Below are 109,629 nucleotides of genomic sequence, written 5' to 3'. Positions count from 1 at the left end.
GGAGACTGTGTGGGAGAGTAGGACGCCGCCGGACAACCATTGTCGAAGGCCCACCCCTCAAGGGGTGGGCCTTCGTCATGTCGTAAACTTGAAGACCACGGGGCGCTGCAGCCACAGGATGCCTGCTGAGCGCCGGTGAGAACGTTGATTGAGCCGCGGCCTCGTCGGAGGCCGCGAGGCGGCACGAGGCCGCGGGGCCAGGTGGTCGACAGAGCACCTCAGGAGCGCGCGGCCTGCACCGCAGGTTGCCAGAGTGCCCGCGGTTTACTTGAAGAGGGAGAGCACGTGAGCGACGACCAGGAACGCCCGGGAAGCAACGACCGGCGGGACGAGAGCAGGGGTGCGGGACGCCCTGAGCGTGGCTCCCGTGACGACGGAAGCCGTGCCCCGCGACGGGATGGCAGCAGCTCACGTCCTGAGCGTGGCTCGCGGCCGTACGGTGACCGCGCGGCTCAGGGCGATGACCGTGGTCCGCGTCGTGACGACCGTGATCGTGCGCCTCAGCGTGACTCGCGGCCGTACGGTGAGCGTGCGCCTCAGCGCGACTCGCGTCCCTACGGCGACCGTGCTCCGCAGCGTGATGACCGTGGCCCGCGTCGTGACGACCGCGACCGTGCGCCCCAGCGTGACTCGCGTCCCTACGGCGACCGTGCCCCGCAGCGTGACTCGCGTCCCTACGGTGACCGTGCCCCGCAGCGTGACTCGCGTCCCTACGGTGAGCGTGCTCCGCAGCGTGATGACCGTGGTCCCCGTCGTGACGACCGTGACCGTGCTCCGCAGCGTGATGACCGTGGTCCCCGTCGTGACGACCGCGATCGTGCGCCGCAGCGTGACTCGCGTCCCTACGGTGACCGTGCGCCGCAGCGTGACTCGCGTCCCTACGGTGAGCGTGCTCCGCAGCGTGATGACCGTGGTCCGCGTCGTGACGACCGTGACCGTGCTCCGCAGCGTGATGACCGTGGTCCCCGTCGGGACGACCGCGATCGTGCGCCCCAGCGTGACTCGCGTCCCTACGGCGACCGTGCCCCGCAGCGCGATGACCGTGGTCCCCGTCGTGACGACCGCGACCGTGCGCCCCAGCGTGACTCGCGTCCCTACGGTGACCGTGCGCCGCAGCGTGACTCGCGTCCCTACGGCGACCGTGCTCCCCAGCGTGACTCGGCCGCCGGTCGGGAGCGTGCGGAGATGCGGGACGGTCACAGCTCACGTCCGCAGCGGGCACCGCGAACCTTCGGCGAACGCCCCCGGACAGACTCGCGCTCGTCCCACCACGACGAAGCGCCGCGCGCCACGCGACCTCCCGAGCGTGATGCCGCGGGAGTTCGCCCCCCCAGGCACTCCGCTCCTGCCGAGGGCCGCGGTCGTGATGAGCGCGCACCCCGCCGCGAAGAGCACGCCGGTACGGAACGTCGAAGCTCCGGACCGGCGGCACCGGTGGCGCCCTCGATCCCCGAGGGTGTGCAGTTCTCGGACCTCGACCGCGACGCCCGCGGGCGGCTGCGGACCCTGACGAAGGACAACGCGGAAGGCGTCGCCCTGCATCTCGTGATGGCTGGCCGGCTCATCGACACGGACCCCGAGCTGGCGTACGAGCACGCCCAGGCGGCGGTCCGCCGTGCCGGGCGTGTCGACATCGTGCGGGAAGCCGCGGGCCTGACCGCATACAGCACCGGCCGCTTCGCGGAGGCTCTGCGCGAGCTGCGTACCGCTCGCCGTCTCAACGGCTCGTCCGAGCACCTCGCGGTGATGGCCGACTGCGAGCGTGGCCTCGGTCGGCCCGAGGCGGCGCTCGCTCTTGCGGCGTCGCCCGAGGCCGAGACTCTCGACGAGCTGCAGAAGATCGAGCTGGGCATCGTCGTCAGTGGAGCCCGGAGCGACCTGGGTGAGATGGAGTCGGCGGAAGCGACACTTGCCGCGCTCGATGTGCCCGCTGGACACAGAGACATCGAGCTCCGGGTGATCGAGGCTCGCCTCGCGCTGCTGCAGGAGGCAGGCCGTGACGAGGACGCGGCGCGGTTGCTCACCGGGCTGTCGGCCCGGGAGCGCGTGCTCGTGGGTGCAGACGAGCACAGCGACGAGGATGATGTCGTCGTCTTCGACCTCGAGGGGGACGAGAACGCGGATGATCGGTCGCAGGACGAGGCTGCTCAGCCGACCGCCGCACCCAGCGATTCTGTCGCGCCGACCCGTGCCGCCCCGCTGGACGAGGCATGAGGGCGGTGCTCAGAGCGAGCGAGAAGCCGCTCGCAGAGGCGTACGACCTCGCTCTGGTCGACCTCGACGGGGTCGCGTACGCGGGCCACGAGCCGATCCCGTACGCGGCGGAGGGCCTTGCTGGGGCACGGGCAGCGGGCATGCGGCTCGTGTTCGTCACGAACAACGCGTCCCGTGAACCCGTATCGGTCTCCGACCAGCTCTCCTCCCTCGACATCCCTGCGGTGCCGGACGATGTGATGACCGCCGCGCAGGCATGCGCACGGATGCTCGGCGAGCACGTCGAGCCAGGTTCGCGCGTGCTCGTCGTCGGAGGTGCCGGACTCGTCACGGCCGTGACCGAGCAGGGATACGTCGTCGTGACGTCCGCTGACGACGAGCCTGCGGCAGTCGCTCAGGGATTCGCTCCGACGCTCGGCTGGTCAGACCTCGCGGAGGCGGCCTATGCGATCTCGCGGGGGGCCGTGCACGTCGCCAGCAACCTCGACCTCTCGCTGCCCACAGCGCGCGGCTTCGCCCCGGGTAACGGATCCCTCGTCGGCGCCGTCGTCGCGGCGACCGGTGTCACGCCGTTCAGCGCGGGCAAGCCGTCCCCGGCGATGTACGCGATGGCGGTCGAGCGCGCGGGAGCAGCGAAGCCGCTCGTCATCGGGGACCGGCTCGACACGGATCTTGCGGGAGCGCGCGCTGGTGGGTATCCCGGGCTGCACGTGCTCACGGGTGTCAACAGTGCCCGGGACGACATCCTCGCCGTCCCGGGCGAGCGGCCCGACTTCATCGGGGCAGACCTGCGCAGCGTCCTGCAGGCGCACCCGGCACCGGTGCAGAAGGATGGCTGGTGGGCCTGCAACGATGCCGCAGCGCGGGTGACCGACGGCCGGCTCGAGCTCTCGGAGATGCACGACTCGTCGCTCGACCTCGTCCGTGCGGCGTGCGGCGCGGCCTGGTCGTTCGTGGACGACGGCGGCGTGCTCGATGCGTCGACGGTTCCAGATCTTCCTGTGGGCAGTGCCTGAGTGCACCCGACCGCTGGGTAGTGTGACTGGTCGCGCTCGGCACGAGCGCTCTCCGTGACAACGCACGGTACCGACGACCGACGGGAGAACCACCCCGTGACAGACCCCACCGTGGTACCAGGAGTACCCACCGCGACCGTCGCAGACAGCTCCGGCCGGGTGACGGAGGCGCTCGCCGCGCTCGACGTCCTCCAGGGGCTCGACGAGCGACCCGTCGCCGAGCACCCCGCGGTGCTCGAGACCGTGCACGAGGCTCTCCGGGCAATTCTCGAGAGCGGCCGGTGAGCTCGATCCACCCGTCCGAGCGTCGCGGTGCGGCGCGGCTCGACAGTGAGCTCGTCCGCCGTGGGCTTGCCCGGTCCCGCGGCACAGCAGGCCAGCTCATCGCGGAGGGCAGGGTCGAGGTCGCCGGACAGATCGCCCGAAAGCCAGCGACGCAGGTCGTTCCCGACGCCGTCGTCGTGGTCCGCCGCGACCCGTCAGTCCCTGACTTCGTCTCACGTGGGGCGTTCAAGCTCGACGGAGCGCTGGCCGCGCTGGGCGTCGACGGCCCCGCGGTGCGAGGCGCCGACTGCCTCGATGTCGGTGCCTCGACAGGTGGATTCACCGAGGTCCTCCTGCGGCGTGGTGCACGACGAGTGATTGCTCTCGACGTCGGGCACGGCCAGCTCGTGCCCGGATTGCGCGACGACGAGCGCGTCCACGTCATCGAGGGATACAACGCCCGGGAGCTGGCCGCCCAGGACCTTCCGTGGCAACCCGGGCTCGTCGTCGCCGATGTCTCCTTCATCTCCCTGACGATGATCCTGCCTGCGCTCGCACGCGCCGTCGGGCCGCGCGCGGACCTGCTGCTCATGGTCAAGCCGCAGTTCGAGGTCGGCAAGGAGCGTCTGGGACAGGGAGGCGTCGTGCGTGATCCTTCGTTGCATGCCGAGGCGGTGCGCGCCGTCACCGCGTGCGGCGCTGCGCTCGGTCTGGGCACCCGGGCGATCGTGCCCAGTCCCTTGCCCGGCCCGCACGGCAACCGGGAGTTCTTCGTCTGGTTCGCGCGTGCAGCTGCCCATCACGCGCCGGGAGATGACACCATCGACCGTGCGGTCAGCGCGGTGCCCGAGGGGTCCGTGCCGAGCGTCACCTGGGTCGACCGACCCGATCCGTCGACTGTTGGAGGACGAGCGTGAGCCGCAAGATCCTGGTCGTGACCCACGGGGGCCGGCAGCAGGCCGTCGCGAGCCTGCGCGGTGCGGTCCCGGAGCTGCGCTCAGCGGGGTTCGACGTCGTCCTGCACGACCACGATCTCGCTGCGGAGCTCGGCACGCACAAGTTTGCGCTCGACGACCCCATGGCCTCGCTGGACGACACCGAGCTCGTCATGGTGCTCGGGGGCGACGGGACGATCCTGCGCGCCGCCGAGATCACCCACGGGAGCGAGGTGCCGATCCTGGGCGTGAACCTCGGGCACGTCGGGTTCCTCGCCGAGAGCGAGCGGGAGGACCTGCGCGATGCGGTCCGCCGGTTGGCGGACCACGACTACGCGGTGGAGGAACGCGGGGTCCTCGACGTGGTCGTCCACCGACCGGGGGCCGAGGTCTTCCGTGACTGGGCGCTCAACGAGGCGACGATCGAGAAGAACGAGCGCGCCCGCATGATCGAGGTCGCCATCGAGGTCGATGGTCGGCCGTTGTCCTCCTTCGGCTGCGACGGGGTCGTCATGGCCACGGCGACCGGCTCGACCGCGCACGCGTTCTCCGCCGGCGGGCCCGTGATGTGGCCCGACGTCGACGCCAAGCTGCTCGTCCCGTTGTCCGCGCACGCGCTCTTCGCACGGCCCCTCGTGGTCGGCCCGCAGTCCCGCTTCGCCGTGGAGGTCACGACGGTCTCGGGAGCCGAAGGAGTGCTCATCACCGACGGGCGGCGGCGTACCGAGCTCCCCGTCGGCTCCCGGGTCGAGGTATCCACGGGGGCCACACCCGTCCGGTTCGCACGGCTCAGCCAGGCCCCCTTCACCGATCGGCTCGTGAGCAAGTTCTCGCTGCCCGTCGTCGGGTGGCGGGGGACGTCCGACGACCAACCGCACGGGAAGGTGTGAGCGTGCTGCAGGAGATGAGCATCGAGAACCTCGGCGTGATCAGCGCCGCCCGGGTCGAGCTGGGCCCGGGTCTCACCGCCATCACCGGCGAGACCGGGGCGGGGAAGACGATGGTGCTCACCGGGCTGGGGTTGCTCATGGGAGGGCGCAGCGACCCGCAGTCGGTTCGGGCCGGGGCGGCGAACGCGGCAGTCGAGGGACGTGTCACCGTCGACGACCCTGCGCTCGCCGAGCGGGTGGCGGACGCCGGTGGGGTGCTCGACGAGGACGGGACCCTCGTCATCGCCCGGACGGTCGCCGTCCAGGGTCGGTCCCGGACCCATCTGGGAGGGCGGAGCGTGCCGCAGGCGGTGCTCGCCGAGCTGGCGGCCGACCTCGTGACGATCCATGGGCAGTCGGACCAGATGCGTCTGCGCTCCCCGCAGCGGCAACGTGAGGCGCTCGACGAGTTCGCGGGCGACGCCCTCCTGGCGACCCTGGAGGAGTACCGCAGGTGCTGGAACCGGCGGGCGAGGATGCGGGCGGAGCTGACCGAGATCACCGAGCGCGCGGCGGAGCGCGCCCGCGAGGCGGAGATGCTGCGGTTCGGTCTCGCGGAGGTCGAGCGCGTCGAGCCGACGGCGGGCGAGGACGTCGAGCTCGGGCAGGAGGCCGAGCGCCTGAGCAACTCCGAGGAGCTGCGCGCAGCTGCCCGCGACGCGCTCGTCGCCGTCGCGGGAGACGACCCCGAGTCGGTCTCCCTGACCCCGGAGGCGAGCGCAGTCGCTCTCGTCGACCGCGCCCGGCGACAAGCGGAGCACGGCGGGGCCCACGACCCCGCGCTCGCTGCCGTCGCGGCGCGTCTCGCTGACGTCGCGTACGCGCTCGCCGACATCGGTGGTGACCTCGCGAGCTACCTGTCCGGGCTGGACGCCGACCCTGCCCGCCTCGAGGCCGTGGAGGCGCGCCGCGCCGAGCTCGGGCACCTGACCCGGACCTACGGCCGAGACGTCACCGAGGTGCTCGAGTGGGCGTCTGCGGCGAGCGCACGGCTCATCGAGCTCGAGGACGACGACGAGCGGATCGGTGTCCTCGGAGCCGAGCTCGCCGAGCTGGACACGGAGCTGGCGACGCTCTCCGGCCAGCTCAGTGCCGCGCGGACCCGGGCCGCCGTGGAGCTCGGGGACGCCGTCACGCGTGAGCTGCGCGGTCTGGCGATGGGTGGGGCGACCCTCGAGGTCGAGGTGAGCCCTCTCGACGAGCCCGGGCCGTGGGGGAGCGACGCCGTCCAGATGCTGCTCAGTGCACACCGGGGCGGTCCACCGCGGCCCCTCGGCAAGGGCGCCTCCGGTGGTGAGCTCTCCCGGGTGATGCTGGCCATCGAGGTCGCGCTCGCGACCTCGAGCGCCTCCGGGGCCCGTCGGACACCGACGATGATCTTCGACGAGGTGGATGCGGGCGTCGGCGGCAAGGCGGCTGTCGAGATCGGACGACGGCTCGCGCACCTGGCGCGCTCGACGCAGGTCGTCGTCGTCACGCACCTGGCACAGGTGGCTGCGTTCGCCGACACGCACCTCGTCGTGACGAAGGCGGCACCCGGGACCTCGTCCCAGGACGAGATCACCCAGTCGGGGATCCGGGTCGTCGGGGACGCCGACCGCGTCCAGGAGCTCGCACGGATGCTCTCCGGGCAGGACGGGTCGGAGGTCGCGCAGCGCCACGCGGAAGAGCTCCTGGCGATGTCCGCTGTGCGATCATGAGACTGATGAGAATCTTCACGAAGTCGGCTCCGGTCGCCACGGGACCCGGCCTGCGTGGTGTGGCCAAGGTCGACCGCCGGACCAAGGACCTCACCAAGCGCATCGACGTCGGCGACATCGCCGTGATCGACCACCAGGACATCGACCGGATCGCCGCGGAGGCGCTCGTCGGTGCCCGTCCTGCCGCGATCCTCAACGCGTCGCGCTCGATCTCTGGCCGGTACCCCAATCTCGGACCGAGCATCATCGTCGAGGCGGGCATCCCGCTCATCGACGATCTCGGCCCCGACGTCATGTCGATCCGGGAGGGGCGCACCATCCGCGTCGAGGACGGCTCGGTGTACCTCGGCGACCATCTCGTGGCCGAAGGCATCGAACAGAGCCCGGAGTCGGTCGCCTCAGCGCTCGAGGAAGCCCGCGAAGGTCTGTCCGCCCAGCTGGAGTCCTTCGCTGCGAACACGATGGACTACCTCCGCCGAGAGCGGGACCTGCTGCTCGACGGCGTGGGAGTCCCCGAGATCTCGACGAAGATCGCCGGGCGGCAGGTCCTCATCGTCGTCCGCGGCTACCACTACAAAGAGGACCTCCTCACGCTGCGGCCGTACATCAAGGAGTACCGACCGATCCTCATCGGCGTCGACGGCGGCGCGGACGCGATCATCGATGCGGGGTGGTCCCCGGACCTCATCGTCGGAGACATGGACTCGGTCTCCGACAAGGCGCTGCGCTCCGGGGCCGAGATCGTCGTCCACGCGTACCGGGACGGACGAGCCCCCGGGATGGAGCGCGTGGACGCGCTGGGTGTCCCACACGTCGTCTTCCCGGCCGCAGGCACGAGCGAGGACATCGCGATGCTCCTGGCTGACGACATGGGTGCAGAGGTGATCGTCGCGGTCGGCACGCACGCCACCCTCGTGGAGTTTCTCGACAAGGGCCGTGCCGGGATGGCCAGCACGTTCCTCACCCGGCTGCGCGTGGGGGGCAAGCTCGTCGACGCGAAGGGCGTCTCTCGCCTCTACCGGCACCGGATCTCCAACGCCCAGCTCGTGCTGCTCGCGGTGGCCGGGCTCGTCGCCGTCGCAGCAGCGATCACGTCGACCTCCGTCGGTCAGACCTTCCTCGGTCTCACGGCCGCGCGCCTCGACGACCTCTGGTCGTGGGTGACCCACCTCTTCACGTGACGTCCGGCCCGTGGTCGCCCGCCCACGATCTCTTCCCACTTCTCAGAAGGTTCCACTCCCGTGATCGACTTCCGGTACCACATCGTCTCGCTCATCTCCGTGTTCCTTGCACTGGCCGTCGGGATCATCCTCGGCGCAGGGCCGCTCAAGGAGTCCATCGGTGACCAGCTCACGGGACAGGTGGACGTCCTGCGTACGGAGAAGGACGAGCTGCGTGAGCAGGTCGACTCGACCCAGGCGACACTCACGAGCACCGATGCGTTCGTCGCGGCGTCTGCGCCCGATCTTCTCGAGGGAGTGCTTGCGGGCCGCCGCGTCGGGATCGTCCAGCTCGGCGCGATCGACGACGCCGTCATCGTGGGCGTCGAGGCCCAGATCGCCGCAGCCAGCGGGACGATCAGCATGCGCACGCAGCTCACGCCGGCGTGGACGGACCCTGAGACGGCGGACTCCCGCCAGTCCTACGCGACAAGCCTCACGGACTACCTCGCGGACACCGCCACCACGGACGGGTACGACGTCACGCTCGCTCGTGCGCTCGTCGAGGCGATGACCGCCGCCGACCCCGCCGCACCGGACGCGTTCTCGGCCGACGCGATCCTTGTCCAGGAGATCCTCGTCAGCGCGGAGCTCGTCGAGGTGCTCGGGACGCCCACAGGACCGGCTGACGTCATCGTCGTGCTGTCCGGAGGGGCGCCGACCGTGGGAGACAAGGAGTCTCCGAGCGACGACGAGCTGCGTGCGGCCGCGGCCCTGCAGCGCAACGTCGCCGTCGCCGCCCAGGCAGGCTCGGAGGGCGCCGTGCTCGCGACCGGGACGTCCGCGGAGAACGGTGTCGTGACGATCGTCCGGGAGGACGAGTCGTTGTCCGGGTCGATCACGACCGTCAGCGACATGAACAGGATCACGGGGCAGGTGACGATCCCGCTCGCTCTCGCTGCACGCGTGGCGGGGGTGGTGGGGCAGTACGGGCCCGAGGAGGACGCCACGGCGATCATGCCCGCTCGGGTGGCCCTGGAACCCGTGGACCGGACCCCGGTCGTGGGCGACGGCGCGGAGGCGACGGAGCCCGACCCGGCGATCGAAGGCGCAGGGTGAGCGCCCGCTGGCTCGGCGCCGCACTTGTCGGTGCCGTGACGACGAGCGCCGCCCGCCGCGCCCTCGGGGCGCGGCCACCGGGCGGCAGCGCGCAGTGGACCAGGGAGAACCACCGGTCCGAGCAGGTGAGCCTGCTCGAAGGGCCCGCGGTCGTGCTCGGTCTCATCGGCGGGGCGCTCGCCGCCGACGGTGGACCACGTCGGTGCGCGGCGGCGGTGCTGGCCACGGCTGCCGCAGGTGCCTTCGGCGTCCTGGACGACCTCACGGAGGACGTGAGCACACGCACGAAGGGACTGCGCGGTCACCTCACGGCTGCCGCGAACGGGCAGGTGACGACGGGCGCCCTGAAGGTCGTCGGGATCGGGGCCGCGGGACTGGTCGCCGCGGCGCTCGGCGGTGACGCCACACCGTCGTCGCGCACCCGCCGGGTCGTCGACATCGCCGTCGATGGTGCCCTCATCGCTGCCTCCGCGAACTTCATCAACCTCCTCGATCTCAGGCCAGGACGCGCGCTCAAGGCCGGCATGGGGGCTGCCGCCAGCCTCGTGGTCCTCGCGCCCGGCGGCGCAGCCGCAAGCGCGGTGCTCGGAGCTGCCGGCGCCGCGATGCACCGGGACCTCGCGGAGCAGGACATGCTCGGCGACGGTGGAGCGAACGCCCTGGGCGCGCTCCTCGGCACCCAGGTCGCGTTCTGGGCCCCACGTCCGGTGCGGGTCACCGCGCTCATGGTCCTCGTCGGGCTCACTGCGGCGAGCGAACGGATCAGCTTCTCCCGGGTGATCGCCGACGTCCCGTGGTTGCACCGCGTCGACATGTGGGGTCGACGCCCCCCGTCTTCCCCGTCCATGCCCACCACGCAGAGCGCCGCGGAATGAGAGCACGGTTCGCCCCTGCGGCGCAGAGCCTCGCCGGGGCGGCCGTGCTCATCACCGTCGTCACGATCGCCAGCCGGGTCCTCGGCTTCGGCCGCTGGGCGGTGCAGGCGGACCAGCTCGGTGTCGGCGGCGTCAATGCGGCGTACGCCGCAGCGAACCTCCTGCCGAACGTGCTGTTCGAGGTCGCTGCGGGCGGTGCGCTCGCGGGCACGGTCATCCCCCTGCTCGCGGGACCGCTCCTGCGCCAGGAGAAGGAGACCGTCTCCGCCATCGCGTCGGCCCTGCTCACGTGGGCGCTCGCGGTGCTGCTGCCTCTCGGAGTCCTCGTCGCGGTCTTCGCCGACGAGATCGTCGGGCTCATCGCGGACACGGGCGAGGGGGTCGACGCCGAGGTCACCGCGTTCTTCCTCGCGGTGTTCGCGGTCCAGATCCCGCTCTACGGTGTCGGGGTCGTGCTCGGTGGCGTCCTGCAGGCCCATCGGCGCTTCTTCTGGCCCGCGTTCGCACCGATCCTCTCGAGCGCTGTCGTCATCGTCGCGTACGTCGTGTTCGGTGCGCTGGCGGACGGCCAGCAGGGAACGCCAGCGGAGCTGTCGGACTCCTCCCTCAACTGGCTCGCCTGGGGCACCACCGCCGGTGTCGCGGCGATGAGCCTGCCGCTGCTCGTCCCCGTCGCCCGGACCGGCACGCGGCTGCGCCCGACGTTCCGGCTTCCGCCCGGCGTCTCGCGTCGGGCACGGCACCTCGCGACGGCGGGCATCGGCGCGCTGCTCGCGCAGCAGCTGTCCGTGCTCGCCGTGTTCTACGCCGCGACCCGGTACGGGGGCAGCACGGCGTACAACGTGTACACCTTCGCCCAGGCGGTCTACGTGCTGCCCTACGCGATCCTGGCGGTGCCGCTCGCCACGAGTGCGTTCCCGCGCCTGGCCTCCCGGGCGTCCGCAGGTGACCGCGAGGGTTTCGCCCGCCTGAGCGGTGCGACGACGAGGGCTGTCCTCGTCGTGTCCGCGGTCGGTGTGGCAGCGCTCGTCGCGGGGAGCGGACCGGTCGAGGCAGTCTTCGACTCGTTCACGCCAGGAGGCGTGCGGAGCATGGCCGTTGCGATCGCCTGGGCCGCCCCCGGTCTCGTCGGCCTCGGCCTGATCTTCCATCTCTCACGGATCCTCTACTCGATCGACCAGGGCCGGGCCGCGGTGGTCGGGACCGCGACGGGGTGGGTCACCGTCGTCATCGTCTCCCTCGTCCTGCCCGCTCTGCTCGTCGGCAGGAGCATCGACGTCACACGGACGCTCGCGGCGATCGGAGTCGCCCACACGGTCGGCATGAGCGTCGCTGCCGGCATGCTTCTCGCGTCGCTGCGCCGGCACGTGGGCCACGGGGTGCTCCGGGGATTGCCCCGGACCGCCCTCGTCCTGCTCATCGCGACCGTGGTCGGCGCTGGGGCCGGGCACCTGCTCACGTCCCAGCTCCTGCCCACGGACCCGTCGATCGTGGTCAGCGTGCTCGTGGGGATCCTCGGAGCCGCCGTCGGCGGAGGGATCGTCGTCGGAGCGGTCCTCGTCGCCGACAGGTCAGCACTGAGTGGTCTGCGTGGGACGACAGGCACGAGCGGGGCCGACGCGGCCGTCGCACCGAGCGTCACGGGGGCGAGCGATGAGCAGCACTGAACGGCCGATCGTGCTCCAGGTCCTCGGGTCCAGTGCCGGAGGTGTGGCACGACACGTCGCCCAGATCTCTGCCGCGCTGGCGGCGGGCGGGTCCCCGGACCAGTCCGCGTACACGGTGAGGATCGCTGGACCCGATTCGGTGCGACCGATCGTCCTCCCGGTCGATGGGGCGGTCGGTGAGGCGGTCGGTGACGATCCGCACGGATCGGACGCACACGTCGAGCACGGGCAGCCAGTCGTGGCGACTCCGGAGTTCCACCCGGTGGAGATCGCCGACCGACCTGGCGCAGCGGACACACGGTCCGTCCGGCGCCTGCGCGAGCTCGCCCGGGACGTCGACGTCGTGCACGCGCACGGACTGCGAGCAGGTGCGCTCGCGGTGCTCGCGGTGCGGACGTTGCCCGTCTCCGTGCGTCCCCGCCTCGTGGTGACCCTGCACAACCTCCCGGTCGGCTCGCGAGCGGTCCGCCTGGTGTCGCAGGCGCTCGAGCGGATCGTCGCGCGCGGCGCCGACGTCGTGCTGGGGGTCAGCATGGACCTCGTGCGGCTCGCCCAGACGCGCGGCGCCCGGGCGACCGCCCGGGCGCTCGTCCCCGCACCAGCAGCGAGCACTGTCGTGGCCGAGGCGGACGAGGTCCGACGCGAGCTCGGTGTGCAGGACGGCCAGCGGCTGCTCGTCACGGTCGGACGGCTCGCTCCCCAGAAGGGCCTCGAGACGCTCTGCGACGCTGCGGAGCTCCTGCGTCCCGCTGCGGTGACCGGCGACGACGTCGTGGCGCAGCAGGACGTCCTGTGGGTGCTGGCAGGTGGGGGTCCGCTCGAGGCGACACTGCGGCAGCAGGTGACGGACAGGAGCCTGCCGGTGCACCTGCTGGGGTTCCGCGACGATGCGCCCGCCCTGCTCGGGGCGGCGGACGTCGTCGTGAGCACCGCGGTGTGGGAGGGGCAGCCGTTGTGGCTCCAAGAGGCGCTCGCGGCCGGAGCCGCGGTCGTCGCGACGGACGCCGGCGGGACCCGGGAGGTCACCGGCAGTGCCGCACGCCTCGTGCCTGTGGGGGACGCCGTCGCGCTGGCGAACGCCGTCCGTGCTCTCCTCGACGACGACGAAGCGCTTGCGGCGCTCCGCGCACAGGCACGGGACCGGGCGTCAGAGCTGCCGACGATCACCGACGTCGTGGCGAGCCTCGTCCCGCTCTACCGAGGGGTCTGACGCTGGCGGGGCACCTGGCTCGCCCGTGGTCGTGCAGGCCGGCCGGTCCGGGGGAGCGGGCTCGGTGATAGAGTCGAACCCCGTGGCAGATCATGGGAACAGGTTTCAGTCCAGCAGCCGAGTCCGGTCGGGATCGACGACGCGGCACATCTTCGTGACCGGGGGTGTGGCCTCCTCCCTCGGTAAGGGATTGACGGCCTCCAGCCTCGGCAGACTCCTCCGTTCGCGCGGTCTGCGCGTGACGATGCAGAAGCTCGACCCCTACCTCAACGTGGACCCGGGGACGATGAACCCGTTCCAGCACGGTGAGGTCTTCGTCACCGAGGACGGCGCCGAGACAGACCTCGACATCGGTCACTACGAGCGGTTCCTCGACGTCGACCTAGCCGCAGCGGCGAACGTCACGACGGGGCAGGTCTACTCGCAGGTCATCGCCAAGGAGCGCCGCGGGGAGTACCTGGGCGACACCGTCCAGGTCATCCCGCACATCACCGACGAGATCAAGACGCGGATGCGCGCCCAGGCCGGCGACGACGTCGACGTCATCATCACCGAGATCGGTGGCACGGTCGGCGACATCGAGTCCCAGCCGTTCCTCGAGGCCGCCCGCCAGGTGCGTCACGACGTGGGACGCGACGACGTGTTCTTCCTCCATGTCTCCCTCGTGCCGTACATCGGGCCGAGCGGGGAGCTGAAGACCAAGCCGACGCAGCACTCGGTCGCCGCCCTGCGGAGCATCGGCATCCAGCCCGACGCCATCGTGCTGCGCGCCGATCGCGACGTGCCGGAGGGCACCAAGCGCAAGATCGCCAACATGTGCGACGTCGACAACGAGGCCGTCATCACCTGCAAGGACGCGCCGAGCATCTACGACATCCCGAGGGTCATCCACTCGGAGGGCCTCGACGCGTACGTCGTGCGCCGGCTGGGCCTGCCCTTCCACGACGTCGACTGGCACGGTTGGTCGCAGCTGCTCGAGCGCGTCCACGAGCCCGCCCACACCGTCGAGGTCGCTCTCGTCGGCAAGTACGTCGACCTCCCGGACGCCTACCTCTCCGTCACCGAGGCCCTGCGCGCCGGCGGGTTCGCCAACGACGCGAAGGTCTCGATCCGCTGGGTCCCGTCCGACGAGTGCCAGACGCCCGAGGGTGCGCAGAGGGCGCTCGGTGGCGTCGACGCGGTCCTCGTCCCCGGTGGCTTCGGCATCCGCGGTATCGAGGGCAAGCTCGGCGCGCTGCGCTGGGCGCGCGAGGGCAAGGTGCCCACGCTCGGCATCTGTCTCGGCCTGCAGTCGATGGTCATGGAGTACGCGCGCAACGTCGTGGGCCTCGAAGGCGCGTCGTCGTCCGAGTTCGACCCGGAGACCCGGCACCCGGTCGTCGCGACGATGGCGGAGCAGAAGGCGATCGTCGGCGGAGACGGCGACCTCGGCGGGACGATGCGCCTCGGGTCGTACGAGGCCGTGCTGGCGCCCGGCTCGGTCGCAGCGGGCGTGTACGGCTCCGAGCGTGTGTCCGAGCGCCACCGCCACCGCTACGAGGTGAACAACGCCTACCGTGCCCAGCTCGAGGAGGCGGGGCTCGTCATCAGCGGCACGTCGCCGGACTCGCTGCTCGTCGAGTTCGTCGAGCTGCCCGCGTCGGTGCACCCGTACTACATCTCGACCCAGGCGCACCCGGAGTTCAAGTCGCGTCCGACGCGTGCCCACCCGCTGTTCTCCGGGCTCGTGACGGCGGCCCTGGCCGCCCGGGACACGGCACAGGCATGACCGGCGGTGCAGGGGACCGGCTGGTCGACGTCCGGGCCCCTCGCCCCGTGACCGCTCACGAGGTGCTGCACGAGGGACGGATCTTCGACCTCGTGCGCGACGACGTGGATCTGGGCGGCTCGACGGTCCGTCGCGAGTACGTCGATCACCCCGGAGCGGTCGCGGTCGTCGTCCTCGACGAGGACGAGCGGATGCTGCTGCTCAAGCAGTACCGGCACCCGGTCGCCCGGGAGCTGTGGGAGCCGCCGGCTGGCCTGCTCGACGTCAGCGGTGAGCCGGCGCAGACCGCTGCCGCCCGTGAGCTCGCCGAGGAGGCGGACCTCGTTGCCGCCCGCTGGGACGTGCTTGTGGACTACTTCACGACCCCTGGCGGCAACAACGAGGCGCTGCGGGTCTTCCTCGCACGTGACCTGTCGCCGGTTCCTCAGGCAGACCGGCACGTCCGCGAGGACGAGGAGCGGGACATGGAGGTGCGCTGGGTACCGCTCGACGAGGCCCGCGCCGCGGTGCTGAGGGGGGACCTGCACAACCCGTCGGCGGTGGTCGGGGTCCTTGCCGCGACGGCGGCACGTGACTCGGGGTGGACCACGCTGCGTCCGGCGGACGCCCCGTGGCCTGAGCGGAAGGGCTGAGGCCGAGCGGAGGGAGCGCCTCGGACGTGCGGAGCGATGTCCGCGCTGCCCCTTTTCGGTAGCACTGTCCAGAGTGTGCGGGGACCGCTACGCTGTGCGGCACAGGACTCGACCAACGGCGGTCGGGTTGACCGCCCACGGGTGGTCGTCGAGCTCGGGGGAGTCGTCCTATGTCCGCACGCCCGTCAGGCACGCTGTCCCGTCTCGCTGCGTTCACCGCAGCAGCGCCCCTCGTGCTCGTGCCGATCCTCCTCGCTCCGGGAGCGCCAGCGGCTGAGCCCGCCGCCCTGTCGGTCCTGGCCGACTTCGAGGGAGGTGCTCCCGCCGGCTTCTTCTCCTACGGCTCCGCCGGCTTCGGCATCGTCGAGGTCGCCGAGGGGGCGCCGGAGGCGCGCCCCGGGCAGGTAGGTCCGGCGGAGGTGCTGTCGTACGGCTTCGACGTCACCATGGAGGGTGCGTTCGGCGGGGTCGGCAACAACCTCTCGACCGCCTCGGACTGGTCCGCGTTCGACGGGGTCCAGCTGTGGTTCCGGGGGACCGGCAGCGGCGCGGAGTTCCAGGTCGAGATCTTCGACGGCGGGTCGGATGCCGACACGTCGGAGCGGTTCGACCACACGGTCGTCGACGACGCCGTGGGGTGGGAGCTCGTGCAGATCCCGTGGGCGGACTTCGCCCGGGCGACGGACTTCCAGCCGGCAGGCGCGCCGGACGACGGGCTGGGCCTGACGACGATGTGGGGGTTCGCGCTGCCCGCCGCTTCCGGGGTCGCGACGGTGCTCGTCGACGACATCGCCGTCTACTCCGAGACCGCGGTCACCCCGACCGTCTCCTTCTCCGCCGCGGCGCTCCAGGCGGTCGAGGGATCCACGGCGCAGGTCACGGTGGGTCTGGACGTCGCCTCGAGCGATCCGGTGACCGTGACCTACGCGACGGCCGACGGCACGGCGACGGCCGGGAGCGACTACACGTCGACGAGTGGCACCCTGACGTTCGCGCCCGGGGTGACGTCCCAGTCCTTCTCCATCACCACGACGGCCGACGACGCGCCCGAGGCCGACGAGACCGTCGGCCTCTCCCTCGCCGAGGCTGCAGGGGCGACCCTGGGCTCCTCGGTCGCGACACTGACCATCCTCGACGACGACACGGCACCGACCGGCCCGTCGCACGAGCGATCGATGCTCGTCGATGACTTCGAGCAGCCGTTGCCGTCCGGTGCAGACGGGGCCGTCCCGGTGGGCTGGTTCACCGCGCAGGATCCCCAGGGGACGGTGACGTTCGGCCCCACGACCACACCGCCGGCACCGGTCCCGGGCTCGCCCGCGGGCAACACCGCCCTCGGTGCGACCTACGACGTCCAGTCCTACGGCGTCGTCGTGCACAACTTCACCGACGAGACCGCGTCGGTGTGGCAGCCGCAGGACTGGAGCTCCTACGAGGGGATCGGGTTCTGGATGTACGGGTCCGGGACCGGGAACGGCCTCTTCCTCGACGTCGTGGAGAACCGGAACGGGGGATCGACGACCGACGATGCGGAGCGGTTCGTCGTGAACTTCACGGACAGCTGGACCGGGTGGCGGTACCTGGAGTTCGACTTCGACGACTTCTCCCGCAAGGAGATCGGCAACGGCGCACCCAACGACGGGTTCGAGAGGACCGACGTCCACGGCTACGCCATCGGTGCGCTCCGGACCGACGTCCCGCGCACGTTCTTCGTCGATGACGTCGTCGTCTACGGGCAGGCCGAGCAGGCGCCGCTCTCCGTGGGCTTCGACCGCGCTGGCTACACCGCGGTCGAGGGCTCACCCGCCACGGCCGTCGTCCGGCTCAACCGGGCGTCGGACGCCGACGTCTCGGTGGCGTACGCGAGCGCCGACGCCACGAGCAGGACCGCGACCGAAGATCTGTCGGCGACGCTCGACCGGGACTACTCGGCAGTGAGCGGGACGGTGACCATCCCCGCCGGGGAGCGGGAGGCGACCATCACCGTGCCGACGCTGCAGAACGCCAAGCACGAGGTCGACGAGACGTTCCTCCTGGGCCTGTCCGACCCGGTCGGTGCCGAGCTCGGGTTCGTGCGCACGGCGACGGTGAGCATCGAGGACGACGACGAGATCGACCCTCGGCTCATCGACGACTTCGAGTCCTTCCCATGGTTGTTCGGGACGCAGGGCGAACCAGGGCTGGCTGTCCGGGAGATCGCGAGCGGCACCTCGGCCGCCTACCCGGGACAGGACTCGTACGAGCACGTCCTCGACATCACGACGGACGGCCAGGCGTCGATCTTCCGCGACTTCCCGGTGGGACAGGACTGGTCGCAGTCGCAAGGACTGAGCTTCTGGTTCGAGGGGCAGGGCGACGGCGGGACCGTGACGGTCGACCTGGCCGACAACGGTGTGCCCGATCCCGGTGTGACCGGGTGGACCCAGGTGTGGAGCGACGAGTTCGACGCACCAGCAGGCACACCAGCCGACCCGACGCGGTGGTCGTACGAGACCGGCGGGTGGGGATGGGGCAACGACGAGCTCCAGTACTACACCGACAGCACGGACAACGCGGCCCACGACGGCGCCGGCAACATGGTGATCACCGCCCGGGAGATCGACCCTGCCACCACGGACCTGCAGTGCTGGTACGGGCCGTGCACGCACACCTCCGCGCGGCTGGTCACGGAGCAGAAGGCCGAGTTCGCGTACGGGCGCATCGAGTCCCGGGTGCTCGTGCCGCGCGGAGCGGGGATCTGGCCCGCCGTCTGGGCGCTGGGGACGGACTTCCGCGAGGTGGGCTGGCCGCAGACCGGCGAGATCGACATCATGGAGTTCGTCGGCAAGCTGCCCAACGAGGTCTTCGGCACGGTCCACGGCCCCGGCTACAGCGGCGGGGCGTCCTTCGGGAACACCTATGAGCTCGACGAGCCCGTCTACGAGGACTGGCACACGTTCAGTGTCGAGTGGACGCCCGGCGCTATCAGCTGGTTCGTCGACGGGATCCAGTACCACGAGGCGACGCCCGCGGACGTGGCTGACAACCCGTGGGTGTTCGACCACCCGTTCTCGCTCCTGACGAACGTCGCGGTCGGCGGGAACTTCGGCGGGCCCCTCGGGGACGACCTGGACTTCCCCCAGTCGCTCACGCTCGACTACGTACGGGTGTTCCAGGCGGCGGACACGGCTGAGCGGTTCGAGGCTCAGGTCGTCGACGACCAGGCGGGCTGGCGCGAGGTGGTGGTCCCCTTCGACAGCCTTGTCCGCAGCGCCGAGCAGCCAGCGGGAGCTCCTGACGACGGACTCACCCTCACGGACGTCCAGGGGTACGGCTTCACCCTCGCGCCAGACGGCCCCCCGAGCGATCGCGCCGCCGCGGCGGCAGTGTCACGGGTGAGCATCGACCGCGTGATGCTCCTCGACGAGCTCCCCGCCGGGCTCCCACCCGTCGTCGCCCCACCCGTCGTCGAGCCGGTCGTGGAACCTGTCGTCGAACCCGCGCCCGGGGTGGTCCCACCGCGGACGAGCAGTGCGCCGGTGCTCCGAGGGCCGGCCGGCGGACGGTACGGGTCGCTCCCGGCGACCGGTTCGGACGGGGTCGGCACGCTCCTGGCCGTCGTGATGCTCACGCTCACGCTCGGTGGTGGTCTCTACGGCGCGGCGCGCGTCCGTCGACGCGGAGGCGAGGTCACCTGACAGCCGCGGCCGCGGGGTTCCGCCGGGGCTGCCCGACGTGGCGAGACCGGTGCTGGCACCGGACCCGTGGTCAGGACCGGGTGCGGAGTGCGAGGGGAACGCGGACGCAGCCGACGGTGAGGAGCGCAGCGCCGAGCATGTGCACGCCCACGAGGATCTCGGGCAGGCCAGTGAAGTACTGGACGTAGCCGATGGCCCCCTGGGCGAGAGTCACAGCAACGAGGACCCACACGACGCGGCGCGCTCGCGTGCCCTGTAGCGCGCTCCGGTGCACGAGGACGACGAGGACCGCGAGGACGGCGAGGAAGACCCAGACCGACGCCGCGTGGAACCGGGTGATGTGCGCGGGATCCAGCGCGAAGCGGTACCCGACCTCGCTGTCGCCCGAGTGCGGTCCCGCACCGGTGACGATGACCCCCAGCACGAGGACCGGGACAAGGAGCACCTGCAGCAGGTAGCCCGTCGCGCGTGCCGCTCGAGAGGCGACGGGAACCGGAGGGCCGTCACCCTCGGCGCTGCGGTCGAGGAGCACGGCGGACACCGCGACGAGCGCCATCGAGATGAGGAAGTGGGAGCCGACGATCGCGGGGTGGAGGTCCATGTGGACGGTGATCCCACCGATGACCGCCTGGATGGCCACTCCGGCGAGCGGGAGCGTGCCGAGCACCCGGTACGCGGTGCTGCGTCGCCGGTCCGTCCACACGAGCAGCAGGACGGCCAGGGCGGCGATGCCCACGACGCCGGTGAGCGTCCTGTTCCCGAACTCGATGAACGGGTGGTAGCTCGTGGCCTCGTGCAGCACCGGGGTGAACTGACCGGGCTCGCAGAGCGGCCACGTGGAGCACCCCAGACCGGAGCCGGTGAGGCGCACCGCGCCACCCGTGACGACGATCCCGATCTGCGCGACGAGATTGGCAAGGAGAGCCGTGCGTGTCCAGGGCCGCGCCCGCGCGAGCCAGCCCGCCTCGGGCGCGGGTGCGCCAGCAGTGCCGGGAGCTTCGGGTGCGGAGGTCGGAATGCTCACGATCCCACGGTAACCGCCGTGCGGTCGCCGATCGTCACCCCGCCGGTGTGACATTGGCCGGGTGCGGGTGCGGGTGCGGGTGCGGGTGCGGTGGCGTCAGTGCCAGCGGAAGAACCGAGCCGCAGCCGACCCGAGCAGAACCGTCCACACGACGAGGACCGCCACGGCACCGAGCGGGATGGTCCCGTCGAGGAGGGCGCTGCGCATGGCCTCGCCGAGAGCACCCGACGGCAGGAGGCTCACGACGCTCCCGAGAGCGCCCGGCAGCCGGTCTGCTGGCAGGAGCACACCGCCACCCACCGTGAGGAGCACGAGCAGGACGTTGCCGAGCGCGAGGACGCCCTCTGCGCGCACGGTCCCGGCGAGGAGCATCGCGAGAGCCGTGAATGCCGCGGTGCCGAGCAGCACGGCCAGGAGCGCGAGAGGGACGCCGGTGCCGACCGGTCTCCACCCGAGCGCGAGGGCTGTGCCAGCGAGGACGACGATCTGCACGGCCTCGACGACGAGCACCCCGGCGACCTTCGCCGCCAGCAGTCCACCGCGGCCCAGGGGAGTCGTGGACATGAGCCGCAGGACGCCGTTGCGCCGGTCGAACGCGGTCGCGATGGCCTGCGACGTGAACGCGCAGCTCATCACGGCGAGGGCGAGGATCCCCGGCGTGACGAAGTCGATCCGGGAGGCGCCTCCGGTGTCGAGATCGATGATCGTCGTCCGGGTGAGCCCGAGGAGCAGGAGGACGGGCAGCAGGATCGTCACCATGAGCTGCTCGCCGTTGCGCAGGATCAGCGTCGTCTCGAAGACCGACTGGGCGAGGATCCGGTGGCGTGCGCTCGCGGCGCGCGGGGCGTCGCCCGGCTGCGGCGCTGCGCGCGACGGCCCGGGGTCATGGGTGGCGGTCATCGCAGCTGCCGTCCTGTGAGGTCGAGGAACACGTCCTCGAGCGTGCGGCGCCCTGACGCCAGGCCGGTGAGCAGGATGTCCTGGGAGGCGCACCACCGCGTGAGCTCGAGCAGCAGCGCGGGGGTCGCGGGTGCGGTGACGACGTAGCTCCCGGGACCCGAGGCGACGACGGCGTGCCCCAGGGCGGCGCCGAGCGACTCCAGGTCGAGGTCGGCCACGGTCTCGAAGGAGACGGACGCGGCGCCACCCGTGACGAGCTCGGCCGGAGACCCCTCGGCGATGACCGCTCCGTGGTCGAGGACGACGACATGGTCGGCGAGCGCCTCGGCCTCGTCCATGAGGTGGGTCGTCAGCACGATCCCGACGCCGTGGTCGCGCAGCTCGTGGACGAGCTCCCACACGGCGTGCCGGCTCTGCGGGTCGAGGCCCGCGCCCGGCTCGTCGAGGAAGACCACGTCCGGGCGTCCGACGATCGCCGCGGCGAGCGCCAACCGCTGACGCTGTCCGCCCGACAGCCGGCGCACCGTGGTGCGGGCGAAGCTCTCGAGGCCGAGCCGCTCGACGAGCTCGCCGACATCGAGGGGATCGGCGTACATCGCTGCGACGTGACGCAGCACCTGGAGCGCTCGGGCTGACGTGGGCAGCCCGCCGTCCTGGAGCATGACGCCCACCCGGGCGCGCAGCTCGGGTCCCTCCCGCGCCGGGTCCATGCCCAGCACCCGGACGGTCCCTGCGTCGGGGACGCGCAGACCCTCGCAGCACTCGATGGTCGTCGTCTTTCCCGCACCGTTGGGTCCGAGCACCGCGGTGACCTCACCCATCCGGGCGACGAGGTCGAGTCCGCGGACGATCTCGCGGCCGTCGTAGCGCTTGACGAGGCCGGTGATCTCGACCGCTGCGGGGGAGGGGGGCACGCTGCCCGAGTCTACGGGGCGGGGTGGGGACCTTGGCGGTCCCGCGCGGGTGTGATCCCGAGCACCGGCGGGGCGTGGCGGTGCGGCAGGTGAGGGTTTCCTTCCTTGCGGGAATCGATTTAGCCCACAAGGATGTTGCCTAATAGACGTGCCACCTGGGTGCGTCGACAGGCCGGTCATGGCTGCACGCAGTGGACGGAGGTGGCGGGATGAGTCTGGCAGCAGGAGCTCGCGTACCCAGCACCGACTCCGCGGCGGGCGACGAGTCGACGACCCGCGACCGCGTCCTGCGCCTCATCGTCGCTGAGGGACCGATCACCGCGGCGTCCCTCGCTGCGACGCTCCATCTCAGTGCTGCAGGCATCCGGCGTCACATCGGGTGCCTCGAGGAGACCGGGATGGTCGCCGTGCACGACGGCGGCCGCCGGTCCGGCACCCGGGGGCGACCAGCACGTGCCTACGTCGGCACCGAACGGGCTCACACGACGATGGCGGGGCAGTACCCGGACATCGCCGCACAGGCGCTGCACTTCCTCTCTGACGTCGCTGGCCCGGACGCCGTCGAGGAGTTCGCGGCCCGTCGCCTCGAAGGTTTCGAGGCGCGCTACGCCGAGAAGGTCACCGCGACCGACGTCCCCGGCCGGGTCGAGCAGCTGGCCGAGGCGCTGTCCGCCGACGGCTTCGCGGCGAGCGTCCGGCCCGTCAACGGCGCGATGACGCTCCAGCTGTGCCAGGGGCACTGCCCCGTGCAGCACGTCGCCGCAGAGTTCCCCCAGCTGTGCGACGCGGAGTCCAAGGTCTTCTCCCGTCTGCTCGGTTCTCACACCCAACGCCTCGTGACCCTCGCCTCCGGCGGGCACGTGTGCACCACCAACGTCCCCGTCACACCCGTGGAAGGAACACGATGAGCGCACCTACGCAGGACTCCAACGCTCCCGCAGTCGAGACCGACGAGGAGATCATCGCCTCGATCGGCTCCTACGAGTACGGCTGGCACGACAGCGACGCCGCCGGCTCGCTCGCGCGGCGCGGACTCGACGAGGACGTGGTGCGGAACATCTCGAGCCTCAAGAACGAGCCGGAGTGGATGCTCAAGCTCCGCCTCAAGTCCTTGAAGCTCTTCGAGAAGAAGCCCATGCCGAACTGGGGCAGCGACCTCTCGGGCATCGACTTCGACAACATCAAGTACTTCGTGCGGTCGACGGAGAAGCAGGCGACCACCTGGGAAGAGCTGCCCGAGGACATCAAGGCGACGTACGACCGCCTGGGCATCCCGGAGGCGGAGAAGCAGCGCCTCGTCTCGGGCGTCGCAGCCCAGTACGAGTCGGAGGTCGTCTACCACCAGATCCGTGAGGACCTCGAGGAGCAGGGCGTCATCTTCGTCGACACCGACACCGGTCTGCGCGAGTACCCCGAGATCTTCGAGCAGTACTTCGGCTCGGTCATCCCCGCGGGCGACAACAAGTTCGCGGCGCTCAACACCGCGGTGTGGTCCGGTGGCTCCTTCGTCTACGTCCCTCCGGGCGTGCACGTCGAGATCCCGCTCCAGGCGTACTTCCGGATCAACACCGAGAACATGGGCCAGTTCGAGCGGACGCTGATCATCGCTGACGAGGGCTCCTACGTGCACTACGTCGAAGGCTGCACGGCGCCGATCTACCAGAGCGACTCGCTGCACTCCGCGGTCGTGGAGATCATCGTCAAGAAGAACGCTCGCGTGCGCTACACGACCATCCAGAACTGGTCGAACAACGTCTACAACCTCGTCACCAAGCGCGCCACGGCCGCCGAGGGCGCGACGATGGAGTGGGTCGACGGCAACATCGGCTCCAAGGTGACGATGAAGTACCCGGCGATCTACCTCATGGGCGAGCACGCCCGTGGTGAGACGCTCTCCATCGCCTTCGCGGGCGAGGGCCAGCACCAGGACGCTGGCGCCAAGATGGTGCACGCCGCCCCCCACACGTCCTCGTCGATCGTCTCGAAGTCGGTCGCTCGCGGCGGTGGACGCACGTCCTACCGAGGCCTTGTCCAGGTCCTCGAGGGCGCCAAGCACTCCGCGTCCAACGTGCTCTGCGACGCGCTCCTCGTCGACCAGATCTCCCGCTCCGACACGTACCCGTACGTCGACGTCCGCGAGGACGACGTGTCGATGGGTCACGAGGCGACCGTCTCGCGCGTCAGCGAGGACCAGCTGTTCTACCTCATGTCCCGAGGCATGGCGGAGACCGAGGCCATGGCCATGATCGTGCGTGGGTTCGTCGAGCCCATCGCTCGTGAGCTGCCCATGGAGTACGCCCTCGAGCTCAACCGCCTCATCGAGCTCCAGATGGAAGGGTCCGTCGGCTGATGACCAGCTCTGCCCCCAGCACCACCACACCAGCCCCGGAGGGCGGTCTGACGACCGACCACTCACGCGCGGTCGCCGACGGCGCACACTCGCACGGCACCGGCGGGACGCCCCAGGGATCCCGCGCCGAGCGCGTGACGTCGTTCGACCTCGCGACGATCGGCGTGCCCACCGGGCGCGAGGAGGAGTGGCGCTTCTCACCCGTGGGCCGGCTCGCGCCGCTCTTCGACGCCAACCTCGCGTCGCTCGGTGTCCGGACGACCGTCGTCGAGGCGCACGAGGTCTCCGTGCAGATCGTCGGGCGTGACGACGCACGGCTCGGCCTGGCCGGGCGCCCCGGCGACCGCACCGCGGTCACGGCGTGGAACGCCGTCAAGGAGGCGACGATCGTCACGATCCCCGCCGAGGCCGTCGCCTCGGACGTGACGTCGATCCGCGTCGAGGGCATCGACACCACCCCGACGGCCTCCCACCTGCTCATCCACGCCCAGGCGATGAGCGAGTCCGTCGTCCTCCTCGACCACGTGGGGACCGCGACGCTGTCCGAAACCGTGGAGATCGTCGCCGAGGACGGCGCCCACCTCACCCTCGTGAGCGTCCAGGACTGGTCCGCCGGTGCCGTGCACGCGAGCTCGCACCGCATCCGCATCGGACGCGACGCGAAGGTCAAGCACGTCGTCGTGACGCTCGGCGGCGACGTCGTGCGCGTGACCCCGGACGCGGAGTTCGTCGGCGAGGGCGGTGAGGTCGAGATGGTGGGCCTGTACTTCGCCGACGCCGGTCAGCACCAGGAGCACCGCTTGTTCGTCGACCACGCCGTCCCGCGCTGCAAGTCCCGTGTGACGTACAAGGGTGCGCTGCAGGGCCAGGAGGCGCACACGGTCTGGGTGGGCGACGTGCTCATCCGCGCCGCCGCCGAGGGGACCGACACCTACGAGCTCAACCGCAACCTCGTCCTGTCGGACGGTGCGCGCGCGGACTCGGTGCCGAACCTCGAGATCGAGACGGGTGTCATCGAGGGGGCCGGCCACGCGAGCGCGACCGGACGCTTCGACGACGAGCAGCTGTTCTACCTGCAGGCCCGCGGCATCCCCGAGGCCGACGCGCGTCGGCTCGTCGTGCGCGGGTTCTTCGCCGAGCTCATCCAGGAGATCGGGGTGGCCTCCGTCGAGGAGCGCCTGCTCGCCTCCATCGACGCCGAGCTGGCGAAGTCGATGAGCGTCATCGAGGGCGGCCTGCCCGCCGCGGCTGGCGCATGAGCGCCCAGCTTGCCTGCCTGACGACCGACGTGGCGCCGGAGACTGCGCTGCGCGTGGAGCTCGAGGGCGAGCGGGGAACCGTCGAGGTCGCGATCGTGCGTGACTCCGACGGCGACCTGCACGCCGTCTCGGACCTGTGCACCCACGGTGCTGTGTCGTTGTCCGAGGGCGAGGTCGAGGGTTGCTTCATCGAGTGCTGGTTGCACGGGTCGCAGTTCGACCTGCGCACCGGCCAGCCCACCGCACTGCCCGCCACGCGTCCCGTGGCCGTCTACCCCGTGAGCGTCGACGGCGAGCGAGTGCTCGTCGACGTCGACGCCCCCCTGTCGTCTTCCTAGGAGATCAGAATGTCCACGCTTGAAATCCGCGACCTGCACGTGAGCGTCGAGACCAAGGAGGGCCCCAAGCCGATCCTCCGCGGCGTCGACCTGACCATCAACAGCGGCCACACGCACGCCATCATGGGCCCCAACGGCTCGGGCAAGTCCACCCTCGCGTACTCCCTCGCCGGGCACCCGAAGTACGAGGTCACCGGTGGGACGGTCACGCTCGACGGCGCCGACGTCCTCGCCATGAGCGTCGACGAGCGCGCCCGCGCGGGCATGTTCCTCGCGATGCAGTACCCCGTCGAGGTGCCGGGTGTCTCGGTCTCGAACTTCCTCCGCACGGCCAAGACGGCGATCGACGGCCAGGCGCCGCCCCTGCGGAGCTGGGTCAAGGACATGAAGGGCGCCATGGAGGCGCTACGCATGGACCCGTCCTTCGCGGAGCGCTCCGTCAACGAAGGCTTCTCCGGTGGTGAGAAGAAGCGCCACGAGATCCTCCAGATGGAGCTGCTCAAGCCGAAGATGGCCATCCTCGACGAGACCGACTCCGGCCTCGACGTCGACGCGTTGCGCGTCGTGTCCGAGGGCGTCAACCGGGTCAAGGCGAGCGGCGACGTCGGCGTGCTGCTCATCACGCACTACACGCGCATCCTGCGGTACATCACCCCGGACTTCGTGCACGTCTTCGTCGACGGGCGCATCGCCGAGGAGGGCGGCCCCGAGCTCGCCCAGCGCCTCGAGAACGAGGGCTACGACCGGTTCCTCACCACCGCGACCGCCTGAGCGTCACGCGTCAGCACGACTGCAGCACACGAGATGGTGGTGACCCGTCCGCGGGTCACCACCAGAAGCGAGGGACGATGACCGCCACCGACCTGGGACGGCCCGCAGCGCTGAGCGCCGCGGAGCTCGCCGCCGTGCGCGCCGACTTCCCGCTGCTCGCGCGGACGGTGCGCGGTGACCGTCCCCTCGTGTACCTCGACTCGGGTGCCACCTCCCAGAAGCCCGACCCCGTGCTCGATGCGGAGCAGGACTTCTACCTCGAGCGCAACGCCGCGGTGCACCGGGGTGCGCACCAGCTCGCCGAAGAGGCGACCGAGGCGTTCGAGGCCGCGCGTCGGGCCGTCGCCACCTTCGTGGGGGCGGACGAGGGCGAGATCGTCTGGACGACGAACGCCACGGCCGGGATCAATCTCGTCGCGTACGCGTTCTCCAACGCCACCGCAGGACGCGGGGGAGAGGCCGCGCGCCGGTTCGCCCTCGCCCCGGGCGACGAGATCGTCGTCACCGAGGCGGAGCACCACGCCAACCTCGTCCCGTGGCAGGAGCTCGCTGCGCGGACAGGTGCCGTGGTCCGCTGGATCGAGGTCGACGACGACGGTCGGCTGCGGACGGAGCAGCTGGCCTCGGTGGTCACGGAGCGCACGCGGATCCTCGCGTTCACCCACGCGTCGAACGTCACCGGAGCGGTGACCGACGTCGCGCCGTTCGTCGAGCGTGCCCGCGCGGTCGGCGCGGTCACCGTGCTCGACGCCTGCCAGAGCGTCCCGCACATGCCGGTGGACCTGCACGCCCTCGGCGTGGACTTCGCGGCGTTCTCCGGCCACAAGATGCTCGGACCCACAGGTGTCGGCGCGCTCTACGGGCGCCGGGAGCTGCTCGAGGCGATGCCGCCGGTGACCACCGGCGGCTCGATGGTCGAGGTCGTCACGATGACCTCGACGACGTACGCGCCCCCACCGCAGCGGTTCGAGGCCGGTACCCAGATGGTCGCCCAGGCCGTCGGGATGGGCGCCGCCGCGACGTACCTCGCGGACCTCGGCATGGAGGCGGTCGCAGCGCACGAGCGCGAGCTCGCTGCCGAGCTGTTGCAGATCGCCCACATCCCGGGTGTCCGGGTCATCGGTCCGCTCGACACGACGAACAGGCTCGCTGCCGTCTCGTTCGTCGTCGACGGTGTGCATGCCCACGACGTCGGGCAGATGCTCGACGACGCCGGCATCGCGGTCCGGGTGGGGCACCACTGCGCGCAGCCGCTGCACCGCCGGTTCGGCATCGCCGCGACGGCCCGCGCCTCCGCGTCCGTCTACACGACCGTCGACGAGATCCGGGTGTTCCGGGAATCGTTGGCGGGTGTCCGGGCGTTCTTCGGACTGACTGACAAGGACGGTGATGCATGACCAGCTCGATGCAGCAGCTCTACCAGCAGGTGATCCTCGACCACTCGCGCACCCCCCACGGGCGCGGCCTCGTCGAGTCCGATCCGGCGGCGCTGGCCGCGGAGTCGCACCAGGTGAACCCGACCTGCGGCGACGAGGTGACGATGCGCGTGCAGTTCACGCAGGACGAGTCTGGCGTCACGCGCGTCGAGCGCGTGAGCTGGGAGGGCCAGGGATGCAGCATCTCGCAGGCCTCGTTGTCCGTCCTCACGGAGCTCGTCACCGGCAAGGACGTCGCCGAGAGCGAGCACGTCGCGTCCGTCTTCCGTGACCTCATGTCCTCCCGCGGGAAGGGCCTCGACGGGGACCTCGAGGAGCAGCTCGGTGACGGAGCCGCATTCACCGGCGTCTCCCAGTTCCCGGCGCGCATCAAGTGCGCGCTCCTCGGGTGGGCCGCCCTGCGGGACACCTTCGCGCGTACCGGGGTCCTGTCGGACTCCCCGGCCCGCTCCACCTCGTCCAGCCACAGCTGACCTCCCAAGGAGACCCCATGACCAGTGACACGACGAACGGCGCCGCGACCGCCGACGCACCCACGAACGTCGCCGACGTCGAGGAGGCCCTCCGGGACGTCATCGACCCCGAGCTCGGGATCAACGTCGTCGACCTCGGGCTCATCTACGGGCTGGTCCTCGACCAGAACAACCACGTGGTCATCGACATGACGCTCACGTCTGCGGCGTGCCCGCTGACCGACGTCATCGAGGACCAGGCCGGCCAGGCGCTCGAGGGCGTCGTCGACGGGTTCCGCATCAACTGGGTGTGGATGCCGCCGTGGGGCCCGGAGAAGATCACCCAGGACGGCAAGGACCAGCTGCGGGCCCTGGGCTTCAACGTCTGACGCCGCCTGCCACCAGGACCACGAACGCGCTGCTCGTCGACGACGGGCGGCGCGTTCGGCGTTGCGCACGGCCTCCGGCAGCAGCACGCTCCTTCGGTGGTGCCGCTCGGACTGCTCAGCGCCGGGGAATGCCGCCCCTCAGAGCGTCGTGGCCTCGAGGGCGTTGCACTGATCGAACGTGCCGCCCTCGTAGCCAGTCGTGAACCACTGCTGGCGCTGCTCCGCGGACCCGTGGGTCCAGGACTCGGGGTTCACCCCACCGCCGGACGCTTCCTGGATACGGTCGTCGCCGACCGCCTCCGCCGCCGAGAGCGCGTCCGCCAGCTGCTCGGGCGTGATCGGCTCGAGGAACGGTGCGCCCGTCTCCGGGTCGATCGTCCGCGACGCGTTGCCCACCCACATCCCCGCCAGGCAGTCGGCCATGAGCTCGATCCGCACGGAGTCGGACTCCGGCCCGCTGCCGGAGCGGTCCGCCCCTGCCATGACCCCGGTGATCTGCTCGATGTGATGGCCCACCTCGTGCGCGACGACGTACTGCTCGGCCAGCGGTCCACCGGACGCACCGAACTGGTCACGGAGCACCGCGAAGAAGCTCGTGTCGACGTAGACCGTCTCGTCGGCGGGGCAGTAGAACGGACCGGTGGCACTCGTCGCCGAGCCGCACCCCGTCCCCACCGACGACGACGTGACGGACACGGCGTCGGGGACCGTGTACGCGACGCCCGTCTGCTCGGGGAGCGTGGTCGCCCAGTAGGCGTCGAGCGCCTCGAGGGTCCAGCCGTAACGGCACTCGGAGTCCGTGTTCGCGCGGTCCGCGGTCTCGCAGCCGGTGAGGTCGGTCCCCTGCTGTGCCTGCCCGCCGTCGTCCTGGGAGACGAGCCCCGTGAGGTCCACCCCGAGCAGCTGGGCGATGACGAACAGGGCGATGGCGCCGAGCCCGCCACCCACGGCGATGCCACCGGTGCGGGCGCCTCCTGAACGACGTTGGACACGGTTGCTGTCGAAGGATCCACCTTCTCGGAACGTCATGGACCGGAGGTTACCTGTCGTCGCGGTTGCTGGCGCGACGGACCGGTCGCACAGGAACGTCCCCCGCACCGGTACCCGGACCGTCCTCTGGCCCGGTAGGCGCGGGGGGCTCGTCGGACCCGTCGAGGATGCCGCGCGCCGCGAGGGCGTCGCCCGTCATGTGGGCGCGCGCGACGGTCCGGAGCACGAACGGCACGAGCAACGCGCGGGGACTGCGTTCGAGACCGCGGGCCTTCGCGGCGGACCGTACGTCCTGCGTCACGGTGATGAGCGCAGGGATGGTGCGCAGCATGAGCGCGATGGCGAGCGCGAGGGCCTGCGGGTCCAGGCCCACGCGACGCAGCGGCGCTGCTGCCCGGACGAGCGTGTCGATCATCCGGTCGGTGCGCGTCGTGGCGGTCACGACGGTGGCGAGGACGACGAGTGTGACGAGCGTCCCGGCGGTCACGGCGCCGTGGTGCCAGCCTCGTGCCCACCACTGGTAGACCCCGAGGAGGGCGCTCAGGACGAGGATCGGCGCGAGGGAGCGGATGGTCCGGCGCAGCGGCAGGCGCGCGACGACGACGAGGGCGATCGCGGCGAGGAGCGCCCCGGCCACCACGGCAGGCTCGTCGGCGAGGGTCAGTGCCACCGAGACGACGAGCAGGGCGACGAACTTGGCGCCTGCCGGGGCGGAGTGCAGCCACGAGGTTCCGGGGGTGTAGATGCCCAGGGGGCCGGACCACGGCGGCCGAGCGGCCCGACGACGGCGCGTCATACGTCGTCGGCCGTGGTCCAGCGCTGCGTCATGAGCTCCCGGTAGTAGGAGACAGCGGGCCCGGGCGCGCCGTCGAACACCACTGCCGCGCGGTCGACGACGAGCACCCGGTCGGCGCGCAGCGCGGCGTCGAGGTCGTGCGTGACCTGCAGCACCTGCTGGTCGACGCTCGCGAGGAGCTCGTCGACGTACGTCCGCCAACGCAGGTCGAGCAGGGTCGTCGGCTCGTCGCACACGAGGATCCGGGGTTGCGTCGCGAGCACGCCCGCCAGGGCGAGGAGCTGCTTCTGCCCCCCGGACAACGCGTGGACGCTCACGTCCGCGAGGTGGCCGAGCGAGAAGCGCTCGAGGATCTCCCGGGCGCGCACCTCGCGCTCACGTCCGGGGATCCCCAGCCGACGCAGAGACAGGCCCACGTCTTCGACCGGCGTGGGCATGACAAGCTGGGCGTCGGCGTCGCTGAACACGAATCCGACCATCCGCCGCACACGGGCGCCGTCGTCGTGGGAGTCGAGCCCGTGCACCCGGACGTACCCGGTGGTCGGCACCGCGAGCCCGTTGACGAGTCGCGCGAGGGTCGACTTCCCCGAGCCGTTCGCGCCGATCACGGCGATCCGGCGCTCGTCGAGCGTGAGCGTCGTGGGGGCAAGGATCGTGATCTCGTCGGGTGCGGCGCCGCGTGCGGAGCGACCTCCTGTCCCACGGACGACGACGCTCACGTCGTCGAACTCGATCACGAGGTCACGGCCGTCACGGGCGACGGGTGCGACGCGGCCGGAGGTCGGGGAACGCCCGCAGGACAGCGGTCGCCACGATGGCCGCCACGGCGCTCTTGATGAGGTCACCGGGGATGAAGACCGCATCGGAGACGACGGCCTCGGTGAAGGACTGGTTCGCGTGCCACATCCACCCGAGGATGCCGAGCGGGTGGATGGTGAGCATGCTCGCGACGACGCAGGACGCGAACGTCAGGCCGGTCTGCGCGGCGCGGCTCGCGCTCGCCGGGATCCGGGCCACGAGGGCGCCCACGATCATCGCAGCGAGGGGGAACGCAGCGATATACCCGGCGGACGGGGTGAGGAACACGCCAGGCCCGGAGCGTCCCTGGGAGAAGATCGGGACGCCAGCCACCGCGACGGCGATGTAGAGCAGCACCGCGAGGGCAGCGCGCCGCCAGCCGAGGACCGCGCCGGTGAGCATGATGGCGAACGTCTGGAGCGTGATCGGCACCATCGACCCGCCGACGTTGATCGCGGGAAGGATCGCGCACACGGCGATGAGCGCCGCGAAGGTCGCGATGAGGGCGATGTTCGTCGCGGGGGAGGAACGGACGATCTCCCGGCGCACCGGCCCCTGCGCGTCGTGCTGAGCCGCGGGGTGTGGATCGTCTGGCGTCGGGCTGCTCGGCGCCGGGCTGTGGGGGGTCGTCGATTGTGCGCGTGCCGTGTCCTTCATCGCGTCTCCCATGGGACTCGGGGCCCTCCGCTCGTGCGGGACGTGCGCGGATCACACGTGTGATCGGTGCAGCTGGTGCCTGGTGAAGGCTATCGACCGATAGAATCGGTGGCGTTTGTGCCCGCCCCCAACACTTGTGGGCATCCTACGGAGGAAACCTCAGTGATCACTGCTCACGCCGTCGAACTACGCTTCGGCGCCCGGGTGCTCCTGGAAGAGGCTTCTTTTCGCATCGCGCCGGGCGACCGGATCGGTCTCGTCGGGCGCAACGGCGCCGGCAAGACGACCCTGACGAAGACCCTCGCGGGAGAGACGCTCCCCACCAAGGGCCAGATCACCCGCACGGGTGACATCGGCTACCTTCCCCAGGACCCGCGGACCGGCGACATGGAGATGATCGCCATGGACCGGGTCCTCTCGGCCCGCAACCTCGACAAGCTCGTGCGGCAGATGCGTGAGACCGAGGGCGCGATGGCGAGCGCCGACGAGGAGACCCAGCTCGCGGCGATGGAGCGGTACCCGGCGCTCGAGGAGCGCTTCACCGCTGCTGGCGGGTACGCCGCGGAGAGCGAGGCCGAGCGCATCGCCTCCAACCTCGGCCTCGACGAGCGTGTGCTCTCCCAGCAGATCGGGACACTCTCCGGCGGTCAGCGACGCCGGGTCGAGCTCGCCCGCATCCTCTTCTCGGGCGTCGGCACGCTGCTGCTCGACGAGCCCACGAACCACCTCGACGCCGACTCCATCGTCTGGTTGCGCGAGTACCTCAAGAGCTACGCCGGCGGCTTCGTCGTCATCAGCCACGACAACGAGCTCATGCGAGCCACCGTCAACAAGGTGTTCCACCTGGACGCCAACCGCGGAGAGCTCGACCAGTACAACCTCGGCTGGGACGCCTACCTCCTGCAGCGGGAGACGGACGAGCGCCGCCGCCGCCGCGAGCGGACCAACGCCGAGAAGAAGGCGTCGGTGCTGCTCGTGCAGGCCGAGAAGATGCGCGCGAAGGCCACCAAGGCCGTCGCAGCCCAGAACATGATCCGCCGCGCGGAGCGCATGCTCAGCTCTCTCGAGGGCGAGCGCGCGAGCGACAAGGTGGCCAAGCTGCGGTTCCCGACTCCCGCCCCCTGCGGGCGCACGCCCCTGACAGCCTCGGGTCTGAGCAAGGTCTACGGCTCCCAGGAGGTGTTCACCGGGGTCGACCTGGCGATCGACCGCGGCAGCCGCGTCGTGATCCTCGGCCTCAACGGTGCGGGGAAGACGACGCTGCTGCGCATCCTGGCGGGCGTCGAGGAGCCGAACTCCGGCGAGGTGCACCCGGGGCACGGGCTCAAGCTCGGGTACTACGCCCAGGAGCACGAGACCCTCGACATGAACCTCACAGTCGTGGAGAACCTGCGTCACAGCGCCCCGGACCTCACCGACGGCGAGGTGCGCTCGACCCTGGGGTCCTTCCTGTTCTCCGGTGACGACGCGAACAAGCCCACGAAGGTGCTCTCCGGCGGTGAGAAGACGCGTCTCGCGCTCGCTGCCCTCGTCGTGTCCTCGGCGAACGTGCTGCTCCTGGACGAGCCGACGAACAACCTCGACCCGGCATCCCGCGCCGAGATCCTCGGGGCGCTGAAGAGCTACGAAGGCGCCGTCGTCATGGTCACCCACGACCACGGCGCGGTGGAGGCGCTCGCCCCCGAGCGGGTGCTGCTCCTGCCCGACGGCGACGAGGACCTGTGGAACGACGGCTACGCGGAGCTCATCGAGCTCGCCTGACCCCGGCTGCCGCACAGCTGGCGCGAGCCGCGTCAGCTGTGCGCACGAGCACGGTCAGCGGGCGCGGTGCGAGGCGATGAGGTCGTCCTCGTCGTCCTCCGCCGACCGTCCGCGCCCACGTCCGGGGCCGCTGCCGCGCCCGGCGTGCGAGGGGTCGGCGAACGGGTGCGGGGCCCCGTCCAGGTCGGCGAGGACCTGCTCGTGCTTCTCCCGGCGCACGAGCACGACCGCCCCGATGCCGGCACCTGCCGCGAAGACCCACCACTGGAAGGCGTAGGACAGGTGGGAGCGCGGGTCGGTGTCGGGCTCGGGCAGCGGGCGCGGGGCGTCAGACGGAGCGGGCTCCTCCGTGGCGAGCGCACCGTAGGCACCGTACGTCGCACCTTCCGCCCAGCCCGCCCCGTCCGGACCCGCCTCGAGCACCTGCGCGGTGTTGATCGCCTGGACCTGGCCGAGCGGTGCGCCCCGCGACGAGGGGGCTTCGTCCGCGCGGAGCCGCACGACGATCTCGACCTCTCCGGAGGGCGGCAGCGGCATGTCCGCGCCCGTCGTGTCGCTCCGGTACTGCGACCATCCCCGGTTGACGACGAGCACGGTTCCCGAGTCCGTGACGAACGGGACGAGGACGTGCACGGCCGGCTGGCTGTCGACCGGACGGTTGCGCAGCAGCACGGTCGCCTCGGGGACATAGGTACCGCGCACCCGCACCGGCCGCCACACGTCGTCGTCGTCGACGGGTGAACCCACGTCGGGCAACAGCTCGGCGAGGTCCACGGGCTCCGCCGCGTAGTTGGAGGTGATGAGGTCGATCGCGGCGTCGCGCGCGACGTGCCGGTTCCACTGCCACCAGCCAGCGAGCACGCACACCGTCATGACGAGCGCGACGACGGACCAGAGGGTCACCCATTGCAACGGTGTGCGGGCGGGAGCGGGGGCGGGCGAGGTCAAGGCGTCGGGAACCGCTCGAGGTCGGTGACGGGCACGGTGCTGCGCAGGAACCCACGAGCTCCGAGGAAGGTCTCGAGGTGCTCGCGGTGGTCGCCGCACGCCAGCCACACCTTGCGGCGCTCGGGGGTGTGCAGCTTCGGGTTGTTCCACAGCAGACCCCACGAGGCGTCGGAGCGGCATCCCTTCGAGCTGCACACGAGGTCGTCGTCGGAGACAGGGTCTGCCAGACCCAGGAGGTCAACCACTGCGGTCCGTCCTGTCGTCGTGCGGGCTGGTGTCGTGCGTCGTCGTGCCGGGCGTCGCGCCGTCGGGCGGAGCCGTGGCATGGGACGGCAGCTGACGGTACTCCATGGGTGCGGGTGCGACGGAGCGCCGCGGACGGCCCGAGTTGGCGTCGATGACCGCGAAGTACGGCAGGAGGACCGCTCCCGCGAGCAGGACCCACATGAGCGGTCCGTCGACGAAGACGGCTCCCGCGAAGCACGCCATGCGGATGGCCATCTGGATGAGGTAGCGCTTCGCCCGACGGGACTGGTCGTCGGCGAGCGACTCCGTGGCGGACGTGATGCTGTGCACCTCGACCGTCGCGCCCCCGCCAGTGCGGGGCCCGGAATGCCCGGCGCCACGAATCTTCACGCTGCCGAGTTTACGCCGGGTGTCTGGGCAGGCTCTGGGAGCAGGGGGACCGATGCTGTGACTCCCAGCACGTCCACGGGACCACCAGCCCTCCCCGGGGTGCGTCGCTTTGGAGGTTTCCCACGACCTGGGTCCGCGCAGTCGTGGGTCGACCCCTGAGCGTTCGGCACCGCCGTCGGCTACCGTTTTTATGCGGCGACGGAGGAGCTCCCCGCGCGCACCCCACTTGCTGCCTGTGTATGGAGGAAACCTGTGACTGCCGCTGAGGACACCACCAGGACGGCCCGTGTCGTCCTCGTGACCGGCGCGAACCGAGGCATCGGCCGCGCCATCGCCGAGCGTTTTGTCGCTGCGGGGGACCGCGTCGCCACCATCTACCGCAGCGGCGAGCTGCCCGAGGGTGTCTTCGGCGCGGTCGCCGACATCACCGACACTGCGGCCGTCGACGCTGCCTTCACGGCCATCGAGGCCGAGCTCGGACCCGTCGAGGTGCTCGTCGCCAACGCGGGGATCACCAAGGACCAGCTCCTCATGCGGATGACCGACGAGGAGTTCGAGAGCGTCGTCGACGTCAACCTCACGGGCACGTTCCGTTGCGTGCGCCGGGCGTCGAAGGGCATGATCCGGCTGCGCCGCGGCCGCATCATCCTCGTGTCGTCCGTGGTCGGACTGTACGGCGGCGCGGGTCAGGTCAACTACGCCGCCTCCAAGGCCGCCCTCATCGGGATGGCACGCTCCGTCGCCCGGGAGCTCGGCGCCCGCAACATCACGGCGAACGTCGTCGCACCCGGGTTCATCGACACGGACATGACGGCCCAGCTCCCGCAGGAGCGGCAGGACGCGTACAAGGCGATGATCCCGGCTGGTCGCTTCGCGCTGCCCGCCGAGGTGGCGGGCGCTGTGGAGTTCCTCGCGTCCCCCGACGCCGGGTACATCAACGGCGCGGTCATCCCGGTCGACGGCGGCCTCGGCATGGGTCACTGACCGCACCACCTTCGCACGGGCGTGGCCCGCGTCCCGGGAGGGGCGTCAGCGCTGCACGCCCGCCCACGTATATTCGGACGATGCGCACGGCTTGTTCCTCGCGCAGCGAGCTGACACGTGCACCACGTCTTTACCCTTACCGGAAGGAATCTGATGGGCCTGCTTGAAGGCAAGAAGTTGCTCGTGACGGGGGTCCTCACCGACCACTCGATCGCATTCCACGTCGCCCGCCTCGCACAGCAGGAGGGGGCCGAGGTCGTGCTCACGTCGTTCGGGCGTCAGTTCCGCCTCACGCAGGCCATCGCGAAGCGGCTGCCGAAGGCCGCGCCGGTCGTCGAGCTCGACGTGACCTCCGCCGAGCACCTCGCAGCGCTCGAGGGCGTCGTCCGCGAGCACGTGGACCACCTCGACGGTGTCGTGCACTCCATCGGGTTCGCCCCGCAGTCCGTCATGGGCGGCAACTTCCTCTCGGGCGAGTGGCCTGACGTCGCGACGGCGCTCGAGGTGTCGGCCTACTCGCTCAAGTCGCTCGCCGTGGCCACGAGGCCGCTGCTGAGCTCCGGCGGCTCCATCGTCGGCCTCACCTTCGACGCGCGGTACGCCTGGCCCGTCTACGACTGGATGGGCGTCGCCAAGGCGGCGTTCGAGTCCACGTCGCGGTACCTCGCCCGCGACCTGGGCCCCGAGGGCATCCGCGTGAACCTCGTCTCCGCCGGTCCGTTGCGCACGACCGCCGCGAAGTCGATCCCGGGCTTCGAGAAGATGGAGGGCGGCTGGCCCGAGCGCGCCCCGCTCGGCTGGGACCAGACGAACCCCGAACCCACGGCACGCGCCGTGGCCGCTCTGCTCTCCGACTGGTTCCCTGCGACCACGGGGGAGATCGTCCACGTGGACGGCGGAGTCCACGCGATGGGCCTGTGAGCTCGCCCGACCCCATGCGCCGGCTGGTCCTGCTCCGTCACGCGACGGCAGAACCGGCCGGCGCCGGTCATGACGCCCAGCGTCCGCTCGCGCTCGCGGGACGCCGGCAGGCGACCCGCGTCGGTCAGGGGCTGCTCCGTCGGGAGCTCCTCCCGGACGGGGTGCTCTGCTCCGACGCCGTGCGCACCCGTCAGACGTGGGACCTCGTGCGTGGCGGACTCGGCGGCGCCGAGCAGCACGTGACGATCGCGCCCGAGCTGTACGAGGCCGACGTCGCGCGTGTCCTGGCGCACGTCCGCGAGGTGCCGGACGACGTCCGGACACTGCTTGTCGTCGGGCACGAGCCGGTCATGTCGGCCGTGGGGGAGTATCTCGCGGGGCCGGGGTCCGACGGAGCGGCCCTCGCCCAGGCGCAGGTCGGGCTGCCGACGGCTGCCTACCTCGTCGTCGAGGTCAGCGGTGGTTGGAGCGGGATCGCTCGGAGTGCTGGCCTGCTCGCGGCGTTGGTGCACGCGGACGTCTGACCGCACGACCTCGGCACGGGTCAGGCAGTTCGCCGGGAGACCTCGTCGATAACGTCCAGCGCGGCGTCGAGGCGAGGTCCGTCGATCGCGTACGGAGCCTGCTCACGCACGAGCGGCTTCGCGGCGAACGCGATGCCGATGCCCGCCGCGGCGATCATGTCGAGGTCGTTCGCACCGTCACCGATAGCCACCGTGTGCTCCACGGGGATGCCGGCGTCGGCAGCGAACTCCCGCAGGCTCTGGGCCTTGTAGGCGCGGTCGACGACCTGCCCGGTGGTGCGCCCGGTGAGCATGCCGTCGACGACCTCGAGCCGGTTGGCGCGGAACAGGGTGATCCCCAGGGTCGCCGCGAGCGGAGCGACGACCTCGGTGAAGCCGCCGGAGACGAGGGCGACGATCCACCCGCGCCGCTGGCACTCCGCGACGAGCTCGCGCGCCCCGGGCGTGAAGCTCGTCCGGGAGAGCACGTCGGCGAGGACGCGCTCCGGGACGCCCGCGAGCGTCGCGACGCGCTCGCGCAGGGACGCGGCAAAGTCGAGCTCGCCGCGCATCGCACGCTCGGTCACAGCGGCGACCTCGTCCCGGGTGCCGGCGTGCTCCGCGATGAGCTCGATGACCTCCTGCGAGATGAGGGTCGAGTCGACGTCCATGACCACGAGCCGGCGCGGTCCCACGGCGTCGGACTCGTGCGTCGGGGTGGGCGCCGGGATGGACGGGGGTGTGCTCGACGTCTTCACCGGCCCAGAGTAGGACGTGGCCCGTGGGCTCCCTGCCGGGTGCCCACGGGCCGGACGTGCCCCGACGACCCGCGGCGGGTCGTCGGGTCCTGCTGCTCGACGCTGTGTCCTGCTACTCGACGATGGTGCCCTTGGGGACGACGGTGATGCCGGAGGGCGTCACCGTGAAGCCGCGTGCGCGGTCCTCCTCGGCGTTGAGCCCCACGCGCGCACGTTCCTTGATGACGACGTTCTTGTCGATGATGGCGCGGTGCACCTGGGCGTGCCGGTGCACGGCGACGTTGTCGAGCAGCACGCTGTCGGACACCGCGGCCCAGGAGTGGAGGTGGACGTCGGGGGAGAGGACCGACCCGACGACGGTCGCCCCGGAGATGAGCACACCGGGGGACACGATCGAGTCGGCGGCGTGACCGAGCCGACCGGCGCCGGCGTGCACGAACTTCGCGGGCGGGAGGCCGACGTAGCCGGTGTGCAGGGGCCACTGCGAGTTGTAGAGGTTGAACACCGGCGTCACTGCGATGAGGTCCTTGTTGGCCTCGTAGTAGGAGTCCACGGTCCCGACGTCGCGCCAGTAGTCGCGGTCCCGGTCGGTGGAGCCGGGGACGTCGTTGTGGATGAAGTCGTAGACGCCTGCCGTCCCCCGGTCGACGAAGTACGGGACGATGTCTCCGCCCATGTCGTGCTTCGAGGAGAGGTTCTCCGCGTCCTTGGTGACGGCCTCGACGAGCGCGTCCGCGTTGACGACGTAGTTGCCCATCGAGGCGAGGATCTCGCCGGGGGAGTCGGGCAGGCCGGTCGGGTTGGCCGGCTTCTCGAGGAAGGCCCGGATCTTCGTCTGGTCCTGCGGGTCGGTGTCGATGACACCGAACTCCGTCGCGAGGGCGATCGGCTGACGGATCCCTGCGACGGTCATCTCCGCGCCGGACGCGATGTGCGCGTCGACCATCTGGGAGAAGTCCATGCGGTAGACGTGGTCCGCGCCGACGACGACGACGATGTCGGGCCGCTCGTCCTCGATGATGTTCAGGCACTGGAAGATCGCGTCGGCGCTGCCGAGGTACCAGTGCTTGCCGACCCGTTGCTGGGCCGGGACCGGGGCGACGTAGTTACCGAGGAGAGCCGACATCCGCCACGTCTTGGAGATGTGGCGGTCGAGGCTGTGCGACTTGTACTGGGTGAGCACGACGATGTGCAGGTAGTGCGAGTTGACCAGGTTGGACAGGGCGAAGTCGACCAGTCGATAGATTCCGCCGAACGGCACGGCGGGCTTCGCCCGGTGCGCTGTGAGCGGCTTGAGCCGGTTTCCTTCGCCGCCTGCCAGGACGATCGCGAGAACTTTGGGGGCTGCCATGCCCCGACCTTATGGGTGCGGACGCCGCGGTGCATCAGAAGCGCTACCGTGTCGCACGTGAGAGTAGATCTGCTGACCCGTGAGTACCCGCCCCACGTCTACGGAGGCGCGGGCGTGCACGTCGCCGAGCTCTCCGCCGTGCTGCGCAGCCGCCTCGACGTGCGCGTCCGGTGCTTCGACGGACCGCGCACCGATCCGTCGACGCCCGCGGGCGTGACGGGGTACGCACCGCTCGCGGAGCTGACGGGGGCGAACCCGGCACTGGCGACGTTCGGGGTGGACCTCGCGATGGCGGGGGACGTCGCGGGCGCCGACCTCGTGCACTCGCACACCTGGTACGCGAACCTCGCGGGGCACCTCGCGGGTCTGCTCCACGGCATCCCGCACGTGCTGTCCGCGCACTCGCTCGAGCCGTTGCGCCCGTGGAAGGCGGAGCAGCTCGGGGGCGGCTACGCGCTGTCGAGCTGGGCGGAGCGCACGGCCTACGAGGGCGCCGCCGGGGTGATCGCGGTGAGCGCCGGGATGCGCGAGGACATCCTGCGGGCGTATCCGTCGGTCGACCCGGCGAAGGTGCACGTCGTGCACAACGGGATCGACCTCACCGGGTGGCGCCGACCTGAGGGTGCGGAGGCGGAGCGCGCAGAGCGTGTGGTGCGCGCGCTGGGCATCGACCCGGAGCGTCCGGCGGTCGTGTTCGTCGGCCGTATCACCCGCCAGAAGGGTCTGCCCTACCTGCTGCGCGCGGCGGAGCGCCTGCCCGCCGACGTGCAGCTCATCCTCTGTGCCGGCGCCCCCGACACGCCCGAGATCGCCGCCGAGGTCTCCGGAGCCGTGGCGGAGCTGTCCACCCGACGTACCGGCGTCGTGTGGATCGAGGAGATGCTGCCGCGCCCGGACCTGTGCGCGGTGCTCGCTGCCTCGACCGTGTTCGTGTGCCCGTCCGTCTACGAGCCGCTCGGCATCGTCAACCTCGAGGCGATGGCCGTCGGGCTCCCCGTGGTGGGCAGCGCGACCGGAGGCATCCCCGAGGTCATCGACGACGGGGTCACCGGCCTCCTCGTGCCGCTCGAGCAGGTGCAGGACGGCACAGGCACACCGCTCGACCCCGAGCAGTTCGTCTCGGACCTCGCCGAGGCGCTCACCGTGGTCGTCACCGATCCGGTCCGGGCTGCCGGGATGGGGCGCGCGGCCCGGACCCGTGTCGAGGAGCACTTCGCGTGGGACGCCATCGGTGACCGCACGGTCGAGGTGTACGAGGCCGTTCTCGCAGGGGCGTGAGCCCTCTGCTCACCGTCCCTGCGTGACGAGGGTGGCGGCGGCCATCGCGCGGCGCGCCACCCGGTCGATCTCGCGCAGCGCGGTCGCGCGCTGGTCCGCCTGCCACATGTTGATCGCGCCACCGTCGTCGACGGTGGCGAGGTCGACGATCGCCCGCAGCCGCGCTGCGGACTGGAAGACGTGCGTGCGGCGCGGCTCGAGGGTCCTGGGCAGGAGCGCGCGGAGGTCGACGGGGTCCCGGAGCGCGATGATCGCGTCCTGGGCGTCCTCTCGCCACCGCGAGATGTCGAGCTCGGTGAGCGCCGCCGTGGCCTCGCGCAGCCCGCGCTGCAGCGCACGCTCCGCGTCACCGAGCGCGCCGACGGTGCCGATCGCGCGGTGCTCCCACGCGGGGATGCGCGTCATCTGCCACGCGACGAGATGACCCGGCTCGAGTGCGCTGCCGAAGGTCTCGATCTCCGGGACGAGAGCCCAGTGCTCGAGCTCCTGCTGTTCGTGCGGGTCGTCTGACCGGAGTGTGACGAGGACGCACTCCTCAGCCTCGATCGCCGCTGAGCTCACCGCGGCAGGCGCCCCCATGACGTCCCCGGGCCCGGGGAAGAGGGCCATGGCCGCCGCCACCCGCCCGGTCCAGGACCGCAGCAGCGCAGCGAGGGTCGGCTCGTGCAGCCCGGTGGGGAGCTCACCGGCGAGCGTGTGAGGTTCGTCATCCTGCACCACGGCCCGCAGGGCCTCGTGCTGGGATGCGTCGCCGGGCCGGACGGCGTGCACCCACAGGGCCAGGGACGCGGCGCGTGGCAGGATCGCGCCCGGTCCGGGTCGCGCGGCAGGAGGTGGAGACGTCACCGCACAAAACTACGCGACGGGCGTGTCCACGGATCAGCGGGGATGCGGATAGGGTCGGGGACCATGACCTGGGTTCTCGACCTGCAGAATGTCTCTGTCCGCCGCGCTGAGAAGAACATCGTCGACGACGTCTCCTGGCAGGTGGCGGAAGGTGAACGGTGGGTCGTCCTCGGCCGCAACGGTGCCGGCAAGACGACGCTTCTCCAGCTCGCGGCTGCACGCATGCACCCCACGACCGGCACCGCGAGGATCCTCGAGTCCCAGCTCGGACGCGTCGACGTCTTCGAGCTCCGGCCGCGGATCGGGCTCGCGAGCGCGGCGCTCGCCGACCGGATCCCCGCCTCGGAGCGCGTCCTCGACGTCGTCCTCACGGCCGCGTACGCCGTGACGGGCCGCTGGCGCGAGGCCTATGAGGACCTCGACCAGACGCGCGCCATGGACCTCCTCGCCGCGTTCGGGGTCGAGCACCTCGCCGACCGCCGGTTCGGGACGCTCAGCGAGGGTGAGCGCAAGCGCGTCCAGATCGCCCGGTCGCTCATGACGGACCCCGAGCTGCTGCTGCTCGACGAGCCCGCCGCCGGCCTCGACCTCGGGGGCCGCGAGGAGCTCGTCGGAGCACTCGCAGAGCTCGCCGCGCACCCCCAGTCGCCCGTCCTCGTCCTCGTCACGCACCACGTCGAGGAGATCCCGCCGGGCTTCACGCACGTCATGCTCATGCGGGACGGCTCGGTCCACAGCGCCGGTCCGGTCGCCGACGTCCTCACGGACGAGAACCTCTCGGCCGCCTTCGGCCTCGCGCTCGAGGTCACGCACGCCGACGGCCGCTGGTCCGCACGCGCTGCCTCTGTCGGGTCCGAGCCAGGTCGAACGCGCGGTCAGGCGCACTGACACCCCCGCTCGTCCTGTCAGGAAGCCGCCCTGTCCGGTAAAGTTCGGGTAAAGACGCAACGGAGCTGTCGAGAGGGGTCGTCATGGACTGGTACTGGTGGGTCGCCATAGCGCTCGTGCTCGTCGTCGTCGAGATGATCTCGCTCGACCTCATCCTCATCATGTTCGCGGGCGGCGCCGTTGCCGCGGCCGTGACGAGCCTGCTCGGCGGAGGGCTCGTCGTCCAGATCATCGTGTTCGGCGTGACGTCGACCGTGCTCCTCCTCGCGCTGCGTCCGTACCTCCTCGACCACCTGCGCAAGCGGGTGCCGCTCACCGAGACGAACGTCGCGGCGCTCACGGGCAAACCGGCCGTCGTCGTCGCGGCGGTCACGGACGACGCGGGCCGCGTCAAGCTCGAGGGCGAGGTGTGGAGCGCGCGTGCCGCGACGCCCGCCGTGTACGCGGTCGGCACGGACGTGCGCGTCGTGCGGATCGACGGGGCCACGGCCGTCGTCGAGGCCGAGCCCGCTGCTCCTGGTGGCACGGACCTGCGTTTCCCGCCCCGCGGCGTCTCCTGACGAGAGCCCGCCACAGACCACTCGATGTGCTCCCTGCAGGGAGCGCCCACTGGAAGGACGCGACCACATGGACGCAGACGGCGCACAGATCTTCGGCATCATCCTCGCGGCGCTCATCGCGCTCGTCTTCATCATCGCCCTCGTGCGCGCGGTACGCGTCGTGCCGCAGACCGTCTCGCTCATCGTCGAGCGCCTCGGTCGGTACTCGCGGACCATGGACGCAGGCCTGCACTTCCTCATCCCGTTCATCGACCGCGTCCGCGCCGGCGTCGACCTCCGCGAGCAGGTCGTGTCCTTCCCACCGCAGCCCGTCATCACCTCCGACAACCTCGTCGTGAGCATCGACACGGTCCTGTACTTCCAGGTGACGGACCCCAAGGCCGCGGTCTACGAGATCTCGAACTACATCACCGCGATCGAGCAGCTCACCGTCACCACGCTCCGTAACGTCATCGGCTCCATGGACCTCGAGCAGACGCTCACGAGCCGTGACCAGATCAACGGCCAGCTGCGCGGCGTCCTCGACGAGGCCACCGGCCGCTGGGGCATCCGCGTCAACCGGGTGGAGCTCAAGTCCATCGACCCGCCCCAGAGCATCCAGGGCTCGATGGAGCAGCAGATGCGCGCCGAGCGTGACCGTCGTGCAGCGATCCTCACCGCCGAGGGCTTCAAGCAGTCGCAGATCCTCACCGCCGAGGGTGAGAAGCAGGCCGCGATCCTGCGGGCCGAAGGTTCCGCGCAGGCTGCCATCCTCACCGCCGAGGGTGAGGCACGGGCGATCCTCCAGGTCTTCGACGCCATCCACGAGGGTGACGCCGACCCCAAGCTCCTCGCGTACCAGTACCTCCAGATGCTGCCGCAGATCGCGAACGGCACGTCCTCGAAGATGTGGATCGTCCCCACCGAGTTCACCGCAGCGCTGGGGTCGATCACGAAGGGCTTCGGTGGCGACACCGAGACGGCGCCCTCCGGTGGAGCTGGCGGTCCGTCGACCGGGGAGACGCGCCGCGAGCGGTCCGCCGCGTCGTTCAAGCCGTCCCTCGAGGACCCGACGCAGGCGCTGGCTGAGGCCCGTCGTCTCGCAGAGGCCGCGACGGCGGACGCGACGAGCGCCGGCATCGTGCCGCGCAGCGAGGGTGCGCACCGTCCGCCGCAGGCCCCGGCCGTCCCGCCGGTGGAGCCGCAGCCCGGGAGCGGCACCGCTCCCGAGGCGCAGTAGGCGCCCTCGGCCACCGATGCTCCTGACCCTTCTGCGCACACACCTGCGGCCCTACTCGGGACCGCTGGTGCTCGTGCTCGTCCTGCAGCTCGTGCAGACGATGGCCTCGCTGTTCCTGCCGAGCCTCAACGCGGACATCATCGACCGGGGCGTCACCCAGGGCGACACGTCGTACATCCTTCGGGTGGGTGTGCTCATGCTCGGGGTGAGCCTCGGTCAGATCGCGTGCGCGATCGTCGCGGTGTACTTCGGGTCGCGGGTGGCGATGGGGTTCGGCCGGGACGTCCGTGCCGCCCTGTTCACCCACGTGCAGACGTTCTCCGGTCAGGAGGTCGCCCACTTCGGTGCGCCGTCGCTCATCACCCGCACGACGAACGACGTCCAGCAGGTCCAGATGGTCGTCATGCTCGGTCTGACGATCATGGTCATGGCGCCGATCATGCTCGTCGGCGGGGTCGTCATGGCGCTGCGGGAGGACGTGGGGCTCTCCTGGCTGCTGCTCGTCATCGTTCCCGTCCTCGGCGTGACCATCGCGGTCATCGTCGCCCGGATGATCCCGTCCTTCCGGCAGATGCAGAAGCGCATCGACCGCATCAACGCCGTGCTCCGCGAGCAGATCTTCGGCATCCGGGTCATCCGGGCGTTCGTGCGCGAGCGGCACGAGGAGGAGCGGTTCGGCGTCGCCAACACGGACCTCTTCGACGTCTCGCTGCGGGTCGGCAAGCTCATGGCGCTCATGTTCCCGCTGGTCATGCTCATCATGAACCTCGGCAGCGTGCTCGTGCTGTGGTTCGGTGCGTCGCGCGTGAACTCGGGCGAGATGCAGGTCGGGTCCCTCACGGCCTTCCTCAGCTACATCATGTTCATCCTCATGGCCGTGATGATGTCGACGATGATCTTCATGATGGTGCCGCGCGCCGCGGTCTCCGCGGAGCGCATCATGGAGGTCGTCGAGACGCCGTCGAGCGTCGTGGAGAGCGCCGCCCCGGTCCGCATGCCCGCCGTGCGCGGCGTCGTGGAGTTCCGGGACGTGGAGTTCGCCTACCCGGGCGCCGAGGACCCCGTGCTGTCCGACGTGGCCTTCACCGCGGAGCCGGGGCGGACCACCGCGATCATCGGGTCCACCGGCGCGGGCAAGACGACCCTCGTCAACCTCGTGCCCCGCCTGTTCGACGTGACGGGAGGAGCCGTCCTGCTCGATGGCGTCGACGTGCGGGACATCGCGGGGCAGGACCTGTGGGCGCAGATCGGGATGGTGCCGCAGCGGCCGTACCTGTTCTCCGGGACGATCGCGTCGAACCTCGCCTACGGGCTGCCTGACGCGACGCCCGAGCAGATGTGGGACGCGCTCGACGTCGCGCAGGCGCGCGACTTCGTCGCGGCGCTGCCCGAGGGGCTCGAGGCGGAGGTCTCGCAGGGAGGCACGAACTTCTCCGGCGGGCAGCGTCAGCGCCTCGCCATCGCGCGCGCACTCATCCGGTCGCCGCGCGTCTACCTCTTCGACGACTCGTTCTCCGCGCTGGACTACGCGACCGACGCCGCGCTGCGGCGTGCGCTGGCACCTCGGACCAAGGACGCCACGGTCATCCTCGTGGCGCAGCGGGTGGCGAGCATCCGGGACGCGCACGCGATCGTCGTGCTCGACAACGGTCGCGTCGTGGGCCGTGGCACGCACGAGGAGCTCCTCGCCACGTGCCAGACGTACCAGGAGATCGTCCTCTCCCAGCTCTCGGCAGAGGAGGCAGCGTGAGCGACGACGAGAACGTCACCGAGAAGCCTGCGGCACCTTTGACCCGCCCTCCCCGGGGCCACGGCCCGGGTGCCGGGATGGGGATGCCCGCCGAGAAGCCCATGGACTTCACCGGGTCGCTCAAGCGGTTCGCCGGGTACCTCGGCGTGGAGCGTCTGCGCGTGGCTCTCGTCGTCGTGCTGGCCGTCGCCTCCGTGGCGCTGTCGGTGTCCGGGCCGAAGATGCTCGGCTCGGCGACGAACATCATCTTCGAAGGGTTCCTCAGCTCCCGGCTGCCTGCTGGCACGTCCCTCGACGAGGCCGTGGCAGGGCTGCGGGCGCAGGGCGAGGACCAGCTGGCAGACATGCTCGCGCCGATGGACCTCGTGCCGGGCGCCGGTCTCGACGTCGCCGCGCTGCGCACCGTGCTGCTGTGGGTGGTGGCGATCTACGTCGGCGCCTTCCTCTTCGGGTGGCTGCAGGGCCGCATCACAGCGATCGTCGTCCAGGGAACCGTGCTGCGTCTGCGGGACGAGGTGGAGCGCAAGCTCAACCGGCTCCCGCTCGCGTACTTCGACACCCACAAGCGCGGGGAGGTGCTCTCCCGTGTCACCAACGACATCGACAACGTCGCGCAGACGCTGCAGCAGACCCTCTCCCAGCTCGTGTCCTCGGTCCTGACGATCATCGGTGTCCTCGCGATGATGTTCTGGATCTCGCCGCTCCTCGCCCTCGTCGCGCTCGTGACCATCCCGCTCTCCGTCATCGTCACGGCGGCGATCGCGAAGCGCTCCCAGCCGCAGTTCGTCCGCCAGTGGGCAGCGACCGGGCGCCTCAACGCGCACGTCGAGGAGATGTTCACCGGGCACGCGCTGGTCAAGGTGTTCGGTCACCAGGACGAGGCGATCCGGACGTTCGCGACCGAGAACGACGACCTCTACGAGTCGAGCTTCAAGGCCCAGTTCATCTCCGGGATCATCCAACCTGCCATCGGATTCATCGCGAACCTCAACTACGTCGTCGTGGCCGTGGTCGGTGGGCTGCGGGTGGCGTCCGGGTCGCTGTCCCTCGGGGACGTCCAGGCGTTCATCCAGTACTCGCGCCAGTTCACGCAGCCCATCACGCAGGTGGCGTCGATGATGAACCTCCTGCAGTCGGGCGTCGCGTCCGCCGAGCGTGTGTTCGAGCTGCTGGACGCCGCCGAGCAGTCGCCCGACCCCACCGACCCTGAGCACGTGCCCGTCGTGCGCGGGCGGGTGACGTTCGAGGACGTCGCGTTCAGCTACTCGCCGGACGCGCCGCTCATCACGTCCCTGTCGCTCGTCGCCGAGCCCGGTCAGACCATCGCGATCGTCGGACCGACCGGGGCGGGCAAGACGACCCTCGTCAACCTCCTCATGCGCTTCTACGAGGTCAACGCCGGGCGCATCTGCCTCGACGGGGTGGACATCTCGCGCATGACGCGCGACGAGCTGCGGTCGAGCATGGGGATGGTGCTCCAGGACCCCTGGCTGTTCAAGGGCACGATCGCGGAGAACGTCACGTACGGCGCGCGCGGCGAGGTCACGGAGGACGACCTGCTGCGGGCGACGGTCGCCACCCACGTCGACCCGTTCGTCCGGACCCTGCCCGACGGCTATGACACCGTGCTCGACGACGACGGGTCGAGCGTGAGCGCGGGGGAGAAGCAGCTGCTCACCATCGCGCGCGCGTTCCTCGCCGACCCCGCCATCCTCATCCTCGACGAGGCGACGAGCTCGGTGGACACCCGCACCGAGGTCCTTGTCCAGCAGGCGATGAACGCCCTGCGCGCCGGGCGCACGAGCTTCGTCATCGCGCACCGGCTGTCGACCATCCGGGACGCGGACGTCATCCTCGTCATGGAGCACGGGGACATCGTCGAGCAGGGGTCCCACGAGGAGCTGCTCCACGCCGGTGGAGCGTACGCGCGGCTCTACGAGAGCCAGTTCGCGGCGGCCGTCGCCGACGGGTAGGCGGCTCCTGACCGGATGGGCCCCGCAGCGCGACCGATCCCCTCGGTGGAGCAGGGTGCTCCGTGGATCCGGGAGAATCGTCAGGTGCTTCCTCTCACCATCACCGACGCCACCGACGAGCGCGTCGCGGACTACACGAACCTCACCGACATCGTGCTGCGCTCGAAGCACGAGCCCGAGAAGGGCCTGTTCATCGCGGAGAGCTCGACGGTCATCCGTCGGGCGCTCGCCGCTGGGCACCGGCCCCGGTCGTTCTTCATGGCGGAGAAGTGGCTCGAGTCGATGGCAGACGTCCTCGCCGAGTGGCCTGACGTGCCGGTGTACGTGGGGACGCCTGCTGTGCTCGAGTCGATCACGGGCTTCCATCTGCACCGCGGGGCGCTCGCGGCCATGCACCGGCCGGCGTTGCAGCCGGTGGCGGAGCTCCTGGCCGGGGCACGGGACGGCGCCGGGGCTCGTCGGGTCGCGGTGTTCGAGGACATCGTCGACCACACGAACCTCGGTGCGGCGTTCCGGTCGGCTGCCGCGTTGGGGGTGGATGCGGTGCTCGTGACGCCGCGGTGCTCGGACCCGTTGTACCGGCGCAGTGTGCGGGTGAGCATGGGGACGGTGTTCCAGGTGCCGTGGACGCGGATCGAGAGCTGGCCCGCGGGGATCACGGAGCTGCAGGCAGAAGGGTTCACCGTCGCCGCGCTCGCGTTGAGCGACGACTCGGTGACGCTCGACGCGTTCGTCGAGCAGCGCAACGAGAAGGTCGCGTTCGTGTTCGGGACCGAGGGTCACGGTCTCGCGCCGGCGACGCTCGGGGCGGTGGACGCCGTGGTGAAGATCCCGATGGCCGGGGGAGTGGACTCCCTCAATGTGGCGGCGTCGGCGGCGGTCGTCTTCTACGCGACCCGGTAGCGTCGCCTCCACCTGGCGTGCGCACGGCACCTCGCCGACTGGGCTCATTCGTCCCTACCATCGGGCATGGAGATCACGCGTGTGCCCCCGCTGCACTTCGACGACGCCCCCGGCGTCGCCATGGCTGCGCTCTGTGACTCGGCGACGGCAGCCCGGACCAGCGTCCACGTGGCGTCGCTCGCGGCGGGCAGCTCGCTGCCGCGTCATGCGGCCGGACCGGACCAGCTCTTCTACGTCGTCGCAGGGGCCGGCAGGGTCGCCGGTGACGATGGCGTCGAGCATGCCGTGGGTCCTGGCGACGCCGTGCGGTGGTCGAGCGGCGAGCAGCACACCTCGTGGGCGGACACGGAGATGATTGTCGTCATCGTCCAGTCCCGCACCGCCGCATCGTGACCTCGGACCCGGTGCCGGCGCAGGCCGGCACGTGACAGGCTGTCTACGTGAACACACTGCTGAACGTCATCTGGCTGATCTTCGCCGGTCTCTGGCTGGCCATCGGCTATGTCGTCGCCGGGATGATCTGCTGCATCCTCATCGTGACGATCCCGTTCGGGATCGCGTCCTTCCGCATCGCGGGGTACGCGCTGTGGCCGTTCGGACGCACCGTCGTCGACAAGCCGACAGCCGGCGCGTTCTCGACAATCGGCAACATCATCTGGCTCCTCGTCGCCGGGATCTGGCTGGCCATCAGCCACGTCGTGACGGCCATCCCGCTGTTCCTCTCGATCATCGGCATCCCGCTGGGGATCGCGAACCTCAAGATGATCCCGATCTCGCTCATGCCGCTCGGCAAGGAGATCGTGCCGTCCGCGCGCGTCTGGTAGCTGTCAGGCCTTCTCCTCCGCGTTGCCGCGCTCGGTGAGCGACACCCTGCCGCCGGGGTAGACGACGGCGCACAGCACCGCGCCGACGACGAAGATGCCCGCCGACCACCAGAACGCCGTGTGATACCCGGCGAGCGTCGCCTCGGCCGCCATCTCCGGCGTCGGCTGCGGCGTCCGGGCCTGGGTGAGGAGCTCGGTGAGGCGGTGGGTCCCCGCCGACTGGGACTGGGTGCTCAGCAGCGCCACACCAATCGACCCGCCCACCTGTTGGGCCGTGCTCACGAGCGAGGATCCGACCCCCGCGTCCTCGTCGAGCAGACCGAGGGTGGCTGTCCCGAGGGCGGAGGCAAAGATAAGCCCCGCCCCGATGCCCGCGATGATCAACGGACCCACGACGTCCGGGAAGTACTCGGTCGATTCGTTGAACCTCGTCATGAGGACGAGGGCGGACGCTCCGACGAACATGCCGAGGACGACGAGGTTGCGGGGGCCGAAGCGAGGCAGCAGCACAGTCCCGGTGAAGGACGATGTGGCGGCCAGGAAGACGACCATCGGCAGGAAGGCCAGGCCCGTGTTCATCGCGGTGTAGGACAGCGTGTCCTCGAGGTAGTACGTGAGGAACAGGAACACCCCGAAGATCCCGGACCCTGTGAAGAGGATGGCGAGGAGGGAACCTCCTCGGACACGGTCGGAGATCGTATGCAGCGGGAGCAAGGGCTTCGCGATCTTGCCCTGCACGACGAGGAAGCAGGCGACGAGCACCACGCCGGCGGCGAGCAGCATGATCGTGACGGGGTCCGACCATCCGTCGGTCTCGGCGTACGAGAGGCCGTAGACGATACCGAACAGGCCACCGGCGATGAGGACGGCGCTGAGCGGACCCACGGTCACCTTGCGGTCGGGGAGGGTCTTCGGGAGCAGGACGAGCGCGCCGACGAACGCGATGATCGCGAAGAGGATGTTGACGAGCAGGCACCAGCGCCAGTTGAGGTACTCGGTGAGGAACCCGCCGAGCAGCAGACCGAGCGCACCACCCGCACCGCTCGTCGCGCCCCAGATGCCGAACGCCTTGGGACGGCCCGGGTTGCCCTCGAACGTGACGGTCAGCAGGGACAGGGCCGCGGGCGCCATGAGTGCGCCGAACGCGCCCTCGAGGGCGCGGGCCGCGATGAGGACCTCGTAGGTGGGGGCGGCGCCGCCGAGCGCCGATGCAGCCGCGAAGCCGACGACACCGATGAGGAAGGTCGTGCGGCGCCCGACCCGGTCTCCGATGCGCCCGCCGATGATGAGCAGCCCGCCGAAGGCCAGGGAGTACGCGGTGATGACCCACTGACGCTCGTCGGTGGGTATCCCGAGGTCCTTCTGGGCCGTCGGCAGGGCGATGTTGACGATGGTCGCGTCGAGCACCACCATGAGCTGGGCCGTGGCGAGGACCGCCAGGATCCACCAGATCTTGAGGTTGTTCTGTGTCGTCCCGCTGCGCTGCTGCGACTCCGTGGCCATGTCTTTCCCCTTTGTCCCTGCGTCCACTCCTCGGCTGCCAGAGCCGTTCAGTGGTCCTTTTCAGAGGGTATGTCCGGATCCACCGGTACGCGCGCGCGCCGGTGCCCGACGGGCGGGGCGACGGCCGACAGCGCACCGCATACGAGGGAGGAGCACGCGCATGGTGATCTATGTGAAGCTCGCGAACGAGTACTCGGTGACGTGGCCGGTGTGGAATACGTCAGGGCTGGCCGAGCGTGAGGAGCTCCCGCTGTCCGACGTGCTCACAGAGAGGTCGGAGCGGTGGGCTGAGAGGTTCAACAACCACGTCGACTGGGAAGCTGGTTGGGATGATCCCGGGCTGCGGGAAGCTCACCAGAGACGGCGTGCTCGATCATCCTGGTCAGCGCCGGTCGCGCCGGTCACCCGCCGAGCAGCCTGACCGGTAGCTCGTGCTCGGCCACGCCGTCGACTGTTCGCTCGACCCGGAACACCGACCGCCCCGGCCGCTCAGCGACTGCCTCGACGAGCTCGCCATCTCGCCAGATCACCGCAGCGTGGTCATCGACCCCGTACCCGTTGCCCAGCAATCCGGCCGAGACCCATCCCTGGTACGCCTCGCGACGGCCTGGCTCTCCGAGGTAGTGGGGGCAGGCGCTCCCTACGAGGAGACCGAGCCCGTCCGCCAACGGGGCGAGGGGTCCGTACGAGTCCGTCGACGACCCCTCGAACCAACAGTTCATCCCTGCACTGATTCCCGCGAGGATCGTGCCGTTGGCAGCGGCCTCTTCCAGCACGTCTGGCAGACCGTGCAACCGCCACAGCGCAAGCAGGTTGGCGGTCGAGCCCTCGCCCACGTACACGACGTCCTGGTCCAGCAGCATGCTCGGGTCGGAGTACCCCCACGGCTCGTGGCAGAAGAGGGACAAGACAGAGGTGTCGGCGCGGTCGGCGAAGGCGGCCTCGAACCGTTGGCTGTAGCCGTCGGCGTCACCGCTCGCCGTCGGGACGAAGCAGACTCGCGGACGAGCCGTGCCGGTCATGTCGAGGATGTGGTTGTCGATCGCGGACGAGCCGTCGTCGGACATCGAGAAGCCGCCCCCGCCGAGGGTGACGATGGTGCCCCTCATGCGGCCCGAGGAGTCACGCGTAGGTGCTGGCTGACGATCACTGCGCCAGCGTATGTCTGACGTGTCCCGTCGTCACGGTACCGGCCCTTCGGCGTGCAAGGATCTGGCCATGCGCATGCCCGCGTCACGTCCTGTCGTCATCCTCGTCCTGCCCGGTGTCGCCCTCGCCGGGACCGGCATGGTGTGGTTCGCCTCGATCGGTGCCTCGGATTCTGGATGGTTCGCCTACGCGCCGCTGACCGGGGAGACGTTCCCCGGGGACACCGTGGTCCTCAGCAGGCAGCACCGTCTGGCGCTCGGTGTCTGCGTGACCGGTGGGCTCCTGCTCAGCGCGGCCGCGGGCTACGCCGTCGGACGACGCCGCGCGTCGTGACCGACCAGGGGAATCAGGCGCGGGGCGTTCCAGTCAGCGGCTCTGGGCTGCTGGACGAACGCTGGCAGGAGCGTGGCCTTGACCAACGGATCGCCGACGACGACATGTGACGCGACCGTCAACGAACCTTGCCGTGTGCCGGTGCCCCCGACACTGGCACCGCCCGCACCTGCTGCTCCTCCGCCCGCGTCATGGTCCGCGGGGAGTCCGGGTTGCCGCCGTCGAGCGGATGGTCGTCCATGCCCCGGGCGGCTGCCCACCACGAGGCGTCGTCGGTGCACCGTGCGTGGTTGGTGTTGGGGATGACCTCGACGGTGCGCCACGCCTCGCCGGTGGATTCCCAGAGGCCCGGGTGCTGGAGCAGCTCGTGGGCCTCGACGTACGGCAGGAGCCGCGACTCGCTCACCGGCTTGAGCTTGTGGCCGCACTCGGTCCACGTGATCGTGCTCTCGAGCAGGAGCACGAGGTTCGCGTCGAGCCACCGGGTGAGGAGGATGGAGCACTGCTCGACGTCCCACGGCCCGTGCACCCGGACATGATCGCCCGGGCCGTGGTCGGTGACGACACCGGGGACGCAGTGCAACCAGCTCTCCTCAAGAACCAAGAGGTGGAGCTGTGACTCGAAGTCCGAGGGCACACGGCCCCCCGTGCGCGGCAACGGTGACGGCATACCTCGATTCTGCGGCGGTCGACACGGGGCGGCAAGCGTGACGACGAGATCGTGATGGAGCCGAGACTCAAGGCTTGACAGGCACCGCCAGGTCGTCGATGACCCGCACTCCCGGGAGGGTTGCGAGCAGGTCCCCGGGCAGCGCGATCTTCGATCGTCGCACCCCGGACCCGATGACGATCCACCCGGCGCACGCGCCGGCGTCCAGCAGCACGGGCCACGCGGAGGGGAGGCCGATGGGGGTGATCCCGCCGTACTCCATGCCCGACTCCGCCACGGCACGATCCACCGGCAGGAACGAGGCCTTGCGCACGTCGAGCAGCCGCTTGACCGCGCCGTTGATGTCCGCGCGCGTCGAGGCGCGGACCGCCACAGCGGCGGTGCGCTCGACGCCGTCGCGCTTGCCTGCCACGAGGACGCAGTTGACGGACATCTCCATGCTGATGTCGTAGGCCGCGGACATCGCCGCCGTGTCGGACACCTCGGGGTCGATGGGTGCGACGACGACCTGCTCGGCCACGCCCGTGTGCTCTGCGGCCCACGCCAGGAGCGCGGCGTGGACCGCGGGCCCGAGCAGCTCGGGGTGCTCGACGGCGCGGACCCAGTGCGGGGTGCCGATCCGCGGCACCCCGCCGTCGTGCAGCGTGGAGGCGTCGGTCACGCGACCTCAGCCCTGCTGGTACGTCGCGGTGAGCGTGGCTCGCGCGATCGTGTGGAAGACCGCCTTGAAGGCGACCATCGTCGGTGTGTCCTCCGGGTCCGCGTCGAGGGTGTCGACGTCGAGGGCGTGGACCGCGAACACGTACCGGTGCGGTCGGTCGCCGCTCGGCGGCGCGGAACCGAGGTAGGAGAACTCTCCGGCGTCGTGCCGGACGTGGAACGCGGCGCCCGGGAGCATGAGGTCGCTAGCGCCTTCCCCCTGCTGGAGCTCGGTGACGTCGACCGGGACGTCGACGACCGTCCAGTGCCACCACCCGGCGGGCGTCGGGGCGTCGGGGTCGAACATGTTGACGAGGAACGACTGGGTGGAGTCCGGGAAACCGGACCACGCGAGGTGCGGGGACGTGTTGCCGCCCGCGGCGACGAACTGCTCGGCGAGGGGCTCGCCGTCGACGATGTCGTCGCTCGTGAGGTCGAAGGTCGGGACCTTCGGCAGGAGGGAGTACGGGTCCGGGGGCACTGGCCTGGTGAGATCCATGCCCCCATCATGCGGTGCCATGCCCCATGCGTGCACGCATGGGGTGATGTCCGTCGGGCGGACGTTCCCTGTCAGCAGGGTGTCGTACGCTTGTTCGAACAGGTGTTCGAACGTCCGAGCCGACCGTGAGGAGAGGGATGATGTCCGCCCAGACCGTCTCCGTCGACCGTGCAGACCGTGCCGCCCGGGCGCGGGAGGCCCTGCGTCGCGCGGAGGAGCACACCGGTGCGCGGACGCTGAGCATCGTGACGACGGTACCGGCGGTGGGTGGGCAGCCCATCTCCACCCCGGTGACTGCCCCGGCATCCCCGTCCACCGGGGCAGCGGCAGGGCCGGAGGTCGGGCTGACCAGCACGGAACGTCCGGCGCTGCCCGTCCCCGCCCAGCTCCGTCCGCTCGTTCCCGAAGGACTGCGGCGGGGGAGCGCCGCCGTGGTCACCGGGTCCACCTCCTTGCTGCTCGCGATGCTCGCCGAGGTCACCCATGACGGCGGGTGGGCCGCCGTCGTGGGCGCACCCGCCGTCGGGCTCGTGGCCGCGGCTCAGATGGGCGTGGTCCTCGAGCGCCTCGTCCTCGTGCCTCGGCCCGGGGTGGAGTCGGCCGTCGTCGTCGCCGCGCTCCTCGACGGTATGGACGTCGTGGTCGTGGGACCAGACGCCGTCCTGCTCGACACCGACCGACGTCGGCTGACGTCCCGTGCCCGGGAGCGTGCGGGTGTCATCCTCGCGACGACACCCTGGCAGGGCGCGCACATGGTGCTGACCACAGAGCACAGCCAGTGGTCCGGCCTCGGCCTGGGATCAGGCCGGCTCCGCAGCCGACAGCTGACCGTCAGCCGGTCGGGGCGGGGCACGGGCGCCGCACGACGGCTCGACGTCTGCTTCCCGGTCGGCGACGCGGTCGTCGTACCACCCCAGCACGCTCCCGCTCCTGCGGTGGGTCGCGCGCCCGGCCTGGCGAGGGTCGGATGAGCACGCAGGAGGTGACGACCACCCCGGGCGCGCCGCACACCCCGGACACCGCGTATCGCACAGCGGTCGTGTGGGTCCCCGACTGGCCCGTGCTGGCCGCGATGCGGACCGGTGGGGTCCCCGCCGACCGCCCCACCGCGGTGCACGACGGGCGTCGGACCACCGCCGTCTCCGCCACCGCCCGAGCCCAGGGGGTGCGCCGCGGGATGCGGCTGCGCACCGCCCAGGAGTGCTGCCCCGCCCTGGAGCTGCTCCCGGCCGACGACGGACGCGACGCCCGCGAGTTCGAGCCCGTCGCCCTCGCTGTCGAGACCCTCGTCGCCGGGCTCGAGATCGCCCGGCCGGGACTCGTGCTGCTCCCTGCGACCGGGGCCAGCCGGTACCACGGCTCCGAGGAGGCGCTCGCCGGACGCCTCGTCGAGACCGTCGGGCGGGCCGCCGGCTACGAGAGCCAGGTCGGTGTGGCCGACGGCATCCTCGCGGCGGTCCTCGCCGCGCGCACATCCCGGATCCTGCCCCCGGGTGCGTCCGTCGACTACCTGGCCGACCACCCGCTCGGGTCGCTCCTGCACGCCGCGACCACCCCCGCCGCCGTCCGGGAGGTCCACGACCTCGTGGACCTCTGGACCCGGCTGGGGCTACGGACCCTCGGTGACCTCGCTGCGCTCGCCGAGGCAGACGTCCACACCCGGTTCGGTCACGTCGGACGCTGGGCGCACCGCCTCGCCCGGGGAGCGGACCTGCGTCCACCTGCCAGGCGCCGGACCGAACCCGACATCGAGGTCGTCAGCGTGCTCGACCCGCCGGCCGAGCGCGTCGACATCGCTGCGTTCGCCGCACGCTCGCTCGCGGAAGAGATCTACGCACTCATCCTCGAGCGCTCCGTCACCTGCGGGCGCATCCGCATCACGGCACGCACCGAGTCCGGGGTGGACCTCGTCCGCACCTGGCGCACCGACGACGGCGCGCTCGGTGGGCTCTCCGCAGGGCGCATCACCGACCGCGTCCGTTGGCAGCTCGAGGGCTGGCTCAACGGAGCCGGAAGCCGCGCCGGGGACGACCCCGAGCCCTCACCCCTCGTGCGGCTGGGCATCGTCGCCGAGGAGGTGGCACCGGCCGGGTCCCAGCAGGGCCGGCTGTGGGGCGCCGCCAGCGGGCACGACCTGCGGGCCCGCCGCGTCACCGAACGCGTCCAGGGGATCCTCGGCGGCGACCGCGTCCTCTCCGCGACCCTCCAGGGCGGACGAGGTCTCACCGACCGTGTCCACCTCGTGCCCTGGGGGGACGCCGACCCCGCCGTGCGTCCGGCCGAACCGCCGTGGCCGGGTCGGCTCCCCGAGCCCGCACCCGCGACCGTCCTCCCCGAGCCCACCCCTGTGCACGTCGTCGACGCCGCCGGGCACCTCGTCGGCGTCAACGTCCGGCTCTCCATGAGCGCAGACCCCGTCGCCGTCGTCACCGCCGACGGTCCCCGCCGGATCGACGCGTGGGCCGGCCCCTGGCCCCTCGCCGAACGATGGTGGACCGGCGACCCCCGACGCCGCGTCTACCTCCAGGCCGTGCTCGACGACGGCACCGCCCTCCTGCTTGCCTGCACCGGTGGGCGCTGGACCTGCGAGGCGCTCTATGACTGAGCGCACCTCGGGCCCCCACCCCGCGTATGCCGAGCTGCACGCGCACTCCGCATTCAGCTTCCTCGACGGCGCGAGCCACCCCGAGGAGATGGCTGCCGAGGCCGTCCGGCTCGGCCTGTCCGCCCTGGCCATCACCGACCACGACGGCCTCTACGGCGTCGTGCGGTTCGCCGAGGTCGCCCGGGAGCTGGGACTGCCGACCATCTTCGGGGCGGAGCTCCACCTGCCCCGGACCGACGGCGCGCTCGACGCGCCCACCGGTGTGCCCGACCCCCGTGCCCACCACCTCCTCGTGCTCGCCCGAGGACCCCAGGGGTACCGCAACCTCTCGAGCGCGATCGCCACCGCCCACCTCGCGACCGGCCGCAAGGGAGCCGCGCAGTACTCCCTCGAGCAGCTCGGCGAGCAGGCAGCGGGGGAGTGGCTCGTCCTCACCGGCTGCCGCAAGGGAGCCGTCCGGCACGCGCTGGGGCCCGGTCCTCGGTGGGACCCCGCAGCCGCACGCAGAGAGCTCGACCAGCTCGTCGCGCTCTTCGGTCGCGACAACGTCGCCGTCGAGATCACCGACACCGGCGACCCTTACGACGGCGAGCGCAACACCCATCTCGTCGAGCTCGCCCACACCGCCGGCGACCTGCACGTCGTCGCCACGACGGCAGCCCACTACGCCCACCCGCGCAGCGCCGAGCTCGCCGCGACGCTCGCGGCGGTCCGCGCCCGGTCGTCCCTCGCCGACATGGACGGATGGTTGCCCGGTGCCCCGACCGCCCACCTGCGCTCACCGCAGGAGATGCTCGTGCGGCACCGCCAGCACCCGCAGGCCGTCGCCACCGCGGCCGCCCTCGGTGCGGAGTGCGCGTTCGACCTCAAGCTCGTCGCGCCGAACCTCCCGCCCTACCCCGTCCCGGAGGGACACACGGAGGCAACCTGGTTGCGGGAGCTCGTCCGTCGTGGAGCTGCGGATCGTTACGGCACCCGGGACGCGGAACGGGTCCCGGGCGCGTACGCACAGATCGACCACGAGCTGCGGGTCATCGAGGAGCTGAACTTCCCCGGCTACTTCCTCATCGTCTACGACCTCGTCGAGTTCTGCCGCGTCAACAAGATCCTCGCCCAGGGCCGTGGCTCGGCCGCCAACTCCGCCGTCTGCTACGCCCTGGGCATCACCGCCGTCGACGCCGTGCACCACGGGCTGCTCTTCGAACGGTTCCTCGCCCCCGAGCGCGACGGCCCCCCCGACATCGACGTCGACATCGAGTCCCGACGTCGGGAAGAAGTCATCCAGTACGTCTTCGAGCGCTTCGGGCGCACCCACGCCGCGCAGGTCGCCAACGTCATCTCCTACCGGCCACGCTCCGCGGTCCGCGACGCCGCCCGTGCCCTCGGGTACGACGTCGGGCAGCAGGACGCCTGGAGCAAGCGCATCGAACGGTGGGGATCCTTGCGTGCACCCCAACCGACGCCGCCCGCAGACGCACCTGCCGCAGGGTCGGCCGTCGCGTCGACCCCACCGGTCCCGCAGACCGCGAGGGAGGACCGCAGCCTCGCCCGCGAGGGGATGTGGCGGCAGCCCTCTGCGGAGAGCTCCGGTGATCTCGACGACATCCCCGACCAGGTCGTCGACCTTGCCGAGCAGATGCTGCGCCTCCCACGCCACCTGGGTATCCACTCCGGCGGGATGGTCATGTGCGACCGGCCCGTCATCGAGGTGTGCCCCGTGGAGTGGGCCCGGATGCCGGGGCGCACCGTGCTGCAGTGGGACAAGGAGGACTGTGCCGACGCGGGGCTCGTGAAGTTCGACCTGCTGGGCCTCGGCATGCTCACCGCCCTGCGCATCGGGTTCGACCTCGTCCGTGAGCACGAGGGTGTCGAGCTCACGCTCCACGGGCTGCCGCAGGACGACCCCGCCGTCTACGACCTGCTGTGCGCGGCTGACACGGTCGGGGTGTTCCAGGTCGAGTCCCGGGCACAGATGTCCACCCTCCCGCGCCTGCAGCCCCGCTGCTTCTACGACATCGTCATCGAGGTGGCACTCATCCGCCCGGGACCCATCCAGGGTGGTTCCGTGCACCCCTACATCAACCGTGCACGCGGCCGGGAGGCCGTGACCTACCTGCACCCGCTGCTCAAGAAGTCGTTGTCCAAGACGCTCGGCGTGCCGCTGTTCCAGGAGCAGCTCATGCAGATGGCCATCGACGTCGCCGGGTTCACCCCCGCGGAGGCCGACCAGCTGCGCCGGGCCATGGGGTCCAAGCGTTCTGCCGAGCGCATGGAGGCACTCCACGCCCGCCTGCTCGCCGGCATGGCCGGCAACGGGATCACCGCCGCCGTCGGCGAGCAGATCTTCGACAAGCTCAAGGCGTTCGCCGACTTCGGCTTCCCCGAGTCCCACGCCTACTCCTTCGCGCTGCTCGTCTACGCCAGCTCGTGGCTCAAGGTGCACCACCCGGCGGCGTTCTACGCCGGGCTCCTCGCCGCCCAACCCATGGGGTTCTACTCGCCGCAGTCACTCGTCGCCGACGCGCGCCGCCGGAACGTCACCGTGCTGCGCCCCGACGTCCTCACCTCCGACGTCCGGGCCGTCGTGGAGTGGGTGCCGGACGAGGGGGTGCCAGACGAGTGGGTGCCCGACGAGGCCCCACCACCACCGGGCCACCCCCTTCCAGGTCGACGGGCGGGGCAGCAGCTGGCGGTCCGGCTCGGGCTCGAGTCGATCCGCGGGATCAGCGAGGACGTGGCGCAGGCGCTCGTCGACGAGCGGTCCGCCGGGGGTCCGTTCCTCGACCTGCGCGACCTCGCCCGACGCACGCGGCTCACCACCGTGCAGCTCGAGGCGCTGGCCACCGCAGGTGCCCTCGAGTGCCTCGGCGTCGAGCGCCGCGAAGCGTTGTGGGCGGCAGGTGCCCTCTCGCAGGAGCGCCCGGACACCCTGCCGGGCGTCTCGGTCGGCGTCGACGCGCCCACGCTGCCCGGGATGAGCGACATCGAGACGTCCGTCGCCGACGCCTGGGCCACGGGAGTCACCGTCGACTCCTTCCCCACCCAGTACGTGCGCCCGACCCTCGCGCGAGCAGGGGTGCTCCTCGTGTCGCAGGCCTTCACTCACGAGCACGGCAGGAGGGTCGCGGTCGCCGGCATCGTCACCCACCGACAACGTCCCGGTACCGCACGAGGGGTGACGTTCCTGTCCATCGAGGACGAGACCGGGCTGCTCAACGTGGTCTGCTCGCCCGGTCTGTGGCAACGGTTCCGCCGCACCGCCCGCACCTCCGCGGCCCTCGTCGTGCGTGGCCGCATCGAACGGTCCGACGGGGCCACGAACCTCGTCGCGGAGCACCTGTCAGCGTTATCACTGCAGGTCACGTCATCTTCACGAGACTTTCGCTGACGTGCGCGTTTCGGCTCACCCAAACCCCGCCAATATGACTAGTCTGAACTGATGCCTTCGATCGGTCCCCTCGTCGCCTACCCGTTGACCCCACGCGGGGACGACGGGCGGTTGCTGACCCGCTCGTTCGAGCAGCTCGTCGACGAGGCCATCGTCTCCGGCGCCAGCTCCATCGGCGTGCTCGGCAGCACAGGCGGTTTCGCCTACATGCCCCGCACCGCTCGCAAGCGCATCGCCCGCAGCGCCGTCGAGGTAGCAGACGGCCGCGTCCCCGTGCTCGTCGGAGTCGGCGCCCTGAGCACCGCGGAGGTCGTCGCGAACCTCGCCGAGGCGTCCGCGGCAGGCGCGAGCGGCGCACTCCTCCAGCCGATGGCCTACGAGCCGCTCCACCCGGAGGAGATCCTCGGGCTGTACCGGGACGCCGCCGCCGCATCCGACATCCCGCTGTGGGTGTACAACAATCCCGCCACCACCGGTCACCGCTTCTCCCTCGGAGAGCTCGCGAGGCTCGGCCGTCTGGCCGGCGTGGCCGGCTTCAAGGACCGCGGTGTCAATGCCACCGACATCAAGGACCGCATGGCCAAGGTCGCCGCCGACCTGCCCCAGCGCACCGCCAAGCGGCTCGACTGGGGTTTCAGCGGCGACGCCCTCGGCGCCCAGATCCTGCTCTCAGGCGCATCCTCCTGGCACTCCACCCTCGCTGGCGTCCTGCCGGACATCTGCGTGGCGATCGCCCGCGCAGCAGCCGCCGGAGACACGACCCAGGCCCGGGCACTGCAACGTCAGCTGACGCCGCTGACGGTCATCGTCCGTCAGTACGGCGGCATCCGCACCGCGCACACCATCGCCGACGTCCGTGGCCTCGACGTCGGCGTCCTGCCCAAGCCGCTGCTCCCGCTCCCGCGCAGCGCGCGCGCCCTCGTCGAGATGGCGCTGTCCGGGATCGAGCTGCCGAAGCCACCGGCCCCCCGGCGCCCCCGCGACGTCGTGCCGACCACGCCCGACGAGACCGTCGACGCGACAGCCAAGGAATCCTCGGGGCGTCCGGGCCGGCACGCCGGCTGACCGCGGCGGTGTTCTAGGGTCGGGGGATGCACAGCCTCGATCTCGTCTCCACCTGGCCCGTCCACCACGCCTCCGTCGCCGTCGTCAGCGCAACCGGAGAGATCCTCGGGACGCACGGTGACCCCGACCGGGAGTACCGGCTCGCGTCCGTGACCAAGCTGCTCACGGCCTACGCCGTGCTCGTCGCCGTGGAGGAGGGGGCCGTCGAGCTCGACGACCCGGCCGGTCCCGAGGGATCGACCGTCCGCCACCTTCTCGCTCACACCGCGGGGTACGACTTCAGCGAGGACAAGGTCCGGGCGAAGCCGGGGGAGCGGCGCATCTACTCCAACCGCGGCATCGAGGTCCTCGCCGACCTCGTCGCGGAGCGCACCGGCATCGCCTTCGAGGCATATCTCACCGAAGGTGTCCTCGCGCCACTGGGCATGAACGCGACGTCGTGCCCGGGGTCGCCCGCCGCGGACGCGCGCTCCACGCTCGCCGACCTCAGCCTCTTCGCCGCCGAGCTGCAACGCCCCACGATCCTCCACCCCAGCACGCTCACGGACGCGACGACCGTCGTGTTCCCGGGCCGGGTGGGGATCCTCCCCGGCTACGGACGCCAGGACCCCAACGACTGGGGCCTGGGGTTCGAGATCCGCGACGGCAAGACACCGCACTGGACCGGATCGCGGAGCTCACCCCGGACGTTCGGCCACTTCGGCCAGTCCGGGACCTTCCTCTGGGTGGACCCCGACGCCGGGCTCGCCTGCGTCGCCCTCACGGACCGCGACTTCGGTCCGTGGACCCAGGACCTGTGGCCCCAGCTCACGGACGCCATCCTCGAGGAGCGGGCCAGCGCCCCCGCGGTCGCCGACCAGCAGCCCTCCTCGTGACCCGTACCGGTGCGAGCCGTTAGTGTGCCAGGGTGACCACCGTACATATCGGACGCCGCCTCGTCGCAGTCGTCACCCTGTCGCTGCTCGCCCTCACGGGGTGCGGGACAGAGCCGGTCGTCCCCGAGGAGAGCCACGAGCGTGGCCCGACCCCGACCGCCGCCCTCCTCGAGGCCGAGACCGGCCCCTTCGAGGTGCTCGCCGCCGAGATCGCGCCGCAGGTCGACTTCGGGGGCGGCACCCTCTACTACCCGGCGGAGACCGACGAGACGTTCGGCGCGGTCGCCATCTCCCCGGGCTTCCGGTCCCCGGAGTCCGCCGTGGCATGGCTCGGGCCACGCATCGCCTCGCACGGGTTCGTCGTCGTGACCATCGAGACGCTCGCGCTCGATGACCAACCTCCCGCCCGCGGCGAGCAGCTCCTCGCCGCCCTCGAGCACATCTCCGACGACGGACCCGCCGAGACCCTCGTCGACGACGACCGCCGTGCCGTCATGGGCCACTCCATGGGCGGGGGAGGAGCGCTCGAGGCAGCCGTGGCAGACCCGAGCCTGCAGGCGGCGATCCCGCTCGCCGGCTTCAGCTTCGACAAGACGTGGGGCGAGCTGACGACCCCGACGCTTCTCATCAGCGCCCAGAACGACCCGGTGGCGTCCTCCGAGGACTATTCGCTGCGGTTCTACGACAGCCTCGACGAGGAGACGGACAGCGCGTTCCTCGAGCTCGCGGGGGCCGACCACTCGACCCCCACCGTCCCGACGTCGGCGCTCGCGGCATATTCGATCGCCTGGCTCAAGCGCTACGTGGACAATGACACCCGGTACGAGCAGTTCCTCTGCCCGGGGCCGGTCGCTGACGAGCGTGTCTCCGACTACCGGGCGGACTGCGAGGACTGATCGCGACGAGAACTGATCGCGACGAGGACTGATCGTGAGGCTGCGGGGAATCCTCGGACCAGTCATCCGCACCCAGCCAGCGCATGCGGACCCCGCCATGCGGGCAGCCCTCCGCCGGAGGCCGGGCAACAGCACAGGCCCCGACTCAGCGTTTCCGCGAGTCGGGGCCTGTACTGTTCGCTGTCTCAACGAGTGTCCGGAGGGGGACTTGAACCCCCACGCCCGATAAAGGGCACTAGCACCTCAAGCTAGCGCGTCTGCCATTCCGCCACCCGGACAGGTGGACCTTCGAGGAGCGTTTCCGCCCTCTTGGGTGCGTCGGAAAATCTAGCACGGTTTCGGCCGGGGGCATGAATCGCCGCCTCGGACCTCAGGGCCGGGCACAGTCGACGCCACAGGTCGACGCGGCCAGAACGGTGCCAGACCTCCGCGAACCGGTCGCAACCGCTGGGCCGAGCGCCCTCGCGTGCAGCAGACTAGTGTTCGCGCAGGTGAACGAGGTGTGCCACATCACATCTCACGGAGACGGGAGTGCGGATGGCAGCGCAACGCGTGCGGACCGCCAGCGCGAGGCGGAACTCCGCGACGATCCGACCGCCCGCACCCGCGGCGCCCACGGACACCGTCCCCGGATGGCTGCAGGCAGCCGCCGGGTGGTCCTGGCGCCTCATCCTCGTCGTCGCGGCGATCTCCCTCGTCTTCTATGCCGCCGCCCAGCTCCACCTGCTGTTCGTCGCGGTCTTCATCGCGCTCGTCCTCACGGCCGTGCTGCGTCCCATCGTCGGGCTGTACGGCCGGATCATGCCCAGGAGCCTCGCCACCGCCCTGGCCATGCTCTCGGGGCTCGCTGTGGTCGGGGCCCTCGTCACGTATGTGGTCGCGTCGGTCGCCGGACAGTGGAAGTCGTTGTCCGAGGAGTTCGCCTCGGGGACCGACCAGATCATCAAGTTCCTCGAGGACGGCCCCCTGCCGTTCACCATCACGCTCGACGACGTCGAACGACTCGTCGCCGAGGGGCAGAAGTGGGTCCAGGACCACGCAGGGGTCATCGCGGACACCGCGTTCGAGCAGGCTGGCACGGTCGTCGAGGTGTTCGCCGTGCTCGCCCTGGCGATCTTCTGCACGGTGTTCTTCCTCGCCCGGGGCGAGCAGATGTGGACGTGGTTCCTCAACCAGCTCCCCGAGGGCGGTCGGGGCGTGTGGAAGGTCGTCGGGGGGGCCGGTTGGTACACGTTCTCCGGGTACACGCGCGGGACGCTCATCATCGCTGTCTCCGACGCGGCCTTCGCCGGGATCTTCCTGTCCATCATCGGCGTGCCGCTCGCCGCGCCCCTCGCGGTCCTCGTGCTCATGGGCGCGTTCATCCCGCTCGTCGGCGCGCCCATCGCGATGGTCATCGCGATGGTCGTCGCCCTCGCCGCGGACGGGATCGTCAAGGCCGCCGTCGTCGGGCTCGGCATCGCCCTCATCGGCCAGTTCGAGGGGCATGTGCTGCAGCCGCTCATCATGGGCAAGCAGGTGTCCCTGCACCCCGTCGTCGTCGCGCTCTGCGTCGCGGGCGGGACCCTCGTCGCGGGCATCTTCGGAGCCGTGATCGCCGTCCCGCTCGTCGCCGTGGCGTGGGCGATCTTCTCCCGTCTGCGACACATGGACCCACCGATGCCGGAGGACGACGAGGACGCCGACCTCGTCGGGGACAGCGACGACGATATCGCGCCGCCGTCCGACCTCCCGGTCGCCAAGGCCTGACAGCGCCCTGCGTCGGCCCGGCACGGGGTGGGGCTCGCAGGCCGTGCGCCGGGAGGTGGGGAGATCGACGTCCGGCTCGATCTCCCGTATGAATGGAGTCATGAGCACCCCCTTCGCGACCCCGTGGTCGCTCCCGTACGGCCTGCCCGACTTCGCCTCGATCCGCACCGAGCACTACCTGCCTGCCGCCCGCGAGGGCATGGCCGCCGAGCGTCGCGAGGTCGAGGCCATCGTGGCGAATCCCGAGCCGCCTACCGTCGAGAACACCCTCGAGGCCCTCGAGCGCTCCGGTGAGCTCCTCGACCGCGTGCTCACGGTGCTCTACACAGTCACAGGAGCGGACGCGACGACGGAGCTCGAGGACATCGAGGAGACGCTGGCCCCCGAGCTCTCGGCGCACCACGACGCGATCTTCATGGACGCGGGCCTCCACGCCCGTGTCCAGCGCCTCGCCGACGAGGCCGCTGCCGGCCACCTGACGCTCGACCCCGAGACGGCATGGTTGCTCGAGAACCTCCTCCGGGACTTCCGACGCTCCGGGATCGCCCTGCCGGCCGAGCAGCAGGAGCAGCTGCGTGCGCTCAACGCCCGCATGACGACCCTCGAGGCAGCGTTCGGACGCAGGCTGCTGGCGGGCGCGAACTCCGCGAGCGTCCTCGTCGAGGACGCTGCCGACCTCGAGGGCCTGGCAGATGACGTCGTGGCTGCCGCTCGGCAGGCTGCAGCCGACCGCGGGCACACCGAGGGGTACCTGCTCGAGATGCAGCTGCCCACGCAGCAGACCGTGCTCGCGACCCTGCGCCGCCGCGAGGTCCGCGAGCGGGTCCACCGGGCGTCGACGACGCGGGGCGCGACCGGCGACGACACCGACACCCGGGAGATCGTCCTCGAGCTCGCCCGAGCACGCGCCGAGCACGCACGCCTCCTCGGGTACGACCACCACGCGGCCTACATCGCGGAGGACGGCACCGCTCGCACGACGGAGGCCGTCTCCGCGATGCTCAGCCGGCTCGCTCCCGCCGCGGCGGGGAATGCCCGGCGCGAGGCCCAGATCCTCCAGGACGCGCTCGCAGCCGACGTCGGGCCGCAGGCGCAGCTCGAGGCATGGGACTGGGCGTACTACGCGGAGCGGGTGCGCAAGGAGCGGTACGCGCTCGACGACACCCTCCTGCGTCCGTACCTCGAGCTCGACCGGGTCCTCACCCAGGGCGTCTTCGGCGCTGCGACGGCTCTCTACGGCATCACGTTCCGCCCGCGGGAGGACCTGCGGGCGTACCACCCCGACGTCCGGGTGTTCGAGGTCTTCGACGCCGACGGCACAGGTCTCGGGCTCTTCCTCCTCGACCCCTACACGCGTGAGTCCAAGCGTGGTGGGGCATGGATGAACACCTTGGCGGACCAGAGCGACCTGCTCGGTGGACGCCCGGTCGTCATGAACACGCTCAACATCGTCAAGCCGTCGGCGGGGGAGCCGACGCTGCTCGTGTTCGACGAGGTCATCACCCTCTTCCACGAGTTCGGCCACGCGCTGCACGCGCTGTTCTCCGCCGTCCGCTACCCGTCCCACTCGGGCACGGAGGTGCCCCGCGACTTCGTCGAGTACCCCTCGCAGGTCAACGAGATGTGGGCGTGGGACGAGAAGATCCTGCGGGCGTACGCCGTGCACCACGAGACGGGGGAACCCCTGCCCGAGGAGTGGGTGCGGACCATGGATGCGTCCCGTCTCTTCAACGAGGGCTTCGCGACGACGGAGTACCTCGCCGCCGCGGTCCTCGACCAGGCGTGGCACCAGCTTGCGCCCGAGGAGGTCCCGACGAGCGTCGAGGAGGTCGAGGCGTTCGAGGAGTCGGCTCTCGCTGCCGCCGGTCTGGACCTCGCCACGGTCCCGCCGCGGTACCGCACGACGTACTTCAACCACGTCTTCGGTGGCGGCTACTCGGCGGGCTACTACTCCTACATCTGGTCCGAGGTCCTCGACGCGGACACGGTCGGGTGGTTCGCCGAGCGCGGGGGTCTGCGCCGCGAGAACGGCGACGTGTTCCGCCGCACGCTCCTCGCACGGGGCGGCTCCATGGACCCGATGGTGGCCTTCGAGCAGCTGCGGGGCAGGGGACCCGACATCGAGCCCTTGCTCCGTCGTCGTGGGCTGGTGACCACGGCGGAACCGGTAGCCTGACGGCCATGGCCACCCTCCACGACCCCAGCACCGGACACCCCACGGCGGAGGACGAGGTCGCGCGCATCTGCCAGGACCTCCTGCGGATCGACACGTCGAACTTCGGGGACGGTTCCGGGCCGGGCGAGCGCGCCGCGGCCGAGTACGTCATGGACCTGCTCCACGAGGTGGGCCTCGAGCCCGAGCTCTTCGAGTCCGCGCCCGGCCGCGCGAACGTCGTCGTCCGCATACCCGGCCTCGACCCCGCGCGGCCGGCGCTCGTCCTGCACGGTCACCTCGACGTCGTCCCGGCGCAGGCCGCCGACTGGCAGGTCGACCCCTTCGCGGGCGAGGAGATCGACGGGCTCCTGTGGGGGCGCGGTGCCGTGGACATGAAGGACATGGACGCGATGATCCTCGCGGTCGTCCGGCAGATGGTGCGTGAGGGACGCCGTCCCGCGCGCGACGTCGTCGTCGCCTTCTTCGCGGACGAGGAGGCCGGCGGTGAGTACGGCGCCCGGTACGCCGTCGACCATCGGCCGGAGCTGTTCGAGGGCGCGACGGAGGCGGTGAGCGAGGTCGGCGGGTTCTCCGTCGAGATCAACGGACACCGGGCGTACCTCCTGCAGACCGCCGAGAAGGGCATCGGCTGGCTGCGCCTCGTCGCCGACGGGCGCGCGGGGCACGGCTCCCAGGTCGCCCAGGACAATGCGGTCACGCACCTCGCCGCTGCGGTCGCCCGCATCGGCCAGCACGAGTGGCCCTACGTCATGACGCCGACCGTCGACGCCCTCATGCGTGGGGTCTCCGACCTCACCGGGCTGCCCTACGACGCCGAGGACCCGGCGCTCGTCGACGGGCTCATCGCAGCGCTCGGGCCAGCAGCCCGGTTCGTCGGCGCGACCGTCCGCAACACCTCCAACCCCACCCAGCTCTCGGCGGGCTACAAGGCGAACGTCATCCCGGGCCGCGCCGAGGCGTCGATCGACGCGCGATTCCTCGCCGGGCACGTCGAGACCGGCATGGACACCCTGCGGGAGCTCGCCGGGCCGCACGTCCGCATCGAACCGATCCACGAGGACATCCCGATCGAAGCACCGTTCCACGGGCACCTCGTCGACGCCATGGTCGCGTCCGTGCTCGCGGAGGACGAGGGCGCCACCGTGCTGCCCTACGCGTTGTCAGCCGGGACGGACAACAAGTCGCTCGCCCGGCTCGGGATCGTCGGGTACGGGTTCGCCCCGCTCCGCCTGCCGGCGGACATGGACTTCCCCGGGATGTTCCACGGCGTCGACGAGCGGGTGCCGGTCGACGCGCTGCAGTTCGGGGTGCGGGTGCTGGACCGGCTGCTGCGCGACTGCTGAGCGGCCAGCCCGCCGCGCGGAAGGCTGCCGCCGGGCGTCACAGCGTGCTGTGGACCCGGATGATCTTGCGGCGCAACCACACCCGGCGCTCGCCCCCGACGTAGAGCGCCGAGCGCGCGAGCTCCCACCGGCCGTACTCGGCCTCCTCGGTGAGGAGCTGGCGGGTCTGCGAGCGGGAGGCGTCGCGCGGGATCGTCACGACGCGGTACTCGTACTGCCGGCCCTGGGCGGCCCACTGGCCCCCGTGGCCGGAACGTGCGGCGGGGATACCGACCATCGTGCACCACCTTCGACGAGTTCCTGCACACCGGGCCGGCGGGTTCCGGCTGGCGTGCCGTCGAACATACCAGGACAGGATGCAGGCGGGCTGGGCGCCGATACGCGGTATCTCTCCCGGTACGGCCTCACCCCACGTGGAGGCGGGGGCGTGGGAGCGCTACGGTCAGGGTATGACCGTCGACCCCCGCGCCGCTCTCGACCGATTCGTCGCTGCCCTGGAGGCTCACTACTCGGCGATCGTGGGCCGTCGGGGCGAGGATGATCCCGCCATCGACGACGCGTACGACGTGCTCGCCGACGCGTTCGACGTGTACGACGGGGCGCTCGCTCAGGTCCACGGAGAAGCCACGCCGTTCTTCCTCGACGACGACGATGATGACGACGACGAGCAGGGCGACGAGGACGACGAGGACGACGAGATCGTGCCGCTCGACGAGATCGACGCCAGCGACGACGACTGACGGGCGTCCTTCGTAGCCGGTGCCCGGGTGCCGGTAACGTGTCCCACCGTGAATGCCTTCGAAGCCATCCTCCTCGGCCTGGTCCAGGGTCTGACGGAGTTCCTCCCCGTCTCCTCCAGCGCCCACCTGCGGATCGTCGCCGAGCTCCTCGGGATCGACGACCCGGGTGCCGCATTCACAGCGATCACGCAGATCGGCACCGAGACCGCGGTGCTGCTGTACTTCCGTCGTGACATCGCCCGGATCTGTTCCGCGTGGTGGCGGGCGGTGCGCGGGGACAACGGCACCGGGTGGCGGGAGAGGACGGGCGCCGGCGACCACGACGCCCAGATGGGCTGGTACATCGGTCTGGGGAGCATTCCCATCGTCGTCCTCGGACTGCTGCTCGAGGACGCGATCGACAACACGTTCCGCAACCTCTACCTCATCGCGTTCATGCTCGCGGCCTTCGCGCTCATCCTCGGCTGGGCGGACAAGGTCGGCGCGAAGCGCACCCCGCTCGAGGGCCTCACCGCCAAGCACGCCCTGTACTTCGGGTTCGCTCAGGCGATGGCCCTCATCCCCGGGGTGTCACGCTCCGGAGGCACGATCACGGCGGGTCTGCTCATGGGGTACACGCGAGAGGCGGCGGCACGCTACTCGTTCCTCCTCGCGATCCCGGCAGTGCTCGGTTCGGGGTTCTACAAGCTCGTGAGCTCGGCGGGCGAGAGCGGAGCGGCGGGGACCCCCGGCGGCGGTGTGACGTTCCTCGCGACCCTCGTCGCGTTCGTCGTCGGTTACCTCGTCATCATCGCGTTCCTCAAGATCGTCTCGACGTTCAGCTACGCGCCGTTCGTCAAGTACCGCCTCGGGCTTGCCCTCGTCGTCGTGGTGCTCCTCGCTGTCGGGGTGCTCAGTCCCACGGGTGGCGCATGAGGCTGCCACAGGCCTGATGGGAGGGCAGGGCGGCCGACATTCGCGGCTAGTCTTGGTCGGTGCTCACCTGGCCCGCCCCACAGATCCCTGAACTCCCCGGACGTGGAGAGGACGTCCGCGTCCACGACAGCTCCACCGGGAGCCTCGTCGTCGCCGCGCCGGGCGAGACCGCCACCCTGTACGTCTGCGGCGTCACGCCGTACGACGCCACGCACATCGGGCACGCGGCCACGTACGTCGCGTTCGACCTGCTCGTGCGCGCCTGGCGCGACTCGGGCCGCACCGTGACCTACGCATCGAACGTCACCGATGTCGACGACCCGCTCCTCGAGCGGGCGACGGCGACGGGGGTCGACTGGCGCCAGCTCGCCGTCGACCAGACCGCGCTGTTCGCACAAGACATGACGGCCCTCGGGGTCGTGCCCCCCGACGTCTACCTCGGTGCGGTGGAGACGATCCCTGCCGTCGCCGAGACCGTCGCGGCGCTCCTCGAGGCCGGCGCCGCCTACCGGGTGCCGCTCGAGCCGGGTGCCGGGGGAGACGCGCCCGGGCTGGGCGACGTCTATGCCGACCTCAGCGTCGATCCGGCGTTCGGGCGGGTGTCCCGCTACGACGCCGCCACGATGGACCGTCTCTTCGCGGAGCGCGGCGGGGACCCCGACCGCCCGGGCAAGCGTCACCGCCTCGACCCGCTGCTGTGGCGGCGGGAGCGACCGGGCGAGCCCGCCTGGGACGGGGGAGTGCTCGGTCCGGGGCGTCCCGGATGGCACATCGAGTGTGCTGTGATCGCCCGCGGTGCCCTCGGTTCGTCGTTCGACGTGCAGGGCGGCGGTGCGGACCTGCTGTTCCCGCACCACGAGATGGGGACGTCGCACGCCCGCCTCCTCGCGGGCGCCGAGACCGACCCGACCACTGCGGGCGCACGCACGCACGTGCACGCCGGACTCGTGGCGTACGAGGGCGAGAAGATGAGCAAGTCGCGGGGCAACCTCGTGTTCGTCTCCCGCCTGCGCGACGAGGGCGTCGAACCCATGGTCATCCGCCTCGCGCTGCTCGCCCACCACTACCGCAGCGACTGGGAATGGACGGACGCCGACCTCGCGACCGCCCAGGCGCGGTTCGAGACGTGGCGCGCATCGGTCTCGGGCAACGGCGGACCGGACCCCGACCCGACGCTCGCTGCGATCCGCGATGCCGTCGCAGCGGACCTGGACGCGCCAGCAGCGCTCGCGGCCGTGGACGCCTGGGCGGCCCGGTCCCTGGTCGGCGGAGAACCGGTCGTCGAGGGCGCCCCCGGAGTCATCTCACGTGCGGTGAACTCCCTGCTCGGCGTCCGCCTCTAGAGGGAGCGAGTCTCAGGACCCCTTGTCGCGACGGCGCAGGTACTGCTCGAACTCCCGGGCTATGGCCTCGCCGCTCGCCTCAGGGAGCTCGACGGTGTCCTTGGCCTCCTCGAGCTGCTGGACGTACTCGGCGATCTCGGTGTCCTCGGCCGCGAGCTCGTCGACACCGTGCTGCCACGCCTCCGCATCCTCCGGGAGGTCCCCGAGCGTGATGCTCTCGCCCAGGAACGTCTCCAACCGCGTGAGGATGGCGACCGTCGCCTTGGGTGACGGCGGGTGCGCCACGTAGTGGGGGACCGCGGCCCAGACCGACAGCGAGTGGAAGCCAGCATCCTGGGCGGCGCTGTGCAGCACACCGACGATCCCCGTCGGCCCCTCGTAGGTGTTGGGCTCGACGTCGAGGAGCGCCTGCACGGCAGGGTCGTCGGAGGTGACGGTCACCGGGATGGGTCGGGTGTGCGGGACGTCCGCGAGGAGGGCCCCGATCGTCACGACCGTGGACGCGCCGAGGGACTTCGCGATCCCGAGGATCTCCGCGCAGTAGCTCCGCCACCGCATCGACGGCTCGATGCCGTGCACGAGCACCACGCGGCGCCCGGTCGTGGAGCCGTGCGCGAGCGAGATGGTCGTCGTGGGCCACGTGATCTCTCGCGACCCGTCAGGGCCGCTCGACACGATCGGCCGGTTCACCTGGAAGTCGTGGTACTCCTCGGGGTCCAGCTCGTCGATCCGAGCCGCGTCCCAGATGTCCGCGAGGTGCAGCAGGGCAGACGTCGCGGCGCTCCCGGCGTCGTTCCACCCCTCGAAGGCGGCGAGGACGATGGCGTCGGACCCGTCCGTGGCGTGCACCGAGGCCGTCGCCTCGGTCGTGGGGACGTGCGGCTCACCGGAGCCGGGCTGGTCGGAGGTGGACCGGTCGTGGTCGGGCCGGGGATCAGACGCAGGGACGTTCATCCCCTCAGCCTAGAGCGACGGCAGACATCCGGCGGCGCTGCCCGCGGCCTGCTCAGGCACGGGGGCGTGAGCCGCGGACGTTCGTTGTGCTCGGGACCTGGCAGGATGCACTCGAACCCTCCGGAAAGAGACCCATGGCACACCGCATCGCGTTCGTCGGCCTGTGCACGCTCGACGTCGTCCAGCTGGTCCTCGATGTCCCCGCGTCTGACGAGAAGGTCCAGGCGCGCAGGCTCACCGTCGCCGCGGGCGGACCGGCGGCGAACGCCGCGGTAGCCGGCGTGCACTGCGGGAGCGAAGCCGTCCTCGTCACCCGGATCCCGGACCACCCCCTGTCCAACGGGATCACTGCCGACCTGCGCGCGTGCGGGGTCGAGATCAGCAACCACTCGGACGAGGTGGGACCGCCCGTCGTCGCGTCCATCCTCGTCACCGAGCGGTCAGGGGACAGGGCCGTGATCTCCGCGGGCGACGCCTCGCGCACGTACGACTGGCGGGACGGCGACGCCCCGGTCGTGGACGTCTCAGGACTCTCGGCCGTGCTGGTCGACCAGTACCACGCTGATCTCGCCCTGCCGATGATGACGAGCGCCCGAGCACTCGGTGTCCCGGTGATCCTCGACGGAGGGAGCGTCAAGGCGCACACGGACCGGCTGCTCCCGTGGGTCGACGTCGCCGTCGTCTCGGCCGACTTCTGCCCACCGGGCGTGGAGCACACACCCGGCGCGGTGCTCGAGTACCTGCGCGGGCGGGGGGTCCGGTACGCGGCGGTGACCCGAGGGGGCCGGCCCCTCACCTACGCGGTCGACGGCACCGTCGGTGACGTCGAGCCACCACGCGTCGACGTTGTCGACACGCTCGGTGCCGGTGACTTCTTCCATGGCGCCCTCGCCCACGAGATCGCCGCAGGAGGGCTCAGCCCCGCAGGGTTCGTCCGCGCGCTCGACCGGGCGGCGAAGGTCGCCGCACTCTCCGTCCAGAGCTTCGGCACGCGGGACTGGCTGGCCTAGCGCCGGAGACGGTCCCCTCGGACCTTCGGCGACCCACGTCGAGCCTGCCCGCGCGGATATCAGGGGACGATGATCTCGAACGCGGACGGATCGGCCTGGGACTCGACCCATGCCGTGACGATGCCGGCGACCTCGTCCTTGGAGGAGGCGTCGTGGACGCCGACGATCTCGAAGTAGGTCGCGCTCCACGCGAGCGCGTAGGTCACGCCGTTCATCGACAGGTACTGCGGGTAGAGCACGAAGACGGTCGTGCCGGAAGCGGTGCCGAGGGCACGTGCCAGCTCCTTCGCCATGGTCTGGGCCTCCTGCGACACGACGCGCTGTTCGTCCGTCAGACCGCCGTCCGGCAGGAACTCCAATGACTCGAGAACGACCAGCTTCGCGCCGAGCTGGGCCCTGACATCCTCGACGACCGCTGTCGGGAGCGGGGCGCCGGGAGGGATCACGACGGTCTCGCCGGTCGAGAGCTCCACGGTCGGGAGCTCAGCGGCAGGTGCGACGGCGGGAGCGTCGTCGGGTGCGCACGCGGCGAGGCCCGTCGCGAGAGCGAACGACACCGCGACGGTCGTGATGGCCGTGCGTGGGGGGTGCATCGTGGAAGAGTCTCACGGACCCGGGGCGGGCGTGGAGGGCCGGTTAGGGTCAGAGGTTGCACGACCTCGTTCATCGACAGTCAAGGGGCTCACCGTGTCCACCCGTTCTGAAGCCACGACCGCGCGTCACAACAGCTCGTCCGCGCCCACCGACGGAGCGCTCCCGGCAGCGGTCCTGTGGGACATGGACGGCACTCTCATCGACTCCGAGCAGTACTGGATCGCAGCCGAGATCGAGCTCATGAGCTCCTACGGTCTGCCGTGGACGCACGAGCAGGGGCTGGCGCTCGTCGGCAGCCCGCTGCCTGCCTCGGCCGAGGTGTTCCGCTCGCTCGGCGTGCCGCTGTCGGTGCCGGAGGTCATCGAGTTCCTCATCTCCCGGGTGACCGTGGCGGTCTCGGCCGAGGTGCCGTGGCAGCCGGGCGCCGTCGCCGTCCTCGAGCGGCTGCGGGATGCGGGCGTCCCGTGCGCGCTGGTGACCGCGTCGTTCCGGTCGTTGGCCGACGCCGTCGTCGCGCGTGGCCCGGAGGGCGTGTTCGGTGCGGTCGTCACGGGCGACGAGGTGACCCACGGCAAGCCGCACCCCGAGCCGTACCTCACCGCAGCACGGCTGCTCGGGGTGCCGATCGAGGACTGCCTCGTCGTCGAGGACTCACCCTCGGGGATCGGCTCGGCGCTCGCCTGCGGCGGCGTGCCGGTGGGCATCGAGGTCATGGTGCCGCTCGAGGAGCACCCGCGGCTCACCCGCCTCACGTCCCTGGACCAGATGACTCCCGAGCTCGTCCAGCGCGTCATGAGCGGAGAGGTCATCGACCTCGTCGCAGCACGGGGGTGATCGGGAGCGACAGGCCCGCGCCGGGCGCGTGGTCTCCGGGCCGGACGCCGAGCGCTCGCTCCACCGCGTCGTGGTCGACCTCGGGCGGCGTGCCGCCGAACTCCGGGCACACGCTCTGGTGCGCGCACCATCCGCACAGCGGCGTGCGCCGGGTCGACCACACGCCGCTGCGCGCCGCCTCCTCGATGCCGGACCAGATGCTCCGGATGCGGCCCTCGGTCTCGAGCAGGTCGCTCTCCGTCGGCACGTTGCGCAGGACCTTGCCGTCACCGAGGTACACGAGCTGGAGCATCGCAGGGATGGTGCCCCGCTCACGCCACACGACGAGACCGTAGAAGCGCATCTGGAACTCCGCGGACGCCTCGTACCCGCGGCGGGGAGACTTTCCCGTCTTGTAGTCGACGACCCGCACGGCCCCGTCAGGCGCTACGTCGAGGCGGTCGACGATCCCGCGCAGGAGCGGTCCGCCGTCGAGCTGGGACTGGACGAACATCTCCCGGGCGTGCGGCTCGAGCCGGTCCGGGTTCTCCAGCGTGAAGTACGTCCGGACGAGATGCCCGGCGCCCGCGAGCCACGCGTCCGTCTCCTCGCTCGACGTGAACAGCGCCGCATACTCCGGGTTCGCCTCGGTGAGTCGACCCCACTCCTGCGGGAGCAGGTCGTGCGCGTGCGCGACGCTGCGCTCCCCGAGCGGCTGGTCGTAGAGCCGCTCCAGCACGGAGTGGACGAGGGTCCCGCGCACGGCAGCGCTGCTCGGTGGCTCCGGGAGCTTGTCCACGACGCGGAGGCGGAACAGCAGCGGGCACCGCGTGAAGTCGTTCGCGCGCGACGGGGACAGTGCGGGGACGCGCGGAACGCGGGACGCCTCCGGAGACGCGGTGCCGTCCCCGACGGCGCCCGCCCCGAGGGGGGTCGACGCGACCGCGACGGACGCGTCACCGACGAGGGGAGCCTCGTCGGTGGGCGGCAAGGGAGGCAGGTTCGTCGTGGGCATGGGACGAGCCTAGAGCGAGCGTCCGACATGGTCCGCCGCGTAGGGTGACGGCTGTGGACGGGCGCCGGGGCTGGGTGATCGCACGGGTCGTCGGCGCTCCCGTCGTCGTCCAGCCGTCCGTGCTCGTCATGGTGGCGTTCCTCACCCTCGCGTTCGTGCCCACCGTCCGCGTCCTCGCGCCGGCGCTCGCGGACAGGGCGCTGCTCGGCGCGTTCCTCGTCGTCCTCGTCCTTCTGCTCTCCGTATTCCTCCACGAGCTCTCGCACGCGCTCGTGGCCCGTGCACGCGGGCTCGCGGTGACCGAGCTCTCGCTCACGTTCTGGGGCGGGCACACGCGGCTCGCGGGGGAGCGGACCAGCCCGGCGACGAGTGCGCTCGTCGCACTGGCCGGTCCAGCGGCGAACATCGCGCTCGCAGCCGGGTCGTGGCTCGCCTACCGGGCGCAGGTCGAGGACACCGTCCCGGCGCTCCTGCTCTACCTCAGCACGTACGCGAACGCGGCTGTTGCCGCCGCCAACCTCCTGCCGGGGCTGCCGCTCGACGGCGGTCAGGTCGCCGAGGCCGCGGTGTGGGCGGCGACGGGCTCCCGGTCCACCGGGAGGAGGGTCGCGGCGACCAGCGGCCGCATCCTCGGTGTGCTCGCGGTCGTGGTCGTCATCGCTGTGCCGGCCCTTCGCGGGGAGCCGGTCAACCTCCTCCTCGTCGTCTGGGCGTCGTGCGTGGGGGTGTTCATGTGGGTCGCCGCCACGCAGGCGCTCGAGGTCGGCCGGCGTCGCGAGCGCCTCGATGCGCTCGACCCCGTGCGGCTCGCGCGCCCCGTGGCCGTCGTCGACTCCGCGGCGACGGTCGAGGAGGTGCGGGACGTGCTCCTCGCGACCGGAGGTGCGCACGACGACGGCCTGCGTGTCGTGCTCACCGCGGCGGGCGCCCCCGTCGGATACCTCGACGACGAGGCGACGCACGAGGTGCTGACGACCACTGCCAGATCCACACCCGTCCAGACCCTCGCGACCGCGTTCCCGCCGGGCAGCCTGATCGACGCGGACCTGCGCGGCCCTGCTCTCCATGCTGCTGTGTCAGCAGCAGCCCGACAGACCTCCGTGTGCCCGGTCGTGTCGTCAGGCGCGGTCGTGGGCCTGCTGCGGGTGTCCGACGTCGCGCGTGCGGTGCACGTAGACTGAACCGCTGTGACCGACCAACTCAGCGAGCTCCCGCCCGACGTCCCCGACCTCCACCGGTCCGACACGGACGACCAGTCCGGTCCGACGGGAGCACGGGCACGACGGGGCGTCTTCCGGTCGGGAGATCGCGTCCAGCTCACCGACCCGCGTGGGCGGCTGCACACCATCACGCTGAGCGCGGGCGCGGCCTTCCACACGCACCGCGGCTACTTCGCGCACGACGAGATCATCGGTCGCCCCGAGGGTTCCGTGGTGACCACCACCTCCGGCATCGACTACCTGGCGCTGCGGCCCCTGCTCAGCGACTACACGCTCTCCATGCCGCGGGGCGCGGCCGTCGTGTACCCCAAGGACGCCGGGCAGATCGTCGCGATGGCGGACATCTACCCGGGCGCCAGGGTCATCGAGGCCGGTGTGGGCTCGGGCGCCCTGACCATGTCCCTCCTGCGTGCCGTCGGCGACGAGGGGATGCTGCACTCGATCGAGCGCCGGGAGGACTTCGCCGCGATCGCTCGCGGCAACGTCGAGCAGTTCTTCGGTGGGGAGCACCCCGCCTGGCACCTGTCGATCGGCGACCTCTCGGACGTCCTGCCGACCGTCGCGGAGCCCGGGACCATCGACCGGGTCGTGCTCGACATGCTCGCCCCGTGGGAGAACCTCGAGGCCGTCGCCGACGCGCTCGCCCCCGGCGGGGTGCTCGTCTGCTACGTGGCGACGACGACGCAGCTGTCCCGGCTCGCCGAGGACCTGCGTGACGACGGGCGGTTCACCGAGCCGGAGGCCTTCGAGACGATGGTCCGCGGCTGGCACCTCGAGGGTCTGGCCGTCCGGCCCCAGCACCGCATGGTCGGACACACCGGGTTCCTGCTCACCGCGCGTCGGATGGCCGTCGGCACGGACGCTCCCGTCCGCCGCCGCCGGCCGTCGAAGGGCGCCTACCCGGTGGACGCCGAGTGGAGCGCCGAGGAGCTCGGCGAGCGCGCCGTGTCGGACAAGAAGGTGCGCCGGGTGCGCCGCGACGTCGGTCAGGCGCCCCCGGTCGGCGAGGAGAAGCCCGTCACGGCGCCGATCCGCGCCCCCGGGGAGGGGCAGCACGAGGACACGCCACCGACGGACGCGTCGACGGAGGGTGGGGCGACGACGTCCGATCTGTGACAAGGTCGGTACTCGGGCAAGGGACAGGGGCAGCGACATGAGCGACACGTCATCCGGGCCGGGACGCGGCAGCGACGAGCAGGCACGCAGGCTCGCCGCGCTCTCTGCGCAGAACGAACGCCTCGCGCAGGTGCTCGTCGAGGCGCGCGGGAAGATCCTCGAGCTGCAGAGCCAGATCGAGGAGCTTGCCAAGCCCCCCGGGACGTACGCCGTGTTCCTCGCCGCCCACGAGGACGGCACCGTCGACATCATGTCCGCGGGCCGCAAGATGCACGTCGGTGCGAGCCCGTCGCTCGACCTCGGTGCGCTGCGGCCCGGTCAGGAGATCAAGCTCAACGAGGCCCTGACCGTCGTCAGCGCGGGCGGTTTCGAGGCGGTGGGCGAGCTCGTCACCGTCAAGGAGCTCCTCGACGACGGGCGCGCGCTCGTCGTCGGTCGGTCCGACGACGAGCGCGTCGTGCGGCTCGCCGGGCCGCTCGCCGACGGGCCCCTGCGCGTCGGGGACGCCCTCACCGCAGACACCCGCTCGGGCTTCGTGTTCGAGCGGATCCCGACGGCGGAGGTCCAGGACCTCGTCCTCGAAGAGGTGCCGGACATCGACTACGAGGACATCGGAGGGCTCGGCCCGCAGATCGAGCTCATCCGGGATGCCGTCGAGCTGCCCTTCAACCACCCCGAGCTCTTTCGGGAGCACGGGTTGCGTCCTCCGAAGGGGATCCTGCTCTACGGCCCGCCCGGGTGCGGCAAGACGCTCATCGCCAAGGCCGTCGCACGGTCGCTCGCAGCGGCCGTGGAGCGCCGGGCCGCCACCGCGGCCGCGCAGGACGGGCGCTCGCCCGAGACGTCGTCGCAGGCGAAGAGCTACTTCCTCAACGTCAAGGGCCCCGAGCTGCTCAACAAGTACGTGGGGGAGACCGAGCGGCACATCCGGCTCATCTTCGCCCGTGCCCGGGAGAAGGCCTCGCAAGGAAGCCCCGTGGTCGTGTTCTTCGACGAGATGGAGTCCCTGTTCCGCACGCGCGGGACAGGGCTGTCGTCGGACGTCGAGACGACGATCGTCCCCCAGCTGCTCAGCGAGATCGACGGTGTCGAGCGCCTCGACAACGTCATCGTCATCGGTGCGTCCAACCGCGAGGACATGATCGACCCCGCGATCCTGCGTCCGGGGCGGCTCGACGTGAAGATCAAGATCGAACGGCCGGACGCGGAGGGTGCGCGGGAGATCTTCGGCAAGTACCTCACGGCGGACCTCCCGATCCACGAGGACGACCTCGCGGAGCACGGGGGCGACCCCGGGGCCGCCATCGCGGCCATGGTGCAGCGGGTGGTCGAGCGCATGTACTCCGACGCGGAGGAGAACGAGTTCCTCGAGGTCACCTACGCCTCGGGGGACAAGGAGATCCTGTACTTCAAGGACTTCAACTCCGGCGCCATGATCCAGAACATCGTCGACCGGGCGAAGAAGACGGCGATCAAGGACTTCCTGGCGTCCGGGCAGCGCGGGATCCGGGTGGAGCACCTCATCACCGCGTGCGTGGACGAGTTCAAGGAGAACGAGGACCTGCCCAACACGACGAACCCCGACGACTGGGCCCGGATCTCGGGGAAGAAGGGCGAGCGGATCGTCTTCATCCGGACGATCGTCCAGGACAAGAACGGTCGGGGGAAGTCCGCGGGCGCCCGGACGATCGACACGGTGACGAACACCGGGCAGTACCTCTAGGCCGTCGGCTGACGGACGCGCACCGCCCCGGCCGGCGCGCAGCCAGGATCGGAGGGCGCGGCTAGGGTAGCCGGGTGACTGTGCGACGTGTGATGGGGATCGAGACCGAGTACGGCGTCCTGCAGCGGGGGAACCCGATGGCCAACCCGATGCTCATGTCGAGCCAGGTCGTCACCGCGTACCGGGCGATCAGCTCGAGCGCCCGGGGCCGCGCCCGCTGGGACTACGACGACGAGGACCCGCTGCTCGACGCCCGGGGATTTCACGTCCAGCGCGCGTCGGCCCACCCGTCGATGCTCACCGACGACCCCACGCGTCCGGCCGCGCCCGGACCGGCGGTCGGGGACCAGCAGGCCGAGGCCGGCGGTCCGTTCGAGGACGTCGCACGCTCCACGGCCGAGGTGTACGACGACCCGAGCGCCGCCAACGCGATCCTCACCAACGGTGCGCGGTTCTACGTCGACCACGCGCACCCCGAGTACTCCTCGCCGGAGGTGACGAACCCGCTGGACGCCGTGCGGTGGGACGTCGCCGGCGAGCGCATCATGCTCGCTGCGTCCCGCGAGGTGGCGCGGTCGATGGGTGTCGACATCCAGCTGTACAAGAACAACACCGACGGCAAGGGCGCGAGCTACGGGACGCACGAGAACTTCCTCGTCGAGCGCGACCTGCCCTTCGACGTGATCATCGAGCTCCTCACGTCGTTCCTCGTCACCCGCACCGTCTTCACGGGGTCGGGTCGGGTCGGGCTCGGCGCGACCGGCCAGGAGCCCGGGTTCCAGCTGTCGCAGCGTGCGGACTTCATGGAGGCGGAGGTCGGGCTCGAGACGACCCTGCGGCGGCCGATCATCAACACCCGCGACGAGCCGCACGCGGACCGCGCCCGGTGGCGTCGGCTGCACCTCATCATCGGGGACGCGAACCTCTTCGAGACAGCGACGTTCCTCAAGCTCGGCACGACCTCGCTCGTGCTGTGGGCACTCGAGCACCTGGGCGACGTCCCCGGCCTGCGGGCTGAGCTCGCATCCCTGCGCCTGGCCGATCCTGTGGCTGCCGTGGCACAGGTGAGCCGTGACCGTGCGCTCACCGGCCGGCTCGCGCTCGTGGACGGCAGGTCGCTGTCCGCGCTCGAGGTTCAGCATGCCTACCTTGCGGCCGTGGTCCGGGCGCTCGACGTGACGGGCTGGGACGACGACACGCGGGTGGTCGTGGACCGTTGGCGCTCGGTCCTCGACCGCCTCGCGACAGACCCGGGGTCGTGCGCCCGGGACGTCGAGTGGGTGGCCAAGCTGCGGCTCCTCGACGGGTTGCGCACCCGAGACGGGCTCGCCTGGGACCATCCGCGACTGGCGGCGATGGACCTCCAGTGGTCGGACGTGCGGCCCGAGCGGGGGGTGTACCACCGCCTCGTCGCGGCGGGTGCCGTGGAGCGGCTGACGACGGACGACGAGGTGGGGCGAGCCGTGGCTCATCCGCCCACCGACACGCGTGCGTACTTCCGCGGCGAGGCGATGGCTCGCTTCGGCGCGAACGTCTCCGCAGCGAGCTGGGACTCGGTGATCTTCGACATCCCGGGGGCGCCGTCCCTGCAGCGCGTGCCGATGATGGACCCGTGGCGCGGCACCGTCGAGCACGTCGGTCCCTTGTTCGAGGCCGCGAGCGACGCTGGCGCCTTCCTCGAGGCGCTCCGGGGCTGACGCCGGCGTCAGCGCAGCTGGGAGTACCACCGCGCGCTGGCCCTGGCGGTCCGGATCTGCCGTTCGTAGGTGAGACCGAGGAGGAGCAGGACACCGCCCACGAGGGCAAGCACCAGCCATCCGGGAACGCCGGCGAGCGCAGCGAGCGCCGGTGGTCCTGCGAGCGCGACGACCTGCACGGCGAGCGCGGCCCCGCCGAGCGCGACCGGTGCCTGCCACCCGAACCGGACGCCGGCGAGCACCCATCCAGCGGCGAGCGTCGTGCCGAGCGCGATGCGCCAGCCCGTGGGCTCGGCAAGCAGGGCGAGCGTGATCGGCACGAGCGTGGCGAGGACCCCGTAGGCGAGGCTCCGCCATGTGGGGACCTGCGGCTCGACCTGGGTGAACCGCACGGTGACGTAGGCGACGAGCCCGCCAGCGACAACGAAAAGGAGATCCGTCGGCGCGCTTGTGCCCGCCAGGCTGAACGCGGTGAGCTCGGCTCCGACGAGCGGCGGGGTGGCGCGCCGCAGGAACTCGGTGCGGGACGCCACCGGAGGGAGCCCGGGAGGGGTTCCGAGCACCGCAGCGGCGCCCCACAGCGCCGCGACCAGCACGGCCCAGCCGCCCGCACCGGTGACGTCGTCCTCGATGAGGAGTGCCACGAGGGGCACCGTGAGCACGGTCGTGACGAGCGTGGGGCCCCAGACGCGCGGCCCGCGCAGCGGCTGCCAGGCCCACGCGCGGCCGAGGACGAGGCAGGACGTCGCGACGAGCGACGTCGCGATCGCTACCCACAGCAGGGCCGACGCATCCCCGGTGGCCGCAAGGACGACGGCGCGACCGCCGACGCCGATCGCCGCGGCGCCGAGGGCCAGGAGCGCGAGGCCGCTCGCGGTCGGTGCCCAGACCGCAGGGCGCGTGCCGCGGTCGGAGCGGTCCACGATCACGGCGCTCGCGACGAGGACGAGGACAGCAGCGGCGAGTGCCGGTGCCCGCCATCCGGCCGCCACGGGCGCCATGAGCGTCGTCGGCAGCAGAAGTGCTCCGACGCCACCGAGCAGGGCGCGGGGGGTGGTGGTCCGTCGTCGGGCGAGGCCGTACAGCCCGACGAGGACGAGGACCGTCGCGCCGGGCGCCGTGTACGCCTCGGGATGGGAGACCTGGCGCTCGGCGAGCGCGACCCATGACCCGGCGACCGCGAGACCTAGCGCGAACCACCCGGCCGCGTGGCGCTGCGGCGTGAGGGCCCATGCGAGTGCGCCCGCGGCCTGGACGAGGAGCGCGGCGATGAGCGCCTGCGGGGGGCTCGTCGCGGCGACGACGACGGTGGCGAGCAGCCCGAGGCCGACGGCGCTCAGCTCCATCGCTCGGCGGGCCGTCTGCGGGACCGGGAGCAGCGCCGCAGCGGCAGGGAGCAGCGCCACGGCGCTGACGCACATGAGCGCCCAGAGCACGCGCTCACCATCGTCGAGCGGACGCAGCGACAGGACGCACACGACGACGAGCACCGGCACGAGGCCCGCTGCGCAAGCGCGCAGCGGCGTCGCCCGGGACCGTCCGACGCTCAGAGCCACCGTGGTGAGGAGAGACAGGGCGGCGACGACGGTGGCCAGCGCGACGACCCCGTCGGGGACGTCGGTGGTGATCGCGGGGACTGATGGTTCGACACCACCGACGAAGAGCGCAGGTGCGGATGTCAGGACGGCCGCGAGCAGCAGGACAGGACGCGGCGCGGACCCCTCGAGCGGTGTGCCGCCGTGCGGCGCCGTGGTGGACGGCGCGCGCAGGGACGTCACGGACAGCGCGGCGACTGGCAGCAGGACGGCCAGGGCGGCGACGAACCAGCCGATCGATCGCACGTCGACGAGCGCCTGGACGCCGAGGCCGAGGCCCGTCGCCCCGAGGACCGTCGCGCCCAGGGTCAGGCTGTCGCGCACCCGGCTGGTCGCATCCGCGGTCCTGGGTGGCTGCCACCCACGAGCCATGACGAGGAGCACGGCCGCGCCGAGCAACCCCGCGGCGAGGATGATCTCGCCGGTGGTCCGGGAGGACTCGGCCGCTCCGGCGCTCGCGGCGCTGCCGAGCGCCACGGTGAGACCCACCCCGGCGAGCGCGGTTCCCCGGCTCGCGGTCCGCCACGGGCTCGCCATGCGGCGCTCTCCACGGACGACGAGCAGGAGGGGGAGGGCGAGCCAGACCGTGGCCCGCCACGGGGGAGAGCTGGGCAGGAGACCCAGCATGAGGACCGCCAGGGCGGTGCACAGGGCGGCGATGCGGGCGGCTGGCACCCGCGCCGGATGGCGCATGTGCACGACGACAAGCCCAGCAGCGGCGACGAGGAGCCCCGCGACCGTCGTCACGACGAGGAGGTCGAGGCCGTCGACGGCCGAGGACGGCACGAGCGCCGCGGCGGCGAGCAGAGCTACAGCGGTGGTCGCCGGAAGGACTGCGACGACGGAGAGCGTCGTCGAGGCGGCGGGTGACGCCGCGGCGCCGAGCCGTGGGTACCTGCGCACGGCTGCCGAGACGAGGAATGCTCCGCACGTCGCGCCGAGCGGCGCTGCCCAGAGTGCGTGCGCCGAGAGCCACCCGTCCCATCCGGCATCGAGGACGGCCTGGAGGAGACCGGTGGCGAGCGCCGCCGCGGCCAGCACGCTGCTCGTGCCCGCCGCGACGGACCACCCGGACCGGGCCGGGCCGCCCGGCGGGGGGCCCGGCGGGGCGCCCGCGGGCCGGGTCTCGAGGACGGGGTGCGTCGTCAGCCCGGACCACAGGAAGCACACGAGTGCGGCCGCGGTCAGGCCGCCCGCCGCGCCGAGAGGGCCGTCGACGAGAAGGGCGCCGAACGTCGTCATCGCGCAGAGTGCGAGCAGCGCGACGGCGCCGACTCGCAGTGCCCGGACGGCGCGGGGCTCGCACCGGCCGTCGAGTGCGAGGGCGCAGGCGCCGACGGCCACAGCGAGCAGGGGTGCCCGGGCGGTCGGCGACCCCAGCGACATGCCGAGCAGCGCGGGCGCGCACGGCACGAGGACGGTGCCCACCACGCGGGGAGCCGCGAGCCGCAGCCGTCGTCCGAGCGGCACGAGAACGGCCGCGCTCACTGCGGCGACGACCGCGAGATACCAGGGCCCGTCAGGCAGGTCGAGCAGACCGGTTGCCCGCAGTGCCCAGACGTCCAGCACGACGAGGAGGGAGCCCACCGCCGCGAGTGCTTCCGCCGAGGAGCTCAGCTGGCGGCGCCCGGCCACGGAGGCGAGCGCGAAGAACAGCGTGGTGAGCCCGACGATGATCAGGGCCCGCACGGCCACGGGCATGGAGCCCCAGGTGAAGGCAAGGAAGACGATGCTCGCGCCGCCCAGCAGGACGGCGCCGAGGGCGAGCAGAACGTTCTGGAGCGGCCACGATCGGCGGGGCTGGGCAGGGGGGAACGGTCGCGGGGCATGGTGCGCGACCTGCTCGTAGGTAGCGGCGGCGAGCGGTGACCGGACGGCGGCGGGGAGCGGCGGAGTGCGCGGCGGTACGACGGCACGGGGCGGTGCAGCGGCGCGAGGCGGTGCGGCAACCGCCGGCTGCGAGGTGACGACAGGCTGCGAGGTGACGACCGGCTGCGGGGCAACGACAGGCTGCGGGGCGATGCCTGCGCGCATGCGCGCGATGAGCTCGTCCCGCTTCGCGAGGAGGGACACGACCTCCTGCGTGGTGTTCCACAGGTCCAGGCCAGCGGGTCCGCTCGTGTCGAGACCGCACACAGCACAGACGGCCCCCGGCAACGCGGACGCGCACGCCGGGCAGCGGGTGGGGTCCACGAGCGCGTCGCGGTCGAGCAGGGGCGGGCTCGCCGGGGCCGGCCAGGGGCGTGTCATGGCGCCTGATCTTGCCGCACCGTCCGCTCCTTGGCGAACAGGCTCGACGAGCCTGTGGACGCCCACCGCCCCAGCACGGCGTCGATAGGGTTAGATGGAGATCATCGTCGCAGGTCACCCGGCGGCGACCCCGGAAGCCAGGAGGAGCACCATGGCCGGCCAGGAACACCAGCAGCACGGCGCCCAGGACCGCCCGTCCGACGAGCCGGAACCGGCTCCCGTCGCCGCAGCCCCCCAGGCCCGGGACACCGAGGTTGATGCGCTGCTCGAGGAGATCGACGAGGTGCTCGAGTCCAACGCGGAGTCCTTCGTCCGCGGCTTCGTCCAGAAGGGCGGGCAGTAGACGCTCATGGAGCTCGACTCCGCGGGCGGGCTGCCGGGTGCGTTCCTGGCCCAGGGCTCTGCGTCGTTCATCGACCTCGTGTCCTCTCATGCCCCACGACTCGTCCCGCTTCCGCTGCCTGCCGGGGACGTGCCGCAGAACCCCCACGGCACGACGATCGTCGCGGTGACGTTCGACGGTGGCGTCGTCCTTGCGGGGGACCGTCGAGCGACGATGGGCTCCGCGATCGCGCACCGCGAGATCGAGAAGGTGTTCCCGGCGGACGAGTTCTCGGCACTCGGCATCGCGGGGTCCGCTGGCATCGCTCTTGAGCTCGTGCGCCTCTTCCAGCTCGAGCTCGAGCACTACGAGAAGATCGAGCGAGCGCTGCTGTCCCTCGACGGCAAGGCGAACCGGCTCTCGACGATGATCCGGAGCAACCTCGGCCTCGCCATGCAGGGGCTCGCCGTCATCCCCCTGTTCGTCGGCTTCGACGTGGACCGCGGGTACGGCCGGATCTTCTCCTACGACGTGACCGGCGGCCGGTACGAGGAACGTCATCATCACAGCGTCGGCTCGGGATCGGTCTTCGCTCGCGGCTCCCTGAAGAAGCTGTGGCGGCCCGGCCTGGACGCATCGGGCGCGGTGCGGGTGGCGGTCGAGTCGCTCTTCGACGCCGCTGACGACGACTCGGCGACTGCCGGGCCTGATGTCCTCCGACAGATCTGGCCCGTCGTGGCCACCGTCACGGCCCAGGGCTACGCGCGGGTACCGGACGCAGAGCTCGGCGAGATCGCGGGAGACACCCTGCGCGCGCGTGCCGCAGCGGAACAACAGGTACGGGACGCGCGCGAGCGCGGGGCGGGGGACCAGCGATGAGCATGCCGTTCTACGTCTCGCCCGAGCAGCTCATGAAGGACCGGGCCGACTACGCGCGCAAGGGGATCGCCCGCGGTCGCTCGGTCGTCGTGGCCGCCTATGACGCGGGCATCGCGTTCGCGACGGAGAACCCGTCACGCGCCCTGCACAAGATCTCGGAGATCTACGACAAGATCGCGTTCGCCGCCGTGGGGAAGTACAACGAGTTCGAGAACCTGCGGGTCGCCGGTGTCCGGTACGCCGACATGCGGGGGTACTCCTACGACCGTACGGACGTCAACGCACGTGGCCTCGCGAACGCCTACGCGCAGACCCTCGGGACGGTGTTCACGACGGAGTCGAAGCCGCTCGAGGTCGAGCTCGTCGTGGCAGAGGTCGGGCAGACCCCGGCGGACGACCAGATCTACCGCCTCTCCTACGACGGGTCGGTCGCCGACGAGCACGGCTTCGTCGTCATGGGCGGGCGGTCCGAGCAGCTGCGGGACGTGCTCGCCGAGGAGTGGCGGCCCGGGCTCGGCCTGGCCGAGGTGCTCGCCCTCGTCCGCAGGGTGCTGGCCACTCCCGCTCAGGGCTCCGGCGAGGCACCGGAGCCCGTGATCCCGGCAAGCGGGCTCGAGGTCGCGGTGCTCGATCGTGACCGGCCGCGGCGTGCGTTCCGCCGCATCACCGGCTCGACGCTCGACGAGCTCCTGGAGGGGGCGTGAGCACCCGCCGGATCTTCGGGCTGGAGACCGAGTTCGGGGTGACGTGCGCGAACGCCGACGGCCCCAGCCTCTCTGCGGACGAGGTGGCCCGGTACCTGTTCCGCAAGGTCGTGGCGTGGGGGCGCTCCTCCAACGTCTTCCTGCGCAACGGGTCCCGGCTCTATCTCGACGTCGGCTCGCACCCCGAGTACGCCACGGCCGAGTGCGACGACATACGTCAGCTCGTCGCGTACGACCGTGGTGGCGAACGGATCCTCGAGGGACTCGTCGCGGACGCCCAGCAGCGGCTCGAGCTCGAAGGGATCCCCGGGCGGATCCACCTGTTCAAGAACAACACAGACTCGGCGGGCAACTCGTACGGCTGCCACGAGAACTATCTCGTGCGACGCCAGGGAGACTTCACCCGGCTGGCTGACGTCCTGGTCCCGTTCCTCATCACCCGGCAGGTGCTCACCGGCGCCGGACGCGTCCAGCAGACGCCCAAGGGAGCGACGTACTGCTTGTCGCAGCGGGCCGACCACATCTGGGAGGCGGTCTCGAGCGCGACGACGCGCTCCCGCCCGATCATCAACACGCGCGACGAGCCGCACGCCGACGCGGAGAAGTACCGGCGGCTGCACGTCATCGTGGGTGACTCCTCGATGGCGGAGCCGACGACGATGCTCAAGATGGGGTCGACCGACATGGTGCTCCGGCTCGTCGAGGCCGGTCTGCCGATGCGGGACCTGGCCCTCGAGAACCCCATCCGGGCCATCCGTGAGATCAGTCACGACATGACCGGCAAGGCGCCCGTGGTCCTGGCGACCGGGCGGACGATCACCGCGATCGATCTCCAGCAGGAGTACCTCACACGCGTACGAGACCTCGTGGAGGGCGGCGAGGAGATGTCCGCCATGGACGCGCGGGTCTTCGACCTGTGGCACCGCGGTCTCGTCGCTCTCGAGTCCGGGGACCTCACTGACGTGGACCGTGAGCTGGACTGGGTGATCAAGCTCCGGCTGATCCGGCGCTACCAGGAGAAGCACTCGATCGACCTCGGCGACCCGAGGATCGCTCGGCTCGATCTGGCGTACCACGACATCTCGCGCACCGAGGGGCTGTACAACCTGCTCGCGGCGCGCGGTCTCGTCAAGCGGGTCGCGAGCGACATCGAGGTCCTCGAGTCCACCGCTGTCCCGCCTCCCACGACCCGGGCAAAGCTGCGGGGCGACTTCGTCCGCAGAGCGCAAGAGGCGCGCAGGGACTACACGGTCGACTGGGTGCACCTCAAGCTCAACGACCAGGCTCAGCGGACCGTGCTGTGCAAGGACCCCTTCCAGAATGTCGACGAGCGTGTCGATCGCCTCATCGAGAGCATGTGAGCATCGCCCCACCGACGAACCTGGCCGGGACTCTCAGGCTGCTCACCTAAAATATCGGGCTATGCCCCTGCGGACCCTTCGAACCCGAGCTCTGTCCCTGTGTGCTGCCTTCTGCGTCGTCGGTCTCGTCGCGTGCGCCCCCGACGCCGAGGACGGCCCCACCCCGACCGAGGACCCTGGACCGCTCGTCGAGATCACGGGGACGGGCGGCTCGGCCCCAGATCTCGTCTACACGCCCCCGGTGGACGTCGATGACCCCCTGACCAAGGTCGTATGGGAGGGAGACGGAGCCGAGCTCGTCGAGGGCGAGCCGGTGCTGCTCTACATCTACTCCGAGAACGGCGCGGACGGCACTGTCGTCCGGGACGACTTCGCGACGGTCCCTCGTCCCTACCTGCTGACGGCGGACGCCATCGGTCCAGACCTCCACTCGACCCTCATGGGGCAGACGGTCGGGTCCCGGATCCTTCATGTCGTCGAGGCGGACGGAGTGCCGCTCGTCATGAGCATCGACATCATGCCCACCCACGCGGTGGGCACCTCTGCCGACCCCGAGGCCGGCCTCCCGACGGTGACCCGTGACGAGAGCGGGGAACCGCAGGTGACGATCCCCGCAGAGACGGCACCGCCCGCGACCCCCGTCGTGCGGCAGACCGTCCGCGGTGCTGGCGACCAGGTGACCGCGGGGCGGCAGGTCGTCATCCAGTACGTCGCGTACAAGTGGTCCACGGGTGAGCTCTTCGACACCTCCTGGGGTGCGGACCTGCTGCCGCGCACGGTGACGCTCGGCACGGACACGCTCATCGAAGGGCTCGACGAAGGCCTCGTCGACCTCCCCGTGGGTAGCCAGGTCATGGTGGTGGTGCCGCCGGACCTCGGATTCGGCCCGAGCGGCAACGACCTCGCGGCAGAGACGCTCGTCTATGTCGTCGACATCCTCGCGGTGTCCGCGGCTCCACCCGCCTGACCCGGCCGGCCTCCGGACGGCACGCCGGCCGGCCCTGGTATCGGCTGGCACCGGGCGCGCCCCGGCGGGTACGGTTCCGGCGGTAAGCAGGAGTGGCGGTCGCCCTCAGGAAGCAGGAGCTCATGTCTGTCTCGGTCCGAGTGGTCCCGTGCCTCGATGTCGACGCCGGACGTGTCGTCAAGGGCGTCAACTTCGAGAACCTGCGGGACGCCGGCGACCCGGTCGAGCTCGCGGCGCGCTACGACGCGCAGGGCGCCGACGAGCTGACGTTCCTCGACGTCTCGGCGTCCTCAGGGAACCGAGCCACGACGTACGACGTCGTCCGGCGCACCGCGGAACAGGTGTTCATCCCCCTGACCGTCGGGGGCGGCGTGCGCAGCGCGGACGACGTCGACCGCCTGCTGCGTGCGGGCGCCGACAAGGTCGGCGTGAACACGGCGGCCATCGCCCGGCCCGAGCTGCTGTCCGAGATCGCCGACCGGTTCGGCAGCCAGGTGCTCGTGCTCTCGGTGGACGCCCGGCGGGTCACGGGTGACACCCGCACGGACTCCGGCTACGAGGTGACGACCCACGGCGGACGCCGGGGGACAGGCATCGATGCACGCGAATGGGCTGTGCGGGCCGCAGAGCTGGGCGCCGGCGAGATCCTGCTCAACTCGATGGACGCCGACGGGACGTACGACGGTTACGACCTCGAGATGTTCTCGGCCATCCGCAGTGTCGTGTCGGTCCCGCTCATCGCCAGCGGTGGTGCGGCGGCGCCTGAGGACTTCGTCGCTGCCGCGCGTGCTGGCGCCGACGCGGTGCTCGCGGCGAGCGTCTTTCACTTCGGACGCCTGACGATCGGTCAGGTGAAGGACGCGATGGGCGACGCGGGTGTTGAGGTCCGTCGCTGAGCAGACCGCGGTCAGCTGTCCGACGCAGGGGGGGAGCTCGGGGGCGGGAACGCGGCGTCCATCGTCGCGACGTCGGGCTCCGAGCCCTCGCGGCGGACCCGGGTGGCGGCGCCACGCCCGAACGCGTGCAGGAGGAGATCCGCGACGCTGCCGCGCAGGACGACGCTCCCGTGCCCGTCACGTGGCCTGCGTGCGACGGTCCGCGGGCCGGTGTCGGCCGCGAGGATCACGCCGACGCCGGCCTTGCGGTAGAGCAACGGCGCAGCGCGCCTGAGCTGGTTCCAGAGCAGCTCCTCGACCTCGGGCGCGGTGGTCTCATCGGTGACGTCGGCGCCCGCGCGGACGACGTCCTGTCGGTGGACGTAGAACTCCACGCCGTTCATGAGGTCGCCCGCCCAGCTCCGGGGCGAGAACCTGTGCGGGCGGCGGGCCACGCGGCGCACGAGATCGGTGAAGGCTGCCGGATCGGCCGAGTCCGTGGCGAGGTCGTCGATCGCACGCGGAGTGAGCGCCCAGGGACGCGCCTCACGCAGGTACAGGTGGGCAGCGAGGTGCTCGGTGGACCACCCCTCGCACAAGGTCGGCGCGCCGGGACCGGCGGCGAGGAGCGCGTCGGCGAGCGCGAGGCGCTCCTGGTGGTGCTGCGGCACGGTGTTCGAGCGGGTGGAATTTTCCATTCCTTCATCGTGGCACGGCCTGGCGACCTTTGCCGTGAGACGATGCTGTGATCCCCCTGGAAGGACCGAAAGTATCGTGAATTCGCACGCCCTTCGAGGGTCCCGTGCACAACGCTCCGTCGGGCTCATGGCTCGTGGCATCAGAGCCGAGTGGCGCATCTATGTCTGGGCGATCGTCGCCTCCGCCGCCTTCGGGGCGCTCACCGTCGCGGTGAGCCAGGTGCTCGGACGGGTGACCGACGACGTCGTCGTGCCCGTGCTCGAGGGGTCCCGGCCCGCAGTGGACGCATGGGTGGGGGGCCTCGCGCTCGCGGCGGTCGCCGTGTCGCTCGCTGTGAGCGTCGCGACCCGGCGGATCCTCGCGGGGATCGGCATCTCGAACCTGCAGGCGCGACACCGGCGCGCGGTCACCCACCGGTACCTCGAGCTGCCGATGACGTGGCACCGGGCGCACCCGGCCGGCCAGCTGCTGTCCAACGTGAGCTCCGACGTCGAGGCCGCGACCGGCGTGTTCAACCCGCTGCCGTTCGCCCTCGGGGTGTGCGTGATGATCGGCGTCGCCGCCGTGGCGCTCCTCCAGCTCGACGTCTGGCTCGCGGTGGCGGCGTTGAGCATCCTGCCCCTCGCCGTCCTGGCGAACCTCGTCTTCCAACGGTTCATGTCGCCGGCGATCACGCACGCCCAGCAGCTGCGGGCGGAGGTCGCCGACGTCGCGCACGAAAGTTTCGAAGGTGCGCTGCTCGTGAAGTCCCTCGGCACCGAGGACCGGGAGGAGGAGCGCTTCACCGAGAAGACCGACGCGCTCAAGGACGCGAGCATCCGCGTCGGGACCATCCGCGCGTTCTTCGACCCGGTCATCGAGGTCCTGCCCTCCCTGGGCACCCTCCTCGTGCTGCTCGTCGGCACCTTCCGGGTGCGGGCCGGCCTCGTCGAGACGGGCCAGGTCGTCTCTGCCGCGTACCTCCTGACGATGATGGCCGTCCCGGTCCGTGCATTCGGCTGGGTGCTCGGAGAGCTTCCCCGTGGCCTCGTCGGGTACGACCGCATCTCCCGCGTGCTCGACGCGCCCGGCATGCTCGTGCCCGGTACGACCCCTCTGCCCGCGCCCGGTGGTGCGGGCGAGCACGGGATCGCCGTCGCCTTCGACGAGGTGGGTGTGGCGGTCCCGCTCCCGACCGGCGTGGCGCACCTGCTGCGCGACGTGAGCATCGACGTCCGCCCGGGCCAGACGGTCGCCGTCGTCGGCGCGACCGGTGCGGGGAAGACGACGCTCGTGTCCCTGCTCAGCAGGCTCTCGGACCCGACGAGCGGACGCGTCCTCCTCGACGGGATCGACGTGCGCACCCTCACCCCGGCGAGCCTCACGTCCGCCGTCGCGCTCGTGGCGCAGACGACCTTCATCTTCGAAGACTCGATCCGTTCGAACATCACGCTCATGGACGACGACGCCGAGGACGGCCCCGGCGACGAGGAGGTGTGGGACGCCCTCGCGCTCGCGCGGATGGACGGCGTCGTGCGCAACCTCCCGCTCGGCCTGTCGTCGCCACTGGGCGAGCGTGGCGCGAACCTCTCGGGCGGGCAGCGGCAACGCATCGCGATCGCCCGCGCGCTCGTCCGGCAGCCGCGCCTGCTCGTCCTCGACGACGCCACGTCCGCCGTCGACCCCGAGGTGGAGCAGGCGATCCTCGCCGGGCTGCGCGAGCGCACCGGGGCGACCGTCGTCATGGTCGCCTACCGCATGTCGAGCGTCGCGCTCGCGGACCTCGTCGTGCACATCGAGGGCGGGCGCATCGTGGACAGCGGATCGCACGAGGAGCTGCTCGTTCGTGACGAGGGCTACCGAGACCTCGCGCTCGCCTACCAGCGCGAAGCGGCACGCCGCGAGGAGCTCACGGACGAGGAACCCACCGACGAGGAGGTCGGACGATGACCGATTCACACGGCTCGATCGCGTCCGCGACGACCTCGGGCGTCTGGAGCACCCTGCGCCAGGGCCTGGCCATCTCCCCGCAGATCGTCGAGGGCATCCGGGTCACCCTGCTGCTCGCGATGGTCGCGGCGGCGGGCCGGATCGTCGTGCCGCTCACCGTGCAGCAGACGGTCGACACCGGGATCCGGGCAGAAGGCGGCGTCGACGCCGACCGGGTCGTGCTCCTCGTGTGCCTGGCTGCCGGCGTGCTCGTGCTCGCCGCTGCGTGCTCGACACTCGTGAACGTCCGGCTGTTCCGCAGCACGGAGCGCGGGCTCGCCGCGCTGCGCGTGCGCGCGTTCCGGCACGTCCACGACCTCTCGGTCCTCACGCAGAGCACCGAACGCCGGGGATCCCTCGTGTCCCGCGTGACGTCGGACGTCGACACGATCTCGATGTTCGTCCAGTGGGGCGGGATCATGCTCCTCGTCTCGATCTTCCAGCTCCTCGCGGCGACCGTCCTCATGACCGTGTACTCGTGGCAACTCACCCTCGTCGTCTGGCTGTGCTTCCTTCCCCTGTTCTTCGTGCTGCGCCCCGCGCAGAAGCGGGTGAGCGCCGCCTACACGGCGGTCCGGGCGAAGGTCGGCGCGATGCTCGGAGCGGTCTCCGAGGCCGTCGTCGGCGCCGAGACGCTGCGCGCGTACGGCGTGAGCGCACGCACCGGTCGACGGATCGACACAGCGATCGAGGAGAACCGCAAGGCTGCGGTGCGTGCTCAGAAGCTCGTGAGCGTCGTGTTCTCCGGCGGAGTGCTCGTCGCGAACCTCGTGCTGTCCGCTGTCGTCGTCGTCGGCTCCTACGTCGGCGTGGGTGGTGGCCTGACGATCGGTCAGCTGCTGGCCTTTCTCTTCCTCGTCCAGCTCTTCACGGGACCCGTGCAGATGGCCACCGAGATCCTCAACGAGCTGCAGAACGCGGTCGCGGGGTGGCGCCGGGTGCTCGCCGTCATCCAGGCGCCCGTCACGGTCACCGACCCGGGCGAGGACGGGGTGCACAGCCCGCGCGGCCCCGCTCGCGTCGACCTCGAGGGCGTGTCGTTCGCGTACCCGGGCGGCCCGGAGATCCTCCACGACGTCACCCTCCACCTGCCCGCACGCACCCGCGTCGCGGTCGTCGGTGCCACAGGCTCCGGCAAGACGACCATCGCGAAGCTCGCGACCCGTCTCATGGATCCCACCCGTGGGCGCGTGCTGCTCGACGGCACCGACCTGCGGGAGCTGTCGGCACGCAGCCTGCGTGCCCGTGTCGTCATGGTGCCGCAGGAGGGCTTCCTGTTCGACGGCACCCTCGGGGAGAACATCGCGTACGGGTACCGGCCGGAGATCGTCGGCGGAGCCCCGGGCGCCGAGGACGGCGCCACCGGTCCGCACCTGGCCGAGATGCTGTCGCGTGCGCTGCGGGACCTCGGGCTCGAGGACTGGGTCGCGGATCTGTCCGACGGGCTCGACACGCCTGTCGGTCAGCGTGGGGAGTCGCTGTCGGCCGGGGAGCGGCAGCTCGTCGCGATCGCTCGGGCCTACCTCGCCGGGGCGGACCTGCTCGTCCTCGACGAGGCCACGTCTGCCGTCGACCCCGCTGCGGAGGTGCGCATCGCACGCGCACTGGACTCGCTGACCCAGGGACGCAGCACCATCACCATCGCGCACCGACTCTCGACGGCCGAGGCGGCCGACCTCGTGGTCGTCGTCGACGCCGGACGGGTCGTCGAGGTCGGCTCGCACGCCGAGCTCGTCCACGCAGGCGGCACGTACTCGAGGATGCACTCGGCATGGGTGGTCCAGGTCCGCTGACAGGCCGTCGGCGGTCCCGGGCCCGGCCCGGGTGGCCGCGCGCGGGCGTGACCCCGCCGAACGGACGTGGGAGGATTCACCGGTGCTGACGTCATCGCCCACCGTTCCCGAGAGCTCCCTCGACCCCGCCGTGGCGGCGCGCCTCAAGCGCGACGCGGCCGGCCTCGTCGCGGCCGTCGTGCAGCAGCACGACACCCGCGAGGTGCTCATGCTGGGGTGGATGGACGACGAGGCGCTCGCGCGTACCCTCCGCTCCGGACGCGTGACCTTCTACTCCCGCTCCCGGCAGGAGTACTGGCGCAAGGGCGACACGTCCGGTCACGTGCAGTGGGTCCGCCGCGTGTCCCTCGACTGCGACGGCGACGCGCTGCTCGTCGAGGTCGACCAGGTGGGCGCGGCGTGCCACACGGGCGCCCGGACATGCTTCATCGAGGGCGGCGAGCTGCCCGCCGTCGTCACCGGACCGCAGACCGAGCAGGAGAAGGAGCCATCGGCGTGACCACGAGCCTGACCCGACCGACGCCCGCACCGAGTGCAGCGGACCTCGCCTGGGGCCGCACGTGGCCGTCGCTGGAAGGCTTCCGGGACCTCGCGGCCGATCGGCGCGTCGTGCCCGTCGTCCGTCGGCTGCTCGCCGACGACATGACCCCTGTGGCGCTCTACCGGGCACTGGCGGGCGGCCGACCGGGCACGTTCATCATGGAGTCCGCCGAGATCGACGGCGGATGGTCGCGGTACTCGTTCGTGGGTGTCCACTCGCGTGCGACGCTCTCCGTCGAGGGGGACGACGCCGTCTGGAGCGGAGAGGTTCCGGCCGGGATCCCGACAGCCGGCGCACCGTTGGACGTGCTGGACGCGACCCTCCGTGCGCTGCACACCGACGCGATCCCCGGCCTGCCTCCGCTGACCGGAGGTCTCGTGGGTGCCCTCGGCTGGGACGTCGTGCGCCGCTGGGAGCCGACCCTGCCCGCGAACGCGCCCGACGAGCTCGACGTCCCCGAGCTGACGCTGTGCCTCGCGAGCGACCTCGCGGTCGTCGACCACGTCGACGGCAGCGTGTGGCTCATCGCGAACGCGATCAACTTCGACGACTCCGACGAGCGCGTCGACGAGGCGTACGCCGACGCCCGTGCGCGGCTGGACGACATGGAGCGGCGTCTCGCAGCGGCTGCGGGCGCCGGGTCCGGCGCGGTGCAGCGTGCCCTCGTCGAGGCCGACGAGCCGGAGCTCGAGTTCCGCTCGACCCGCGCCGAGTTCGAGAGCGCGGTCCTCGCGGGCAAGGAGGCGATCCGCGAGGGCGAGGTGTTCCAGGTCGTCATCTCCCAGCGCCTCGACCTCGAGTGCACGGCGTCGCCGCTCGACGTGTACCGCGTGCTGCGGACGATCAACCCCAGCCCGTACATGTACTACTTCCAGCTCGTCGACGCGCGGGGTCGGGACTTCGCCGTCGTCGGGTCCAGCCCGGAGACGCTGGCGAAGGTCGTCGACGGACGAGTCGTGACGTTCCCCATCGCGGGGTCGCGGCCACGCGGCACCACGCCCGAGACCGACGTGCAGCTCGGGGTCGAGCTCCTCGCCGACCCCAAGGAGGTGGCCGAGCACATCATGCTCGTCGACCTCTCGCGCAACGACCTCGTCAAGGTGTGCGAGCCGACGAGCGTCGAGGTCGTGGAGTTCATGGCGATCAAGCGCTACAGCCACATCATGCACATCTGCTCGACGGTCGTCGGGGCGCTGCGCGACGGCGCGACGGCTCTGGACGTGCTCCGGGCGACGTTCCCCGCCGGCACGTTGTCCGGAGCGCCGAAGCCCCGCGCGATCGCTCTCATCGACGAGCTCGAGCCCGCCTCGCGCGGGATCTACGGTGGGACGGTCGGGTACTTCGGCTTCGACGGGACGATGGACATGGCGATCGCGATCCGCACGGCCCTCATCCGCGGTCAGCGGGCCAGCGTGCAGGCCGGGGGCGGGATCGTCGCCGACTCCGTCCCGGCGCTCGAGTACGAGGAGTCGCGCAACAAGGCTGCGGCCGCCGTGCGGGCCGTGCAGATCGCGAGCCGGCTCCGGACGCGAGGATGACTCAGCGCGAGAGACCCAGGACGCCCCAGCCGGGGGACCCGGAGAAGACCCAGCCGGGGGACCCGGAGAAGACCCAGCCGGTGGACCAGGGTGTGGCCCGAGCGGGCCGGCGGCGACGCGACGTGGTGCTCGCCCTCGTCGTGCTCGGCGTGGCGACGCTCGTCGCTGCGACGCCGACGTGGGTGCGCGCGACCGGCGCGACCGCCCTGGCACCGGAGGTCGACGTCGCCGTCTCGGGGACCACCGCCGCCCCCGGTGCGAGCGCAGCGGCGCTCGTCGTCGTCGCGGCGGCCCTCGCCCTCGGGCTCGTCGGGCGCATCGGTCGATGGCTCGTCCTGGGCGTGGTCGCGCTCGGCGGGCTCGTGGTGACGCTGGCAGGCATCGACATCATCGTGTCCCCGGACGAGGCGGCGCGCTCCGCCGTGGCAGAGGTCACAGGAACGAGCGAGTCGACCTCCGGGGTCGAGGTCACGGCCGCGCCGTACGTGGCCGCGGCACTCGGTGCGGCGATCCTCCTCGTCGTGCTCGGAGCCCTGCTCTCGCGCGTGGACTGGTCCCGCCGCGCGCAGCGCTACGACGCTCCCGCAGCCCAGGCGGGGGCGTCCGGGGCGGCTGCGCCGGGGACCGTCGCCCCGCGTCCTGGGGAGAGTGCGCGGGGCGCGCAGGACGGGCCGATCGACGAGCGCGAGGCCTGGGACGCGCTGAGCCGGGGCGACGACCCGACCTGACTGGCGCTGCGCACCTGCGCCGGTTCGATACCCTGGGACGACTCTTTGATGAAAGGCACCACCGATGGCTGACAGCTCCGCACGCACCGAGGTCTCCTACCTCCCTCCGTCCACGCCGCCCACGAACCACGGGCACACCACTGCGGCGTGGTTCACGACCGGGACGGTCGTGCTCGGCTCCGTCGTCGCTGGTGTGGCCATGTGCTTCGCTCTCGTCTGGCTGGTCCTCGTGGGCGCGGCGATCGTCGTCGTCGGGCTCGTCGGCGGCAAGCTGCTCTCTGTCGCGGGCTACGGTCAGAAGCGGATCGGCACCGACGACCCGAACGAGCGCTAGCACCACCGTCCGAGCCCGTGCCGTCGTGACGCGTCTCACGGTGCGTGACGCGGTGAGGGGCACAGGTCGAGTCGACCTACCATGGCCCGTAGGTCGGGCCGCCGGGGGCGGTGGCGCGACGCAGATCTCGGGGAGCGTCTTCGAGAACGTGGGTGGCAGGTTGCTGGCGGGGGAGAAGAGGCGTCATGACGGTACTCGATGACATCATCGCGGGAGTTCGGGAGGACCTCGCGGAGCGCGAGGCGGCGACACCTCTCTCGGTGCTCAAGGAGAGGGCGCAACGCCAGACCGGCGCTCTCGAGTGCATCACCCGTCTGAGCGCCGAGGACGCGGTCGGCGTCATCGCCGAGGTCAAGCGCTCGAGCCCGAGCAAGGGCGCGCTGGCGTCCATCGAAGACCCGGCCGCGCTCGCACGGGAGTACGAGAAGGGTGGCGCGTCGGTCATCTCTGTCCTCACCGAGCAGCGCCGGTTCGGTGGCAGCCTGGCCGACCTCCAGGCTGTCCGCGCCGCGGTGGACATCCCCGTCCTGCGCAAGGACTTCGTCGTGTCCCCGTACCAGGTCTGGGAGGCGCGGGCCTATGGTGCGGACCTCGTCCTGCTCATCGTCGCGGCCCTCGAGCAGACCGTCCTCGTGTCCCTGCTCGACCGGGTGCACTCGTTGGGCATGACCGCACTCGTCGAGGTGCACACACTCGAGGAGGTCAGCCGGGCCGTCGACGCCGGCGCCCGGGTGGTGGGCGTCAACGCCCGCAACCTCAAGACGCTCGAGGTGGACCGCACGACGTTCGCGACTCTCGCCCCTGCCGTGCCCGAGGGCATCGTTCGGATCGCCGAGTCCGGTGTCCGTGGCCCCCACGACGTCATGGACTACGCCCGCTCGGGTGCCCACGCGGTCCTCGTGGGCGAGTCCCTCGTCACGGGTGAGTCACCCCGGTCCGCGGTCGCCGACCTCGTTGCCGCGGGCTCGCACCCCTCCCTTCGCGCCGTACGGCACTGACCGCACGACCGCTCGTTCATCGCGAGGTACGACGGGCCCCGGCCCCGGGCTGCCGCCGCGACCGCAGACGTCAGTACCGAGGAGCACTACCGTGACCGCATCGCTGCAGAACCAGCAAGGCCCGTACTTCGGCGAGTTCGGGGGACGGTACGTCCCCGAGGCGCTCATCGCCGCCCTGGACGAGCTCGACGTCGCCTACCGGGCAGCGGTCGAGGACCCCGTCTTCGGTCAGCAGCTCGCTGACCTCCACCGCACGTACAGCGGCCGTCCGAGCATCATCACCGAGGTGCCCCGCTTCGCGCGGCATGCCGGCGGTGCCCGGGTCATCCTCAAGCGCGAAGACCTCAACCACACCGGATCGCACAAGATCAACAATGTCCTGGGCCAGGCGCTCCTGACGAAGCGGATCGGCAAGAAGCGCGTCATCGCGGAGACCGGCGCCGGGCAGCACGGTGTCGCCACGGCGACGGCGGCCGCGTTGTTCGACCTCGAGTGCGTCGTGTACATGGGCGAGGAGGACACCGAACGTCAGGCCCTCAACGTCGCGCGGATGCGCCTGCTCGGAGCCGAGGTCGTCCCGGTGACGGCCGGGTCGCGGACGCTCAAGGACGCCATCAACGAGGCGTTGCGGGACTGGGTCACGAACGTCGAGACGACGAACTACGTCTTCGGCACCGCCGCGGGCCCGCACCCGTTCCCCGCGATGGTCCGTGACTTCCAGCGGATCATCGGCGTCGAGGCCCGTCAGCAGGTCCTCGACCTCACCGGGCGGCTGCCGGACGTCGTGGCGGCGTGCGTGGGCGGCGGATCCAACGCGATCGGCATCTTCGACGCGTTCCTCGACGACGCCGGCGTGCGTCTCGTCGGTCTTGAGGCCGGCGGCGACGGCGTCGAGACGGGACGCCACGCGTCGAGCATCACCGGCGGGGCCCCCGGGGTGCTGCACGGGGCGCGGTCCTTCCTGCTCCAGGACGAGGACGGCCAGACGAGCGAGAGCCACTCGATCTCCGCAGGCCTCGACTACCCGGGGGTGGGTCCCCAGCACTCGTTCCTCGCCAGCATCGGTCGGGCGGAGTACCGCCCCGTGACGGACGCGGAGGCCATGGACGCGATGCGTCTGCTGTCGCGGACCGAGGGGATCATTCCCGCGATCGAGTCCTCGCACGCCCTGGCCGGCGCCATCCGCCTCGGCCTCGAGGCGCAGGCAGCAGGCCGGACGGACGAGCTCATCCTCGTCAACCTCTCCGGCCGGGGGGACAAGGACGTCGCGACCGCCGCGCGTTGGTTCGACCTCGTGGACGCGGACGCAGACCTCACGGAAGGCACAGAGGTATGAGCGCCACAGCGCGACGGATCGACGAGCTGAAGGCGGAGGGGCGCCCGGCGCTCATCGGCTACCTCCCGGTCGGGTTCCCCGACCTCGAGCAGTCGATCACCGCCGCGCGCGAGCTCATCGCCTCCGGGGTCGACATCCTCGAGCTGGGCATCCCGTACAGCGACCCGGTCATGGACGGTGCGACCATCCAGCAGGCCGTGGACGTGGCTCTCGCGGGTGGTGTGCGGGTCCGTGACGTGTTCACCGTCGTCGAGGCGGTCGCTGCCCTCGGAGCACCGGTCCTCGCCATGACCTACTTCAACCCGGTCCTCCGCTACGGCGTGCAGGCCTTCGCCCGCGACCTCGCAGCAGCGGGCGGCGCCGGGCTCATCACTCCGGATCTCATCCCCGACGAGGCGGGGGAGTGGATCGCTGCTGCGGACGACCACGGGCTCGACAAGGTGTTCCTCGTCGCGCCCAGCTCGACCCCAGCCCGGTTGGCCTCGACCGCCGCGGCGTCGCGCGGGTTCGTCTACGCGGCCTCGACCATGGGCGTGACCGGTGAGCGTGCCACGGTCGGCGCGAAGGCCGAGCAGCTCGTCGCGAGCACCCGCGAGGCGGGCGCAGAGCGCGTGTGCGTCGGTCTGGGGGTCTCGCGCCCGGAGCAGGCTGCCGAGGTCGGCCGGTACGCGGACGGCGTCATCGTCGGCTCCGCGCTCGTCCGTCCGCTCCTGGGCGCCGGTGCCTTCTCGGAGCGGTTGGCCGCGATGGCCGCTGTCGCGCGCGGGCTGCGGGAGGGCGTGGGCGCTGCCCGCGTGTCGTCAGGCGGTCCCCGGACGTGAACGGCCACGACGCGGCCGCGATCCTCGCGGCGATCCCGAGTCCCGCGCAGGGCGTGTGGCACCTCGGGCCCCTGCCGGTGCGCGCGTACGCGTTCGCGATCCTCCTGGGGATCATCGCAGCGGCGTGGATCACGGCCCGTCGGTTCACCGAGCGGGGCGGGACGGCCGACCAGGTGTACGAGGTGGCGCTGTGGGCGGTGCCCTTCGGGATCGTGGGGGGACGCATCTACCACGTGCTGTCCTCGCCGGACGCGTACTTCGGAGAGGGCGGGGACCCGCTCAAGGCCTTCGCCATCTGGGAGGGCGGGCTCGGGATCTGGGGTGCGGTCGCGTTCGGCGCGGTCGGCGCCTACATCGGGTGCCGTCGCCAGGGTGTCTCCTTCGCCGGGTTCGCTGACGCGTTGGCGCCCGGTCTCCTCGTCGCGCAAGCCATCGGTCGGCTCGGCAACTGGTTCAACCAGGAGCTCTTCGGCGGGGCCACCACGCTCCCGTGGGGCCTGCAGATCGACGACGCTCACCTTCCCGCCGGCTTCGCGAGCGGCACGCTGTTCCATCCGACGTTCCTCTACGAGATGCTGTGGAACCTCGCCGCCGCCGCGCTCCTCGTCATGGTCGACCGTCGGTTCCGCCTCGGTCACGGTCGGGTCTTCTGGCTCTACGTGTTCCTCTACTCGGCGGGGCGCCTGTGGATCGAGACGTTGCGGATCGATCCCGCGGAGCTCGTGCTCGGCCTGCGGCTCAACGTGTGGACGTCCATCGTCGTGGGCCTGGTGGCCCTCGTGGCCTTCCTCGTCCTCAGCCGTCGGTACCCCGAGCGCGAAGAATCCGTGGTCCTCACGGGCTCCGAGCGTGATGTCCCGGGGAGCACCGCGGATGCGGGCGAGAGCCCACCCAAGGACGTGTGACGCACTTCACTTTGTACGATAGCGGTAACGCGTCGTCAGGCGAGTACTGTCGTGTCGTTTGGGCCAAGGACGTCCCCACAACCCCCATATTCAGTCAAGCCCGGGTCAAGTTGCCTGGGCTCTCCGTGAGGACGGTGCATATGACCTCGCTGCAGCAGAGTGCGACCAGCTCCGCGAAGGCCAATGCGCCATCCGCCCAGGGCCTGTACGACCCGCGAGCCGAGCACGACGCCTGCGGCGTGGCATTCGTCGCCACCCTTCGTGGGACACCGGGCAGGGACATCGTCGATGCCGGGCTGACCGCGCTGCTCAACCTCGACCACCGCGGTGCCGTGGGCGCAGAGGAGAACAGCGGCGACGGCGCCGGCATCCTCACCCAGATCCCCGACGCGTTCATCCGCGACGTGGTCTCGGCCGACCTCCCGCCGTCGGGTGCCTACGCGATCGGCATGGCGTTCCTCCCCCAGGACCCCGCCGAGGCCGACGCGGCCGCCCGCGCTGTCGACGCCATCGCCACGGAGGAGAAGCTCGACGTCCTCGCCTGGCGCGACGTGCCTGTCACGGCGGGCCTCGTCGGACCGAGCGCACGCGCTGCGATGCCGACCTTCCGCCAGCTCGTCGTCGCTGCGCCCTCCCGCGAGGTGTCGGGCATCGAGCTCGACCGGCTGACGTTCCGGCTGCGCAAGCGCGCGGAGCGGGAGGTGGGCGTGTTCTTCGCGTCCCTGTCCTCGCGGACCCTGACCTACAAGGGCATGCTCACGACAGCCCAGCTCGAGCCGTTCTTCCCCGACCTGTCCGACCCCCGGTACGCGAGCGAGATCGCGCTCGTGCACTCCCGGTTCTCCACGAACACGTTCCCCTCGTGGCCCCTCGCCCAGCCGTTCCGGCTCATCGCGCACAACGGCGAGATCAACACCGTCCGCGGCAACCGCAACTGGATGGCCGCGCGGCAGGGCAAGCTCGCCAGCGACCTCCTCGGTGACATGACGCCGCTGCTGCCCATCTGCTCGGACGGTGCGAGCGACTCGGCATCGTTCGACGAGGTGCTCGAGCTGCTCCACCTCGGCGGCCGCTCGCTGCCGCACGCGGTGCTCATGATGGTGCCCGAGGCGTGGGAGAACCACACCGAGATGAGCCCCGAGCGGCGCGCGTTCTACGAGTACCACGCCAACCTCATCGAGGCGTGGGACGGCCCCGCGTGCCTGACGTTCACGGACGGCACCCTCATCGGTGCGGTCCTCGACCGCAACGGCCTCCGGCCTGGGCGGTACTGGGTCACCGAGGACGGGCTCGTCGTGCTCGCGAGCGAGGCTGGTGTCCTGGACATCGACCCGGCGACGATCGTCAAGAAGGGGCGCCTCGAGCCCGGTCGGATGTTCCTCGTCGACACCGACAAGGGCAGGATCGTCTCCGACGACGAGGTGAAGTCCCAGCTCGCCGCGCAGCGCCCCTACGCCCAGTGGGTCGAGGAGAACCAGGTGCTCCTCGCCGAGCTCCCGGACCGCGAGCACGTCGTGCACAGCCCCGCGTCGGTGCAGCGTCGGCAGCGGACCTTCGGGTACACGGAGGAAGAGCTCAAGATCATCCTCACCCCGATGGCCAACGCCGGGGCCGAGCCGCTCGGCGCCATGGGCACCGACACGCCCGTCGCGGTGCTGTCCAGCCGTCCGCGCCTGCTCTTCGACTACTTCACGCAGATGTTCGCCCAGGTGACGAACCCGCCGCTCGACGCGATCCGGGAGGAGCTCGTCACCGCGATCGGCGGAGCGATCGGACCGGAGCCGAACCTCCTGTCGGACACACCCGAGCACGCTCGGAAGGTGCAGCTCGCGTTCCCGGTGATCGACAACGACGAGCTCGCGAAGATCATCCACATCCACAAGGCGCCCAAGCTGGGCGGCGTCTTCACCGCGACGACCGTCCGCGGGCTCTACCCCGTGACCGGCGGAGGTGCGGCGCTCAAGGAACGGCTCGACGAGATCTTCGAGCAGGTGGACACGGCAGTGGACTCCGGCACGAGCTTCATCGTGCTCTCGGACCGCGACTCCACCCACGAGCTCGCCCCGATCCCGTCGCTGCTGCTCGTCTCGGCGGTGCACCACCACCTGCTGCGCAAGCACACCCGCACCCAGGTCTCCATCGTCGTCGAGGCGGGTGACGTGCGGGAGGTCCACCACGTCGCGCTGCTCATCGGCTACGGCGCGGCCGCGGTCAACCCGTACCTCGCCATGGAGACCGTCGAGGACCTCGCCAAGCGCGGATTCCTCGACGTCGACCCGGCGACCGCCGTCACGCACCTCATCAAGGCCCTCGGCAAGGGTGTCCTCAAGGTCATGAGCAAGATGGGCATCTCGACGATGTCCTCCTACCGAGGAGCCCAGGTCTTCGAGGCCATCGGCTTGTCCCACGACCTCGTCGCCGACTACTTCTCGGGGACGACGAGCCGGCTGAGCGGCGTCGGGCTCGACGTCCTCGCCGCCGAGGTGGCCGCCCGGCACGCCGAGGCGTACCCGGCGTCCGAGAACCTCCAGGCGCACCAGCGCCTGAGCTCGGGCGGGGAGTACCAGTGGCGCAGGGACGGCGAGGAGCACCTCTTCGACCCCGAGACCGTCTTCCGGTTGCAGCACTCGACCCGTACGCGTCAGTTCGACGTCTTCCGTGAGTACACGAAGCGGGTGGACGACCAGGCCGAGCGGCTCATGACCCTGCGAGGTCTGCTCGAGTTCGCGCCCGACCGCGAGCCGGTGCCCCTCGACGAGGTCGAGCCCGTCTCCGAGATCGTCAAGCGGTTCAACACCGGGGCGATGTCCTACGGGTCGATCTCCGCCGAGACGCACGAGACCCTCGCGATCGCCATGAACCGGCTCGGTGGGCGGTCGAACACCGGCGAGGGTGGCGAGGACTCCGAGCGGCTCCACGACCCGGAGCGGCGCAGCCGCGTCAAGCAGATCGCATCCGGCCGGTTCGGGGTGACGTCCGAGTACCTCACGTTCGCGGACGACATCCAGATCAAGCTCGCCCAGGGTGCCAAGCCCGGCGAGGGCGGCCAGCTGCCCGGCCACAAGGTGTACCCGTGGATCGCGAAGACCCGGCACTCGACGCCGGGCGTGGGCCTCATCTCGCCCCCTCCGCACCACGACATCTACTCGATCGAGGACCTCGCACAGCTCATCCACGACGCGAAGAACGCGAACCCGGATGCCCGGATCCACGTCAAGCTCGTCTCCGAGTTCGGCGTCGGCACGGTCGCCACGGGCGTGTCCAAGGCGTTCGCCGACGTCGTGCTCATCTCCGGTCACGACGGCGGTACCGGCGCGAGCCCGCTGACGTCGCTCAAGCACGCGGGGACCCCCTGGGAGATCGGCCTCGCCGAGACCCAGCAGACGCTCGTGCTCAACAACCTGCGGGACCGCATCGTCGTGCAGGTCGACGGACAGATGAAGACCGGACGCGACGTCGTCGTGGCGACCCTGCTGGGCGCCGAGGAGTTCGGTTTCGCGACCGCCCCCATGGTGGTGTCCGGCTGCATCATGATGCGCGTGTGCCACCTGGACACGTGCCCGGTCGGTGTCGCCACGCAGAACCCCGAGCTCCGGGCGCGGTTCACCGGCAAGCCGGAGTTCGTCGTGAACTTCTTCGAGTTCATCGCTGAAGAGGTGCGTGAGCACCTGGCCGCCCTGGGCTTCCGGAGCATCGAGGAGGCCGTCGGCCACGTGCAGGCGCTCGACACCCGGCGCGCGGTGGATCACTGGAAGGCGCAGGGGCTCGACCTGCTCCCTGTCCTCGATGTGCCCCAGCCGGTGCCCGGCTCGTCCCTGCGCAACACCACGAGACAGGACCACGGGCTCGACAAGGCGCTCGACAACCGGCTCATCGACCTGGCGCGCGAGGCGCTGGACCAGCGCGAGCCGGTGCGGATCTCCGTACCGGTGCGCAACGTCAACCGGACGGTCGGCACCATGCTCGGCCACGAGGTGACCAAGCGGTACGCCGGCGAGGGTCTCCCGGACGACACGATCGACGTGACCCTCACGGGATCGGCTGGTCAGTCCCTCGGCGCGTTCCTGCCGCGGGGGATCACGCTCCGCCTCTTCGGCGACGCGAACGACTACGTGGGCAAGGGGCTCTCCGGCGGACGCATCATCGTGCGCCCGGACCGTGCAGCGGTGCTCTCGGGGTCGAGCAACGTCATCGCCGGGAACGTCATCGGCTACGGCGCGACGTCGGGGGAGATCTTCCTCAGCGGTCAGGTCGGCGAGCGGTTCGGTGTCCGCAACTCCGGCGCCACCCTTGTGGTCGAGGGAGTGGGGGACCACGGGTGCGAGTACATGACCGGTGGGACCGTGCTCGTGCTCGGGCGCACGGGCCGGAACTTCGGCGCCGGGATGTCCGGCGGGACGGCCTACGTCCTCGACCTGCGGGACAAGGCGCTCAACGTCGCGGCAGCCACGACGGGTGAGCTGTCGCTCACCCCGCTGGATGCCGAGGACGCCGTGATCGTCGAGCAGCTCATCCGCCGGCACCACGAGGAGACCGAGTCGGTCGTCGCCGCCCAGCTCCTCCAGGACCTGCCCGCTGCCCTCGCCCGGTTCACCCGGGTGCTGCCCGCGGAGTACGCACGTATCCGACGAGCCCTGTCCCAGGCGGAGGCGGACGGTATCGACCTGTCCGCCCCGGGGACGTGGGAGGAGATCTTGGAGGTGGCCCGTGGCTGACCCACGCGGATTCTTGAAGGTGCGGGAGCGCGAGCTCCCGCCGTACCGCCCCGTGCCGGTCCGGCTCATGGACTGGAAAGAGGTCCGGGACAGCCGCGTCGACAACGCGGCGATCGTCCGGGTGCAGGCCAGCCGCTGCATGGACTGTGGCATCCCGTTCTGCCACCAGGGGTGCCCGCTCGGCAACCTCATCCCGGACTGGAACGACCTCTCCCGGCTCGACCACTGGGAGGACGCGATCGCGCGCCTGCACGCGACGAACAACTTCCCGGAGTTCACCGGTCGGGTGTGCCCCGCGCCGTGCGAGTCGAGCTGCGTGCTCGGGATCAACCAGCCGCCCGTGACCATCAAGAACATCGAGGTCACGATCATCGACGAGGCGTTCGCCCGTGGCTACGTCACGCCGGTCGTCCCGCAGCGCCTCACGGGCAAGACCGTCGCGGTCGTCGGGTCCGGACCAGCCGGGCTGGCCGCGGCGCAGCAGCTCACGCGGGCCGGTCACACCGTGGCCGTCTACGAGCGCGACGACGAGATCGGTGGCCTCCTGCGGTACGGGATCCCCGACTTCAAGCTGGAGAAGGTGCACGTCGACCGTCGTCTGGAGCAGATGAAGGCCGAGGGCACACGCTTCCGCCCGAGCACCGAGATCGGTGTGGACATCACGTGGGACGAGCTGCGATCCCGGTTCGACGCCGTCGTCCTCGCCACGGGTGCGACCGTCCCGCGGGCGCTCCAGATCCCCGGCAAGGACCTCGCCGGCATCCACGTCGCGATGGACTTCCTGCACCAGGCGAACGCCGTCGTGGCCGGCAAGACCGTCGAGGACCAGATCCTCGCGACCGGCAAGCACGTCATCGTCATCGGTGGCGGGGACACCGGGTCAGACTGCATCGGGACGTCGCTGCGTCAGCACGCCGCCTCCGTGACGACCCTGGCGATCGGCAAGCGGCCGCCGGAGGAGCGGCCGGCGTCCGCGCCGTGGCCCACCGACCCCGTCCTGTTCGAGGTGTCGAGCTCCCACGCGGAGGGCGGTGAGCGCGACTACCTCGCCTCGACCGTCGAGTTCCTCGGCGACGAGGACGGGAACGTCACCGCGCTCAAGGTCGCCACCACCGAATACCTGCCTGACGGGCGCCGCGTGCCGAAGGAGGGGACCGAGCGGATCATCCCGGCCGACCTCGTCCTCATCGCCATGGGTTTCACCGGCCCGGAGACGCACACCATCGTCGAGCAGTCCGGCATCGAGCTCACACCGCGTGGGCTCTTCGCGCGCGACGGCGACTTCGCGTCGCCGCTCCCCGGAGTGTTCGTCGCGGGTGATGCCGGTCGCGGACAGTCGCTCATCGTCTGGGCGATCGCCGAGGGGCGGGCCGCTGCCGCTACGGTAGATGCATACCTGCAGGGGACGACCGAGCTCCCTGCTCCGATCAAGGCGGACACCGTGGCCCTGCGCCCGTGACGTCACGGTCCCGGGCGGCGCTGCTGCGGGACGAGCACCACGATTTTCCCGACAGCACGACACACACGAGCAACTAGGCTGGAGCTATGCGCAGAGCAAAGATCGTTTGCACCATCGGACCCGTCACCGCATCCCCGGAGCAGCTCCAGGATCTGGTCGACGCCGGGATGGACGTCGCCCGGATCAACCGGAGCCACGGCGAGGCCGACGAGCACGAGGCGGTTTACCACAACGTCCGTGCGGCAGCGAAGGCCTCGGGCCGTTCCGTCGCCGTCCTCGTCGACCTCCAAGGACCGAAGATCCGCCTCGGGCGGTTCGCGAATGACGAGAAGCAGTGGCTGAACGTCGGCGACACCTTCACCATCACCACCGAGGACGTCGTCGGGACCAAGGAGCTGTGCTCCACGA

At 71.2% G+C, this 109,629-nt stretch carries 99 protein-coding genes and 1 tRNA gene (1 of these 100 only partly in view); 74 read left to right on the top strand and 26 right to left on the bottom strand.

Translation table 11 applies throughout. The features are described 5' to 3' along the window. Positions 1-408 precede the first annotated feature (408 nt). Positions 409-1,200, bottom strand: coding sequence for a hypothetical protein (locus AC54T1_RS13405; protein ID WP_496912245.1), 792 nt, complete (start codon positions 1,198-1,200; stop codon positions 409-411). Positions 1,201-1,434: 234 nt separating this feature from the next. On the opposite strand from AC54T1_RS13405, the gene AC54T1_RS13400 reads away from it, so the two are divergent. The 14 genes from AC54T1_RS13400 to AC54T1_RS13335 all read left to right on the top strand — a co-directional run bounded on the left by AC54T1_RS13400 (position 1,435) and on the right by AC54T1_RS13335 (position 19,166). Beyond that, complete coding sequence (locus tag AC54T1_RS13400) at positions 1,435-2,214, top strand: hypothetical protein (RefSeq protein WP_484344254.1); 780 nt, start codon at positions 1,435-1,437, stop codon at positions 2,212-2,214. Continuing rightward, positions 2,211-3,230 carry an HAD-IIA family hydrolase gene (locus AC54T1_RS13395; RefSeq protein WP_496912244.1) on the top strand — a complete coding sequence of 340 codons (1,020 nt, stop codon included), beginning with the start codon at positions 2,211-2,213 and terminating at the stop codon, positions 3,228-3,230. Before AC54T1_RS13400 ends, AC54T1_RS13395 begins: the two co-directional genes overlap by 4 nt. Positions 3,231-3,326: 96 nt before the next feature. Beyond that, positions 3,327-3,515 carry a hypothetical protein gene (locus tag AC54T1_RS13390; RefSeq protein ID WP_496912243.1) on the top strand — a complete coding sequence of 63 codons (189 nt, stop codon included), beginning with the start codon at positions 3,327-3,329 and terminating at the stop codon, positions 3,513-3,515. Next, positions 3,512-4,411: a TlyA family RNA methyltransferase gene (locus tag AC54T1_RS13385; protein WP_496912242.1), complete on the top strand. Its 900-nt coding sequence runs from the start codon at positions 3,512-3,514 to the stop codon at positions 4,409-4,411. The genes AC54T1_RS13390 and AC54T1_RS13385 overlap by 4 nt, the downstream gene beginning before the upstream one ends. Further along, positions 4,408-5,319: an NAD kinase gene (locus AC54T1_RS13380; protein WP_484344258.1), complete on the top strand. Its 912-nt coding sequence runs from the start codon at positions 4,408-4,410 to the stop codon at positions 5,317-5,319. Before AC54T1_RS13385 ends, AC54T1_RS13380 begins: the two co-directional genes overlap by 4 nt. Before the next feature lie 2 nt (positions 5,320-5,321). Then, positions 5,322-7,058 carry a DNA repair protein RecN gene (gene recN, locus AC54T1_RS13375; RefSeq protein ID WP_496912241.1) on the top strand — a complete coding sequence of 579 codons (1,737 nt, stop codon included), beginning with the start codon at positions 5,322-5,324 and terminating at the stop codon, positions 7,056-7,058. Positions 7,059-7,063: 5 nt separating this feature from the next. Continuing rightward, complete coding sequence (steA, locus tag AC54T1_RS13370; RefSeq protein ID WP_484344260.1) at positions 7,064-8,239, top strand: putative cytokinetic ring protein SteA; 1,176 nt, start codon at positions 7,064-7,066, stop codon at positions 8,237-8,239. 60 nt (positions 8,240-8,299) lie between these two features. Then, positions 8,300-9,337 (top strand): copper transporter, encoded by a 1,038-nt coding sequence (locus tag AC54T1_RS13365; RefSeq protein WP_496912240.1) that lies wholly within the window; start codon positions 8,300-8,302, stop codon positions 9,335-9,337. Then, positions 9,334-10,212, top strand: coding sequence for a hypothetical protein (locus AC54T1_RS13360; protein WP_496912239.1), 879 nt, complete (start codon positions 9,334-9,336; stop codon positions 10,210-10,212). Before AC54T1_RS13365 ends, AC54T1_RS13360 begins: the two co-directional genes overlap by 4 nt. Beyond that, on the top strand, positions 10,209-11,879 hold the full coding sequence (gene murJ / locus AC54T1_RS13355; protein ID WP_496912238.1) for a murein biosynthesis integral membrane protein MurJ: 1,671 nt from the start codon (positions 10,209-10,211) through the stop codon (positions 11,877-11,879). The genes AC54T1_RS13360 and murJ overlap by 4 nt, the downstream gene beginning before the upstream one ends. Further along, entirely contained in the window at positions 11,866-13,089 is a 1,224-nt protein-coding gene (locus tag AC54T1_RS13350; protein WP_496912237.1) for a glycosyltransferase, read from the top strand. The genes murJ and AC54T1_RS13350 overlap by 14 nt, the downstream gene beginning before the upstream one ends. Positions 13,090-13,171: 82 nt before the next feature. Next, positions 13,172-14,857, top strand: coding sequence for a CTP synthase (gene pyrG, locus AC54T1_RS13345; protein WP_496912236.1), 1,686 nt, complete (start codon positions 13,172-13,174; stop codon positions 14,855-14,857). Further along, a complete protein-coding gene (locus AC54T1_RS13340) occupies positions 14,854-15,489 on the top strand; it encodes an NUDIX domain-containing protein (protein ID WP_484344266.1) in 636 nt (211 codons plus the stop codon). The genes pyrG and AC54T1_RS13340 overlap by 4 nt, the downstream gene beginning before the upstream one ends. A 170-nt stretch (positions 15,490-15,659) precedes the next feature. Beyond that, the gene (locus AC54T1_RS13335) at positions 15,660-19,166 is read left to right on the top strand and encodes a carbohydrate binding domain-containing protein (protein WP_496912235.1); all 3,507 of its coding nucleotides are present in this window, start codon (positions 15,660-15,662) and stop codon (positions 19,164-19,166) included. A 70-nt stretch (positions 19,167-19,236) separates the two neighbouring features. On the opposite strand, the gene AC54T1_RS13330 is transcribed toward AC54T1_RS13335, so the two are convergent. The 3 genes from AC54T1_RS13330 to AC54T1_RS13320 all read right to left on the bottom strand — a co-directional run bounded on the left by AC54T1_RS13330 (position 19,237) and on the right by AC54T1_RS13320 (position 22,004). Next, complete coding sequence (locus AC54T1_RS13330) at positions 19,237-20,190, bottom strand: COX15/CtaA family protein (protein WP_496912234.1); 954 nt, start codon at positions 20,188-20,190, stop codon at positions 19,237-19,239. A 96-nt stretch (positions 20,191-20,286) separates the two neighbouring features. Beyond that, positions 20,287-21,090, bottom strand: coding sequence for an ABC transporter permease (locus tag AC54T1_RS13325; RefSeq protein WP_484344269.1), 804 nt, complete (start codon positions 21,088-21,090; stop codon positions 20,287-20,289). Continuing rightward, entirely contained in the window at positions 21,087-22,004 is a 918-nt protein-coding gene (locus AC54T1_RS13320; RefSeq protein WP_496912233.1) for an ABC transporter ATP-binding protein, read from the bottom strand. Before AC54T1_RS13320 ends, AC54T1_RS13325 begins: the two co-directional genes overlap by 4 nt. Positions 22,005-22,213: 209 nt before the next feature. On the opposite strand from AC54T1_RS13320, the gene AC54T1_RS13315 reads away from it, so the two are divergent. From AC54T1_RS13315 to AC54T1_RS13280, 8 genes are all read left to right on the top strand, one after another. Continuing rightward, positions 22,214-22,912, top strand: coding sequence for a helix-turn-helix transcriptional regulator (locus tag AC54T1_RS13315; RefSeq protein ID WP_484344271.1), 699 nt, complete (start codon positions 22,214-22,216; stop codon positions 22,910-22,912). Beyond that, on the top strand, positions 22,909-24,354 hold the full coding sequence (sufB, locus tag AC54T1_RS13310; RefSeq protein ID WP_484344272.1) for a Fe-S cluster assembly protein SufB: 1,446 nt from the start codon (positions 22,909-22,911) through the stop codon (positions 24,352-24,354). The genes AC54T1_RS13315 and sufB overlap by 4 nt, the downstream gene beginning before the upstream one ends. Beyond that, entirely contained in the window at positions 24,354-25,613 is a 1,260-nt protein-coding gene (sufD, locus tag AC54T1_RS13305) for a Fe-S cluster assembly protein SufD (protein WP_484344273.1), read from the top strand. Before sufB ends, sufD begins: the two co-directional genes overlap by 1 nt. Then, positions 25,610-25,951, top strand: coding sequence for a non-heme iron oxygenase ferredoxin subunit (locus tag AC54T1_RS13300; protein WP_484344274.1), 342 nt, complete (start codon positions 25,610-25,612; stop codon positions 25,949-25,951). The genes sufD and AC54T1_RS13300 overlap by 4 nt, the downstream gene beginning before the upstream one ends. A gap of 9 nt (positions 25,952-25,960) precedes the next feature. Then, positions 25,961-26,722 carry a Fe-S cluster assembly ATPase SufC gene (gene sufC, locus AC54T1_RS13295; RefSeq protein ID WP_484344275.1) on the top strand — a complete coding sequence of 254 codons (762 nt, stop codon included), beginning with the start codon at positions 25,961-25,963 and terminating at the stop codon, positions 26,720-26,722. 77 nt (positions 26,723-26,799) lie between these two features. After that, a complete protein-coding gene (locus AC54T1_RS13290; RefSeq protein WP_484344276.1) occupies positions 26,800-28,119 on the top strand; it encodes a SufS family cysteine desulfurase in 1,320 nt (439 codons plus the stop codon). Further along, positions 28,116-28,631, top strand: a complete 516-nt coding sequence (gene sufU, locus AC54T1_RS13285) for a Fe-S cluster assembly sulfur transfer protein SufU (protein WP_496912232.1) — start codon at positions 28,116-28,118, stop codon at positions 28,629-28,631. The genes AC54T1_RS13290 and sufU overlap by 4 nt, the downstream gene beginning before the upstream one ends. Before the next feature lie 17 nt (positions 28,632-28,648). Beyond that, complete coding sequence (locus tag AC54T1_RS13280; RefSeq protein ID WP_484344278.1) at positions 28,649-28,999, top strand: metal-sulfur cluster assembly factor; 351 nt, start codon at positions 28,649-28,651, stop codon at positions 28,997-28,999. 138 nt (positions 29,000-29,137) lie between these two features. On the opposite strand, the gene ypfJ is transcribed toward AC54T1_RS13280, so the two are convergent. Genes ypfJ through AC54T1_RS13260 form a run of 4 tightly spaced genes read right to left on the bottom strand, consistent with a single transcriptional unit; the run spans position 29,138 to position 32,240 of the window. Next, positions 29,138-30,028 (bottom strand): KPN_02809 family neutral zinc metallopeptidase, encoded by an 891-nt coding sequence (gene ypfJ, locus AC54T1_RS13275; protein WP_496912231.1) that lies wholly within the window; start codon positions 30,026-30,028, stop codon positions 29,138-29,140. 10 nt (positions 30,029-30,038) lie between these two features. After that, positions 30,039-30,785, bottom strand: a complete 747-nt coding sequence (locus AC54T1_RS13270) for a CbiQ family ECF transporter T component (RefSeq protein WP_496912230.1) — start codon at positions 30,783-30,785, stop codon at positions 30,039-30,041. After that, entirely contained in the window at positions 30,782-31,522 is a 741-nt protein-coding gene (locus tag AC54T1_RS13265) for an energy-coupling factor ABC transporter ATP-binding protein (RefSeq protein WP_496912229.1), read from the bottom strand. Before AC54T1_RS13265 ends, AC54T1_RS13270 begins: the two co-directional genes overlap by 4 nt. 13 nt (positions 31,523-31,535) lie before the next feature. Next, positions 31,536-32,240: a biotin transporter BioY gene (locus AC54T1_RS13260; protein WP_496912228.1), complete on the bottom strand. Its 705-nt coding sequence runs from the start codon at positions 32,238-32,240 to the stop codon at positions 31,536-31,538. 162 nt (positions 32,241-32,402) lie between these two features. Here AC54T1_RS13260 and AC54T1_RS13255 point away from each other — a divergent pair, with 162 nt between their 5' ends. Continuing rightward, positions 32,403-34,001, top strand: coding sequence for an ABC-F family ATP-binding cassette domain-containing protein (locus AC54T1_RS13255; protein ID WP_484344299.1), 1,599 nt, complete (start codon positions 32,403-32,405; stop codon positions 33,999-34,001). 54 nt (positions 34,002-34,055) lie between these two features. On the opposite strand, the gene AC54T1_RS13250 is transcribed toward AC54T1_RS13255, so the two are convergent. The 3 genes from AC54T1_RS13250 to AC54T1_RS13240 are packed head-to-tail and all read right to left on the bottom strand — an operon-like array spanning position 34,056 to position 35,585. Beyond that, positions 34,056-34,904 (bottom strand): SURF1 family cytochrome oxidase biogenesis protein, encoded by an 849-nt coding sequence (locus AC54T1_RS13250; protein WP_496912227.1) that lies wholly within the window; start codon positions 34,902-34,904, stop codon positions 34,056-34,058. A gap of 41 nt (positions 34,905-34,945) precedes the next feature. After that, a complete protein-coding gene (locus AC54T1_RS13245) occupies positions 34,946-35,194 on the bottom strand; it encodes a hypothetical protein (protein WP_484344301.1) in 249 nt (82 codons plus the stop codon). Next, the gene (locus AC54T1_RS13240) at positions 35,187-35,585 is read right to left on the bottom strand and encodes a DUF3099 domain-containing protein (RefSeq protein WP_484344302.1); all 399 of its coding nucleotides are present in this window, start codon (positions 35,583-35,585) and stop codon (positions 35,187-35,189) included. The genes AC54T1_RS13245 and AC54T1_RS13240 overlap by 8 nt, the downstream gene beginning before the upstream one ends. Positions 35,586-35,837: 252 nt before the next feature. Between AC54T1_RS13240 and AC54T1_RS13235 the strand changes: the two genes are divergently transcribed. From AC54T1_RS13235 to AC54T1_RS13225, 3 genes are all read left to right on the top strand, one after another. After that, complete coding sequence (locus tag AC54T1_RS13235; protein ID WP_484344303.1) at positions 35,838-36,569, top strand: beta-ketoacyl-ACP reductase; 732 nt, start codon at positions 35,838-35,840, stop codon at positions 36,567-36,569. A gap of 153 nt (positions 36,570-36,722) precedes the next feature. Beyond that, entirely contained in the window at positions 36,723-37,490 is a 768-nt protein-coding gene (gene fabI / locus AC54T1_RS13230; RefSeq protein ID WP_496912226.1) for an enoyl-ACP reductase FabI, read from the top strand. After that, positions 37,487-38,014: a SixA phosphatase family protein gene (locus AC54T1_RS13225; RefSeq protein ID WP_484344305.1), complete on the top strand. Its 528-nt coding sequence runs from the start codon at positions 37,487-37,489 to the stop codon at positions 38,012-38,014. Before fabI ends, AC54T1_RS13225 begins: the two co-directional genes overlap by 4 nt. Before the next feature lie 20 nt (positions 38,015-38,034). Here the strand turns inward: AC54T1_RS13225 and serB are convergent, their stop codons facing one another. Both serB and AC54T1_RS13215 read right to left on the bottom strand, forming a co-directional pair. Continuing rightward, the gene (gene serB, locus AC54T1_RS13220) at positions 38,035-38,724 is read right to left on the bottom strand and encodes a phosphoserine phosphatase SerB (protein ID WP_496912249.1); all 690 of its coding nucleotides are present in this window, start codon (positions 38,722-38,724) and stop codon (positions 38,035-38,037) included. A 139-nt stretch (positions 38,725-38,863) separates the two neighbouring features. Then, positions 38,864-40,102: a glucose-1-phosphate adenylyltransferase gene (locus AC54T1_RS13215; RefSeq protein ID WP_484344306.1), complete on the bottom strand. Its 1,239-nt coding sequence runs from the start codon at positions 40,100-40,102 to the stop codon at positions 38,864-38,866. A gap of 57 nt (positions 40,103-40,159) precedes the next feature. Between AC54T1_RS13215 and glgA the strand changes: the two genes are divergently transcribed. After that, complete coding sequence (gene glgA / locus AC54T1_RS13210) at positions 40,160-41,380, top strand: glycogen synthase (RefSeq protein ID WP_496912225.1); 1,221 nt, start codon at positions 40,160-40,162, stop codon at positions 41,378-41,380. A 9-nt stretch (positions 41,381-41,389) separates the two neighbouring features. Here the strand turns inward: glgA and AC54T1_RS13205 are convergent, their stop codons facing one another. After that, the gene (locus AC54T1_RS13205; protein ID WP_496912224.1) at positions 41,390-42,226 is read right to left on the bottom strand and encodes an Rv1486c family protein; all 837 of its coding nucleotides are present in this window, start codon (positions 42,224-42,226) and stop codon (positions 41,390-41,392) included. 63 nt (positions 42,227-42,289) lie between these two features. Between AC54T1_RS13205 and AC54T1_RS13200 the strand changes: the two genes are divergently transcribed. From AC54T1_RS13200 to AC54T1_RS13165, 8 genes are all read left to right on the top strand, one after another. Then, positions 42,290-43,114, top strand: a complete 825-nt coding sequence (locus AC54T1_RS13200; protein ID WP_484344309.1) for an ABC transporter ATP-binding protein — start codon at positions 42,290-42,292, stop codon at positions 43,112-43,114. 83 nt (positions 43,115-43,197) lie between these two features. Beyond that, positions 43,198-43,674: an NfeD family protein gene (locus AC54T1_RS13195; RefSeq protein ID WP_484344310.1), complete on the top strand. Its 477-nt coding sequence runs from the start codon at positions 43,198-43,200 to the stop codon at positions 43,672-43,674. Positions 43,675-43,741: 67 nt separating this feature from the next. Continuing rightward, a complete protein-coding gene (locus AC54T1_RS13190; protein WP_484344311.1) occupies positions 43,742-44,893 on the top strand; it encodes an SPFH domain-containing protein in 1,152 nt (383 codons plus the stop codon). 16 nt (positions 44,894-44,909) lie between these two features. Next, complete coding sequence (locus tag AC54T1_RS13185; protein ID WP_496912223.1) at positions 44,910-46,643, top strand: ABC transporter ATP-binding protein; 1,734 nt, start codon at positions 44,910-44,912, stop codon at positions 46,641-46,643. Between the two features lie 77 nt (positions 46,644-46,720). Next, complete coding sequence (locus AC54T1_RS13180; RefSeq protein WP_496912248.1) at positions 46,721-48,616, top strand: ABC transporter ATP-binding protein; 1,896 nt, start codon at positions 46,721-46,723, stop codon at positions 48,614-48,616. Positions 48,617-48,700: 84 nt separating this feature from the next. After that, the gene (locus AC54T1_RS13175) at positions 48,701-49,519 is read left to right on the top strand and encodes a TrmH family RNA methyltransferase (protein WP_496912222.1); all 819 of its coding nucleotides are present in this window, start codon (positions 48,701-48,703) and stop codon (positions 49,517-49,519) included. 66 nt (positions 49,520-49,585) lie between these two features. After that, positions 49,586-49,912: a cupin domain-containing protein gene (locus AC54T1_RS13170; protein ID WP_496912221.1), complete on the top strand. Its 327-nt coding sequence runs from the start codon at positions 49,586-49,588 to the stop codon at positions 49,910-49,912. A gap of 47 nt (positions 49,913-49,959) precedes the next feature. Continuing rightward, positions 49,960-50,343 (top strand): YccF domain-containing protein, encoded by a 384-nt coding sequence (locus AC54T1_RS13165; RefSeq protein WP_484344315.1) that lies wholly within the window; start codon positions 49,960-49,962, stop codon positions 50,341-50,343. 3 nt (positions 50,344-50,346) lie between these two features. Here AC54T1_RS13165 and AC54T1_RS13160 read toward each other — a convergent pair whose 3' ends face one another. Continuing rightward, positions 50,347-51,846 (bottom strand): MFS transporter, encoded by a 1,500-nt coding sequence (locus AC54T1_RS13160; protein ID WP_496912220.1) that lies wholly within the window; start codon positions 51,844-51,846, stop codon positions 50,347-50,349. 160 nt (positions 51,847-52,006) lie between these two features. On the opposite strand from AC54T1_RS13160, the gene AC54T1_RS13155 reads away from it, so the two are divergent. Then, the gene (locus AC54T1_RS13155) at positions 52,007-52,267 is read left to right on the top strand and encodes an immunity protein CdiI family protein (protein ID WP_496912219.1); all 261 of its coding nucleotides are present in this window, start codon (positions 52,007-52,009) and stop codon (positions 52,265-52,267) included. On the opposite strand, the gene AC54T1_RS13150 is transcribed toward AC54T1_RS13155, so the two are convergent. Then, positions 52,248-52,955 (bottom strand): Type 1 glutamine amidotransferase-like domain-containing protein, encoded by a 708-nt coding sequence (locus AC54T1_RS13150; protein WP_496912218.1) that lies wholly within the window; start codon positions 52,953-52,955, stop codon positions 52,248-52,250. The two genes, AC54T1_RS13155 and AC54T1_RS13150, sit on opposite strands and share 20 nt — an antisense overlap. Before the next feature lie 109 nt (positions 52,956-53,064). Here AC54T1_RS13150 and AC54T1_RS13145 point away from each other — a divergent pair, with 109 nt between their 5' ends. Continuing rightward, a complete protein-coding gene (locus AC54T1_RS13145; RefSeq protein WP_496912217.1) occupies positions 53,065-53,328 on the top strand; it encodes a hypothetical protein in 264 nt (87 codons plus the stop codon). Positions 53,329-53,446: 118 nt separating this feature from the next. On the opposite strand, the gene AC54T1_RS13140 is transcribed toward AC54T1_RS13145, so the two are convergent. The 3 genes from AC54T1_RS13140 to AC54T1_RS13130 form a co-directional block, all read right to left on the bottom strand. Beyond that, the gene (locus AC54T1_RS13140; RefSeq protein ID WP_484344318.1) at positions 53,447-53,998 is read right to left on the bottom strand and encodes a hypothetical protein; all 552 of its coding nucleotides are present in this window, start codon (positions 53,996-53,998) and stop codon (positions 53,447-53,449) included. 67 nt (positions 53,999-54,065) lie between these two features. Next, complete coding sequence (locus tag AC54T1_RS13135; protein ID WP_496912216.1) at positions 54,066-54,659, bottom strand: YbaK/EbsC family protein; 594 nt, start codon at positions 54,657-54,659, stop codon at positions 54,066-54,068. Positions 54,660-54,665: 6 nt separating this feature from the next. Further along, positions 54,666-55,196 (bottom strand): YbhB/YbcL family Raf kinase inhibitor-like protein, encoded by a 531-nt coding sequence (locus tag AC54T1_RS13130; RefSeq protein ID WP_484344320.1) that lies wholly within the window; start codon positions 55,194-55,196, stop codon positions 54,666-54,668. Positions 55,197-55,336: 140 nt separating this feature from the next. On the opposite strand from AC54T1_RS13130, the gene imuA' reads away from it, so the two are divergent. From imuA' to AC54T1_RS13100, 6 genes are read left to right on the top strand one after another with little or no spacing between them, the layout of a single operon-like run. Then, positions 55,337-56,167: a DnaE2-dependent mutagenesis accessory factor ImuA' gene (imuA', locus tag AC54T1_RS13125; protein WP_496912215.1), complete on the top strand. Its 831-nt coding sequence runs from the start codon at positions 55,337-55,339 to the stop codon at positions 56,165-56,167. Then, positions 56,164-57,801 carry a DNA polymerase Y family protein gene (locus tag AC54T1_RS13120; RefSeq protein WP_496912214.1) on the top strand — a complete coding sequence of 546 codons (1,638 nt, stop codon included), beginning with the start codon at positions 56,164-56,166 and terminating at the stop codon, positions 57,799-57,801. The genes imuA' and AC54T1_RS13120 overlap by 4 nt, the downstream gene beginning before the upstream one ends. Next, on the top strand, positions 57,794-61,189 hold the full coding sequence (locus AC54T1_RS13115) for an error-prone DNA polymerase (protein WP_496912213.1): 3,396 nt from the start codon (positions 57,794-57,796) through the stop codon (positions 61,187-61,189). Before AC54T1_RS13120 ends, AC54T1_RS13115 begins: the two co-directional genes overlap by 8 nt. A 51-nt stretch (positions 61,190-61,240) precedes the next feature. Then, entirely contained in the window at positions 61,241-62,254 is a 1,014-nt protein-coding gene (locus AC54T1_RS13110; RefSeq protein WP_484344324.1) for a dihydrodipicolinate synthase family protein, read from the top strand. A 26-nt stretch (positions 62,255-62,280) separates the two neighbouring features. Beyond that, complete coding sequence (locus AC54T1_RS13105; RefSeq protein ID WP_496912212.1) at positions 62,281-63,129, top strand: serine hydrolase domain-containing protein; 849 nt, start codon at positions 62,281-62,283, stop codon at positions 63,127-63,129. A 32-nt stretch (positions 63,130-63,161) separates the two neighbouring features. Next, positions 63,162-64,025 (top strand): alpha/beta hydrolase family protein, encoded by an 864-nt coding sequence (locus AC54T1_RS13100; RefSeq protein WP_496912211.1) that lies wholly within the window; start codon positions 63,162-63,164, stop codon positions 64,023-64,025. A gap of 193 nt (positions 64,026-64,218) precedes the next feature. On the opposite strand, the gene AC54T1_RS13095 is transcribed toward AC54T1_RS13100, so the two are convergent. Next, positions 64,219-64,303 (bottom strand) — tRNA-Leu (locus AC54T1_RS13095). 259 nt (positions 64,304-64,562) lie between these two features. Between AC54T1_RS13095 and AC54T1_RS13090 the strand changes: the two genes are divergently transcribed. The 3 genes from AC54T1_RS13090 to AC54T1_RS13080 all read left to right on the top strand — a co-directional run bounded on the left by AC54T1_RS13090 (position 64,563) and on the right by AC54T1_RS13080 (position 69,293). Further along, entirely contained in the window at positions 64,563-65,774 is a 1,212-nt protein-coding gene (locus AC54T1_RS13090; RefSeq protein ID WP_484344327.1) for an AI-2E family transporter, read from the top strand. A 100-nt stretch (positions 65,775-65,874) separates the two neighbouring features. Next, the gene (locus AC54T1_RS13085; RefSeq protein WP_496912210.1) at positions 65,875-67,950 is read left to right on the top strand and encodes a M3 family metallopeptidase; all 2,076 of its coding nucleotides are present in this window, start codon (positions 65,875-65,877) and stop codon (positions 67,948-67,950) included. Positions 67,951-67,955: 5 nt separating this feature from the next. Beyond that, entirely contained in the window at positions 67,956-69,293 is a 1,338-nt protein-coding gene (locus tag AC54T1_RS13080) for a M20/M25/M40 family metallo-hydrolase (RefSeq protein WP_496912209.1), read from the top strand. Positions 69,294-69,330: 37 nt separating this feature from the next. Here AC54T1_RS13080 and AC54T1_RS13075 read toward each other — a convergent pair whose 3' ends face one another. Further along, complete coding sequence (locus tag AC54T1_RS13075) at positions 69,331-69,570, bottom strand: DUF5703 family protein (protein ID WP_484344330.1); 240 nt, start codon at positions 69,568-69,570, stop codon at positions 69,331-69,333. A gap of 172 nt (positions 69,571-69,742) precedes the next feature. Here AC54T1_RS13075 and AC54T1_RS13070 point away from each other — a divergent pair, with 172 nt between their 5' ends. From AC54T1_RS13070 to mshC, 3 genes are read left to right on the top strand one after another with little or no spacing between them, the layout of a single operon-like run. Next, on the top strand, positions 69,743-70,033 hold the full coding sequence (locus AC54T1_RS13070; RefSeq protein WP_484344331.1) for a primosomal protein: 291 nt from the start codon (positions 69,743-69,745) through the stop codon (positions 70,031-70,033). A 48-nt stretch (positions 70,034-70,081) separates the two neighbouring features. Next, positions 70,082-70,948 (top strand): undecaprenyl-diphosphate phosphatase, encoded by an 867-nt coding sequence (locus tag AC54T1_RS13065; RefSeq protein ID WP_484344332.1) that lies wholly within the window; start codon positions 70,082-70,084, stop codon positions 70,946-70,948. Between the two features lie 59 nt (positions 70,949-71,007). Further along, positions 71,008-72,291 carry a cysteine--1-D-myo-inosityl 2-amino-2-deoxy-alpha-D-glucopyranoside ligase gene (gene mshC, locus AC54T1_RS13060; protein ID WP_496912208.1) on the top strand — a complete coding sequence of 428 codons (1,284 nt, stop codon included), beginning with the start codon at positions 71,008-71,010 and terminating at the stop codon, positions 72,289-72,291. 12 nt (positions 72,292-72,303) lie between these two features. Here mshC and AC54T1_RS13055 read toward each other — a convergent pair whose 3' ends face one another. Continuing rightward, a complete protein-coding gene (locus tag AC54T1_RS13055) occupies positions 72,304-73,245 on the bottom strand; it encodes a PAC2 family protein (protein ID WP_496912207.1) in 942 nt (313 codons plus the stop codon). A gap of 134 nt (positions 73,246-73,379) precedes the next feature. Between AC54T1_RS13055 and AC54T1_RS13050 the strand changes: the two genes are divergently transcribed. Further along, positions 73,380-74,255 carry a PfkB family carbohydrate kinase gene (locus tag AC54T1_RS13050; RefSeq protein ID WP_496912206.1) on the top strand — a complete coding sequence of 292 codons (876 nt, stop codon included), beginning with the start codon at positions 73,380-73,382 and terminating at the stop codon, positions 74,253-74,255. A 59-nt stretch (positions 74,256-74,314) separates the two neighbouring features. On the opposite strand, the gene AC54T1_RS13045 is transcribed toward AC54T1_RS13050, so the two are convergent. Next, complete coding sequence (locus AC54T1_RS13045) at positions 74,315-74,848, bottom strand: hypothetical protein (RefSeq protein WP_496912205.1); 534 nt, start codon at positions 74,846-74,848, stop codon at positions 74,315-74,317. A 94-nt stretch (positions 74,849-74,942) separates the two neighbouring features. On the opposite strand from AC54T1_RS13045, the gene AC54T1_RS13040 reads away from it, so the two are divergent. Then, positions 74,943-75,683 (top strand): HAD family hydrolase, encoded by a 741-nt coding sequence (locus tag AC54T1_RS13040; RefSeq protein WP_484344337.1) that lies wholly within the window; start codon positions 74,943-74,945, stop codon positions 75,681-75,683. Here AC54T1_RS13040 and AC54T1_RS13035 read toward each other — a convergent pair. Beyond that, on the bottom strand, positions 75,655-76,677 hold the full coding sequence (locus tag AC54T1_RS13035) for a RecB family exonuclease (RefSeq protein WP_496912204.1): 1,023 nt from the start codon (positions 76,675-76,677) through the stop codon (positions 75,655-75,657). The genes AC54T1_RS13040 and AC54T1_RS13035 overlap by 29 nt on opposite strands. Positions 76,678-76,730: 53 nt before the next feature. Between AC54T1_RS13035 and AC54T1_RS13030 the strand changes: the two genes are divergently transcribed. From AC54T1_RS13030 to dop, 4 genes are all read left to right on the top strand, one after another. After that, complete coding sequence (locus AC54T1_RS13030; protein WP_496912203.1) at positions 76,731-77,858, top strand: site-2 protease family protein; 1,128 nt, start codon at positions 76,731-76,733, stop codon at positions 77,856-77,858. Positions 77,859-77,864: 6 nt separating this feature from the next. Further along, positions 77,865-79,013: a tRNA (adenine-N1)-methyltransferase gene (locus AC54T1_RS13025; protein ID WP_496912202.1), complete on the top strand. Its 1,149-nt coding sequence runs from the start codon at positions 77,865-77,867 to the stop codon at positions 79,011-79,013. Between the two features lie 37 nt (positions 79,014-79,050). Beyond that, on the top strand, positions 79,051-80,736 hold the full coding sequence (arc, locus tag AC54T1_RS13020) for a proteasome ATPase (protein WP_484344341.1): 1,686 nt from the start codon (positions 79,051-79,053) through the stop codon (positions 80,734-80,736). 92 nt (positions 80,737-80,828) lie between these two features. Continuing rightward, complete coding sequence (gene dop / locus AC54T1_RS13015; protein WP_496912247.1) at positions 80,829-82,433, top strand: depupylase/deamidase Dop; 1,605 nt, start codon at positions 80,829-80,831, stop codon at positions 82,431-82,433. 8 nt (positions 82,434-82,441) lie between these two features. On the opposite strand, the gene AC54T1_RS13010 is transcribed toward dop, so the two are convergent. Further along, a complete protein-coding gene (locus tag AC54T1_RS13010) occupies positions 82,442-86,278 on the bottom strand; it encodes a DUF2157 domain-containing protein (protein WP_496912201.1) in 3,837 nt (1,278 codons plus the stop codon). 151 nt (positions 86,279-86,429) lie between these two features. On the opposite strand from AC54T1_RS13010, the gene AC54T1_RS13005 reads away from it, so the two are divergent. The 6 genes from AC54T1_RS13005 (at position 86,430) to hisF (ending at position 91,407) form a co-directional block, all read left to right on the top strand. Beyond that, positions 86,430-86,621 carry a ubiquitin-like protein Pup gene (locus AC54T1_RS13005; protein ID WP_484344343.1) on the top strand — a complete coding sequence of 64 codons (192 nt, stop codon included), beginning with the start codon at positions 86,430-86,432 and terminating at the stop codon, positions 86,619-86,621. Between the two features lie 6 nt (positions 86,622-86,627). Then, positions 86,628-87,479, top strand: coding sequence for a proteasome subunit beta (gene prcB, locus AC54T1_RS13000; RefSeq protein ID WP_496912200.1), 852 nt, complete (start codon positions 86,628-86,630; stop codon positions 87,477-87,479). Next, complete coding sequence (prcA, locus tag AC54T1_RS12995; protein ID WP_484344345.1) at positions 87,476-88,183, top strand: proteasome subunit alpha; 708 nt, start codon at positions 87,476-87,478, stop codon at positions 88,181-88,183. Before prcB ends, prcA begins: the two co-directional genes overlap by 4 nt. Then, positions 88,180-89,544, top strand: coding sequence for a Pup--protein ligase (pafA, locus tag AC54T1_RS12990; protein ID WP_496912199.1), 1,365 nt, complete (start codon positions 88,180-88,182; stop codon positions 89,542-89,544). Before prcA ends, pafA begins: the two co-directional genes overlap by 4 nt. A gap of 61 nt (positions 89,545-89,605) precedes the next feature. After that, on the top strand, positions 89,606-90,511 hold the full coding sequence (locus tag AC54T1_RS12985) for an FKBP-type peptidyl-prolyl cis-trans isomerase (protein WP_496912198.1): 906 nt from the start codon (positions 89,606-89,608) through the stop codon (positions 90,509-90,511). Between the two features lie 122 nt (positions 90,512-90,633). Continuing rightward, complete coding sequence (gene hisF / locus AC54T1_RS12980) at positions 90,634-91,407, top strand: imidazole glycerol phosphate synthase subunit HisF (RefSeq protein WP_484344348.1); 774 nt, start codon at positions 90,634-90,636, stop codon at positions 91,405-91,407. A gap of 11 nt (positions 91,408-91,418) precedes the next feature. Here hisF and AC54T1_RS12975 read toward each other — a convergent pair whose 3' ends face one another. Further along, on the bottom strand, positions 91,419-92,084 hold the full coding sequence (locus AC54T1_RS12975) for a TIGR03085 family metal-binding protein (RefSeq protein WP_496912197.1): 666 nt from the start codon (positions 92,082-92,084) through the stop codon (positions 91,419-91,421). 127 nt (positions 92,085-92,211) lie between these two features. On the opposite strand from AC54T1_RS12975, the gene AC54T1_RS12970 reads away from it, so the two are divergent. The 13 genes from AC54T1_RS12970 to pyk form a co-directional block, all read left to right on the top strand. Beyond that, positions 92,212-94,014: an ABC transporter ATP-binding protein gene (locus tag AC54T1_RS12970; protein WP_496912196.1), complete on the top strand. Its 1,803-nt coding sequence runs from the start codon at positions 92,212-92,214 to the stop codon at positions 94,012-94,014. Beyond that, positions 94,011-95,846, top strand: coding sequence for an ABC transporter ATP-binding protein (locus tag AC54T1_RS12965; RefSeq protein ID WP_484344351.1), 1,836 nt, complete (start codon positions 94,011-94,013; stop codon positions 95,844-95,846). Before AC54T1_RS12970 ends, AC54T1_RS12965 begins: the two co-directional genes overlap by 4 nt. A gap of 82 nt (positions 95,847-95,928) precedes the next feature. Continuing rightward, positions 95,929-96,345, top strand: coding sequence for a phosphoribosyl-AMP cyclohydrolase (gene hisI / locus AC54T1_RS12960; protein WP_484344352.1), 417 nt, complete (start codon positions 95,929-95,931; stop codon positions 96,343-96,345). Continuing rightward, positions 96,342-97,925 (top strand): anthranilate synthase component I, encoded by a 1,584-nt coding sequence (locus tag AC54T1_RS12955; RefSeq protein ID WP_496912195.1) that lies wholly within the window; start codon positions 96,342-96,344, stop codon positions 97,923-97,925. The genes hisI and AC54T1_RS12955 overlap by 4 nt, the downstream gene beginning before the upstream one ends. Beyond that, a complete protein-coding gene (locus AC54T1_RS12950; protein WP_496912194.1) occupies positions 97,922-98,653 on the top strand; it encodes a Trp biosynthesis-associated membrane protein in 732 nt (243 codons plus the stop codon). The genes AC54T1_RS12955 and AC54T1_RS12950 overlap by 4 nt, the downstream gene beginning before the upstream one ends. Positions 98,654-98,717: 64 nt before the next feature. Then, the gene (locus AC54T1_RS12945; protein ID WP_484344354.1) at positions 98,718-98,987 is read left to right on the top strand and encodes an HGxxPAAW family protein; all 270 of its coding nucleotides are present in this window, start codon (positions 98,718-98,720) and stop codon (positions 98,985-98,987) included. Between the two features lie 185 nt (positions 98,988-99,172). Continuing rightward, positions 99,173-99,985 carry an indole-3-glycerol phosphate synthase TrpC gene (gene trpC, locus AC54T1_RS12940; protein WP_484344355.1) on the top strand — a complete coding sequence of 271 codons (813 nt, stop codon included), beginning with the start codon at positions 99,173-99,175 and terminating at the stop codon, positions 99,983-99,985. A gap of 91 nt (positions 99,986-100,076) precedes the next feature. Further along, the gene (gene trpB, locus AC54T1_RS12935) at positions 100,077-101,321 is read left to right on the top strand and encodes a tryptophan synthase subunit beta (protein WP_496912193.1); all 1,245 of its coding nucleotides are present in this window, start codon (positions 100,077-100,079) and stop codon (positions 101,319-101,321) included. Further along, on the top strand, positions 101,318-102,142 hold the full coding sequence (gene trpA, locus AC54T1_RS12930; RefSeq protein ID WP_484344357.1) for a tryptophan synthase subunit alpha: 825 nt from the start codon (positions 101,318-101,320) through the stop codon (positions 102,140-102,142). The genes trpB and trpA overlap by 4 nt, the downstream gene beginning before the upstream one ends. Continuing rightward, on the top strand, positions 102,139-103,047 hold the full coding sequence (gene lgt / locus AC54T1_RS12925; protein WP_496912192.1) for a prolipoprotein diacylglyceryl transferase: 909 nt from the start codon (positions 102,139-102,141) through the stop codon (positions 103,045-103,047). Before trpA ends, lgt begins: the two co-directional genes overlap by 4 nt. A 140-nt stretch (positions 103,048-103,187) precedes the next feature. Next, entirely contained in the window at positions 103,188-107,762 is a 4,575-nt protein-coding gene (gene gltB / locus AC54T1_RS12920; RefSeq protein WP_496912191.1) for a glutamate synthase large subunit, read from the top strand. Further along, on the top strand, positions 107,755-109,221 hold the full coding sequence (locus tag AC54T1_RS12915) for a glutamate synthase subunit beta (protein ID WP_496912190.1): 1,467 nt from the start codon (positions 107,755-107,757) through the stop codon (positions 109,219-109,221). Before gltB ends, AC54T1_RS12915 begins: the two co-directional genes overlap by 8 nt. An 86-nt stretch (positions 109,222-109,307) precedes the next feature. After that, positions 109,308-109,629: the 5' end (the start) of a pyruvate kinase gene (gene pyk / locus AC54T1_RS12910; protein WP_484344361.1), read on the top strand. The gene runs 1,097 nt beyond the window's last position; the window shows 322 of its 1,419 coding nt (coding positions 1-322); the start codon lies at positions 109,308-109,310; its stop codon lies off the right edge, out of view.

The sequence above is a fragment of the Sanguibacter sp. Z41_6 genome, from assembly GCF_059621145.1.
Note: the sequence above shows the minus strand (reverse complement) of the source record. Positions and strands in the feature narration are given on the sequence as shown.

What these genes read in the sequence shown, in the direction of transcription:
- trpA (WP_484344357.1), top strand. Translation starts at nt 101,318, where the DNA reads ATGAGCGCCACAGCGCGACGGATCGACGAGCTGAAGGCGGAGGGGCGC.
- AC54T1_RS12965 (WP_484344351.1), top strand. Translation starts at nt 94,011, where the DNA reads ATGACCGATTCACACGGCTCGATCGCGTCCGCGACGACCTCGGGCGTC.
- AC54T1_RS13050 (WP_496912206.1), top strand. Translation starts at nt 73,380, where the DNA reads ATGGCACACCGCATCGCGTTCGTCGGCCTGTGCACGCTCGACGTCGTC.
- AC54T1_RS13090 (WP_484344327.1), top strand. Translation starts at nt 64,563, where the DNA reads ATGGCAGCGCAACGCGTGCGGACCGCCAGCGCGAGGCGGAACTCCGCG.
- steA (WP_484344260.1), top strand. Translation starts at nt 7,064, where the DNA reads ATGAGAATCTTCACGAAGTCGGCTCCGGTCGCCACGGGACCCGGCCTG.
- AC54T1_RS13300 (WP_484344274.1), top strand. Translation starts at nt 25,610, where the DNA reads ATGAGCGCCCAGCTTGCCTGCCTGACGACCGACGTGGCGCCGGAGACT.
- AC54T1_RS13260 (WP_496912228.1), bottom strand. Translation starts at nt 32,240, where the DNA reads ATGAAGGACACGGCACGCGCACAATCGACGACCCCCCACAGCCCGGCG.
- sufB (WP_484344272.1), top strand. Translation starts at nt 22,909, where the DNA reads ATGAGCGCACCTACGCAGGACTCCAACGCTCCCGCAGTCGAGACCGAC.
- AC54T1_RS13340 (WP_484344266.1), top strand. Translation starts at nt 14,854, where the DNA reads ATGACCGGCGGTGCAGGGGACCGGCTGGTCGACGTCCGGGCCCCTCGC.
- AC54T1_RS13140 (WP_484344318.1), bottom strand. Translation starts at nt 53,998, where the DNA reads ATGCCGTCACCGTTGCCGCGCACGGGGGGCCGTGTGCCCTCGGACTTC.
- AC54T1_RS13130 (WP_484344320.1), bottom strand. Translation starts at nt 55,196, where the DNA reads ATGGATCTCACCAGGCCAGTGCCCCCGGACCCGTACTCCCTCCTGCCG.
- AC54T1_RS13145 (WP_496912217.1), top strand. Translation starts at nt 53,065, where the DNA reads ATGCGCATGCCCGCGTCACGTCCTGTCGTCATCCTCGTCCTGCCCGGT.
- AC54T1_RS12975 (WP_496912197.1), bottom strand. Translation starts at nt 92,084, where the DNA reads ATGGAAAATTCCACCCGCTCGAACACCGTGCCGCAGCACCACCAGGAG.
- AC54T1_RS13215 (WP_484344306.1), bottom strand. Translation starts at nt 40,102, where the DNA reads ATGGCAGCCCCCAAAGTTCTCGCGATCGTCCTGGCAGGCGGCGAAGGA.
- AC54T1_RS13200 (WP_484344309.1), top strand. Translation starts at nt 42,290, where the DNA reads ATGACCTGGGTTCTCGACCTGCAGAATGTCTCTGTCCGCCGCGCTGAG.
- trpC (WP_484344355.1), top strand. Translation starts at nt 99,173, where the DNA reads ATGACGGTACTCGATGACATCATCGCGGGAGTTCGGGAGGACCTCGCG.
- AC54T1_RS13045 (WP_496912205.1), bottom strand. Translation starts at nt 74,848, where the DNA reads ATGCACCCCCCACGCACGGCCATCACGACCGTCGCGGTGTCGTTCGCT.
- AC54T1_RS12985 (WP_496912198.1), top strand. Translation starts at nt 89,606, where the DNA reads ATGCCCCTGCGGACCCTTCGAACCCGAGCTCTGTCCCTGTGTGCTGCC.
- AC54T1_RS13005 (WP_484344343.1), top strand. Translation starts at nt 86,430, where the DNA reads ATGGCCGGCCAGGAACACCAGCAGCACGGCGCCCAGGACCGCCCGTCC.
- AC54T1_RS12945 (WP_484344354.1), top strand. Translation starts at nt 98,718, where the DNA reads ATGGCTGACAGCTCCGCACGCACCGAGGTCTCCTACCTCCCTCCGTCC.
- gltB (WP_496912191.1), top strand. Translation starts at nt 103,188, where the DNA reads ATGACCTCGCTGCAGCAGAGTGCGACCAGCTCCGCGAAGGCCAATGCG.
- AC54T1_RS13395 (WP_496912244.1), top strand. Translation starts at nt 2,211, where the DNA reads ATGAGGGCGGTGCTCAGAGCGAGCGAGAAGCCGCTCGCAGAGGCGTAC.
- AC54T1_RS13070 (WP_484344331.1), top strand. Translation starts at nt 69,743, where the DNA reads ATGACCGTCGACCCCCGCGCCGCTCTCGACCGATTCGTCGCTGCCCTG.
- AC54T1_RS13150 (WP_496912218.1), bottom strand. Translation starts at nt 52,955, where the DNA reads ATGAGGGGCACCATCGTCACCCTCGGCGGGGGCGGCTTCTCGATGTCC.
- prcB (WP_496912200.1), top strand. Translation starts at nt 86,628, where the DNA reads ATGGAGCTCGACTCCGCGGGCGGGCTGCCGGGTGCGTTCCTGGCCCAG.
- fabI (WP_496912226.1), top strand. Translation starts at nt 36,723, where the DNA reads ATGGGCCTGCTTGAAGGCAAGAAGTTGCTCGTGACGGGGGTCCTCACC.
- sufU (WP_496912232.1), top strand. Translation starts at nt 28,116, where the DNA reads ATGACCAGCTCGATGCAGCAGCTCTACCAGCAGGTGATCCTCGACCAC.
- AC54T1_RS13195 (WP_484344310.1), top strand. Translation starts at nt 43,198, where the DNA reads ATGGACTGGTACTGGTGGGTCGCCATAGCGCTCGTGCTCGTCGTCGTC.
- AC54T1_RS13290 (WP_484344276.1), top strand. Translation starts at nt 26,800, where the DNA reads ATGACCGCCACCGACCTGGGACGGCCCGCAGCGCTGAGCGCCGCGGAG.
- ypfJ (WP_496912231.1), bottom strand. Translation starts at nt 30,028, where the DNA reads ATGACGTTCCGAGAAGGTGGATCCTTCGACAGCAACCGTGTCCAACGT.
- AC54T1_RS13080 (WP_496912209.1), top strand. Translation starts at nt 67,956, where the DNA reads ATGGCCACCCTCCACGACCCCAGCACCGGACACCCCACGGCGGAGGAC.
- AC54T1_RS13055 (WP_496912207.1), bottom strand. Translation starts at nt 73,245, where the DNA reads ATGAACGTCCCTGCGTCTGATCCCCGGCCCGACCACGACCGGTCCACC.
- sufC (WP_484344275.1), top strand. Translation starts at nt 25,961, where the DNA reads ATGTCCACGCTTGAAATCCGCGACCTGCACGTGAGCGTCGAGACCAAG.
- AC54T1_RS13180 (WP_496912248.1), top strand. Translation starts at nt 46,721, where the DNA reads ATGGGGATGCCCGCCGAGAAGCCCATGGACTTCACCGGGTCGCTCAAG.
- AC54T1_RS13325 (WP_484344269.1), bottom strand. Translation starts at nt 21,090, where the DNA reads ATGACCGCCACCCATGACCCCGGGCCGTCGCGCGCAGCGCCGCAGCCG.
- AC54T1_RS13155 (WP_496912219.1), top strand. Translation starts at nt 52,007, where the DNA reads ATGGTGATCTATGTGAAGCTCGCGAACGAGTACTCGGTGACGTGGCCG.
- AC54T1_RS13315 (WP_484344271.1), top strand. Translation starts at nt 22,214, where the DNA reads ATGAGTCTGGCAGCAGGAGCTCGCGTACCCAGCACCGACTCCGCGGCG.
- AC54T1_RS13270 (WP_496912230.1), bottom strand. Translation starts at nt 30,785, where the DNA reads ATGACGCGCCGTCGTCGGGCCGCTCGGCCGCCGTGGTCCGGCCCCCTG.
- arc (WP_484344341.1), top strand. Translation starts at nt 79,051, where the DNA reads ATGAGCGACACGTCATCCGGGCCGGGACGCGGCAGCGACGAGCAGGCA.
- dop (WP_496912247.1), top strand. Translation starts at nt 80,829, where the DNA reads ATGGGGATCGAGACCGAGTACGGCGTCCTGCAGCGGGGGAACCCGATG.
- AC54T1_RS13115 (WP_496912213.1), top strand. Translation starts at nt 57,794, where the DNA reads ATGACTGAGCGCACCTCGGGCCCCCACCCCGCGTATGCCGAGCTGCAC.
- AC54T1_RS13120 (WP_496912214.1), top strand. Translation starts at nt 56,164, where the DNA reads ATGAGCACGCAGGAGGTGACGACCACCCCGGGCGCGCCGCACACCCCG.
- hisF (WP_484344348.1), top strand. Translation starts at nt 90,634, where the DNA reads ATGTCTGTCTCGGTCCGAGTGGTCCCGTGCCTCGATGTCGACGCCGGA.
- prcA (WP_484344345.1), top strand. Translation starts at nt 87,476, where the DNA reads ATGAGCATGCCGTTCTACGTCTCGCCCGAGCAGCTCATGAAGGACCGG.
- sufD (WP_484344273.1), top strand. Translation starts at nt 24,354, where the DNA reads ATGACCAGCTCTGCCCCCAGCACCACCACACCAGCCCCGGAGGGCGGT.
- AC54T1_RS13190 (WP_484344311.1), top strand. Translation starts at nt 43,742, where the DNA reads ATGGACGCAGACGGCGCACAGATCTTCGGCATCATCCTCGCGGCGCTC.
- AC54T1_RS13280 (WP_484344278.1), top strand. Translation starts at nt 28,649, where the DNA reads ATGACCAGTGACACGACGAACGGCGCCGCGACCGCCGACGCACCCACG.
- imuA' (WP_496912215.1), top strand. Translation starts at nt 55,337, where the DNA reads ATGTCCGCCCAGACCGTCTCCGTCGACCGTGCAGACCGTGCCGCCCGG.
- AC54T1_RS13105 (WP_496912212.1), top strand. Translation starts at nt 62,281, where the DNA reads ATGCACAGCCTCGATCTCGTCTCCACCTGGCCCGTCCACCACGCCTCC.
- AC54T1_RS12950 (WP_496912194.1), top strand. Translation starts at nt 97,922, where the DNA reads ATGACTCAGCGCGAGAGACCCAGGACGCCCCAGCCGGGGGACCCGGAG.
- AC54T1_RS13160 (WP_496912220.1), bottom strand. Translation starts at nt 51,846, where the DNA reads ATGGCCACGGAGTCGCAGCAGCGCAGCGGGACGACACAGAACAACCTC.
- AC54T1_RS13110 (WP_484344324.1), top strand. Translation starts at nt 61,241, where the DNA reads ATGCCTTCGATCGGTCCCCTCGTCGCCTACCCGTTGACCCCACGCGGG.
- AC54T1_RS13335 (WP_496912235.1), top strand. Translation starts at nt 15,660, where the DNA reads ATGTCCGCACGCCCGTCAGGCACGCTGTCCCGTCTCGCTGCGTTCACC.
- AC54T1_RS13170 (WP_496912221.1), top strand. Translation starts at nt 49,586, where the DNA reads ATGGAGATCACGCGTGTGCCCCCGCTGCACTTCGACGACGCCCCCGGC.
- AC54T1_RS13350 (WP_496912237.1), top strand. Translation starts at nt 11,866, where the DNA reads ATGAGCAGCACTGAACGGCCGATCGTGCTCCAGGTCCTCGGGTCCAGT.
- murJ (WP_496912238.1), top strand. Translation starts at nt 10,209, where the DNA reads ATGAGAGCACGGTTCGCCCCTGCGGCGCAGAGCCTCGCCGGGGCGGCC.
- AC54T1_RS13035 (WP_496912204.1), bottom strand. Translation starts at nt 76,677, where the DNA reads ATGCCCACGACGAACCTGCCTCCCTTGCCGCCCACCGACGAGGCTCCC.
- AC54T1_RS13085 (WP_496912210.1), top strand. Translation starts at nt 65,875, where the DNA reads ATGAGCACCCCCTTCGCGACCCCGTGGTCGCTCCCGTACGGCCTGCCC.
- AC54T1_RS13185 (WP_496912223.1), top strand. Translation starts at nt 44,910, where the DNA reads ATGCTCCTGACCCTTCTGCGCACACACCTGCGGCCCTACTCGGGACCG.
- AC54T1_RS12970 (WP_496912196.1), top strand. Translation starts at nt 92,212, where the DNA reads ATGGCTCGTGGCATCAGAGCCGAGTGGCGCATCTATGTCTGGGCGATC.
- AC54T1_RS13010 (WP_496912201.1), bottom strand. Translation starts at nt 86,278, where the DNA reads ATGACACGCCCCTGGCCGGCCCCGGCGAGCCCGCCCCTGCTCGACCGC.
- AC54T1_RS13075 (WP_484344330.1), bottom strand. Translation starts at nt 69,570, where the DNA reads ATGGTCGGTATCCCCGCCGCACGTTCCGGCCACGGGGGCCAGTGGGCC.